This is a genomic window from Hydrogenophaga sp. (assembly GCF_051858985.1).
Lineage (GTDB): Bacteria > Pseudomonadota > Gammaproteobacteria > Burkholderiales > Burkholderiaceae_C > Hydrogenophaga.
Window position 1 is genome coordinate 611,720 of record NZ_JBHYGM010000003.1, and the last position, 109,984, is coordinate 721,703.

Here is a 109,984-nt window from a genome sequence, read left to right on the forward strand (position 1 = left end):
GGAAGAACGTGGCTTCAACGCCGACGAACTGGCCCGCATCACCTGTCCCATCGGGCTGCCCGGCATCACCGGCAAGGAGCCGTCGGTGATTGCGGCGTCTGTCGTGGCGCAGTTGTTGCTAGACATGGCGGCCCCACCCAACGGTGTTTGACCGCTTGAATGTTCTCAAAAACTGTATACACTTTGGCGTCCGGTCGCAGCGGAGCTGGGTGTGGATTCCTCCACATGCATGCGCGGCCCTCAGCCGACTCAGAGCGCCCGCGGTGGTGAGTCGCAAGCATTGACCTTGCCTTGAGGTGCCATGGAAACTTATCTGCTCGATTGGGCCAACCTGCTGTTGCGATGGCTGCATGTGATCGTCGCCATCGCCTGGATCGGCTCCTCTTTCTACTTTGTCTTTCTCGACAGCAGCCTCACGCCTCCTGAAGACGAACAACTGAAGAAGGACGGCGTGAGTGGCGAACTCTGGGCGGTGCACGGCGGCGGGTTCTACCACCCGGTGAAGTTCGCCGTGTCACCCCCGAAGCTTCCCGACCACCTGCACTGGTTCTACTGGGAGAGCTATTCCACCTGGCTTTCGGGTTTTGCGCTGTTCCTCATCTCCTACCTCTGGAGTCCCAGCGTCTACCTGATCGACCCGAAGGTGATGGACTGGAGTCCCGCCGCCGCCATCGCCGCGGCGCTGGCTTTCCTGGTGGTGTTCTGGTTGCTCTACGACGCCATCTGCCGCACGCTGGGGCAGAAGGAGAACGGCGACGCCAAGGTCGGCGCACTGGTGCTGGTGCTGGTGTGCGTGGCGGCGTGGCTGGCCACCCAGCTCTTTGCGGGCCGCGCGGCCTTCCTGCTGGTGGGCGCCATGATCGCCACCGCCATGAGCGCGAACGTGTTCTTCTGGATCATTCCAGGGCAACGCACCGTGGTGGCCGACCTCAAGGCCGGCCGGCCGGTGGACCCGATCCATGGCCAGCGCGGCAAGCAGCGCAGCGTGCACAACACCTACTTCACGCTGCCAGTGTTGTTCGCCATGCTGAGCAACCACTACAGCTTCACCTACACACACGAGTACAACTGGCTGATCCTGATCGGCATGATGTTCGCCGGTGCGGCGATCCGGCAGTTCTTCGTGATGCGCCACGGCTACAAACTGGGCCGCAATCCGCACCCCTGGAAATACGCGGCGGCTGGCGTGGTGGTGCTGGTGGGGCTCATCGTGTGGCTCAAGCCTGCGCCCACGGCCGCTGTGTCGGTGCCACAGACCGTGAGTTACGCCGAACTCAGACCGGTGCTGGAGCAGCGCTGCGTGATGTGCCATGGCGAGGCACTGCAATCGAAGAACGTGCGGCTGGACACCGCCGACTCGTTGAAGACACACGCACAGACGGTCTACCAGCAGGTGGTGGTCACGCGCCTCATGCCCATGAACAACGCCACCGGCATCACCGAGGAAGAACGTGCCATGGTGGCGCAGTGGTTCAAGGCCGGCGCCAGGGTGGACTGAACGTCAGCCGTTCGCCGCCGCATGGCCCGTGCAGGTGGCGAGGATGCGCGCCGCGAGGCTCGCATCCAGCCCGCGCCAGGCCACGATCTGATCGGGCCTGATCAGCACCAGCGGCGCTTCGTACAGAGTGCGCAGTGCCGGGTCTGCATGGCGCACCACTTTCAGATCCAGGCCAGCGCGTCGCGCTGCAAGTTCGAACGCCGAAGCATCCGGTGCATCAGGGCCCAGCGACAGCAGCGTCCATTCGGCGTCGAAACTGTCGAAGAGCGATCGTCCATTCGGCAGCCACGCGTGCGGCGGACGGCCGCCGGGACAGGCGGTGGGCACGTATTCGTTCGGCTGGTCCTGCGGGGGTACCGTGCCGTCGGCCACGACGATCGGTGACCCGTCGTAGCGACCTCCAAAGGTCACGCCCGGAATGTTGAACTCCAGCCGCACGTGCGCATCGAGGTGTGCGCCGGCAAGCTGGCGTGCGTGCTCGCCTTCGGGTGTATCGAGCTCCAGTTCCGGCGTCACCTGAAAGAGGCCCACCGAGTCGGCAAACCGCTTCGCGTAGCCCGTGTTGCGTTCGGCCAGCGGCTTGCGTTCGACCTCGTAGGTGGACAGCAAGGCTTCAGGTGCGCGCCCCTGCACCACATGCGCGAGCTTCCAGCCCAGGTTGACCGCGTCTTCCACCGCCGTGTTGTAGCCCAGGCCACCGGTGGGGGTGAACAGGTGGGCTGCATCGCCCGCGAGAAACACGCGGCCACTCTGGAACCGCTCGGCCACCAGGGCATGGCCGGCGGTCCAGGTGAGCATGGAGAGGATGTCGATGGGCACCTCGCGCCCCATCGCCTGCGCAAAGATCCTTCGGGCATCCGCCTCGGTCCAGCCTTCGGCGTCTTCGCCTTCGTGGATGGCGGCGTGGAACGCAAATTCGCTCTGCCCGTCGACCGACGCCATGAAGGCCCTGCGCTCGGCGTTCACCGACACGTACATCCACGCCTTGTCGTGCGGAAGTGTGTCGTGAAAGGTGGGCGCACGAAGGTAGATGGCGAACATCTTCCCGCCCATGAAGTCGCGCTTGAAACCCGTGGCACCACCGTACTCGATGCCCAGTTGCCGTCGAACGAAGCTGCGCGCGCCGTCGGCGCCGACCAGGTAGCGCGCCGACACGCTGGCTGTGGATGCACCATCGAGGGATTCGATCTGTGCCTGCACATCGTGGCCGCGATCGGTGAAGCCCCGCAGGCGCCAGCCATGCTGCATGACGATGCCGGGCCACGCCCGGGCGTGCTTGAGCAAAGTGGCCTCGACGAACTTCTGCGACACCCGGTGGGGCAGTTCTGCGGCGCTCCAGGAGCCTCCCAGGCGCTTGACCGCAGCGGCCGCCTGGCCGGCCGTGGGCAGGCGCAACCGGGCCAGCTCGTGCTGGCTGAAGCGCGTGAAATAGGCGATGTCGGTCGGGTGGTCTGGCGGCAATCCCTGTTGACGGATCTCATGGGCAAAACCCAGGCGGCGAAAGTGCTCCATGGTGCGCGCCTGGGTAGCATTGGCCTGCGGATTGAAAGCGGTTCCCGGCTTGGGTTCCACCAGCAGCGCGCGCACGCCGCGGCGCCCCAGCTCGTTGGCCAGCATGAGTCCACATGGACCACCTCCGGCAATCAGCACATCGGTCTGGAAACCGTTTTGGTGCGAAGCCGTGCGGCCGGATAATTCGTCAGACATGTCGGAATTTACTTAGGTGACCTAAATACTTTGAGTGTAGCGAAAAACCCCCCACCGTCCAGGCGCCGACGATCGACGGACGCCTGGCGCATGCACAACGCGGGGCGCATCCTGGGCAACGCCCTGATGCGCTTCGAGGCCCGTGTGATGGAGCTCATGGTCCAGGCTGGTCATGCCCAGACCCGCCTGCCCCACGTCAACCTGACCCGGCATCTTGATCGAGAAGGCACCCGCATCACCGTGCTGGCGCGTCGCGCCAACATGACCAACGCGGCCATGACGGAACTGATCGACCAGTGTGAAGAGCTCGGTCTCGTGATCCGTGTGGCCGATCCGCTGGACCGGCGCGCCCGCATCGTTCATTTCACCGAAGAAGGCGAAGCCTGGCTGGCAGCCTTCGCGCGGGCGCTGAAAAGGGCAGAGCGCGAACTGGTCGACGAACTGGGCGAAGCGCCGGCGGCCTTGCTGTTGGGCGCGCTCGCCGAATACGCCGGCGTGGTGGCATCCATCGGGCGTGAGGACGGCGCCACCTGATCTGCGGTAACCTCAACGGCGATTCCACCAACCCATCGAGCCACCCATGAAAACGCAAGCCGCCGTCGCCTGGAAAGCAGGCCAGCCACTCACCATCGAAACCGCGGACCTCGAGGGTCCGAAGTTCGGTGAGGTCCTGGTGGAGATCAAGGCCACGGGGATCTGCCACACCGATTACTACACGCTCTCCGGCGCCGATCCTGAGGGCATCTTTCCCGCCATCCTCGGGCACGAGGGCGCGGGCATTGTGGTGGATGTGGGGCCGGGCGTGACCACGCTCAAGAAGGGTGACCACGTCATTCCGCTCTACACGCCGGAGTGCCGCCAATGCAAGTTCTGCCTGAGCCGCAAGACCAACCTGTGCCAGCTGATTCGCGGCACGCAGGGCAAGGGCCTGATGCCCGACGCCACCAGCCGTTTCAGCATCGACGGCAAGCCCATTTTTCACTACATGGGCACCAGCACCTTCAGCAACTACACCGTGGCCCCGGAGATTTCGCTGGCGAAGATCCGCGATGACGCGCCGTTCGACAAGGTCTGCTACATCGGCTGCGGCGTCACCACCGGCATCGGTGCCGTGATCTTCACTGCCAAGGTGGAGGCCGGCGCCAACGTGGTGGTGTTCGGTCTCGGCGGCATCGGTCTCAACGTGATCCAGGGCGCAAAAATGGTGGGCGCCGACAAGATCATCGGTGTGGACATCAACCCTGCGCGCCAGGAGATGGCCCGCAAATTCGGCATGACGCACTTCATCAACCCGAAGGAAGTGGAGAACGTGGTGGATGCCATCGTGCAACTCACCGATGGTGGCGCCGACTACAGCTTCGAGTGCATCGGCAACACGCAAGTGATGCGCCAGGCGCTGGAATGCACCCACAAGGGTTGGGGCCGCAGCATCATCATCGGCGTGGCCGAGGCCGGGGCGGAGATCAGCACGCGGCCGTTCCAGCTCGTGACCGGCCGCAAGTGGGAAGGCTCGGCGTTCGGCGGCGCGCGCGGCCGAACCGACGTGCCGAAGATCGTCGACTGGTACATGGAGGGCAAGATCAACATCGACGACCTGATCACCCACACCATGCCGCTGGCCGACATCAACAAGGGCTTTGATCTGATGAAGCGGGGCGAATCGATCCGCGGCGTCGTGCTCTTCTGACGGCTGCCATGAGCGAAGCACCCACGCTGCAGCGCGTCCAGGCGGGAGTGCTCGATGTCGCCTATGTCGATGCCGGTCCCCCGAATGGCCCACCGGTGGTCCTGCTGCATGGCTTTCCCTACGACATTCATGCCTATGCCGATGTGTGGCCGCGTCTGGCCGAGCAGGGCTGTCGAGTGGTCGTCCCCTACCTTCGCGGTTATGGCCACACGCATTTCCGGAGTTCGACCACGCCGCGTTCGGGTGAGCAGGCGGCGCTCGGTGCCGACCTGCTGGCCCTGCTCGATGCGCTGGGGATTCCCCAGGCCGTGCTGGCTGGATACGACTGGGGTGGCCGCGCCGCCTGTGTGGTGGCGGCGCTCTGGCCGAACCGTTGCAGGGGCCTGGTGTCCCTGAACGGCTACAACATCCAGGACATTGCGCGCGCGATGGAGCCTGAGACCGCCCAACGCGAGCACATGCTGTGGTACCAGTATTTCTTTCACAGCGATCGCGGTCGAGCTGCGCTCGTGCGCGACCGGCGTGATCTCTGCCGCCTGTTGTGGAATCAGTGGTCGCCCACCTGGCGGTTTGACGATGCGACGTTCGAACGCAGTGCCCGGGCCTTCGACCATCCGGACTTTGTCGACGTGGTGATCCATTCCTACCGTCACCGCTTCGGGCTCGTTCCAGGCGATCCCGCGTACGCGGACATGGAAGCGCGGCTGGCTGCGCAGCCGCCGATCTCCGTGCCCGCGATCACGTTCGACGGTATCGATGACGGCGTGCGGCCACCCGCTGATCCATCTGTCCATGCACCCAGGTTCACTGGCCCGCGTTCTCACCGTCTGGTGCCCGGCGTTGGCCACAATCTGCCGCAAGAAGCGCCCAAGGTCTTCGCCGATGCGGTGCTCGAACTCGTTTCCCTTGACCTCATGACATGAACACCGACATCACGATCTTGTCCACTCACCGCTGCTTTGGCGGCGTTCAGGGCTTCTACCAGCACGCTTCCAGCGCCATCGGCCTGCCGATGAAGTTCGGGGTCTTCGTGCCGCCGCAGGCTGCCAGCGGTCCGGTGCCCGTGTTGTATTTTCTGGCGGGGCTCACTTGCAACGAAGAGACCTTTGCCATCAAGGCCGGCGCCCAGCGGGTGGCGGCTGAACTGGGGCTGATGCTGGTCACGCCAGACACCAGCCCGCGCGACACCGGCATCGACGGTGCGAGCGAGGCATGGGATTTCGGCCATGGTGCCGGCTTCTACCTGGACGCCACCGAGTCACCCTGGTCCAACTGCTTTCGCATGGAGACCTGGATCACTCAGGAGCTGCATGCGCTGGTGCCACGCCATTTTCCCGCGCACGCACAGCGAGCGGGCGTGTTCGGTCATTCCATGGGTGGTCACGGTGCGCTCACGCTGGCCCTGCGCCATCCTGGCCTCTACCGCAGCGTTTCGGCACTGGCGCCCATTGCGGCGCCGAGCCGCTGCCCCTGGGGCGAAAAGGCCTTCACGGGTTATCTCGGTCCTGACCGTCGCGCCTGGGAGGCACACGACGCCACTGCCTTGGTGGCCGCAGGCCAAAAGGTGCCACCCCTGCTGATCGACCAGGGCCTGGCCGACAAATTCCTGGCCGAGCAATTGCATCCGCACCTTTTCGAAGCCGCTTGCGCACAGGCGGGCCAACCGCTCACGCTGCGTCGGCACGATGGCTACGACCACGGCTACTGGTTCATAGCGAGCTTCATCGAAGACCACCTGCGCCACCACGCGCTCACCATCTGATCCCATGCGACCGCGTCAATTCGACCTCATTGCATTCGACTGGGACGGTACCCTCTTTGATTCCACGGCCGTCATCGCCCGCTGCATCCAGAGTGCGGTGACCGACCTCGGCTACACGCCGCCCACGCAGGAGGCCGCCAGCTACGTCATCGGCATGGGCCTGATGCAGGCGCTGGCGCATGCCGCGCCCGACGTGCCGCGGGAGCGCTATGCCCAGTTGGGTGAGCGGTTCCGCTTTCATTACATGTCGCACCAGAACGACCTCAGCCTTTTCCAGGGGGTGCTGCCGTTGCTCGCCGAGCTCAAGGGTCGCCAACATCTGCTGGCCGTGGCCACCGGCAAGAACCGTGCAGGGCTGGACGAGGTGTTGCACACGCAGGAACTTCATGGCGTGTTCGACGGATCGCGCACGGCCGATGAAACCGCTGGCAAGCCGCACCCCCGCATGCTGCTGGAGCTCATGGGCGAGTTCGGTGTGAAGCCTGAACGCACCCTGATGATCGGGGACACCACGCACGACCTGCAGATGGCGCTGAATGCGGGCTGCGCGAGCCTGGGCGTGAGCTACGGTGCGCATGAGCCGGCCGCCTTTGAAGTACTGAAGCCTCTGCATGTGGCGCACTCCGTGCGCGAGCTGCACGACTGGCTCGCCGCCCACGCCTGAAGACGCCATGGTCAACGCCCCAGACCCGATCCATCCGCTGTGCAACAGCCACGATCTGGTCGAGGGCGGGCGCGCTGTGCCGTTTGACGTGATCTACGCGGGCCAGACCTGCCGCGCGTTCGCGGTGCGCTTCGAAGGCCAGGCGCACGCCTACCTCAACCGTTGCTCGCACGTGGCGATGGAAATGGACTGGCAGCGCGACCAGTTCTTCGACGACACGGGCCGCTGGTTGCTCTGCGCCTCACACGGTGCCGTCTACCAGCCGGATACCGGCGCCTGCCAGGGCGGGCCCTGCCGCGGCGGCCTGTTCAAGATCGAACTGGTGGAGCAGGACGGCGTCGTCCACTGGCGGTCACAATACCATCTCAAACCCCTTGAATTCTGAGAGCCATCGACCATGAATGAAGATCCCTTGAACCAGGGCGTGAGCCGCCCGGCCGGAGGCGGCTGGGAGCGCGAGACGATCGAGAAACTCGTGCTGGCCACCATCCGCGAACAACAGGCCGCCAGGCGCTGGAAGATCTTCTTCCGCCTGCTCTGGCTGGTGCTGTTCGGTGCCGTGATCTGGATGATCTACAGCGCCAACGCCAGCAGCACGTCGGTGAGCACGCCGCACACGGCGGTGGTGGAGATCAAGGGTGAGATTGGCGCAGGCGCCGAGGCCAGCGCCGAAAACGTCATCCCGGCCCTGCGATCGGCCTTTGAGGACGCGGGTGCGCAGGCGGTGGTGTTGCTGATCAACTCACCCGGTGGCAGCCCGGTGCAGGCCGGCATCATCAACGACGAGCTGAACCGTCTCAAGGGCTTGCACAAGAAGAAGGTGTATGCGGTGGTCGAGGAGACCTGCGCGTCGGCCGCCTATTACATTGCCGCCGCCGCCGACGACATCTATGTCGACAAGGCCAGTCTGGTGGGGAGCATCGGCGTGCTCATGGATGGTTTCGGTTTCACCGGCCTCATGGACAAGCTTGGCATCGAGCGCCGTCTCATGACGGCAGGCGCCAACAAGGCCCTGCTGGACCCGTTCAGCCCGCAAGATGAAGAACAGCGCGCCTACATCCAGCGCATGCTCGACGAGATCCATGCGCAATTCATCGAAGTGGTGAAAAAGGGCCGCGGAACCCGTTTGAAGGAAAACGCGAACACCTTCAGCGGCCTGGTCTGGAGTGGCCAGCAGGCGGTGAACGAAGGCCTGGCCGACGGCCTGGGCAGCCTCGACTTCGTGGCCCGTGAGGTCGTCAAGGCCGAAGAGATCGTTGACTACACCCAGCGTGAGAACGTGGGCCTGCGCCTGGCCAAGCGCTTTGGAGCAAGCGTGGGCGAGGGCGTGTTCATGGCTGCGCGCGCAGCCGGTGTGCAACTGAAGTAAATCAGCTGCTGCGGTAGCCGTTGGGGTTGCCGCTCTGCCAGCGCCAGGTGTCGGCGCACATGTCGTCGAGCGAACGGGTGGCGCGCCAGCCCAGCAGGCGCTGGGCAAGTCCGGGATCTGCCCAGCATTGCGCCACGTCGCCCGCACGGCGAGGCGCGATGCGGTAGGGCACCTTGCGGCCACTGGCCCTCTCGAACGCGCTCACCAGTTCAAGCACGCTGTGTCCGCGCCCCGCGCCCAGGTTGACGGTGAAGCTGGTGCTTCCACCGAGCAGGCGCTTGATGGCGGCGACGTGCCCGTCGGCCAGGTCCTGCACATGGATGTAATCGCGCACACCCGTGCCGTCGGGCGTCGGGTAGTCGTTGCCGAACACGTTGAGGTGATCCCGCTGGCCCACCGCCACCTGCGCCACATAGGGCATGAGGTTGTTCGGAATGCCGGCTGGGTCCTCGCCCATGAGTCCGCTGACATGCGCTCCCACGGGGTTGAAGTACCGCAGCACCCCGACGCGCCAGGCCGGACGAGCGGCATGAAGCGCGTACAGCATGTCCTCGATCACCAACTTGGTGTGACCGTACGGATTGGTGTGGCTGCGCGGAAAGTCTTCGGTGATCGGCACGCTGGCAGGGTCTCCGTACACCGTGGCACTGCTGGAGAACACCAGCGTGGGCGAGGCGTCAGGGGTCTCAGCGGCCACCGTCTCCATGGCGCGCATCAGGCTCACGGCACCGCCGATGTTGTTGTGGAAATACTTCAACGGATTCGCCACGCTTTCACCCACCGCCTTGTCGCCCGCAAAGTGCACCACGCCCGCAGGCTGGTGACGACGCAGCACGTCCTCCAGCCACGGCGTGTCGAGCACGTTGCCCCGTTCCAGCGGGATCTGCTGGCCGACGATGTCCGCCAGGCGCTCGAGCACGAGCGGGTGGCTGTTGGCGAAGTTGTCCAGCACCACGGGTTCGAAGCCCGCTTCGACCAGCGCCACCGCGGTGTGGCTTCCGATGTAGCCGGCACCGCCGGTCAGCAGGATCTTCATGGCGTCACCGGCCTGTCCGGGTGGGGTCTGGCTGGCGGCCGTAGATGTCCTCCAGGCGAACGATGTCGTCCTCGCCCAGGTAGCTGCCGGACTGGACCTCAATCATCTCCAGCACCATCTTGCCGGGGTTGTGCAGGCGGTGCACCTCGCCGATGGGGATGTAGGTCGACTGGTTCTCCGACAGCAGGTAGACCTCCTGTCCGCGCGTGACCTCGGCCGTGCCCTTGACGATGATCCAGTGCTCCGCCCGGTGGTGGTGTTTCTGCAGGCTCAGAGACGCGCCCGGTTTCACCCCGATGCGCTTGACCTGGAAACGCTCGCCCACGTCCACGCTGTCGTACCAGCCCCAGGGGCGGGCGACGCGGCGGTGTGTCGCGGCCTGCGAGATGTTGCGCTGGCTCAGGTGCGCCACCACGTCCTTGACCTGCTCGGCGTGGTCGCGCTGTGCCACCAGCAGCGCGTCGGGCGTGTCGATGATGAGCAGGTCCTGGGTGCCCAGTGCCACCACCGTGCGACCCGGGGCGTGAATGAAGGTGTTCCGCGATTGCAGGGCATGGCCCTGACCGGTGACGCGGTTGCCGTCGCCATCGGCGGGACTGAGATCGGCCACCGCATTCCAGCTGCCCACATCGCTCCACTGGCCCTGGAATGGCACGACCGCCACGTTGTCGTGCGGCTCCATCACCGCATAGTCGATGCTCTGCGAACGGCAAGCCAGGAACGGCGCCGCCTCGGGCCGCACGAAGCTCACTTGGCCCACCGACTCACGGCGCGGCGCGGCCATGGCTTGCTCGCAGGACTGCAGGATGTCAGGCGCATGCCGTGCCAGTGCCTCGATGAGAACGCTGGCGCGGACCAGGAAGATGCCTGCGTTCCACAGCACATGGCCTTGAAGCAGCAGGCTCTGCGCAGCGGCGGGCGCTGGCTTTTCGATGAAGCGTGCCACGCTGCGGCTGCCATCGGCGCGCACGTCGCCCTGCTGGATGTAGCCGTAGGCGCTGCTGGGGAAACTGGGCACCACGCCAAAGGTGACGATGGCCCCGCCTTCGGCTGCCGCCACGCCTTGTTCGACCGTCTTGCCGAAAGCCACAGCGTCAGGAATGTGGTGATCGGAGGGGCAGAAGAGCAGCAGGGGGTCTGCCCCGCCTTGCGAACGTGCGAGCAGCGCGGCCAGCGCCATGGCGGCGGCGGTGTTGCGTGCAGCGGGCTCCAGGATGACCTGGCCCGAGGCATTCCGGGATTCCAGGGCGTCGGCCACGAGAAAACGGTGGTCTTCGCTGGCGACGCAAATGGCAGGCTCACCACACCACGCCAGACGTTCCAGCGTGAGTTGCAGCAGATTCCGGTCGCCCAGGAGCGGCACGAACTGCTTTGGAAAACTCTGTCGGCTCAGGGGCCACAGGCGGGTGCCTGAGCCTCCACAAAGAATGACGGGGGTGATGCTCATGGGCGCTTGGAGGTGCGGTTGGGGCGGACGCGGGCCTCAGATGGCAATGCCCGACCGTCGAACCGTGGCAGTGTAGTCCTTCGACTCTCGCCGGCGCGCACACCGTTACCATGGTGAGCCATTCTTCACGAACCAGCGAAAAAGGCTCGCCCTCATGACCATCCGTAAAGCCGTTTTCCCCGTGGGTGGCCTCGGTACCCGTTTCCTGCCCGCCACCAAAGCCATCCCCAAGGAAATGCTGCCCGTGGTGGACAAGCCCCTCATGCAATATGCGGTGGAGGAGGCCTACGCCGCGGGCATCCGCGAAATGATCTTTGTCACTGGCCGCCACAAGAGGGCCATCGAGGACCATTTCGACACCGCGTACGAGCTCGAGGTGGAGCTTGAGGCCGCCGGCAAGGGTGCCTTGCTGGCCCTGGTGCACTCCATCAAGCCCGACGACATGGACTGCGTGTACGTGCGCCAGCCACGCGCCCTCGGCCTGGGTCATGCCGTGCTGTGCGCAGAACGGTTGGTGGGGCAGGAGCCGTTCGCAGTCTTGCTCGCGGACGACCTGATGATGGGCCGCAACCAGGCGCAAGGTGGCCCGACGGTGCTCCAGCAGATGGTCGAGGCCTACGAGTCCAGTCCCGGCACCGTTCTGGCGGTGCAGGATGTGCCGCGGTCTGACACCAGACGCTACGGCGTGGTGGATGTGCATGGCGCCGAACAGCAGCTGGCGGAGGTGTTCGCCATGGTCGAGAAGCCCGCGCCTGACGTGGCGCCCTCCACGCTGGCGGTGGCAGGGCGTTACATCCTGACCCCGGCGGTCTTCGAGAGCATTCGCCGGCAGCCGCGCGGCGCCGGCGGCGAGATCCAGCTCACCGATGGCATCGCGGCCCTGATCGGCGTGGAGAAAGTGCAGTCCTTCCGGTACGACGGCCAGCGTTACGACTGCGGCAGCAAGGAAGGCTTCCTGGAAGCCACGATCGACCTCGCGTTGGCCAACCAGGAACTCAGCGGCGCAGTGCGCGCGCATCTTCAGCGCATCAAGGCCTGAGGCTCATCGCCCCAGCAGGAACACGCAGGGCGCCTCCAGCGGCAGGCCGTCCTGCAAAGTCTTTGTCTGGCGCCATTCGCTGACCAGGGCGCTGCGGCTCACCTGCTGGTCCAGCGACATTGCACCGCAGATCGCCAGCCGCGTGTGCGGGTGCAGGTTCTGCACCAGCGCACGCCACAGGGCGGCATTGCGGTAGGGCGTTTCAATGAGGATCTGCGTCTGCCCTGTCTTCAAGGCAAGTGCCTCCAGATCGCGAAGGCGCCCGGCGCGTTCGGCCGTTTCCTGAGGCACATAGCCCACGAAGGCGAACTGTTGCCCATTGAGCCCACTGGCCGCGAGCGCCAGCATCAGCGAAATGGGCCCCGTCAGCGGCACCACCCGCAAACGCAGGGCGTGGGCCGCGCGCACGATGGAACTGCCGGGGTCGGCAATGGCGGGCATGCCCGCTTCACTCACCAGGCCCACGTCGTGACCGGCGAGCGCAGGCGCGAGCAGATCTCGCGCCGCCGGCTCCCCGTCTGCCTGAGGTGAATGGTCACCCTTCTTGTGGGCTGCGCGAGGCAGTTCCGCAATGTGCTGCTCCTGCAGCGGCGCAGCCAACCCTTTGGCCGATTCCACGCGTTTCAGGAAGGCCCGCGTGCTCTTGGCGTTCTCGGTGATCCAGTGGGTCAGACGGCTGGCAACGGACAGCGTTTCGCCGGGCAGCCAGAGGCCGATGTCCGCGGGTGTGTCCAGGCCCATGCCGAAATCCAGCGGCGTGGGCACCAGATAAAGCGCCCCCTGCTTTCCGGAGTGTGTGCTCACAATACTTTGACTCCCGCCGTCCGCAGGAGATGGCAGGTGCGAATCAGCGGAAGGCCGACCAAGGCGGTGGGGTCGTCGTTGTCGATGCGTTCCAGCAGTGCGATGCCCAAACCTTCGCTTTTTGCGCTGCCTGCGCAGTCATAAGGCTGCTCGGCCAACAGGTATTCCTCGATTTCGTCCTCTCCCAGATGGCGGAACACCACCCGAACGGGCGCAATCTCGCATTGTTCAAAGCCGGTTTCCATGCACACCACAGCCAGGGCGGTCTGGAACACCACGGTCTTGCCGCTCATCCGCCTCAATTGCGCCACGGCGCGTTCGTGGGTACCAGGCTTGCCCAGGGGCTCACCGTGCAGGTCGGCCACCTGATCGCTGCCGATCACCACGGCCTGCGGAAATCGCTGCGCCACGTCCCGCGCCTTGGCGAGCGCCAGGCGAAGGGCCAGATCGGCGGGGTTCTCGCCCGGGTTCGGCGTCTCGTCGACCCGCGGTGCGACGGCCTCGAAAGGCAGCCTCAGGCGCGACAGCAGTTCGTGGCGATAGCGCGAGGTGGAGCCCAGGATCAAGGGGCGAGTGGCGATCGGGGAGGATGTCATGGGCGGTATTCTCCCTGCATTCTTTTACACTGCCCGCATGAAACCGCCTTCGAAATCCGCGTGGAATCCCGATCGGCTGGACGCCCGTGCCTTTGCCGAAGCGCGCGGTCATCTGCAGATCGACACACCGCTTACCCATTTGCCCCGGTTGCGCGCAGAGGCCGACGGTGAAGAGGCCCTGCCCGGAGACGTTCGATGGGAAGCGCGTGGTGAACTTCGACCGGGTGCCAGCGGCGGCAGCCCCTCGCCCTGGTTGCACCTCGAGGCCCGCACCTGCCTGCCCCTGACCTGCCAGCGATGCCTGGGACCGGTAGACACACCGCTCGAGGTGGACCGATGGTTCCGTTTCGTGGCCGACGAGGCCACCGCCGAAGCGCAGGACGACGACGCCGAGGAAGACCTGCTGGCCCTGGAGCCGCGACCCAGCCTCTTTGATGTGCTGGAGGACGAGTTGATCATGGCCTTGCCGCTGGTTCCCCTGCACGAAAGTTGCCCGGTGTCCGTGGTGTTCAAGGCGGGGGACCCGGGCGTAGAAGAGGACGAAGTGCCAACCCGGAAAAATCCGTTTGCAGCTCTGGAGCGCCTCAAGAAGACATGAAGTGGCGTGGAGTGCAGCTTCACGCTATAATGCTTGGCTTTGCGCTGGCATCCAGAGGCACCCGAGTCAAGCACAGGTGCAACGGTCAGGCGCCAACCCACCCGAATTCAGGAGCCCACCATGGCCGTCCAGCAAAACAAAAAGTCCCCTTCCAAGCGCGGCATGCACCGTTCGCACAACGCGTTGAATGTGCCGGGCATTGCCGTGGAGCCCACCACCGGCGAAACCCACCTGCGCCACCACATCAGCCCCAACGGCTTCTACCGTGGCCGCCAGGTGTTGAAAAACAAGTCCGAAGCCTGAATGACGGGCCGCCACTGGCCTCGCCGCGACATCGCGATCGGGGACCAGATGGCGATTGAGGCAAGAGCCCGCATGTCCCATGCGGGCTTTTTTTACGCTTCCAGGATGTCTTCATGATCACCATTGCCGTCGATTGCATGGGAGGGGACGTCGGCCCGGCGGTGACTTTGCCGGCCTGCCACGCCTTTCTGACCAGCCACCCGCAGGCCCAGCTGCTGCTGGTGGGCAAGCCCGAGGTGTTCCGGGCCTGGCCCCAGGTGCTCAATAACGTGCGGTGCCGTGTGGTGCCGGCCACGGAGGTGGTGAGCATGGACGATCCGGTGGAGGTGGCTCTGCGCCGCAAGAAGGACTCGTCCATGCGCGTGGCCATCAACCAGATCAAGGAAGGCGCGGCACAGGCAGCCGTGTCCGCGGGCAATACGGGTGCTCTCATGGCAATCGCCCGCTATGTGCTCAAGACCATGGAGGGCATCGATCGCCCGGCGATCGCCACCCAGATGCCCAATGCCAGGGGCGGTGCCACCACGGTGCTCGACCTCGGGGCGAATGTGGACTGCACGGCAGAGCACCTGTTGCAGTTTGCGGTGATGGGCTCCGCGCTCGTGGCGGCGGCCACTGGACACAAGGAGCCCACTGTCGGCCTCCTCAACGTGGGCGAGGAAGTCATCAAAGGCAGCGAAGTGATTAAAAAAGCAGGTGTTCTGCTCAGAAATGCTGCCAACACCGGCGATCTGAACTTTTTCGGCAACATTGAAGGTGACGACATCTTCAAGGGCACGACCGATATCGTGGTGTGCGATGGCTTCGTCGGCAATGTGGCGCTCAAGGCCAGCGAAGGCTTGGCGTCGATGATCAGTGGCTTCATCCGGGAAGAGTTTTCGCGCAATATCTTCCGGAAAATAGCCGCGATCGTCGCTTATCCGGTGCTTAGATCGTTCAAAAATCGGGTTGACCACCGCCGTTACAATGGCGCAGCCCTTTTGGGCCTGCAAGGACTGGTCTTCAAGAGTCACGGCTCGGCCGATGCCTTCGCCTTCGAGATGGCGCTCACGCGGGCTTATGATGCAGCTCACAACAGACTGTTGGACAACGTCCGGGAGCGGATCGCACACGCCCGGCCATTGATCTCGCCGGAATCCATGCCCAGCGAGCTCAAAAGCATCCCGACCCTTTGAATCTCTCGAATTTTTCCGCATGACACGTTACGCCCGTATCGCCGGCACCGGGAGTTGCCTGCCTCCCCAACGACTGAGCAACGTCGACATCGTGGCAATGCTGGCGGCGCGTGGCGTGGAGACCAGCGACGAGTGGATCGTCGAGCGCACCGGGATTCGGGCGCGCCATTTCGTGGCCGACGGTGTTTACGCCAGCGACATGGCGTTGCAGGCCTGCCGTCAGGCGCTGGAGGCCAGTGCCTTGTCAGCGTCCGATATCGACCTGATCATCGTGGCCACCTCCACGCCCGACATGGTGTTTCCCTCGACAGCGGCGATCCTGCAGCACAAGCTGGGCGTGGCGGGTTGCCCGGCCTTCGACGTGCAGGCGGTGTGCAGTGGCTTCATCTACGCGCTCACGGTGGCAGACGCCATGATTCGCACGGGTGGAGCGCGCAATGCGCTGGTGGTGGGCTCGGAGGTGTTCAGCCGGCTGCTGGATTTCAACGACCGCACGACGTGCGTGCTGTTCGGCGACGGCGCTGGCGCGGTCGTGTTGCAGGCTTCGGACACACCCGGCATCCTCGCCACCGACATTCACGCCGACGGCAAGCACACCGGCATTCTTTGTGTGCCGGGGCACGTCTCTGGTGGGCAAATCCTCGGCGACCCTCTGCTCAAGATGGATGGGCAGGCGGTGTTCAAGCTGGCGGTCGGCGTGCTCGAAGACACCGCCCGAACCGTGCTCGAAAAGGCGGGGCGCACCACTGCCGACGTGGACTGGCTGATTCCGCACCAGGCGAACATCCGCATCATGCAGAGCACCGCGCGCAAGCTCAAGCTTCCCATGGAAAGGGTGGTCGTCACGGTGGATGAGCACGGCAACACGTCGGCCGCGTCGATACCCCTGGCCCTGGACCACGCCGTGCGGCAGGGTCAGATCAAGAAGGGTGACACGCTGCTGCTGGAAGGGGTCGGCGGCGGGTTCACCTGGGGTTCGGTGGTGCTGGATTTCTGATCCGGCGCCCGATTCCATCCTCCTCTGTCAAAGAGATCCATGAAGAAGAATTTCGCATTCGTGTTTCCTGGCCAGGGTTCTCAGGCCGTTGGCATGCTCGACGCCTGGGCCGACCATCCTGCCGTGCGGGAGACCTTGAAAGAGGCTTCCGACGCCATGGGCGAGGACGTCGGCAAACTGATCCATGAAGGTCCGGCCGAGTTGCTGGCGTTGACCGTGAACACCCAGCCCGTGATGCTGGTGGCTGGTGTGGCCGCCTGGCGCGTCTGGTGCGCAGAAGGTGGCCAGGCGCCGGCAGCGGTTGCAGGACATTCCCTGGGCGAGTACTCCGCGCTGGTGGCGGCCGGCTCGCTGACCCTGGCGCAAGCGGCTCCGCTGGTGAGGTTTCGGGCTCAGGCCATGCAGGACGCGGTGCCCTCAGGCACGGGAGCCATGGCAGCGGTGCTGGGACTGGGCGCCGACAGTGTTCACGCGGGCTGCGCGCAAGCCCAGGCCAGCTTCGGCGTTGGCAGCCCGGAGGTGGTGGAAGCCGTCAATTACAACGACCCGGCTCAGACCGTGATCGCGGGCAGCAAGGCCGCGGTGGAGAAAGCCTGTGAAGTGCTCAAGGCGCTGGGAGCCAAGCGCACGCTGCCTTTGCCGGTGTCTGCGCCGTTTCATTCCAGCCTGATGAAACCCGCCGCTGAGAAACTGCGGGAAAAGCTGGCCGCCACCGAACTGCTGCCACCGCAGATTCCCGTCATCAACAACATCGACGTCGCGGTCGAGTCCGATCCCGATCGCATTCGCGATGCCTTGTACCGTCAGGCTTTTGGCCCCGTGCGTTGGGTCGAGTGCATTCAAGCCATCCAGGCACGCGGCGTGGACACCGTGGTCGAGTGTGGTCCGCGCAAGGTGCTGGCTGCCATGGTCAAGCGGGTCGACCCCCAACTGAACAGTGCGGCCTTGTTCGACCCTGCGACACTGGCAGAGGTCAAGGCCTTGCTCGCCTGACACCCGGAGACCCTCATGTCCGACATCAAATTTGCTGGCCAGGTGGCCCTGGTCACTGGCGCTTCTCGCGGCATTGGTGCGGCCATCGCACACGAGCTGGTGTTGCGGGGCCTGACCGTGATCGGCACTGCGACCAGCGATGAAGGGGCGTCTCGCGTTGGCGCGACGCTGTCTGCATTGCCTGGCGCAGCCAGCGGCTGCCGAGGCGCGAAGCTGGACGTCAACGATGCCGCATCGGTCGATGCGCTCATCGATGAAATCGTCAAGAGCCATGGCGGCCTGCAGGTGCTGGTGAACAACGCGGGCATCACGCGGGACATGCTGGCCATGCGTCTGAAGGACGACGACTGGGACGCGGTGCTGGACACCAACCTGAAGGCCGTGTTCCGCATGAGTCGCGCCGTGATCCGCCCCATGATGAAGCAGCGCTACGGGCGCATCATCAGCATCACCAGCGTGGTGGGCGCTTCGGGCAATGCCGGACAGGCCAATTACGCCGCCGCCAAGGCGGGCGTGGCGGGCATGACGCGCGCCCTGGCGCGCGAACTCGGCAGCCGCAACATCACCGTGAATTGCGTGGCGCCCGGATTCATCGAAACCGACATGACGGCAGCATTGCCGGAAGAGCAGCAGAAAGCGCTTCTGGGCCAGATTCCACTGGGGCACCTTGGCAAACCCGCCGACATCGCTCATGCGGTCGCTTACCTGGCCAGTCCACAGGCTGCTTACGTCACCGGTCAGGAACTGCACGTGAACGGCGGCATGTTCATGGCCTGAACACACAGGGCAACCCGCGTTCCTGCGCCGCTTGAGCCGCCCGGCGGGCCATCTGGGGAGACTTCCCCGGGATGGCTAAAATGACGGCCTTGTATTTCAACCACCCTCAGAGGGACTTATGAGCGATATCGAAGCACGTGTTAAGAAAATCATTGCCGAGCAACTCGGCGTGGAAGAGGGACAGGTCACCAACGAGAAGGCCTTTGTGGCCGACCTGGGTGCCGACTCGCTGGACACGGTTGAACTCGTGATGGCTCTGGAAGACGAATTCGGCATCGAGATCCCTGACGAAGACGCCGAGAAGATCACCACCGTTCAAAACGCCATCGATTACGCGGTCGCGCACCAGAAAGCCTGATTTGCCCATGAGCCGCCGTCGCGTTGTCGTGACCGGTCTGGGGTGCATCTCGCCCGTGGGAAACACGGTGCAGGATGCCTGGGCCAACCTTCTCGCTGGCCAGTCTGGCATTGATCTCATCACCCAGTTCGACGCGAATCCGTTTGCGTGCAAGTTTGCGGGCGAGGTCAAGGGTTTCAACATCTCGGACTACATCCCCGAGAAGGAAGCGCGCCACATGGACCGTTTCATCCATCTCGGACTCGCTGCTGCCATCGAGGCGGTGGCCGATTCGGGGCTGTTGACCGGTGGCGAACTGGGCGAGGAAGAGGCCACGCGCATCGGCGTGAACATCGGATCCGGTATCGGTGGTCTGCCCATGATCGAACAGACCCACGCCGAACTCACGGCCCGTGGGCCGCGGCGGATTTCGCCGTTTTTCGTGCCGGCATCGATCATCAACATGATTTCTGGTCACGTGTCGATCAAGTTTGGATTCAAGGGACCGAACATGGCGGTGGTCACGGCCTGTACCACCGGCCTGCATGCCATCGGTCTGGCCGCCCGCATGATCGAGTCGGGCGATGCCGATGTCATGGTCGCGGGCGGGGCGGAAGCGACCGTTTCTCCACTGGGACTGGGCGGCTTTGCATCTGCGCGGGCGCTCTCCACCCGCAACGACGACCCGAAGACAGCGTCGCGTCCCTGGGACAAGGACCGCGACGGCTTTGTGCTGGGCGAGGGCGCTGGCGTGCTGGTGATCGAGGAATACGAGCACGCCAAAGCGCGCGGCGCGCGCATCTATGCGGAAATCGCCGGATTCGGCATGAGCGGTGACGCTTACCACATGACGGCACCGAACGTCGACGGACCTCGCCGATCCATGGTTTCTGCCCTGCGCAACGCGGGTGTGAACCCTGATGAAGTCCAGTACCTCAACGCGCATGGCACATCCACCCCGTTGGGCGACATCAACGAGACCAATGCGATCAAGGCCGCCTTTGGCGATCATGCGCGCCAGGTCGTCGTCAATTCCACCAAGTCCATGACGGGCCACCTGCTGGGCGGCGCAGGGGGGATCGAGAGCGTGTTCACCGTGCTGGCGCTGCACCACCAGAAGAGCCCGCCCACCATCAACATCTTCAACCAGGATCCGGAATGCGATCTGGACTACTGCGCCAACACAGCGCGTGACATGAAGATCGATGTGGCCGTGAAGAACAATTTCGGCTTTGGTGGTACGAACGGCACGCTGGTCTTTCGTCGCGCCTGAACCCAACGATCGCTCCTATTTTTCGCTCCCCGCATGCACAGCGCCCCATCGGTGAACTACCCGGTGGGGCGTTGCCGCTTTTTTGCCGTCCTGCTGTGGTTCCAGGCGTGCACCGCGCTTGGGTTGATCTCCTGGTGGTGGGCGGTAGCGGCGAACGACCCGCCCTCGATCCAGCGCTTCTGGTCAGGGCTGGGATCGGCATTCTGGTTGGTCTGGGGCTTCTGGTCGGTGCGGTATTGGCGCCAATCGCCCGAAGGACGGCTGGAGTGGGACGCGCAGGCATCCTCTGCGACGCTGCTGCCCGACGATGCACGTGGTGCCTGGCGTTGGTGGGATGTGGCGAGCACGGACGCGACCCGCCTGAACTCTGTCGAAGTGGCACTGGATCTGCAGACACAGGTCCTGCTGCGGCTTCCGGGCACCTGGCGCCAGGGTCGCTGGATCTGGGTCGAAAGGTGGCGCGATCCTGCGCGCTGGGACGATCTTCGGCGCGCACTTCATTCGTCCGGCGCCTGAAGGCTTGCCCCGCAAGCCCGTTGGCGCAGGGCGCTTGGGTTATATTTTCGCGCCCATGACACTCGAAGACCACACCGCTCCACCGCCGCCGGACAGCGATGTCATGCTGGTGCAGCGCACGCTGGCCGGAGAGCAGAAGGCCTTCGAGATGCTGGTCGTCAAGTACCAGCGCCGTGTCGAACGCCTCATTGGTCGCATGGTGCGCGACAGCGATCTGGTCCAGGACATCGCGCAGGAAACCTTCATCCGCGCCTATCGCGCCCTGGCCCAGTTCAGGGGTGACGCACAGTTCTATACCTGGCTCTACCGCATTGCGGTCAATACGGCCAAGAAACAACTGATGGAACTCAAGCGCGACCCGCTGGTCTTCCAGTCTCAGATGAAATCGGCGGATGACGATGAAACTTCCGCGCCGGAACGCGAACTAAATTCAGGTGTGGCCGATACCGAGACGCCCGAGGCGGTGCTGGCCAGCAAGGAAATCGCCCAGGCGGTCAATGCCGCCATGGAGGCGCTGCCCGAAGAGCTGCGCATGGCGATCACCCTGCGAGAGATCGAGGGCCTGAGCTACGAAGAAATCGCCACAGCGCTGGAGTGTCCGATTGGAACCGTGCGTTCCCGGATCTTCAGGGCCCGCGAGGCGATTTCAGGGCGCATCAAGCCGATGCTGGAGCGCCAGACAGGTAAGCGCTGGTAGGGCAATGGCTTTTGCCCCGCGAAATTGGGATGTCCATCATGAATGCCGCAGAAATGAATTCGAACCCCTCGAACCCGCAGGAATCGCTGTCCGCGCTGGCGGATGGCGAGCTGGACGCGACCGCCCTGGATGGCGTGTTGGCGCAGCTGGCGTCGGACCCGCAGAACATGCGGGACTGGCATGCCTACCAGACGATTGGGGACGTGCTGCGTGGCGCTGGCACGGTGGTGGCGGCTCAGGCGCCGGGTGATTTTCTGGCCGGCGTGCGTGAGCGGTTGAAGGTCGAGAGCGCGTCGAGGCCTGTCCATCCCGTCGTGACCCGCCTCGAGGCGGGCCCAGCTGCGGCGGCCAACGATGCCGTCTTTCGCTGGAAGATGGTGGCTGGTTTCGCCTCTCTTGCTGCCGTCATGGCCGTGAGCTGGAATCTCATTGGCGGCGCGCCTCAGGATGCGGGTGGTTCTACCGGGCCGCAACTGGCGGTCGCCACCCCTGCGCCGGCCGGCTCTTCGGCCGTGGTACCTGTGGCCGGTGTGGCGCCGCGTGCCCCCACATCCACCGAAGTGGTGGTGAACACGGGGCAAGGTGTCGTGATCCGCGATGCACGACTCGAGGAGTTGCTGGCGGAGCACCGGCAGCATGGCGGGATGTCGGCGCTGCAGATGCCCACCGGCTTCATCCGGGGCGCCACTTACGAAGCCTCAGATCGTTGAACCACCATGACGTTTGCCTTGCCCTTGTCGCCCGTGCATACCTGTGAGACCGCTCACTCTCTTGCTTCGCAAGAGCCGGTGTGGCCAGGCCTACGCCGTTGGGGTGCAGTTGCATTGCTGGCGCTCACCTCCGGTCTGGCGGTGCCCGCATACGCGCAGGGGTCTACAACGAGCCAGGCCGCTACGCGCAGCGTCAATGAGTGGCTCACGCGCATGCACGAAGGTTCTCGTCAGCGCGCCTACATCGGCACGCTGGTGGTTTCGGCCGGTTCTTCCATGTCGGCTTCCAAGATCTGGCATGTGTGCGACGGCAACCAGCAGATGGAGCGGATCGACACGCTCACAGGCACGCCTCGCACCACCATCCGGCGCAACAACGATGTGATCACCTTTGTGCCGGAGGCCAAGACCGCGCTCGTGGAGAAACGGGATTCCCTGGGCATGTTTCCCGAGTTGCTGCGCACGCCCCAGAACCTGATTCCGCAGTTCTACCAGGCCCGGGAAGTCGGCGTGCAGCGTGTCGCCGGACATCTGGCCGACATGGTCGAGATCCTGCCGCGCGACGAATTGCGGTTTGGCTACCGCATCTGGTCTGAGCAACAGTCCGGACTGGTCGTCAAGCTCCAGACCCTCGGCCAGCAAGGCGGCGTGCTTGAGCAGATGGCGTTTTCGGAACTGCAGCTGGATGCGCCGGTCAGCATGGACAAGCTCAAGAAGCTGATGAAGGACACGCGCGGCTATGAGGTGCACAAGCCTGCGCTGAAGAAGACAACGCCCGAGGCCGAGGGCTGGCGCCTCAAGGAAGCGGTGCCGGGCTTCAGCGCGATGAGTTGCCATACCCGGGACACCGGAAGTACCCAGGCGCCGGGAACGGCGCCCATGCAATGGGTGTTTTCCGATGGCCTCGCTTCCGTCTCCCTGTTTGTCGAGCCGTTTGATCCCCAGCGTCACGTCCAGGAATCCTCGGCCGTCGTGGGTGCGACCCACTCCGTCAGCAGGCGGATGGGCGAGCACTGGCTCACCGTGCTGGGTGAGGTGCCCGAACAGACGCTGCGCCGATTTGCCCTGGCGCTCGAGCGAACCCGCTGACCGGCGTCGCTGCACTTGCAGGGCGCACCGGTGCCGCCATTTGAGCAAATCCCAGTGTTCCGGCTTCGTCCCATTCATTCAATGTTTGAGCATCAAAGGATCCACATGACGCGATTTGCCCCTCAACCCACGGTGCTTTCTCTGGTGGCCGCAGCGGTGCTGGCCGTCGGAGGTGCCACGCTGCTGGCCACACCCCTGCCGGCGGCGGCTCAGGCCGCGGTCGTGCCCACGGTTCCACCTGCTGGCAGCGTGCGGGGCCTCCCCGACTTCACCGACCTCGTCGACCAGGTTGGCCCGTCGGTGGTCAACATCCGCACACTGGAGCGGGCCAGCGCGAACAGCGGCTCTGGCACGGGGCCCGATGAGCAGATGCTCGAGTTCTTTCGGCGCTTCGGCATCCCGATTCCGCCCGGCATGACGCCGCGCACGCCTCGCCCCGATCGGGGCGGTCCTCCTGAAGAAGCGCAGCCGCGCGGCGTGGGCTCTGGCTTCATCCTGAGCGCCGACGGCCTGATCATGACCAACGCCCACGTGGTGGATGGCGCCGATGAGGTGATCGTCACCTTGCCCGACAAGCGCGAATTCAAGGCCAAGATCGTGGGCGCTGACAAGCGCACCGATGTGGCGGTGGTCAAGATCGAGACAACCGGTCTGACCGCCGTGAAGATCGGCGATCTGAACCGGCTGCGCGTGGGAGAGTGGGTGATGGCCATCGGCTCGCCGTTCGGCCTGGAGAACACCGTCACCGCGGGCATCGTCAGTGCAAAGCAGCGGGACACCGGTGATTTCCTGCCTTTCATCCAGACCGACGTTGCCATCAACCCCGGCAATTCGGGCGGGCCGCTGATCAACATGCGTGGCGAAGTGGTCGGCATCAACAGCCAGATCTACTCGCGCTCCGGCGGCTTCCAGGGCATTTCGTTCGCCATCCCGATCGACGAGGCGGTGCGCGTTTCCGACCAGCTCAGGGCCACCGGCCGCGTGACGCGTGGGCGCATTGGCGTGCAGATCGACCAGGTCAGCAAGGAAGTGGCGGAATCGATCGGTTTGGGTCAACCCAAGGGGGCGCTGGTGCGAGGTGTCGAGCCCAATTCACCCGCCGCCAAGGCAGGGGTCGAGCCTGGGGACATCATTCTGAAGTTCGATGGCAAGGAGATCGACAAATCGGTCGATCTGCCGCGTCTGGTGGGCAACACCAAACCCGGCAGCAAGAGCGCCATGACGGTCTTTCGCCGCGGCAGTCAGCGCGAGTTGTCCATCACCGTGGCCGAACTCGAGCCCGAGAAGCCGGAAGTGCGAGCCGCCGCGCCCGAGCCCAGCAAGCCGCAGTCGAGCAATGCACTCCAGGCACTGGGCCTCAGCCTGGCCGATCTCACCGCGGCCGAGAAGAAAGAACTCAATCTCAAGGGCGGCGTTCGGATTGCCTCGGCCGAAGGCGCTGCCGCACGCGCTGGACTTCGCGAGGGCGACGTGATCATCGCCATCGCGAACACGGAGACGGCGACGGTCAAGGATCTGGAAGCTGCCATGGGCAAGACCGACAAGACCAAGCCCATCAACGTGCTGTTCCGTCGCGGCGAGTGGGCGCAGTACGCGGTGATCCGTCCTCAGCGTTGAACGTCTCGTGCAGAGGCGCCAATAACCCCCGGACCCGATTGGGATTTGGGGGGTTTTTTTTGGCGTTGGTCGTTTTGCCACACGGGGTTTTCCTCAGCCTTTTGCGCGGGCTGAACCAAGCAAGTTTGTGATCACTAACAAACCTCAAGCCGCTCTTGACCGATTTCGCTAAAATGCCGCTTGTTCTGAACGTATTCCTGTGCCCATGTGCCGCGTCGATCCACGATGTGGGAGTGTCTCAGGAAGCCCCCAGGTCATCCACAGCCGCCCCACAAGGCTTCCACTTTTGATGTGGATGATCTGTGTATAACTTGGCTGTTGCTGCGCTGCAACAAGGCTTTCGTGCGGGGTCGGTGGTTTGCTTTCCGGGCTTTTTGCCTACAATGAAACCCCAACTATCGCAGTTGCCATTGATTGTTGGTTACGGGCGCGTCAGCAGCTGACGCGCCCGTTTTTTATGGCCGCTTGTTCCTGCCGGAGCCCGCGGTTTCTGTCGTGTCCGAGCCGTTTTTCCTGATGAATCACATCCGCAATTTCTCGATCATCGCCCACATCGATCATGGCAAGTCGACGCTGGCCGATCGGATCATCTCCCTGTGCGGCGGCCTCTCCGATCGAGAGATGAGCGAGCAGGTGCTCGACTCGATGGACATCGAAAAAGAGCGCGGCATCACCATCAAGGCACAGACCGCTGCGCTCAAATACAAGGCGCGTGACGGTCAGGTCTACAACCTCAATCTCATCGACACGCCCGGGCATGTCGACTTCTCCTACGAGGTCTCGCGCTCCCTCTCCGCTTGCGAAGGCGCGCTGCTCGTGGTGGACGCCAGCCAGGGCGTCGAAGCCCAGACCGTGGCGAACTGCTACACCGCGCTCGACCTCGGCGTGGAGGTGGTCCCCGTGCTGAACAAGATGGACCTGCCCAACGCCGACCCTGAGAACGCCAAGAGCGAGATCGAGGACGTCATCGGCATTGACGCCAGCGAGGCAATTCCTTGTTCGGCCAAGACCGGTATGGGGGTCGAGGAGATCCTGGAGGCCGTGGTGGCCCGCATCCCCGCGCCCAAAGGCAAACCCGACGCCCCGTTGCGCGCGATGATCGTGGACAGCTGGTACGACGCCTATGTGGGCGTGGTGATGCTGGTGCGCGTGGTCGACGGACGTCTGCTCAAGGGCGAGCGTTTCAAGATGATGGCCACCAACACCGTCTACAACGCCGACAGCCTGGGCGTGTTCACGCCCGCCAACGAACCCCGGGAAGCCCTGAACGCGGGTGAGGTGGGCTACATCATTGCCGGCATCAAGGAGCTCCAGGCTGCCAAGGTGGGTGACACCATCACGCTGGAGAAAAAGCTGCCCAACAATGCGGGGCCCGCCACCGAGGCCCTGCCAGGTTTCAAAGAGGTGCAGCCGCAAGTGTTCGCCGGCCTGTATCCGACCGAGGCAAACCAGTACGACGCACTGCGTGACGCGCTGGAAAAGCTCAAGCTCAACGACGCCTCATTGCACTACGAACCCGAGGTGTCTCAGGCACTGGGTTTTGGCTTTCGCTGCGGCTTCCTCGGTCTCCTGCACATGGAGATCGTGCAGGAACGCCTGGAGCGCGAGTTCGATCAGGACCTGATCACCACCGCGCCCAGCGTGGTCTACCAGGTGGTCAAGCCCGATGGCGAGGTGATCATGGTGGAGAACCCATCCAAGATGCCCGACCAGGGCCGCATCGAAGAGATCCGCGAGCCGATCGTCACCGTGCACCTGTACATGCCGCAGGAGTACGTGGGCGCGGTCATGACGTTGGCCAACCAGAAACGCGGCATGCAACTGAACATGGCCTACCACGGCAAGCAGGTCATGCTGACCTACGACATGCCGCTGGGAGAAATCGTGCTCGACTTCTTCGACAAGCTCAAGTCGGTCAGTCGCGGCTACGCCTCGATGGACTATGAGTTCAAGGAATACCGCGCCTCCGACGTCGTGAAGGTCGACATCCTGCTCAACGGGGAAAAAGTGGATGCGTTGTCCATCATCGTGCACCGCACCCAGTCGCAGTACCGGGGCCGGGCGGTGGCCGCGAAGATGCGTGAGATCATCAGCCGGCAGATGTTCGACGTGGCCATCCAGGCGGCCATCGGCGGCAACGTGATCGCGCGCGAAACCATCAAGGCGCTGCGCAAGAACGTGCTGGCAAAATGCTACGGCGGCGACATCACCCGAAAACGCAAACTCCTCGAAAAACAGAAAGCAGGCAAGAAGCGCATGAAACAGATCGGCTCGGTCGAGGTGCCCCAGGAGGCTTTCCTCGCCATATTGCAGGTGCAAGACTGATGCAGGCGCTCATGGGGACGATCACCGCGGTGATCCTGGCGGCCTTTGGCGCCTATGCGGTGGCCTGGTATTCCGGCGTGGTGGAGGGCAACTTTGCCGTGCTGCTGATGATGGCCACGGTGGTGACCGGCGTGTACTGGCTTGCCGAGCGGGCCATCTTTCTGCCGCAGCGCCGCCGCGCCGCCAAGCGGTTGCAGGACGAGCACAACACCCGGAAGGAAGCCTTGCTCAAGCAGGGTTTCAGCCAGATCGAGGGCGACGTGGACGGCGCGCGCCAGAAGCTGCTGATGCAGCCCTGGTGGCTGGACTGGACCGCCGGTCTTTTCCCGGTGATCCTGGCCGTCTTCGTGCTGCGATCCTTCCTGTTCGAACCCTTCAAGATTCCTTCGGGTTCCATGATCCCGACCCTGCGCGTGGGCGACCTGATCCTGGTGAACAAATTCCACTATGGCTTGCGTCTCCCGGTGTTCAACACGAAGTTGCTGGCCAACAACGAGCCTCAGCGCGGCGACGTGATGGTGTTCCGCTATCCCCCGCAACCGAGCCTGGACTACATCAAGCGGGTGATTGGAGTGCCTGGTGACGAGGTGGCCTACATCAACAAGCAGCTCAGCGTGAACGGCCAGCCCGTGCCGCGCGCAGCCCAGCCCGAGTTCTTCGACAGCGACAGCATGCGCTACTCGCGCCAGTTCCGCGAGACACTGGGACAACGGCAGTACAACACGCTCAACGACGAGGACCGCGCCGCGTTCATCAACCGGTCCACCGACTTTCCATTCCTGGACCAGTGCCGCTACTCCGTGGAAGGTGTTACCTGCAAGGTTCCGGCAGGCCACTATTTCATGATGGGCGACAATCGGGACAATTCACTCGACTCACGGTATTGGGGGTTTGTGCCCGAAGCGAATATCGTAGGCAAGGCCTTTTTCGTCTGGATGAACTTCGGGGATCTCGGCCGCATCGGGTCGTTCGAGTGACAGCAAGCCTCAGGAGAATGAAGTCATGGCATTGAAACGTCAACAACAGGGACTGACCTTCGTCGGCCTGCTCATCGTGGGTGTGCTGCTGGCCTACACCGGCGTCATCCTGGCTCAGGTGGCGCCTACCTATATTGAATACATGGCAGTTCAGAAGGCGGTAGACAAGGCCGCTGCCGGCACCACAGTGGCCGAAGTGCGCAGCACGTTCGACCGCGCTGCCCAGATCGACGACATCCGGACGATCACCGGCAAGGACCTCACGGTCGGCAAGGAAGGTGATCGGGTGGTGGTGTCCTTTGCCTACCTGCGCGAGATTCACCTCGCGGGTCCGGCACACCTCGTGATGAAGTACGAGGGTCGTTCCAAATGACGGTTGCTGCGGACTGGAAGCGTCCTGGCGGGCGCTCCGCTCCTTGAGCCCGGAGCTTGTGGCGCTGCAAAAGCGCCTGCAACACCAGTTCGCCAACCCGCGCCTGCTCGAGCGCGCACTCACCCACCGCAGCTTCACCGCCGATCACAACGAACGGCTGGAATTCCTGGGCGATTCCGTGCTCAGCCTGGCTGTCTCCGGGCTGCTGTTCGAGAAGCTCAATCAGCTGCCCGAGGGCGATCTCTCCCGCGTGCGGGCCAACCTGGTCAAGCAGGACACGCTGGCTCAGATCGCCACGGGGCTCGGGATTTCCGCAGGTTTGCGACTGGGCGACGGCGAAAAGCGCTCGGGTGGGCACAAGCGGCCATCCATCCTGGCGGATGCGCTGGAGGCAGTGATCGGCGCGGTCTACCTGGACGCCGGTTTCGAAGCCGCTGCTGCGGTGGTGCAACGGCTCTACGGCGGCATCGAACTCAATGCCCAGATGAGCGCGATGGGCAAGGACCCCAAGACCGAATTGCAGGAGTGGCTGCAGGCGCGCAGAATGAAGTTGCCTGTCTATCGCGTGGTCGCCACGCTGGGCGAGGCGCACCAGCAAACCTTTGATGTGGAGTGCACGGTGACCGAGACCGGTCATTGCGAGCGCGGCATCGGAGCTTCCAGGCGCGCCGGCGAGCAGGCGGCCGCGGCCGCCATGCTGCAACACCTCCTCGCTGCGGCGGCACCGGCCTCGGCCATTGCCTCCGAGGCCCCCGTGGTCACCCGCGCTGCCCAGTCTTCCTGATTCCATGACCGCTGCTCCTGCCCAACCGCCCTCCAACCCCGAGCTCGATGCCATGCTGGCACGGGCGCTGGGCAAGGAGTCTTCCCTGGTCCCCACAGACCCGCCCGTGGCCGAGGAGGCCCCGGAACCCGTGGATCCGGCCGAGCAGCGCTGCGGTTACGTGGCCATCGTCGGCAAGCCCAACGTCGGCAAATCGACGTTGCTGAACGCGCTCGTGGGGCAGAAGGTCAGCATCACGTCGCGCAAGGCCCAGACCACACGGCACCGCATCACGGGCATGCGCACGGTCGGGCCCACGCAATTTGTGTTCGTGGACACGCCGGGCTTCCAGACCCGCCATGGCAATGCGCTCAATCGCGCCTTGAACAAGACCGTGCTGGGTGCGGTGAGCGATGTGGACCTGATCCTGTTTGTCGTGGAGGCGGGGCACTTCAATCTGGCCGATGCCAAGGTGCTGTCGCTGCTGCCGGCCAATGTGCCGGTGGTGTTGCTGGCCAACAAGTTCGACCTGGTGCATCGCCGCGCGGATCTGGCACCCTGGCTGAGGTCCATGCAGGAACGCCATCCTTTCGCCGAGTTCGTGCCCATGTCGGCCAAGACGGTGAAGGACATCCAGCGCCTGTTCACCATCTGCGAAAAATACCTGCCGCAGCAGCCGTGGATGCACGACCCCGACGAGCTGACCGACCGCAGCGAGCGATTCATGGCCAGCGAGATGGTGCGCGAGAAGCTTTTCCGCCTAACGGGCGATGAACTGCCCTACACCTCCACTGTGGTGATCGACAAGTTCGAGGAGGAAGGCGCACTCAAGCGCATCGCTGCCACCATCGTGGTGGAGCGCGAGGGGCACAAGGGAATGGTCATTGGCGAAGGGGGCGAGAAGCTCAAGCGCATTGGCACCGAGGCCCGGCAGGAGCTCGAGAAACTCTGGGATTGCAAGGTGTTCCTGGAGTTGTGGGTGAAAGTGCGGTCCGGTTGGGCGGACGACGACGCGCGGGTGCGGTCGTTCGGATACGAATAACGCCGGTCCCTTGGACGCACGAGGTCAGGCCGCATGGCCCTGAAACGTTTCACCGACGAACCCGCTTTCGTGCTGCATCGCTACGACTGGAGCGAAACCAGCCTGGTGCTCGAGGTCTTCACCCGCCACCACGGGCGCATTGCGCTGGTGGCCAAGGGCGTGAAACGCCCCAGTTCGCAGTTCCGACCGGTGTTGCTGCCTTTGCAGCCACTGCATGTGTCCTGGACCGGGGACGCCGAGGTGCGTACCCTCAAGGCCGCGCAGTGGCAGGGCGGGCACGTCATGCCCACGGGCGAGGCATTGGTCTCGGGCAGCTATCTCAATGAATTGCTGATGCGCCTGCTCGCGCGCGACGATGCCCATGAGCGCCTGTTCGATCATTTCACCATCGCCGTGCAGTTGCTGGCCGAGAAAAGCGATGCCCAGCAGCTCATCCTGCGAGCGTTCGAATGCTTGCTGTTGCGAGATGTGGGGCTGCTGCCCGATCTCTCGCAGGAAGGCAGCACGCTGGTCGGAATCGATCCGCAACGCCGCTACGTGTTGCTGCCTGAGAGCGGGCTGAGCGCCGCACAGGACGATGACGAACAGGCGCTCACCGGCGTTCAGTGGCTGGAACTGCAATCGGCCATGGACGAGCCGGCGCCGTTCGTGCCCACGCTGCGCGCCTGTGCTTCCTGCCTGCAGGCGATCCGTCTGCCTCTGCGCAACCTGCTGCACTACCATTGCGGTGTGCGCGTTTTCAAGACCCGCCAGCTCCTGCTCGATGTGCAGGCCATGACCCGACGGCCGCAGCCAGACGACCTGGATGGCGATCTCTCTTCCGATCCGAACTCCAGCGTGACCGTCCCATGACCGTGGCTCCCAACTCCCTGCCTCGCCCCACCGCCTTGTCGGTGAACCTCAACAAGGTGGCGCTCGTGCGCAATACGCGGCACCTGGGCATTCCTTCGGTCACGCTTGCAGCCGCGCAGTGCCTCCGGGCGGGCGCCCGCGGCATCACCGTGCATCCGCGCCCCGATGAGCGCCACATTCGTGCGCACGATGTCCACGACCTGGCCGCCCTGCTCAAGGATTGGCCGGATCGCGAATTCAACATTGAAGGCAACCCCTTTCACAACCTCATGGGTTTTGTGAGCGCGGTGCGACCCCACCAGGTGACCTTCGTGCCCGACAGCGAGGGCCAGTTCACCAGCGACCATGGCTGGAACTTTCCAGCGGATGCAGAGCGCCTGCGCCCCCTGATCGACGAAGCCAGGTCTCTGGGTGCCCGAGTGAGCCTGTTCATGGACGCAGAACCCGGCCAGATGGCCGGTGCGAAGGCGGCGGGCGCCGACCGCGTGGAGCTCTACACGGAGCCGTATGCCGCGGCCTGGGGCACCCCGCAGCGTGTCACGCAACTGGAGCGCTTCCGCGCAGCCGCGCAGGCCGCGCTGGATGCAGGTCTGGGCGTCAACGCCGGACACGATCTCAACCGAGACAACCTCACGGCCTTTCTTCGCACAGTGCCAGGCGTGAGCGAGGTCTCCATTGGCCACGCGCTGATAGCGGATGCCCTGGAGATGGGCTATGCCGCGACCGTCGCTTCCTACAACCGCTGCATTGACGAAGCGTTCGCCAGATGAACTACGGGATCGGCACCGACATCTGCGACATCCGCCGACTCGAAGCGACCCTCGGGCGTCAGGGAGAACGTTTCGCCCAGAAGGTGTTGTCTGAAGCCGAGATGCTGGTGTGGCGCCGACGCAGCGAACGCAACGCGCAAAGGGGCCTGCGTTTCCTGGCCACCCGCTTTTCCGCCAAAGAAGCGTTTTCCAAAGCCATTGGCCTGGGCATGCGAATGCCCATGGCTTGGCGGCGGTGCGAAATCACCAACCTGCCTTCCGGCAAGCCCGTCATCGTGCTGCATGGCGACCTCAAGACCTGGTTTGAAGCACAGGGCTTGCGCGCTCACGTCACCGTGACCGACGAGACCGATTACGCCGCCAGCTTCGTGGTGGTGGAGCGAGATTGAGCATTCACCGACACCCTCCATGAACTTGCACGCTCCTCTCGTCATCGACGTCGCTGGCCACAGCCTGACCACCACCGACCGCCAGCGGTTGGCCCATCCGCTGGTGGGGGGCGTCATCCTGTTTGGCCGCAACTGGCAAGACCGCGCCCAGCTCACCGCCTTGTGCCGCCAAATCAAAGCCGTGCGGCCCGATCTTCTGATTGCGGTGGACCACGAAGGCGGTCGCGTCCAGCGGTTTCGCACCGATGGCTTCACCCACCTCCCACCCATGGCCGCGCTCGGTGAGCTGTGGATGCGTCCCGACCGGCGTGAGGGCGCATCGGCGCTGACGGCCATGAACGCGGCCACCGCCACGGGCTATGTGCTGGGTGCCGAACTGCGCGCGTGCGGGGTGGACCTGAGCTTCGCGCCCGTGCTCGACCTCGATTACAGCGAGAGCTCGGTGATCGGCGACCGTTCCTTCGGGCGCGATCCGCGCATGGTCTCCGTGCTCGCACAGAGCCTCATGCACGGGTTGCAGCAGAGCGGCCTGGGCCACTGCGGCAAGCATTTTCCGGGGCACGGTTTCGTGCAGGCCGACTCGCACCTGGCGATTCCGGTCGACCGCCGCAGCCTGGGCGCCATCCTGTCCGAAGATGCAGCACCCTACGGGTGGTTGTCCGCCAGTCTGCAAGCCGTGATGCCCGCACACGTCATCTACCCCCGTGTGGATGCGCGCCCGGCGGGTTTCTCGGCACGCTGGTTGCAGGAGGTGCTGCGGCGCCGGCTGGGATTCACCGGCGCCATCTTCAGCGATGACCTGAGCATGGCCGCAGCGCGCCAGATCGATGGCCACGCCGTGAGCTTCACCACGGCGGCGCTGGCGGCGCTGCAAGCGGGCTGCGATCTCGTGCTGCTGTGCAACCAGTCGGTGGTGGAGGCTGGCGCGCCGATCGACGAGGCCATCGATGCGCTCTCGCGGTCCGTCCTGGAAGGGCAGTGGCAGCCGGATCCCGCCAGCGAGGAACGTCGCCTCGCACTGCTCCCCCTGTCGCCGGCGCTCCCGTGGGATTCGCTGATGATCAGCGCGCGCTACATGCAGGCGCTCTCGCTGTTGCCAAGCTGAGGCGCACGGCCTGCGTCAGTGTTCCAGGCCCAGCCGATCCAGGAGGTCGGACACCAGCTCCAGGCGCAGCAGCGGGTTGTCGAGCGCCATCAGGCGCTGCTTGAGTTCGGCGGGGGTCGGCAGCAGCTCGGCCCAGCGGTTGGCGACCCAGCCGCTGTCATCCCAGTGGAAAGGCGGGCGCAGCGGCAGTTGCTCCAGGCTTTGCGGATCGCGCTCCTGCAGGTTCTGCAGCAGGCGTTGCAAGGCGTTGCGGGTGCTGAGCAGGTGTTCGGGCACGCGCACAGCGGCTTCGGGTTCGTCGAGCTGCACGTCGGCCACCCAGAGCCCATGTGCCAGCTGGCTGCGGCGCGTGATCTGAAACCGCTGCTGGCCCCGGCACTGGATCACCATCAGGCCCGGCTGCGGCCGCTCCAGGGACTCGATGCGGGCGAGTGTTCCCACCGCATGAAACACTTCCCTGGCAAAAGCGTCTCCAGTCGGCGGCGCTGCCGGATCGATGCGCCGGACCTCCGAGCCTTCACTCAGGCAGACCACGCCGAACGGCGCACCCGCCTTGTGGCAGCGCCCGATCATGTCCAGGTAGCGCACCTCGAAAATGCGCAAAGGCAACCATCCGCCCGGAAACAGGACGGTCTGCAGCGGGAACAGGGGAAGCTGCTGGAGCGTCAGGGGCCCGTTCGCGGGCTCGGCGCTCAATCGTTGACCACCGCGTCGGCGCTCTGGCGCTGCATCATCGCCAGCAGGTTGGCGATGTGGGCGCGCAGTTCGCGCCGGTCGCTGATGAAATCCACCGCGCCCTTGGTCTGCAGGAACTCGGCACGCTGGAAGCCTTCGGGCAGTTTCACCCGCACGGTGTTCTCGATCACGCGCGGGCCGGCAAAGCCGATCAGCGCCTTGGGCTCAGCAATCACCACATCACCCACAAAGGCAAAGCCCGCGCTCACGCCGCCCATGGTGGGATCGGTCAGCACGCTGATGTAGGGCAAGCCCTTCTTGGCCAGGCGCGTGAGCGAAGCGTTGGTCTTGGCCATCTGCATCAGTGAGAGCAGACCTTCCTGCATGCGCGCACCGCCGGTGGCGGTGAAACAAACGAAGGGCACTTTCTGTGCAATGGCTTCTTCCACGCCGCGCACGAAGCGTTCGCCGACCACCGAGCCCATCGAACCACCCATGAAATCGAACTCGAAGCACGCGGTGACGAGGCTGATGCCCAGCACCGAGCCGCCCATCACCACCAGTGCGTCGGTTTCGCCGGTGGTCTCCAGTGCGTCCTTGAGGCGCTCGGGGTACTTGCGGCTGTCCTTGAACTTCAGTGCATCCACGGGCAGCACTTCCTGCGCAATCTCGTAGCGGCCTTCCGCGTCCAGGAACGCGTTGAGCCGCGCCCGCGCGCCAATCCGGTGGTGGTGGCTGCAATGCGGACAGACGTTCTGGTTCTTTTCCAGATCGTTCTTGTAGAGCACGGCCTCGCAGCTCGGGCACTTGATCCACAGGCCTTCGGGCACGCTGCGGCGCTCGGTGGGGTCGGTGGGCGTGATCTTGGGGGGCAGAAGTTTTTCAAGCCAGGACATGTTCTCTCCTTGCGGAAGGCAGGCGAAGCGGAATTAAACCATGCATGGGGGCGGAAACGGGCCAGCCGCCGGGCCGCCCCAAGGCAGGCCCAGCCCCCCTTGGGGGCAGCGACCCGCGCAGCGGCGGAGCGTGGGGGCTTCATGTTATGCGTCGAGGGCTTTTCGGATGGTGCGAAGGAATTGAGAAGCCACACCGACCACCTTTTCATGCGGCTCGTTCTCGATCAACTGAATGATCTTGCTGCCAATCACGACCGCGTCAGCCGTCTGGCCGATGGCGCGTGCGGTTTCCGCATCGCGAATGCCGAAGCCCACGCCCACCGGGATGCTCACATGCTGGCGGATGCGCGGCAGCATGGCCTCCACCTGTGCCACATCCAGCGTGCCGGCGCCGGTCACGCCCTTGAGTGAAACGTAGTACACGTAGCCGCTGGCCACTCGCGCGACCTGGGCCATGCGCTCGTCGGTCGAGGTCGGCGCGAGCAGGAAGATGAGGTCCATGCCGTGGGCTCGCAGTGAGGTGGCGAACTCCTCGCACTCTTCGGGCGGATAGTCCACCACCAGCACCCCGTCCACGCCGGCCGCGCCCGCATCTCGCACGAAGCTGCCCTGGCCGTGTCGCTGGTCGTAGCGCTCGACAGGGTTGGCATAGCCCATCAGGACGACCGGCGTGGAGGTGTTGCGCTCACGGAAGCTGCGCACCATGGCCAGAACCTGGGTCATGCCGATGCCCAGTGCCAGCGCTCGGTCGCCCGCCTTCTGGATCACCGGGCCGTCCGCCGCGGGGTCGGAGAACGGCACGCCGAGCTCGATGACGTCGGCACCGGCATCGGCCATGCCGTGCATCAGGTCGGGGGTGATGTCGGCGAACGGAAAGCCGGCCGTGACGTAGGGAATCAAGGCCTTGCGGTTCCGGGCCTTGAGCTGGGCGAAAGTATTTTCGATGCGGCTCATGGGTGCTGGCTCCCTTTGACGGAGAGTCCACGCATGGACGGGCGATCGTAGAAATCCACGCCCGACAGATCGGCCACGGTGCCGATGTCCTTGTCTCCGCGTCCCGACAGGTTGACCAGGACCGATCGATCCGGCTTCATGGTCTTGGCCAGCTTCATGGCGTAAGCCACGGCGTGGCTGGACTCCAGTGCGGGAATGATGCCTTCGGTGCGGCAGAGGTAATGGAAGGCTTCGAGCGCTTCGGTGTCGGTGATGCCCACGTACTCGGCGCGACCGATGTCCTTGAGGAATGCGTGCTCGGGACCCACGCCGGGGTAGTCCAGGCCCGCGCTCACGCTGTGGGTCTCGGTCACCTGGCCGTTGTCGTCCTGCAGGACATAGGTGCGATTGCCGTGCAGCACGCCGGGGCTGCCCTTCTGCAGGGACGCCGAATGCTTCCCGCTCTCGAGCCCTTCGCCCGCCGCCTCCACGCCGATCAGGCGCGTGTTCTGGTGCCCGATGTAGGGATGAAAGATGCCCATGGCGTTGCTGCCGCCCCCCACGCAGGCCACCACCGCGTCGGGCTGGTCACCCTGGCAGCCGGCCGCAGCCAGCATCTCGGGCATCTGGACCAGGCATTCTTCGCCGATCACGCTCTGGAAGTCCCGCACCATCATGGGATAGGGGTGCGGACCTGCCACCGTGCCGATGATGTAGAAGGTGTTGTCCACGTTGGCCACCCAGTCGCGCATCGCTTCGTTGAGGGCATCCTTCAGCGTCTTGCTGCCCGATTCCACCGGCACCACGGTGGCCCCGAGCAGCTTCATGCGGTAGACGTTGGGACTCTGCCGCTTCACGTCTTCGCTGCCCATGTACACCACGCACTCCAGCCCGTAGCGCGCGCAGATGGTGGCGGTGGCCACGCCGTGCTGCCCGGCACCGGTCTCCGCGATGATGCGCGGCTTGCCCATGCGCCGGGCGAGCATGGCCTGCCCGATGGTGTTGTTGACCTTGTGGGCGCCCGTGTGGTTGAGGTCCTCGCGTTTGAGAAAGATCTGCGCGCCACCGGATTCCCGGCTCATGCGCGCGGCGTGGTAGACCGGGCTGGGCCGGCCCACGAAATGGGCCAGCTCGCTCTTGAATTCCGCGAGGAACTCTGGGTCGTGCTGGTACCTCGCGTACGCGGCCTTGAGTTCGTTGATGGCGTGAGTGAGCGTTTCACTCACGAAGCTGCCGCCGTAGATGCCGAAATGGCCTCGGGCGTCGGGTTGCTGGTAGGTCTGCATGGGGTGTTTCCGGTTCGGCCGCTGCCCCGGACCCCACGGGATCTTCAAGGCTGGCGGGAAATCTGCGCATCGGCCGCGCGAACGGCGGCCACGAAAGCGAGCATTTTTTCGGGATCCTTGATGCCCTTGGACACCTCGACCCCGGAGCTCACGTCAACGGCCCAGGGCCGTACGCGCAAGATGCCATCGGTCACGTTTGCAGGCGTGAGTCCACCAGACAAAACGAGGCGAGAGCTGGCGTTTAGAAGCGGATGTGACCAAGGGAATGCCGTCCAGTCGAAGGATTGACCACCGCCGCCATAGCCCTCGACCAGCGCGTCGAGCAGGATGGCCTGGGCGGCCCGGTGATCTTCGGCGTATTTTAGGAGATCGAAGTCCCGGCCGTGTGCGCCGGTGGGAATGCGCGCTGCACGCAGGTAGGGCCTCTGGGCCGCCGCGCACTCGGCAGGCGATTCATCCCCGTGGAATTGCAGCAGGGCCTGCGGCACCGCCTGACAACCGTTCGCCAGGAGTTCTGCACTCGCATTCACGAACAGCAGCACCGGCATGACGAAAGACGGCAGGCGACGCGCCAACTCGCCCGCGCGCTCGGGCGTGACGTGGCGTGGGCTCTTCTCGTACAGCACGAAGCCCACCGCGTCTGCGCCAGCCCTCACCGCCGCGTCCACGTCGGCCTCGCGCGTGAGGCCACAGATCTTGATGCGTGTGCGGTGTGGCGTGTTCATGGCAACCAGTCGAAGACGGGCGTGCGTTCAGGCAGTCCCAGAGCCTCATCGTAGACCGGTCCCAGAAAGTACAGGCCATCGGGGGAAAAGGTAGGGGCGGCTGCGTCGCGGCTTCGGGCCTGCAGCACCTCGGTCATCCATTCGGGCGGGCGGCTGCCGCTGCCAATGGCCATGAGGCAGCCCATGATGTTGCGGATCATGTGATGCAGGAAGGCGCTGGCTTCGAATTCAAAGCGCCAGTAGCTGCCACGCCGTGAGATGTCCACCCGCATCAGGTGCTTGACGGGCGAATGGGCCTGGCATTGCGCGGCCCGAAACGACGTGAAGTCGTGCTCACCCACCAGCGCCTGCGCCGCCTGCGCCATGGGTTCGAGCGCCAGCGGGCGGAAAACCCAGCCCACCTGACCGTTGTCGACACTGGGCCGAACCGGTGATTCCAGCAGCACGTAGGCATAGCGCCGGGCTTTCGCGCTGGCTCTGGCATGGAAGGTGTCGGGCACGTGACGCGCCCACTGCATGGCGATGTCGTCGGGCAGGAAGCTGTTGGTGCCTCGCACCCAGGCGTTCTCGGCGCGCTCCAGCGTGGTATCGAAGTGAACCACCTGCATCAGGCCGTGCACGCCGGCATCGGTGCGACCCGCGCAAAGGGTTTTGACGGGCGCTTGCGCAGTGAACCGCGCCAGCGCCTGTTCCAGATGGTCTTGAACCGTGCGGCCGCCCGGTTGGCTCTGCCACCCGTCGTAAGCGCGTCCGTTGTAGCTCAGCCCCAACGCCACGCGCTGGCGCCTTTCAACGGCTGCCACCGCGGGACTCTGCAAGGGGGGAATCAAGCCGGTGCGTCAGGCCAGATCGGCGAGGAACGTGCCAGCCTTGGTCTTGAGCGTGCCGGATGCTTCCGCCAGCACTTCCTCGGCCAGGGATCGGGCGCCTTCGAAATCACCAATGGCGCGGAACTCCTCGGCCAGCGAGAGCTTGGTCTCCAGCGGGTTCTCTTCGGTGAGGCGACCCGAACTGGTGTTGTCCTCTTGCGGCATTCTGGAAGGCGTGGCGTCCAGATCGAGGTTGATGTCGTTGAGGTTGAACGACATCATCTCCGGCATGGCGGCCGGTTGACTCGGCGCTGCCACCGGTGGCGCGACGTCGAGATCGAAGGCGATGTCGGAGGGCTGTTCGAGCGATCCGCGCAGTGACGTGGTCTCACTTGCCGCTGCCGCATCGCTGTTGGGCCCCAGCGGAGCGGGAGCGGAGGGGAAGTCGAGATCGAAGTCCATCGACATGGAAGGCGAGGCGTCCTTGTCTTCCACGCGCGGGCTCGTCAGGGCTTCGGTGGCATTCAGGTCGTCCATGCCGGACAGCGCTGCGTCCGCCGGGGCAGCCCGCCCCTTGCCCGGCATGTCCAGCGGCGCGGGAGCGGAAGGTTCGTCCAGCGAGAAGTCCAGATCAAGGTCGAGGTTGGCCATGTCCGAGGGCGTGCCGGCATTGGCGGTTTCGGCCAGCGTGCTGCTGGCAAAGGGCATGGTGTTCATGCCGGCGCCCGCAAGGCCTGCGACCGCACCCACCTTCACGGCAGGGACACCGCCAGGTTGGTACAAGGGGTTGGAGGGATCGAGTTGCTTGCCGATCTCGCAGGCGTGCTCCCACTCGGGGCCCTGACCCTGCGTCAGACCGTAGGCTTCGGTTGCGACCACTTCGAAGGCGCGCGCATCGCGGCGCTTGGCGTAGATTTCCAGCAGTTTGTTGTGAATGGCCACGCGCGTGGGCGTGCTGCGCATGGCTTCCTTGAGGATTTCCTCGGCCTGCAGGTCGCGGCCATAGGCCAGGTACACATCGGCCTCCGCCACCGGGTCGACATCGCCAGCCGCGTCGAGCTGGCTGGGCGAATACACCATGGACGAGCCGGACGCCACCGACTCGGCGGTGTCGATGCGCTGGCCGCCACTGGAGCCGAAGAACGAGTCCGGCTGGAGGCGGCTTTCCAGGAACGAGCTGTCCACGCTGGAGCCGTGCTTGCGCTGGCGCATGCGGTAGATGCCGAAAGCGGCCAGGAGCGCCAAGAGGCCGCCGGCCAGCGGCAGCACGAGCGGGTTGTCCCGCAGCTGGTCAATGAACGAGGGTTCATCGGGAAGCGGCACGGGCACCGGACGGGGTGCTGCCACAGGAGCGGGGGTGGTCGACGGCGCGGAGGCTGCGGAATCTGCTGGCGCCGCCACCGGCGGCGCGGCAGCAGGTTCCGACGCCGCGGTGACGGGGGGCGGCGTGGTGGGCAGGGTCACGGCTGGCGCGGGCGGTGCTTCGGCGGCCGGTGCGGCTGCCGGGGGGGTGGCAGCAGGCGTGGCAGGAGCAGGCGGAGCGGCCGGGGCCGTGGCAGCGGGCGCAGGTGCAGCGGGCGCAGGTGCAGCGGGCGCGGGCGAAGACCCGGCGCCGAGTTTGGACAGCTCCTCGATGTTGCGCGAGAGCTCTGCCACGCGGTTCGAGGCGTCCTTGGCCTGGCGCTCCTTGGCGATCTGCTCTTCGCGGCTGGCAGCTGCTGCAGCGGCTTCCTTGGACAGGGTGAGCTTGTCGGCCGATGGTGCAGCGGGCCTGGCTTCCCTGACTTCCGTCTGGATCTGGCCGGCGGCCTGGCGGTCGGCGGCGGCAACGCCCGCGTCGGGCACGTTGCCCGCCAGACGGCGCCGGAATTCGTTGAAATCGCGACTCTGGGCGGCAATCGTCTGACGCGCTTCGGTCGGATTGATGGCAGCGGCTTCCTGCTGCGCCGGGAGATCCAGGACCGCGCCCGCCTTAACGCGGTTCACGTTGCCGCCGATGAAGGCATTCGGGTTGGACTGCAGCATGGCGACCAGCATCTGGTCGAGCGAGACATTGGCTGGGCGGTTCGCGGCTGCAATGGCACCGGCCGTGTCGCCAGCTTGCACCCGGACCTGACCGCCGCCACTGCTCGCTGCGGCGGCTGCAGGGGCAGGTGCAGGCGCTGGAGCCGGGCTGGCCGCGGGCGGTGGCGCACTGGCGGCTGGAAGCGCGGGCTGAGGTGGGCGGACGGCGGGCGCGGGCGCTGCTGGCGGAATCGGGCGCGGGGCCTGCGCGGTGGACGGCGCGGGGGCGGAGACCCCGGGAGCCACGGGCACGGGCTGCGGTGCGGGACGCAGGTTGGGCGGATCGAAAAGCAGGGTGTAGTCGCGCACGACCCGTCCCGACGACCAGTTGGCCTCCAGGATCAGGTCGACGAAAGGCTCTGTGATGGGGCGGGTGCTGGTCAGGCGCAGGTACGCACGTCCATCGGCACGGCGCTGCAGGCTGACCTGCACGCTGGCCAACGCGCCGCCGTAGTCAACGCCGGCCGCACGAAAGGCATCAGGTGAGGCCAGACCCACGCGCAGGCTCGAGGCTTCTTCGGAATTGATCTCGGGGACGTCGATCTCTGCACGCAGCGGCTCGCCGAGTGCGGACTGAACAACGACTCGGCCCAGCGCAAGCGCGTGGGCATCGGAAGGGTGGAGCAACGAAGTGCAAAGCAGTGCCGCCGCAGCGACCGCATGCAACCTGGCAAGACCTCGAACTCCTACGCTTTGTTGCAAGGAGCGGGTCTCTGGAGATGGGGTTTGGCGGGGGGTGGATGGCACATGGACCTCGACGTAAAAAACCGAGAATTGACCTTAACATCAACAGATTACGGTGACAAGCTGAGAATCCGCTTGAGTTTCTCAGCCGGTCATCTCCTGCGATGAGCCGTCGCGTTTGCGTTGCAGAGGCGCAACGTGATCGCAAGCCGCCCGATACATAAGGCCTGTGCCTTCCACGCGCGCCTCACGCCTCCAGCAGGATGCGCAGCATGCGACGCAGCGGTTCGGCAGCGCCCCACAGCAACTGGTCACCGATGGTGAAGGCCCCCACGTACTCGGGACCCATGGCCAGCTTGCGCACGCGTCCCACGGGAATCGTCATGGTGCCGGTGACTGCCACCGGTGTCAGATCCCGCAGCGTGGCTTCCTTGGTGTTCGGCACCACCTTCACCCAGTCGTTGTCGGCAGCGATCATGGCTTCAATATCGGCCACCGGCACGTCCTTCTTGAGCTTGAAGGTCAACGCCTGGCTGTGGCAGCGCATGGCGCCCACGCGAACGCAAAAGCCATCCACCGGGATGGCCGCCGAATCGAAACCGTCGCCCATGCCCAGGATCTTGTTGGTCTCGGCCATGCCCTTCCATTCTTCCTTCGACATGCCGTTGCCCAGGTCCTTGTCGATCCAGGGGATCAGGGAGCCGCCCAGGGGAACGCCGAAGTTCGCGGTCTCGGCGTCGCTGAGCGCACGCTGCTTTGCGATGACCTTGCGATCGATTTCCAGGATGGCGCTCTTGGGGTCGTCGAGCAGAGCCTTCACCTCGGCATTGAGCGTGCCGTACTGGGTGAGCAGCTCGCGCATGTGCTGGGCACCACCACCGGACGCTGCCTGGTAGGTCTGCGTGCTCATCCACTCCACCAGACCTGCCTTGTACAGCGCTCCCACGCCCATGAGCATGCAGCTCACGGTGCAGTTGCCACCGATCCAGTCCTTGCCGCCGCTGGCCAGCGCCTTCTGGATCACGGGCAGGTTGACCGGGTCGAGGATGATGACCGCGTCCTTTTCCATCCGCAGTGCGGAAGCGGCGTCGATCCAGTGACCCCGCCAGCCGGCAGCGCGCAGCTTCGGGTACACCTCGTTGGTGTAGTCGCCGCCCTGGGCGGTGATGACGATGTCGCAGCGCCGCAGCGCAGCGATGTCGTGCGCGTCCTGGAGCTTGGTTTCGTTTTTCGCCACAACCGGGGCCTTGCCGCCGGCATTGGAGGTGGAGAAGAACAGCGGTTCGATCAGTTCGAAATCATTCTCTGCAACCATGCGGTCCATCAACACGGACCCGACCATGCCGCGCCAGCCTACGAGGCCTACCAACTTGCTCATTTGAACGCCCTTTCAGTTAAAAACAGTGCAGACCAGACTGTTTGCCCCGGCTCGTCTGGCCAGGGAGGGCGCACGACGATTCCGGAGCTGGATCAGCCCTTAATGGTCGTGGTTTTGATGGAGATTGCGCGCGCGGCCACACCCACCATGGCGGTGGATGCGAGGTTCAGGTTGAACAGGCGGGCGGCAAACATGGGTGCAGATTCTAGCTCACCAGCGCGCGAAGCACCGCGTCGCCCATTTCGATGGTGCCCACCTTGGTGGTGCCTTCGCTGTGGATGTCGGGCGTGCGCAGGCCCTGGGCCAGCACTTTCTGCACGGCCGCCTCGATGCGTTGCGCGGCGGCCTCCTGGTTCAGACTGAAGCGCAGCATCATGGCGGCGCTCATGATGGTCGCCAGTGGGTTGGCAATGCCTTTGCCCGCGATGTCCGGCGCGCTGCCGTGGCTCGGCTCATACAGGCCCTGGTTCTTCGTGTTGAGCGAAGCCGAGGGCAGCATGCCGATGGAGCCGGTGAGCATGGAAGCTTCGTCCGAGAGGATGTCGCCGAACATGTTGCCGGTGACGACCACGTCGAATTTCTTCGGCGCTCGCACCAGTTGCATGGCCGCGTTGTCCACGTACATGTGGTCCAGTTCCACGTCGGGATATTGCTGGTGCACTTCGGTGACCACGTCCTTCCAGAACTGGAAAGTCTCCAGCACGTTGGCCTTGTCCACACTCGTGACCTTCTTGTTGCGCTTGCGCGCCGCCTGGAACGCCACATGGGCGATGCGCTCGATCTCCGGCTTGCTGTAGCGCATGGTGTCAAACGCTTCCTCGGCACCGGGGAAATGGCCGTCGGTGGCGGTGCGTCGGCCGCGAGGCTGGCCGAAGTAGATGTCGCCGGTGAGCTCGCGGATGATGAGGATGTCAAGCCCTGCAATGATCTCGGGCTTGAGGCTGGATGCGCCCACCAGCTCGGGGTAGCAGATGGCCGGCCGGAAGTTGGCAAACAGGCCCATGTGCTTGCGCAGTCCCAGGATGGCCTGCTCGGGCCGCAGGGGCCGGTCGAGTTTGTCGTACTTCCAGTCGCCCACCGCGCCGAACAGCACCGCGTCGGCTTCCATGGCGAGCTTCAGGGTGGACTCGGGCAGCGGGTGGCCGTGCGCTTCGTAGGCCGCGCCTCCGACCAGCGCCGACTCCATCTCAAAGGGCAGGTCCAAGGCGTGGAGGACGCGGACCGCTTCGGCCACGATTTCGGTGCCGATACCGTCACCCGGAAGAACTGCGATTTTCATGAATGCGTTGGAGTTGGAAGTGAAGTTCAGGCCACCGGCATGGTGTGAGCGAGCCAGGGCTTTTTCGCAAGGCGCTCGGTTTCGAACGCAGCGATCTTGTCCTTGTAGCGCAGCGTCAGGCCGATGTCGTCGAGCCCGTTCATGAGGCAGTACTTGCGGAAGGCCTGGACCTCGAAAGGAAGCTCTTCTCCCCGGGGTTTGATCACCACCTGGCGCTCCAGGTCGATGGTGAGTTCGAAGCCGGGGAAGGCGGCCACCTCATCGAACAGTTGCGCCACCTGGCCCTCGGGCAGAACGATGGGCAGCAGGCCGTTCTTGAAGCAGTTGTTGAAGAAGATGTCGGCGTAGCTCGGGGCAATCAGTGCGCGAAAGCCGTATTGGTCAATAGCCCAGGGCGCGTGTTCGCGCGACGAGCCGCAGCCGAAGTTCTTCCTCGCCAGCAGCACCGACGCGCCGGCATAGCGCGCCTGGTTGAGCACGAAGTCGGGATTGGGCTTGCGGCTCGCCGGGTCCTGCCCGGGTTCACCCTTGTCGAGGTAGCGCCATTCGTCGAACAGGTTCTGGCCGAAGCCGGTCTTGCGGATCGATTTCAGGAACTGCTTGGGGATGATGGCATCGGTGTCGACGTTCTCGCGGTCCATCGGGGCCACGAGACCCTTGTGAAGGGTGAATTTCTGCATGGTGATGCGCGCGTTATTTCGCCACGTCCTGAATCTTCTCGCCCGCCTTCTCGACGCCCTTGCCGGCCGCCTGTCCAGCTTGCCGGGCGTCCTGCTTGACGCCGCTCCAGGTGTTGCAGCCGCCCAGGGACAGCGAGAGGATCAGGGCAGCGAAGGTGCATGCGATGGTTTTCATGGTGGTCTCCATTGGTGGGTTGCGGGGGTGGGTGATCAGGCAAAGGTGCGCACGTCCACGAAGTGGCCGTGCACGGCGGCCGCGGCGGCCATGGCGGGTGAAACGAGATGCGTGCGGCCACCAGCGCCCTGACGGCCTTCGAAGTTGCGGTTGCTGGTGGAGGCACAACGTTCGCCGGGCTCCAGGCGGTCGGCGTTCATGGCCAGGCACATCGAGCAGCCCGGCTCGCGCCATTCGAAGCCTGCGGCCTTGAAGATCTCGTGCAGGCCTTCGCGCTCGGCCTGCGCCTTCACGAGGCCCGAGCCCGGAACCACCATGGCCAGCTTGACGTTTCTCGCCACTTTCAAGCCGAGCTTCTTCACCACGGCGGCGGCCTCGCGCATGTCCTCGATGCGGCTGTTGGTGCACGACCCGATGAAGACCTTGTCGATGAAGATGTCGTTGAGGGCCTTGCCGGGTTGCAGGTTCATGTAGGTCAAGGCGCGTTCAATGGCGCCGCGCTTGCTGGCGTCCTTTTCGCGATCGGGGTCGGGCACGTGGCCATCGATGCCGAGAACCATTTCAGGCGATGTGCCCCAGGTGACCTGCGGCACGATATTCGCGGCGTCGAGCTCCACCAGCGTGTCGAATTTCGCATCTGCGTCGGAGTGCAGCGTCTTCCAGTAAGACACGGCCAGGTCCCATTCAACGCCGGTGGGCGAGAGCGGGCGACCCTTGACGTACTCGATGGTCTTCTCGTCCACCGCCACCAGGCCAGCGCGTGCGCCCGCCTCGATGGCCATGTTGCAGACGGTCATGCGGCCTTCGATGCTCAGCGCACGGATGGCGGCGCCGCCGAACTCGATGGTGTAGCCAGTGCCGCCGGCCGTGCCGATCTTGCCGATGATGGCCAGCACGATGTCTTTGGCGGTGCAGCCTCTGGCCAGTTGCCCTTCGACGCGCACCAGCATGTTCTTTGCCTTTTTTGCCAGCAGGGTCTGCGTGGCCAGCACATGCTCCACTTCACTGGTGCCGATACCGTGGGCCAGCGCGCCAAACGCGCCGTGCGTGGAGGTGTGGCTGTCGCCGCAGACCACCGTCATGCCGGGCAGGGTGGCGCCGTTTTCCGGACCGATCACGTGCACGATGCCCTGGCGTTTGGACATGAAAGGAAAGAAGGCCGCGGCGCCGAACTCGGCGATGTTGCTGTCCAGTGTGGTGATCTGTTCCTTGCTGATCGGATCGGTGATGCCGTCGTAGCCCAGCTCCCAGCCGGTGGTGGGCGTGTTGTGGTCGGCGGTGGCCACCACCGAACTCACGCGCCACACCTTGCGACCCGCCTGGCGCAGGCCTTCGTAGGCCTGCGGGCTGGTGACTTCGTGCACCAGATGACGATCGATGTAGAGGACGGAAGTGCCGTCTTCCTCGGTGTGGACGACGTGTTCGTCCCAGATCTTGTCGTAGAGCGTGCGTGGCATGTCGTGGGTGTGTCTCGTGGAGGAATGATTCTAGGCGGCCTGTCGCAGTTCGTCGGCCCGCAGGTGATCGACCAGCAGGCGCGCGGTGGCAGGCAGGCTGGAGAAGTCGCGGGCCACCAGCACCAGCTGGCGCTGGGCCCAGACGTCGGTGAGGGGTAAAGCCTGCAGGGCATCGCCGGTGTGCAGCAAACCGAAGGCACGCTCGGGCATCACGCCCACGCCCAGGCCATTGGCGATCATGCGACATATGGCGTCCAGGCCGGTGACCCGGATGCGCACGCGCACGGCGGCGCCGGCACGTGTGGCGGCCTGGTGCGTGGCCAGGTGGATGGAACTGTTCGCGTGCAGGCCCACATGGTCGAAGGGCAGCGAGGCTTCGAACGGGAGCGGCCCGGTGTTCGCGAGCGCGTGGTCTTTCGGTACCACCAGCACGAGCCGATCGCGCCGGTAGGGGAGGGTCTGCAAGCCACTGGCACCCACGGCGCCGTTGCAGAGTCCGAGATCGGCCGCACCCTCCTGCACGGCGCGCAAGACCTCGGGGCTGAGGTGTTCTTCCAGGTCGATCTTGACCTGCGGGTGCAGTCGGGCGAACGCCCCCAGGTCCTCCGGCAGGAACTGCACGATGGCCGAGATGCTGGCGTGCACGCGCACGTGGCCCCGCACACCATCGGCGTACTCGGTCAGTTCGGCCTGCATCTTCTCCAGCCCGAAAAGGACCGAGCGCGCGTGGTGCAGCAGGCTCTCGCCCGCCGGTGTGAGGCGCACGCCGCGCGCGTGGCGGTGCAACAGCGTGGCGCCCAGCGCGGCTTCCAGATCCGACAGGCGCTTGCTGATCGCCGACGCCGCGATGAATTCGCGCTCCGCCGCGCGCCCGATGCTGCCCAGCTCGCACACGGCAACGAACAGCTGCAGGGAGGTGAGGTCGATCTGGCGGGCGAAGTTGCGTTCGGAGAGCATGGGTGGTGGTGACCTCTCGTAATGCGAGGTCAGTTTTGGATTTTCTCTCAGAATGGCTTGGCATGACATCTCCAACGGTGATGCCTGACCTGCTCCCCTGCGCAGACCGCAGACGAAAGAAAGCCCGCACGAGGCGGGCTTACAGAGGGCGCGGGCCCGATCAGCGGCTGGCGATGGGCTTGATGTCGCGGCGCATCGAGCCAGTGAAGAGCTGGCGCGGCCGACCGATCTTGTATTCGGGGTCGCTGATCATCTCGTTGAGTTGGGCGATCCAGCCCACGGTGCGAGCCAGCGCGAAGATGCCGGTGAACAGGTTGACCGGGATGCCGATGGCGCGCTGCACGATGCCGGAGTAGAAGTCGACGTTCGGGTAGAGCTTGCGCGAGACGAAGTACTCGTCTTCGAGGGCGATCTTCTCGAGTTCCTTGGCCAGCTTGAACAGGGGGTCGTTTTCCAGACCCAGTTCCTGCAGCACTTCATTGCAGGTTTCCTGCATGAGCTTGGCACGGGGGTCGTAGTTCTTGTAGACGCGGTGCCCGAAGCCCATCAGCTTGACGCCGGAGTTCTTGTCCTTGACCTTCTCCATGAACTCGCCGACCTTGGAGACGCCGCCCTGGCGCTGGATGTCTTCCAGCATGTTCAGGCAGGCTTCGTTGGCGCCACCGTGGGCGGGGCCCCACAGGCAGGCCACGCCCGCAGCGATGGCTGCGAACGGATTGGTGCCGGACGAACCGCACAGGCGCACGGTGGACGTGGAGGCGTTCTGCTCGTGGTCGGCGTGCAGGATGAAGATGCGGTCCAGCGCGCGTTCGAGCACCGGGTTGACCTGGTATTCCTCGCAAGGGGTGCCGAACATCATGCGCAGGAAGTTGCCCGAGTAGCTCAGGTCGTTCTTCGGGTACATGTAGGGCTGGCCGATGCCGTACTTGTAGGCCATGGCCACCAGGGTGGGCATCTTGGCGATCAGGCGGATGGCGGCGATCTCGCGGTGCTTCGGATTGTTGATGTCCGTGCTGTCGTGGTAGAAGGCCGACAGCCCGCCGACCAGGCCGGTGAGCACCGCCATGGGGTGGGCGTCGCGGCGGAAGCCGCGCAGGAAGAACTGCATCTGCTCGTTGACCATGGTGTGGTTGATCACGAGCTTGTGGAAGTCGCCGCGCTGCTTTTCGTCCGGCAGTTCGCCGTTGAGCAGCAGGTAGCAGGTGTCGAGGTAGTCGCACTGCGTGGCGAGCTGCTCGATGGGGTAGCCGCGGTACAGCAACTCGCCCTTGTCACCGTCGATGTAGGTGATGGCCGACTGGCAGGCGGCCGTGGAGAGGAAGCCCGGGTCGTAGGTGAACATGCCGGTCTGCGCGTAGAGCTTGCGGATGTCGATCACGTCCGGCCCGATGCTGCCGGCGTACACCGGCAGATCCACGCTGGGGCTGCCGTTGGAGAACGACAGGGTGGCTTTGTTGTCTACGAGTTTCATGCGGTTTCCTTTTAAGGCTGACTTAAACGGGTTGCCGGGTGGCACGAAGCATGCCCAGCACTTGCGTGACATCGTCACGGACCAGATCACCCTCTGGCGGCTTGCGGCCCAGCAACAGATCCAGCAGATCGTTGTCGGCCAGATCCATCAAGACCTCCAGGGCATCGGCCTGACCCACGGTCAAGCCAGATTCGTGCCTGGCAAAAAAGCGCTCGATGAACAGATCGTTCTCGAGCAGCCCGCGGCGGCACCTCCAGCGCAGTTTGCTCAAGGCGCGTTCGCCAAGCAGGGCTTCGGTGGTGGTGGCGTCCATGGGTGTGGGAGGTGGGCGCTCAGACCGAGCGCATCACCATCATTTCCTTGATCTTGCCGATCGCCTTCGTGGGGTTCAGGCCCTTGGGGCACACATCCACGCAGTTCATGATCGTGTGGCAGCGGAACAGGCGGTAGGGATCTTCGAGGTTGTCCAGACGTTCGCTGGTGGCCTGGTCGCGGCTGTCGGCGATGAAGCGGTAGGCCTGCAGCAAGCCGGCTGGGCCAACGAACTTGTCGGGGTTCCACCAGAAGCTCGGGCAGCTGGTGGAGCAGCTCGCGCACAGGATGCACTCGTACAGGCCATTGAGCTCGTCGCGCTCTTCGGGGCTCTGCAGGCGCTCCTTTTCAGGCGCCACGGTCTCGTTGATCAGGTAGGGCTTGATGCTGTTGTACTGCTTGAAGAACAGCGTCATGTCCACGATCAGGTCGCGAACCACGGGCAGGCCGGGCAGGGGCTTCAGGGTGATCACACCCGGCAGCGTGTTCATGTTGGTCAGGCACGCCAATCCGTTCTTGCCGTTGATGTTCATGGCGTCCGAGCCGCACACGCCTTCGCGGCAGGAGCGGCGGAAGGAAATGGACGGGTCCACCGCCTTGAGTTTCATCAGCGCGTCCAGCAGCATGCGCTCGTGGCCGTCGAGTTCCACCTCGATGGTCTGCATGTAGGGCTTGGCGTCCTTCTCCGGGTCGTAGCGGTAGATCTTGAATGTGCGTTTGGCCATGGTGTTTTTTCTCCGAGCGTCGTGGGAACGGTGGTGTCAGAAGGTGCGCACTTTCGGCGGCACCGACTCCACGGTCAGGGGCTTCAGGTTGACGGGTTTGTACGACAGGCTGTTGCTCGCGCTGTCCCACAGCGTGTGCTTCATCCATTCGGCATCGTTGCGGCCCAGCGGGAACTGCGCGTCGTCGGCGGGCCGCTCGTAGTCGCTCACGGTGTGTGCGCCCCGGCATTCGCGTCGCGCGGCGGCCGAGGTCATGGTGGCCTGTGCGCACTCGATCAGGTTCTCCACTTCCAGCGCTTCGATGCGTGCGGTGTTGAACACCTTGGACTTGTCCTTGAGCTCGATCGCGTTGACGCGCGCGCGCATGGCGTTGATCTTGGCCACGCCTTCGTCCATGCTGGCCTGTGTGCGGAACACGCCGGCGTGCTGCTGCATCGCGGCGCGCAGGTCGTTGGCCACGTCCTGCGCGTACTCACCGCTGGTGGTGGCGTCCAGCCGCGCCAGCCGCGCCAGCGTCCTGTCGGCAGCGTCCGCCGGCAGCGGCTTGTGGGTCTTGTTCTTGTCGTTGAACTGAACGATGTGGTTGCCCGCCGCGCGGCCGAACACCAGCAGGTCCAGCAGCGAGTTGGTGCCCAGGCGGTTGGCACCGTGCACGCTCACGCAGGAGCATTCGCCCACCGCGTAAAGCCCGTTCACCACCTTCTGGGCGCCCTGGCCGTCGGGCGTGACGACCTGACCGTGGATGTTGGTCGGGATGCCGCCCATCTGGTAGTGGATGGTCGGCACCACGGGAATCGGCTCGCGCGTGATGTCGACGTTGGCGAAGTTCACACCGATTTCGTAAACCGAGGGCAGGCGCTTGTGGATGGTCTCTGCGCCCAGGTGATCGAGCTTGAGCAGCACGTAGTCCTTGTTGGGACCACAGCCACGGCCTTCCTTGATTTCCTGGTCCATGCAGCGGCTGACGAAGTCGCGCGGCGCCAGGTCCTTGAGCGTGGGGGCATAACGCTCCATGAAGCGCTCGCCTTCGCTGTTGAGCAGGATCGCACCTTCGCCACGGCAGCCTTCGGTGAGCAGCACGCCGGCGCCGGCCACGCCGGTGGGGTGGAACTGCCAGAACTCCATGTCCTGCAGCGGGATGCCGGCGCGAGCCGCCATGCCCAGGCCGTCACCCGTGTTGATGAAGGCATTGGTGGACGCCGCGAAGATGCGGCCGGCGCCACCGGTGGCCAGCAGCGTGGTCTTGGCTTCCAGGATGTAGGTCTCGCCCGTTTCCATTTCCAGCGCGGTCACGCCCACCACGTCGCCGCTGGCGTCGCGGATCAGGTCCAGCGCCATCCATTCCACGAAGAAGGTGGTGCGGGCCTGCACGTTCTGCTGGTAGAGCGTGTGCAGCATGGCATGGCCGGTGCGGTCGGCCGCCGCGCAGGCGCGCTGCACGGGCTTCTCGCCGTAGTTGGCGGTGTGGCCGCCGAACGGGCGCTGGTAGATGGTGCCGTCGGGGTTGCGGTCGAACGGCATGCCGAAGTGTTCCAGCTCGTACACCACCTTGGGTGCTTCACGGCACATGAACTCGATGGCGTCCTGGTCGCCCAGCCAGTCGGAGCCCTTGATGGTGTCGTAGAAGTGGTAGTGCCAGTTGTCCTCGTTCATGTTGCCGAGCGAGGCCCCAATGCCGCCCTGTGCGGCCACCGTGTGCGAGCGGGTGGGGAACACCTTGGAGAGCACGGCCACCTTGAGGCCGGCGCGCGCCAGTTGCAGCGAGGCGCGCATGCCGGAGCCACCGGCTCCGACGATGACGACGTCGAACTGACGCTTGGGAAGGGATGCGGATGCGGACATGGCTTCAGAGCCTCCAGAGAACTTGAACAGCCCAGCCCAGGCAGGACAGGAGCCAGACGATGGTGAAGACGTGCAGCACGAGGCGGATGCCGGCGGGCTTGACGTAGTCCATCCAGATGTCGCGCATGCCCACCCACACGTGGTAGGCCAGGGCCAGGAAGACGGCGAATGTCAGTGCCTTCATCCACTGGGTGGAGAAGATGGCAGCCCAGCTTTCGTAGCCGATCGGGCCACGCGTGAACACCACCTGGGCGAGCACGATCAGCGTGAAGATCGCCATGAGGGCGGCGGTGATGCGCTGCGCCAGCCAGTCGCGAAGGCCGTAGTGGGCGCCAGTGACGACGCGTTTGGAACCGTAGTTGACAGACATGATGGGTGCTTCCTCGTGGCTCAGTAGAGGCCGAACAGCTTGGCGCCCAGCACCAGGGTGAGGCCGATGCTCGACACCAGGGTTACCAGGGCGGAGGTCCTGCCGAATTCCTTGCTGACGGCATGGAAGGCGTCCATGTAGAGGTGGCGCACGCCGGCGATGAGGTGGTGGAGGTAGGCCCAGATCAGCGCCAGCACCACGAGCTTGAAGAACCAGCCCGGCAGGAAGCCGATGCCGCCAGCAAACGCCGCGCTGAATGCCTCAAAGGAGATCTCGGAGGACACCGAGGTGTCGAACAGCCAGACGATCAGCGGCAGCAGCAGGAACATCAGGGCGCCGCTCACGCGGTGCAGGATCGACACCCAGCCGGCGGGAGGCAGACGGTAGGTGGTGAGGTCCGTGAATGCGTTGATGTTGCGGTACTCGGGCCGCTTCTTGGTCAACTCGGTCATGGTGGGGCTTTCATCCGGGGAAAGGGAACGGGAAGATCGGTGGGGAAAAGGGGGCTGTAACGCGTTGGTAACTTCCGTCAACGGTTTTACCAGAGCCCGCAAATTCTATTGCAACGCACCATACCGCTGGCTGACGAGGGTCTGTTGCGGCGCTCGCAGGCGGCGGCCGGTACCGCCATCAGCTCAATTCGTTGCGGTAGTGGCGCGCATCGGTGCGGTAGAGACCGCGACGCAGCTCCATGGGCTCGTCGTTGTAGGTGAAAGCCAGCCGCTCGACGCTCAGCAACGGGGTGCCGGCCGCCACGCCCAGCAGGGCCGCAGCGTCCGCTTCGGCGCCGACGGCCTTGATTTTCTCCACTGCCCGCACCATGCGCACACCGAACTGGGCCTCGAACAGCGCGTACATGGGACCCTTGTCTTCTGAGAGTGTTTCCACGGTGAGACCCTTGAAGGGCGTGCCGGGCAACCAGAGTTCCTCCAGGATGGCCGGCACGCCATCGAAAGCAAGCACCCGCTTGACCTGCAGCACCGCGTCGCCTGTGCGCAGGGCGAGTTGGCGCGCCACTTCGGCCGGTGCGCGAAGGCGCCTGCATTCGATGATGCGGCGCTCGGCCGGGCCCTGGTCCTGCAGCGTGCCGGTGTCGGGCAGCAGGCGCAGGAAACGGTACTGCGTGTGCTGCTCGGCGTGGGTGGCCACGAACGTGCCCTTGCCCTGGCGGCGCACCAGCAGATTCTCGGTGGCCAGCTCGTCGATGGCCTTGCGCACCGTGCCCTGACTCACACGAAAGCGCGCGGCCAGATCGAATTCGCTCGGGATCATGTCGCCCGGCTTCCACTCCCCGGCCTGCAGGCTGCGCAGGATCAGTGTCTTGATCTGCTGGTACAGCGGGCTGAAGGCCGGCGCAGTGCTGTCCGGCGCATCGGGCGGCGAAACGTCAGCGGATGTCGTGGAAATGTGGGACGGAGTGGCCATGCTTTTCAGGTGCCACAGAGGCACTGGTGACACGCAATCATATCTTATATAAGACATAAGACAAATTGACGTATCAGGGTTTGCGAGAGTACACTCGCGGGCTGCATTCGTTCCATTTCCACCGTCCTTTTCCGGAGTTTTTCACCATGAACAAGAAGCCCGTTCGCGTTGCCGTCACTGGCGCCGCTGGCCAGATCGGTTACGCCCTGCTGTTTCGCATTGCCTCCGGCGAAATGCTCGGCAAGGACCAGCCGGTCATCCTGCAACTGCTGGAAATTCCCGACGAAAAGGCCCAGAAGGCGCTCAAGGGCGTGATGATGGAACTCGACGATTGCGCCTTCCCGCTGCTGGTCGGAATGGAAGCCCACAGCGACCCCATGACCGCCTTCAAGGACACCGACTACGCCCTGCTGGTGGGCTCGCGTCCCCGCGGCCCCGGCATGGAACGTGCCGAGTTGCTGGCCATCAACGGCGCCATCTTCATCGCCCAGGGCAAGGCCCTGAACGCCGTGGCCTCGCGCGACGTCAAGGTGCTGGTGGTGGGCAACCCGGCCAACACCAATGCGTACATCGCCATGAAGAGCGCGCCCGATCTGAAGCCGGGCAACTTCACCGCCATGCTGCGCCTTGACCACAACCGCGCCGCCTCGCAGATCGCCACCAAGACCGGCAAGCCGGTCGCCAGCATCAAGAAGCTGGCCGTGTGGGGCAATCACTCGCCGACCATGTACGCCGACTACCGTTTCGCCACCATCGATGGCGCCTCGGTCAAGGACATGATCAACGACCAAGCCTGGAACAAGGACGTGTTCCTGCCTACCGTGGGCAAGCGCGGCGCCGCCATCATCGAAGCGCGTGGCCTGTCGTCCGCCGCTTCGGCCGCCAACGCCGCCATCGACCACATGCGCGACTGGGCGCTGGGCACCCAGGGCGAGTGGGTGACCATGGGCATTCCCTCGCAGGGCTGGTACGGCATTCCGAAGGACGTCATGTTCGGCTTCCCCGTCACCTGCGAAAACGGCCAGTACAAGGTCGTCGAGGGCCTGGAGATCGACGCCTTCTCGCAAGAGTGCATCGACAAGACCCTGGCCGAGTTGCAAGGCGAGCAGGACGGCGTCAAGCACCTGCTGTAACCGGTTGGTAACCTGGCAGTGACCCATCCGCGATCCATCCTTCTGGGGGCCCAGGCCGGAGCGTGCTCGCTGCCGGTCTGTGATCACTACAGCGGGGTGGAGGCGCGGATGCGCAAGAGCCTGGCGCTGCAGGCCGAGATGGCGGCGGAGTTCGGCACCTGCGTGTTCGACGTGACGCTGGACTGCGAAGACGGTGCGCCCGTGGGTGGCGAGGCCGAGCACGCCCGACTGGTGGTGGAGCTCGCGCTGGCCGCAGCGCCCCAGGCGCGGGTGGCCGCACGAGTTCACCCGGTGGACCACCCGGCGTTCGACGCCGATGTGGCCACCATCGCGAGCCGCGCGGGGCACCGCTTGTGCCATCTCATGGTGCCCAAGGTGGAGTCGGTGGCCGACGTGCAGCGCGCCGTGGCCGCGCTCGATGCCGCCGGCGCCACCGCGTTGCCGCTGCATGTGCTGATCGAGTCGCCCGCCGCCATCCACCGCGCCTTCGACATCGCCGCCCATCCGCGCGTGCAGAGCCTGAGCTTTGGCCTCATGGATTTTGTGTCCGCGCACGGCGGCGCCATTCCTGCCGATGCCATGAGCGTGGCCGGCCAGTTCTCCCACCCGCTGGTGCTGCGCGCCAAGCTGGCCATGGCATCGGCCTGCCACGCGCACGGCAAGGTGCCTTCGCATTGCGTGGTGACCGAGTTCAAGGACGTCTCGGCGCTCGGTGCCGCTGCGCGCAAGGCCGCTGGCGAACTGGGCTACACCCGCATGTGGAGCATCCATCCCGATCAGATCCGCCCCATCCTGGCGGCGTTCGCGCCCTCGCCCGGCGAGGTCGAGGCCGCCGCCGCCCTGATCGAACGTGCGATGAGCGCTGACTGGGCGCCCGTGCAGTTCGAAGGCCGGCTTCACGACCGCGCCAGCTACCGCTACTTCTGGCAGGTCCTGGAACGCGCGCACCAGACCGGTCTGCCCTTGCCCGATGCGGTGCAGCCTCACTTTGCCGAACCGGCCCTGCTCGGGCATTGAGCTTGCTTTCGACCCCACCCATTTTTCCTACCCCACGCTTTCCTTCCCATCTGGAGTACGACATGTCCACCACCTTCCTCGCCGACTACCGCGCCCACACCGCCGAGCGCGCCGCGCTCGGCATTCCGCCCCTGCCGCTGGACGCGAAGCAGGTGGCCGCGCTGATCGAACTGATCAAGTCGCCGCCGGCCGGTGAAGACGCGTTCCTGCTGGACCTGCTGACGCACCGCGTGCCCCCCGGCGTGGACGACGCTGCGCAGGTCAAGGCCAGTTTCCTGGCGGCGGTGGCGCATGGCGATGTGGCCGTGAGCCTGATCTCCAAGGCCAAGGCCACCGAGCTGCTGGGCACCATGGTGGGTGGCTACAACGTGCACCCGCTGATCGAGCTTCTGGACGACGAGGAGGTGTCGAGCGTGGCCGCCGAAGGCCTGAAGAAGACGCTGCTGATGTTCGACTTCTTCAACGACGTGGCCGAGAAAGCCAAGGCCGGCAACCTCAAGGCGCGCCAGGTCATCCAGAGCTGGGCCGACGCCGAGTGGTTCACCAGCCGCCCGGAAGTGGACAAGACCATCACCGTGACCGTGTTCAAGGTGCCCGGTGAAACCAACACCGACGACCTGTCCCCCGCACCCGACGCCTGGAGCCGCCCGGACATTCCGCTGCACTACCTGGCGATGCTGAAGAACACCCGCGACGGCGCGGCCTTCAAGCCCGAGGAAGACGGCAAGCGTGGCCCGATGCAGTTCATCGACGACCTGAAGAAGAAGGGCCATCTGGTCGCCTACGTGGGCGACGTGGTGGGCACCGGCTCCAGCCGAAAGAGCGCCACCAACAGCGTGATCTGGGCCACCGGCCAGGACATTCCCTTTGTGCCCAACAAGCGCTTTGGCGGCGTGACGCTGGGCGGCAAGATCGCCCCCATCTTCTTCAACACGCAGGAAGACTCGGGCGCGCTGCCGATCGAGGTGGACGTGAGCAAGCTCGAGATGGGCGACGTGATCGACATCCACCCCTACGACGGCAAGATCACCAAGGACGGCAAGACGCTGGTGGAATTCCAGTTGCGCAGCGACGTGCTGTTCGACGAAGTGCGCGCTGGCGGCCGCATCAACCTCATCATCGGTCGCTCGCTCACCGCCAAGGCTCGCGAGTTCCTCGGCCTCGCCGCCAGCACCGCCTTCCGACTGCCGCAGCCGCCTGCCGCCACCAACGCCGGCTTCACGCTGGCGCAGAAGATGGTGGGCCGCGCGGTGGGCTTGCCAGAAGGCTTCGGCGTGCGGCCCGGCACCTACTGCGAACCGCGCATGACCACCGTGGGTTCGCAGGACACCACCGGCCCCATGACCCGCGACGAACTGAAAGACCTGGCCTGCCTGGGCTTCTCGGCCGATCTGGTGATGCAGAGCTTCTGCCACACCGCGGCCTATCCCAAGCCCGTGGACGTGAAGACCCACCGCGAGCTGCCGGCTTTCATCAGCAACCGCGGCGGTGTGTCCCTGCGCCCTGGCGACGGCGTGATCCATTCGTGGCTCAACCGCCTGCTGCTGCCGGACACGGTGGGCACCGGTGGCGACTCGCACACCCGGTTCCCCATCGGCATCAGTTTCCCCGCCGGCTCCGGCCTGGTGGCGTTTGGCGCGGCCACCGGCGTGATGCCGCTGGACATGCCCGAATCCGTTCTGGTGCGCTTCAAGGGGCAGATGCAGCCTGGCGTGACACTGCGCGATCTGGTGCACGCGATCCCGCTGTACGCCATCAAGGCGGGCCTGCTCACGGTGGCCAAGGCCGGCAAGATCAACATCTTCTCGGGCCGCATCCTGGAAATCGAGGGCCTGCCCGACCTGAAGGTGGAACAGGCGTTCGAGCTCAGCGACGCTTCGGCCGAGCGTTCGGCCGCAGGCTGCACCATCAAGCTCAATCCCGAGCCGGTGAAGGAATACCTCACCAGCAACGTGGTGCTGATGAAGAACATGATCGCCGACGGTTACCAGGACAAGCGCACGCTGGAGCGCCGCATCCAGAAGGTGGAAGCCTGGCTGGCCAACCCCAGCCTGCTCGAAGCCGATGCCAATGCCGAGTACGCCGCCGTGATCGAGATCGATCTGGCCGACATCAAGGAACCCATCCTGTGCTGCCCGAACGATCCGGACGACGCCAAGACCCTCTCCGAAGTCGCTGGCACCAAGATCGATGAAGCCTTCATCGGTTCGTGCATGACGAACATCGGCCACTTCCGCGCTGCGGCCAAGCTGCTGGGCGGCCAGCGCGACATCCCGGTCAAGCTGTGGGTGGCGCCCCCCACCAAGATGGACGAGAGCGAGCTCATCAAGGAAGGCCATTACTCGGCCTTCGGGACGGCCGGCGCGCGCACCGAAATGCCCGGCTGCTCGCTGTGCATGGGGAACCAGGCGCAGGTGCGCGAAGGTGCGACAGTGGTGTCCACCTCGACCCGCAATTTCCCGAACCGCCTGGGCAAGAACACCAACGTGTACCTCGCCTCGGCCGAACTCGCGGCCATCGCCTCCAAGCTCGGCCACATCCCTACCGTGGCCGAATACCACGAGGCCATGGGCGTGGTGAACAAGGATGGCGCCGCGATCTACAAGTACCTGAACTTCGACCAGATCGAAGAGTATGCGGACGCGGCCAAGGGCGTGACGGCCTGACAGATCCCCGCCGCGCCGCCTGCCCTCGGCGCCCGGGTCTAGAAAAAGCCGCTGCTGTGCAGCGGCTTTTTCATGTCTGGGTGGCTAGCGCGCGCAGCATGTCGGCGCTGGCCTCATCCGCCGGAAAGAACGTCTCCAGCGCCAGTTCCTGCAACGTGATGTCCACCGGCGAGCCGAACACCGTGGTGGTGCTCACGAGGTTCAGCACGCCGTGGCCGGTGTCGAACTGGAACGGCATGAGCACACCGTGGTGCTCGCCGGGCAGCGACACGGCTTCGCCGCCGAACGACTCCGGATATCCCTTGAGCTCGGCCAGCAGCGCCGCCAACGTCTCGTCGCCGGTGGTGTGGATCTGCTGGCGCAGGCGCTCGAACAGGTGTTCGCGCCACTGGCGCAGGTTGGCGATGCGTGGCGCCAGGCCTTCGGGGTGCAGGCTCAGGCGCAGCACGTTGATGGGTCCTTGCAGCAGCGCTGGCGAAGCACCCGCCATGAGCGGCGCCACCATGCGGTTGGCCATCACCAGGTTCCAGTGGCGGTCCATGGCCAGCGCGGGCCAGGGTTCGTGGCATTCCAGGATGCGCTGCACCGCCGCGCGTGCCGGCGCCATGTCGGGCGCTTCCAGGGGCCGTTCGCGGTACATGGGCGCGTAGCCGGCTGCTTCCAGCAGGGCGTTGCGCTCGCGCAGCGGCACTTCGAGCCGGTCGACCAGGCGCAGCACCATGTCGCGGCTGGGGCTGGCGCGCCCGGTCTCCACGTAGCTCAGATGCCGCGTGGAGACATCGGCCACGTGGGCCAGGTCGAGCTGGCTCAGCCGGCGGCGCTGGCGCCAGTGGCGCAGGCGTTCACCGAACGGCGAGGGAATGGCAGCGGTGCGGGCTGGGGAGGTGAGGGCGTTCATGGCCGGCATGGTAGGGCACCGCAACGGCAACAGGCCATGACCTCCCAGGTCATGGACGTGCGGCGCAACTGGCCGGACGATGGGCACCGTTCTCACTCGTCAACCCCTCCAGGAGTCCACCATGTCCCTCATCGCCTCTCTCACGTCCCCTGCCGGCCTGCGGCGCGTGCTCGCCTTTGACGCCATCTCCGGTGCTGGCACCGGCGCCCTGCAGCTGGGGCTCACCGGTCTGCTGTCGCAGTGGCTCGGTTTGTCCGCACCGCTGCTGCAGGGTTCAGGAATGGCGATCTTCGCCTTCGTTGCGCTGGCGGGCTGGCTCGCACTGCAGTCCGAGCCCCGACGCGCCGCACTGGCCACCATCGTGGTCTGCAACTTCGCCTGGGTGATCGGTTGCATCGCGCTGGCCTTCGGGGGTGCGCCCGGTGTCACGGCGCTGGGCGTGGCCTATCTGCTGTTCCAGGCGGTGGTGGTGCTGGTCCTGGCCGAACTGCAATGGATGGGTTTGCGGCGCCAGCGCGTGGCCATGATGGCCTGAACCCTGCCCTGCCAAAATGAAAAGGCGGCCCGTGGGCCGCTTTTTCATGGCGATCCTTCAGCCGATCAGCGGGTGCCGTTCACTTCCACATCGACGCGGCGATCCGGCTGCAGGCAGGCCACCAGCGCAGCGGTGCGCTGCGTGCCCCTGCAGTCGCCCGGCTTGGTCACGGGCATGGTCTCGCCCTTGCCCACGGCAGAGATCCTCGACGCATCCAGACGGCCCGCTGTGACCAGGTAGTTCTTCACCGCGGCGGCGCGCTCTTCAGACAGCTTCTGGTTGTATTCGGCCGAGCCCAGGCGGTCCGTGTGGCCCTCCACGGTGATGGTCTGGTAGTTGGTGTTGGCGATGTCGCGCGAGAAACCGTCCAGAGCGGCGCGGCCTTCGGGGCGCACGGCAGAAGCGTCGAAGCCGAACAGCGATTCGGCCGACATGCTCACGCGCTGCGGAGCCGGGGCGGGCGCCGGCATCGGCATGGGTGCGGGCGGCGGTGCCTGTACCAAGGGTGCCGGCGCGGGGGCGGGTGCCACATAGACCGGGGCCTGGGCCACGTAGGGAACCGGCTCGGGTGCTCGGCCGAACGGGAACACCAGACCGACGGTGTACAGGCTCACATTGGTGCGGCCGTTCACGCCGTTGTTCACGCGGTAGCGCTCGACCTCGCCGCGAATCCACATGGCCCGTGTCAATTCGTACTGCACCCCCAGGCCCACCTTGGCATTGGCCTTGTTGTCGTTGCGATCGGCCACGCCCGCAGCACCCGCGCCTGTGAACGAGGCGCGCGTGCGGCCCATCGCCACGCCCACGCGGCCCAGCAGCGAGAACCTCTCGCTCAGCGGCAGCGTGCCCACCAGGTCCAGGTTCAGGCCGCGCATGCGCGTGTCGTTGTTGAACGTGCCGCCCGGCGCGGTGCCCGAGAACGTGGACTTGCCCAGGTCGAAATAGCCCGCCTCCATGCCGAAGTTGCGGTTGAACTGGTAGCCACCGAACAGCTTGTAGCCCGTGTCGGTCTCGTCGCTCGTGATGCCGGTGAGGGCCGCGCCGCCCAGCACGCCCGCAGCGACGGCGGCTTCGTCCACGCTGGAGCGGGCGGTGCCCGCCGAGACGCCACCGTAGAAGAAGCCGGGTTCCTGCGCCAGCGCAGGCGCAGCCGCGAGCGAACCAAGGCCGGCGAGTGTCAGCACGCGCAGCAGGTGGGGGGATTTCATGGGGGTCTTTCGAGAGCGGAATGAACTTCGCGGAGGCGAAGAGGAGGTGTCACCGATCGATTCTTGAGGGGGCCCTGCAGCCGGTCTGTACGTTGCCGGACATAGCCGCGCGGGGTTGTTTTGCGGGCACAGGTGCGCCCCGCCAGATGGCGTGTGCGACAGCGAACAGATCGATTGCCTGACAACACCTAATCTGCTTTTCCGCGGGGGCAGCAAGCCTGCAGCCCCCGTTCACAAACCAAAAAGGAAAAAGCCATGACCCTGGGAACCATTCTGTTGATCGTTCTGGTGCTGTTGCTGGTCGGCGTCATTCCCAGCTGGCCGCACAGCAGATCTTGGGGCTACGGACCCAGTGGATTGCTGGGCGTGGTGCTGGTGATCGTGCTGATCCTGCTGCTGATGGGAAGAATCTGACCCTGCGCCGATGCATGGGGCATTTCGGTGCCCCATGCACGCCTGGGCTCGCTGCTGACAGAATGGACCGGTGTTTCACCGATCCCGTCAGGAGTTGACCATGGCCCAGCCATCCCCCATCGAAGTCCCCACGAAGTTCGCTCACCCCTTCGCATCCACCGTCAAGACGTTCAGGACCGCCTCCGGCAAGTCCGGACGTTTTTACTCGCTTCCCGCCCTGGCCCGGGAGTTTCCCGGTGTCTCGCGCCTTCCGGTGTCCCTGCGCATCGTTCTGGAGAGCGTGCTGCGCCATTGCGACGGCGAGCGCGTGCTGCCCGAGCACGTGGCCGAACTGGCCAACTGGCAACCACAGGCCGAGCGCACCCAGGAAATCCCTTTCACGGTGGCGCGCGTGGTGCTGCAGGACTTCACCGGTGTTCCCTTGCTGGCCGACCTGGCCGCCATGCGCAGCGTGGCCGAGCGCCTGGGCCAGGACCCGAAGAAGATCGAACCACTGGTGCCGGTGGACCTGGTGGTCGACCATTCGGTGATGGTGGACTACTACGGCACCAAGAACGCGCTCGACCTGAACATGAAGCTGGAATTCCAGCGCAACAACGAGCGCTACCAGTTCATGAAATGGGGCATGCAGGCGTTCGACACCTTTGGCGTGGTGCCGCCTGGCTTCGGCATCGTGCACCAGGTGAACCTGGAGTACCTGGCGCGCGGCGTGCACCTCAAGGGCGGCCTTTACTACCCCGACACGCTGGTGGGCACCGACAGCCACACCACCATGATCAACGGCATCGGCGTGGTGGCCTGGGGTGTGGGCGGCATCGAAGCCGAAGCGGCCATGCTGGGCCAGCCGGTGTACTTCCTCACGCCTGATGTGGTGGGCTTTGAGCTCACGGGCCGGCTGCGCGAAGGTTGCACCGCCACCGACCTGGTGCTCACCGTCACCGAGATCCTGCGACAGCACAAGGTGGTGGGCAAGTTCGTGGAGTTCTTTGGCGAGGGCACAGCCTCGCTCTCGCTGCCCGACCGCGCCACCATCGCCAACATGGCGCCCGAGTACGGCGCCACCATGGGATTCTTCCCGGTGGACGGCAAGACGCTGGACTACTTCAAGGGCACCGGCCGCAGCCAGGCCGAGATCGAGGCCTTCGAGGCCTATTTCCGCGCCCAGGGGCTGTTCGGCGTGCCGGGTGCACCGGGTGCGTCGCAGAAGGCCGGCGACATCGAATATTCGCAGGTGGTCCGTCTCGACCTGGGCCAGGTCACGCCCAGCCTGGCTGGTCCCAAGCGTCCGCAGGACCGGATCGAGCTGGGCCAGGTGGCGCGCCAGTTTGCCGAGCTCTTCAGCAAACCGGCATCGCAGAACGGCTTCAACCAGCCCGCCGCCCTGCTGCACACCCGGCACCAGGCCGAGATGGGACAGAGCGCCGAGCCGCTTCCGTCAGAGAAGGTTCGGCCCACGCCCGAGGGCGCGCCTCGTTTCCTGGTGGAGATGGAGGCCAACAAGCCGGCGCCCGATACGGCCAAGGTGGATGCCGAGCTGTCGCACGAAACGCAGAAGAAGCTCACCATCGGCAATGGCGACGTGCTGATCGCCGCCATCACCAGCTGCACCAACACGAGCAATCCCGGCGTGCTGCTGGCCGCCGGCCTGCTGGCGAAAAAGGCGGTGGAAGCGGGCCTCAAGGTCAAGCCGCACATCAAGACCTCGCTCGCTCCTGGCTCGCGCATCGTCACCGAATACCTCACCCAGACCGGCCTGCTGCCCTACCTGGAGAAGCTCGGCTTCTCGCTCGCGGGCTACGGCTGCACCACCTGCATCGGCAACGCCGGTGACCTCACGCCCGAACTCAACGCCGTGATCACGCAGAACGACCTGATCTGCGCGGCGGTGCTCTCGGGCAACCGCAACTTCGAGGCCCGCATCCACCCCAACCTCAAGGCCAACTTCCTGGCCAGCCCGCCGCTGGTGGTGGCCTATGCCATTGCCGGCAACGTCATGAAGGACCTCATGACCGAGCCGCTGGGCAAGGGCAAGGGCGGCAAGCCGGTGTACCTGGGCGATGTGTGGCCCACCAGCGAGGAAATCCACAAGCTCATGAAGTTCGCCATGAACGGCAAGGCCTACCGCGAGAACTACGCGCGCGTGGCCAGCGAGCCCGGCAAGCTCTGGGAACGCATCAAGGGCGTGACCGGCAACGCCTACACCTGGCCCAAGAGCTCCTACATCGCTGAACCGCCGTTCTTCGAGTCGTTCCAGCTGGCCATGCCGCAGGCCACCCAGGCACCCGGTGTTCAGGGCGCACGGATCATGGCGCTGTTCGGCGACTCCATCACCACCGACCACATCTCTCCGGCCGGCAACATTGCCGAGAAGTCACCGGCCGGCCAGTGGCTGCTGGCGCAGGGCGTGCTCAAGGCCGACTTCAACAGCTATGGCGCGCGCCGGGGCCACCACGAGGTGATGATGCGCGGCACCTTCGCCAACGTGCGCATCAAGAACCTGATGCTGCCGGCCAGGGCCGACGGTTCCCGCGAGGAGGGTGGCTGGACGCTCTACCAGCAGGAAGGCCCGCAGAAGGGCCAGAAGCTCAGCATTTACGACGCTGCCATGCGCTACCAGAGCGCTGGCGTGGGCACGGTGGTGTTCGCCGGCGAGGAATACGGCACCGGTTCCAGCCGGGACTGGGCTGCCAAGGGCACACAGCTGCTGGGCATCAAGGCCGTGGTGGCACGCAGCTTCGAGCGCATCCACCGCTCCAACCTGGTCGGCATGGGCGTGCTGCCCCTGCAGTTCAAGCCCGGCGATTCCTGGGAAAGCCTGGGCCTGACCGGGGAGGAGACCATCGACGTGATGCCGCATTCGGAACTGCTGCCGCAGAGCGAAGCGCAGCTGGTGATCACCCGTCCAGACGGCGAGCGCCGCCAGTTGTCGGTGATTCTGCGAATCGATACGCCGGTGGAGGTGAACTATTACCGGGAGGGCGGAATCCTCCCCTACGTGCTCCGACAATTGTTGAGCGCTTGAGCCGGATGCCGCAACGCGGCATGATGTGTCGTCCACCCTGTCACCAGGAGCCGCCATGCGAAAACCTGCCTTGTACAGCCCCTCCCGCCGCGGCCCGGGTGCGCAGGGGGATGCACCTCAGGCTGTGACGCCTGCTCCGGCGGCCGCGGTTGCTCCGCCCGGGCGCCTGCGGCGCTGGCGCCAGGGCGCCACGCGCGCGGCCGGGAGCCCACGCACCCTTTGGGCCGGCATGGCGCTGCTGGCCGCGTTGCTGGCGGCCAGTGTCTGGCAGCAGACGGGCCCCAAGGCACTCACCCAGAAAGACATCGACGCGGCCGTGCTGCGCACCCTTACCACCCAGAACCTGCCCTCCCAGGCCGCCCGAGCGGCCGAGAAAATCCGCCCCGCTGTGGTGCGTGTCATGTCCTACGGCAAGGACAAGAAGGGCGAAGAGCAGGAACAGGGCGTGGGCACCGGAGTCGTCATCGTCGACAAGGGCATCATCCTGACCAACCTGCATGTGGTTCAGGGTGCGCAGACCATCAAGCTGGTGTTCTCCGACGGTTCGGAGTCCGGCGCCACGGTGACCGGGGTGCAGGCCCAGAACGACCTGGCCGTGCTGCAGGCCCACACCATCCCCGACGACCTGATTGCCGCCACCATGCGCTCCACCGGCGACCTCGTGCCCGGCGACCACGTGGTCGCGGTCGGTTTCCCCTTCGGCATCGGCCCCTCGGTGTCGCATGGCGTCATTTCCGGATTCGGCCGCGCCTTCAAGTCGCCCGAGGGTGAGCAGGAAATCAGCAACCTGATCCAGTTCGACGCCGCGGCCAACCCGGGCAATTCCGGCGGGCCGCTGGTCACCATGGATGGCGAGGTGGTCGGTGTCGTCACCGGCATCCTCAACCCCACGAGCCACCGCACCTTCGTTGGCATCGGTTTTGCTGTACCGATCGAGAGCGCCGCCAGCGCCGCCGGTCTGCCCCCGTTCTAGTCACGTCACCACCACAGGAGCGCTCCATGGACCAAAGCAACGCCCCCGACACCGCCCAGCTCATGGAGCAGATCCTGTATGAGGTGAAAAGGGTGGTGGTGGGCCAGGACCGGTTCCTCGAACGCGTCATGGTCGCCATGCTGGCGCAGGGCCACCTGCTGGTCGAAGGCGTGCCCGGCCTGGCGAAGACGCTCACGGTCAAGACCCTGGCCAACGTCGTGCAGGGCCGCTTCAAGCGCATCCAGTTCACGCCCGACCTGGTCCCCGCCGACCTCGTGGGCACGCGCATCTACAACCAGAAGACCGGCGACTTCAGCACCGCGCTGGGCCCGGTGTTCGCCAACCTCCTGCTGGCCGACGAAATCAACCGCGCGCCCGCCAAGGTGCAGAGCGCGCTGCTGGAAGTGATGCAGGAACGCCAGGTGACCATTGCCGGCGAGACGCACAAGGTGCCCAACCCCTTCCTGGTCATGGCCACGCAGAACCCGATCGAGACCGAAGGCACCTACCCCCTGCCCGAGGCCCAGGTGGACCGTTTCATGATGAAGGTGCTGGTCGACTACCCCACCGACGAGGAAGAGTTCGTCATCGTCGAACGCGTCACCGGCCCCCAGGTGGACGTCAACGCCGTGGCCACCACCGACCAGCTCGCCGCGCTGCAGGCGCAGTGCCGCCAGGTCTACGTCGATCCCTCGCTGGTGCAGTACGCCGTCAAGCTCGTGTCCGCCACCCGCACGCCCGAGAAGCACGGCATCAAGGACATGGCGAACCTCATCACCTTCGGCGCCAGCCCGCGCGCCACCATCGGCCTGGTGGAAGGCGCGCGCGCCCTGGCCATGCTGCGCGGCCGCACCTACGCACTGCCCGAGGACATGAGCGATCTCGTGCCCGATGTGCTGCGCCACCGCGTGGTGCTGTCCTATGAAGGCCTGTCGGAAGGCCTCACCAGCGAAGCGCTGGTCGCGCGCATCATGAAACACATCCCGCCTCCCGCGCGTCCGCTGGAGCACGAGAAGAAAGCAGCTTGAACATGCTCGGTCGGCTCTTCGGCAGAAAGAACGACGCGCAAGCGGCGGCGATGGCCACGGCCACGCCGGTGGCGCGCCGTGCCGATGCGCTGCTGCGCCGCCTGGAGTGGACCGTGCTCAAGCGCCTCGATGGCTTGCTGCAGGGCGACCACCGCACGCTCATGCGCGGCTCGGGCCTGGACCTGGCCGACCTGCGCGAATACCAGCACCACGACGATGTGCGCCACATCGACTGGAACGTGACCGCGCGCCTGCAGACGCCGCACGTGCGCGTGTTCACCGAAGACCGCGAGATGGCCGCCTGGTTCCTGCTCGACCTCAGTCCGTCGGTGGACTTTGGCTCCGGGCAGCAGCGCAAGAGCCAGGTGCTGCTCGATTTCACGGCCGTGCTGGCGCGCCTGATCGGCCGCCATGGCAACCGCGTGGGCGCCGTGCTCTACGGCTCGCGCGGCCAGCCGGTGGTGGATGCCGTGCTGCCCGCGCGCGGTGGCCGCACGCAGGTCCTCAGGCTCATGCAGATGGTGTTGCAGCCGCCCGCGAAGCCGGCCGGCACACCGCAGAAGAACGGCGTGACCCAGCTGGCCGACCTGTTGCGCGCGGCGGTGCACACCGTGCGCCAGCGTGGCACCGTGTTCGTGGTGTCCGACTTCATCAGTGAACCCGGCTGGGAAAAGCCGCTGGGTGAACTGGCTCGCCGGCACGACGTGGTGGCCGTGCGCCTGGTTGACCCGCTGGAGCTCGACCTGCCCGACCTCGGGCTCATTCCGATCCGCGATGTCGAGACCGGCCAGCAACTGCTGGTGGACACGCACGACCCGGGTTTTCGCCAGCGCTTTGCCCGTATCGCGGCTCAGCGCGAAGCGCAACTTCTCGAGAGCCTGGGGCGCGCCGGCGTGGACACGCTGGAGCTCTCCACCGACGACGACCTGGCCGAAGCCGTGATGCGCTTCATCGAACTGCGCAAGCGCCGCCAGCGCCTGGGCCGAGAGGGCCTGGCCGGCCGGCCGGTACCCACCCAATTGCCGACCCGCACCCGCCAGGGCCTGGGTCCCCGATCTCAAGGAGCTAGCCCATGAACAACTGGCCCGTGACCTTCCTGTGGCCGCAGTTGCTCTGGCTGCTGCTGGCCTTGCCCCTGCTGGTGCTGCTCTACCTCTGGCTGATGCGCCGCCGCAAGCAGGTGACGCTGCAGTACGCCAGCCTGTCCATCGTGCGCGAAGCCATGGGCAAGGGCATCGGCTGGCGGCGCCATGTGCCACCCATCCTGTTGCTGCTGTCGATTGCCATCATGTTGCTGGCCTCGAGTCGGCCGGTGGCGAAGATCTCGCTGCCCTCCACCCAACAGACCATCATCCTGGCCATGGACGTCTCCGGCAGCATGCGGGCCGAAGACGTGCAGCCCAACCGGCTGGTCGCTTCGCAGAACGCGGCCAAGGCCTTCCTGGCCGAGTTGCCGCGCCACGTGAAGGTTGGCATCGTGGCCTTTGCCGGCTCGGCCCAGGTGGTGCAGCCCGTCACTCTCAGCCGCGAGGATCTGGTCGCCGCCATCGACAAGTTCCAGCTGCAGCGCGCCACCGCCATCGGCAGCGCCATCGTGGTGTCGCTCTCGGAGTTATTTCCCGAGCAGCGCATCAACCTGGGCGACATGACCTACAGCCGCAACACCGACCCGTTCGCGCCCAAGGGCCGCGCGCTCGACCAGCCCCGGCCCGACGACAAGCCCTTCACGCCTGTGGCACCGGGTTCCTACTCCTCGGCGGCCATCATCCTGCTCACCGATGGCCAGCGCACCACCGGCGTGGACACCGCCGAAGCCGCCAAGATGGCGGCCGAGCGCGGCGTGCGCGTGTACACCGTCGGCGTGGGCACGGTCGACGGCGAGATCATCGGCTTCGAAGGCTGGTCCATGCGTGTGCGGCTGGACGAAGAGAGCCTGAAGGACGTGGCGCGAGCCACCCAGGCCGAGTACTACTACGCGGGCACCGCAGAGAACCTCAAGAAGGTCTACGAGACGCTGAGTTCACGCCTGACGGTGGAGAAGAAGGAGACCGAGATCTCGGGGCTTCTGGCGCTCGCGGCGTCCTTGCTCGCGCTGTTGTCGGCGGGACTGTCGGTCTTGTGGTTCAACCGGATTCTGTAGACCCCGCCTACAGGATGGTGGCGCCCACCGATGCGACTGCGAAACTGAGGGTCAGGGCGGTCACGGCCGCTCTTTGGGGCGATCTCGAGCAGCTCTTCGAAGCCCGTGGAAGCCCGAAGCATTGCTGGTGCATGGCCTGGCGGGCCAGCAGCAAGGACCCGGGCAGCGCTCATGGGCCGGGTCGCAAGGCCATGCTGAAACGCGGCATCGACATGGGGGTACCGGTCGGCCTGCTGGGCTACCTCGGCAAGGAGCCGGTGGCCTGGTGTTCGCTGGCACCGTTCGACACCTTTCGCGGTCTGCGCAAGACGGGCGACGAGTCCACTGACAAGATCTGGTCCGTCACCTGCTTCTTTGTGCGTCGGCAGCACCGTGGCCACGGCCTCACGCGCCAGTTGCTCGATGCTGCCGTGGCGCACGCCCGCCGGCACGGCGCCAGACTGGTGGAGGGCTATCCCGTGGATCCTTCCTCACCCAGCTATCGGCACATGGGCTTCGTTTCGCTGTTCAAGGAAGCGGGCTTCACCCAGACCGGTCGCGAGGGCACGCGTCGGCACGTGGTGCAGCTGCACGTTCAGCGGTCGTCGTAGTCGAGCTTGGGGTACCAGTCGGTCCCGCGTCCACCGGGTGTGAGGTCCAGGATGTTCCACAGCGGCGTGGGGTCGGGCGCACCGCGGGGGTCCTGGCCCGGGTCGGCGGTGCCGCCGAGTTCCGATCCCCAGAAGTGCAGCACCCGCCCATCGCGCTTGACCCACACATCGAGCGCGGGCCATTCGTCGCCGTTGGGCGCCAGGCCCCGGTAGTCACGCGCAAAGCGGTCGCCCACCGTGGCGAAGAACTTCAGGTGCTTCCAGCCGCGCTCGCGCGCCACGGCCAGCTGCCGCTCCACGGGTGAACGGCCGATCACGGCCACGGCGACGCGCTGCTGGATGTCGCGCGAGGGCACGTCCAGCGATCCGAGGAAGGCGGTGCACATCGGGCAGGGCCGTTCGCGCTGCGGGCCGTACATCCAGAAGTAGGTGACCAGCGTGTCGTGCGCGCCGAACAGCGCGTCCCACCCCACCGTCTTGCCGTTTTCGTCGCGGAACTCGTAGTCGGCGGCCACGCCACCGGGCGGCAAGGCGCGGCGCAGTTCGGCCACCCGTTCGATGTGGCGCCGCAGTTCGATCTCTTCGGCCAGCAGGGCAGTGCGCGCGCGGCGGTAGTCGTCGCTGTCGTTGGGGTAAGGCTTGCTGGCTTCGGCAGCGAGTGCAGTGGCGGGTTTCAGTGCGGACATCAAACACTCCTTGGTTGACGAAACGGCAGCTTAGAAGCTGCATGCGGACGCGACGGTGCGTTGCCTCACACACACCCGGCACAATCGCGCCATGACCCCCACTACCCTCATTGCCGGCGGCGGCATCGGCGGCATGGCGTGCGCGCTGGCGCTGGCGCGCGCCGGTGTGCACACCGAGGTGCTGGAGCAGGCACCGGTGTTCGGCGAGGTGGGCGCGGGGCTGCAGCTCGGGCCCAATGCCGTGCGCGTGCTGGCCGACTGGGGCCTGATGGACGCGCTGAACGAATGTGCGGCGTTTCCTGAAGCGCTTCAGGTGCGCGATGCCCATGGCGGCCAGCAGCTGGGCCACCTTCGCCTGGGCGCCATGGCGCTGGCGCGTCACGGGCAGGTGTACGCCACGCTGCACCGCGCCGACCTGCATGCCCTGTTGCTGCAGGCGGTGCAGCGCCACGCCGACGAGGTCAGCGTGCGTGCAGGCTCTCGGCTGGCGTCGTTCGAATCGCTCGCCCATGGCGTCAACGCCACGCTGGAGAACGGCGAGACGCTGCAGGGCCAGGCCCTGGTGGGCTGCGACGGACTCTGGAGCGCGGTGCGCGCGCAACTGCTGGGCGATGCGCCGCCGAGCGCCACCGGGCATCTGGCCTACCGCGGCATGGTGCGCGCGGCCGATCTGCCTCGCGCGTCGCAAGCCCATGTGGTCACCGCCTGGCTCGGCCCGCGGCTGCATGTGGTGCATTACCCGGTGAAACAGGGAGAGTGGTTCAACGTGGTGGCGGTGGTGCAGGGATCGCTCCAGCCCACCGACGACGCACAGGGCTGGACGCACGAAGCGCACATGGCGGATCTGAAACGCGCCCTCGGCCCCGCGTGCGGTGAGTTGATGACCCTGCTGGAGACCGTGCCCGACTGGAAGCTCTGGGCGCTGAACGACCGCTCGCCTCTGCAGGGGCCGCAAGAGCAGGCACACGGCCGCGTGGCGCTGCTGGGCGATGCCGCGCATCCCATGCGCCCCTATCTGGCGCAGGGTGCGGCGATGGCGCTGGAGGATGCGTGGACGCTCGGCCGCCTGGTGAGTGCCCAGCGCGGCACGCCCGACTGGCCCGAGGTGTTTGCGCAGTACGCCGAACTGCGCTGGGCGCGCAACGCGCAGGTGCAGGCGCGCTCGCGGCGCAATGGCACCATCTTCCATGCCAGCGGGCCGTTGCGCTGGGCGCGCAACAGGGCCATGGCGCTGCTGGGCGAACGCTTGCTGGACAATACGTGGCTCTATGGCGGGCCGCCCGAGCCACCGGCCCCCGTTCCTGACACGCCCTCCATTCGAAAAAGGAAGACAACATGACGCAAGCACGCCACCCCATCACCCGCCGCCACGCGCTGGCCACCGCCGCTGCGCTGGCGGCCGCTTCGGTGCTGCCCGCTGCGCACGCGCAGGCCGCCTGGCCCAGCCGGCCGCTGAAGATGGTGGTGGGCTTCCCCGGCGGCTCGTCGCCCGACCTCACGGCGCGCCTGCTGGCCGAGCCTCTGGCGCAGGCGCTGGGGCAACCGGTGGTGGTGGAGAACCGGCCTGGTGCCGGCGGCAACATCGCCGCCGCGCAGGTGGCCCGCGCGGACGACGACCACACCATCGGGCTGATGATCAACGGCAACATGACGATCGCGAAGATCCTCAACCCCGATACCACCTACGACCCCATCAAGGACCTCACGCCCGTCTCCCTGATTGCCACCGCGCCGCTGGTGCTCAGCGTGCCCGCCACCGTGACTGAGAGCGGCGCGGCCTACCTCGCCGCTGCCAAGGCCGCGGGGGACAAGTGGAACTACGGCACGCCCGGCGTGGGCACCGTGGGTCACCTGGGCATGGAGTTGCTCAAGAGCCGCGCCGGCATTGCGCCGGTGCACGTGCCGTATCCGGGCAACCCGCAGGTGATCGCCGCCATCATCGGCGGGCAGATCCAGATGTCGCTGCTACCACCGGGCCTGGCCATGGCGCAGGTGCGGGGCGGCAAGCTCAAGGCCATCGGCGTCACCTCGCTCGGCCGCAGCAGCCTGGTCCCTGACGTGCCGAGCCTGGCCGACGCCGGCGTGCGTGATTTCCAGCTCGAGATCTGGAACGCCGTGGCCGCGCCCAACAGCCTGCCCAAGGCCCACGTGAACAAGCTCGCCACGCTGCTCACGGAGATCGTGCGCCGCGAGGACATTCGCCAGAAGATCTTTGCCCAGGGCTGGCAGGTGGCCGGCACCGGCCCTGAAGGCCTGGCACGCCGCATCAAGAGCGACACGGCGGCCATGACCGAGGTCATCCAGCGCAACAACATCCGTCCGGGCTGACCGGAGGAGGACCGGCATGGCCAACGTCTTCGCGGTCCATTCCGTCTGCCGCTCGATCGCTGCGTTCTTGCAGGGCAGCTACCCGGCCTCGGTGGCCGAGCTCCCCATGCCGCCCTGCAACTTCGAGGTGCTTTCCTCCAGCCAGATGGCCGGCCCGCTCGACGATGCAAGCCGCGTCGGCCTGTACCTCCACCGCACCAGCGTCAGCGAGCACAGCCGCGCGCAGCGGCCGGGCCGCATCACCGACGCGCGGCCCGCACCCCTGCACCTGGACCTCCATTTCCTGGTGGCTTCCTGGAGCCGCAGCGCGCACGACGAACAGGTGACCCTGGCGTGGACGCAGCGGCAACTGCACCTGCACCCCATGCTCGACTTCGCCCTGCTCACCGCCGAAGCCGCCTGGGCGGCCGATGAAGTGATCCAGATCGTGCCCGCCGACCTGCCGGCCGAAGACATCCTGCGCATCTGGGCCACGCTGGGCGCACCCTACCGGCTCTCGGCCGCGTACACGGCGCGCGTGGTGAGGCTGGACGCCGACCAGCCGCCGCCCGATGAGCCACCCGTGCTGGTGATCAACAACTAGGGCGACATCGGGAGCACGCACATGCCGAAGTACCTCGCTCCCGGTGCGTACGTGGAAGAGGCGAGCTTGCGCTCGAAGCACATCGAGCCGGTGGCCACGCGCATCACGGCGTTTGTCGGCGCCATCGGTTCGCACGCTGTCTCACCGCTGCTGACCAGTTCCAGCGAGTTCGATCGATTCCAGCAGGGCGAGGCCGATCCGGGCATGGCGCAGGCCGTGCGGGCGTTCTTCAATGAAGGCGGCCAGCGGCTGTACGTGGCAGCGACCCTGGAGGCCGTCGAAGCGCTGGCGGAGGTGTCCATCGTGGCCGCACCGGGCCACACCAGCGCCGAGATGGCCCAGGCCCTGATCGCTCATGCCGAGCGCCCCGGCGCACACCGCATCGCCGTGCTCGATGCACCAGCGGGCAGCACGATGGCGAATGTGCAGGCGTACCGACGCGCTTTGGATTCCAGCCACGCAGCCTTGTACCACCCGTGGGTGGTGAGCCTGGTGGAAGGCCGTGAAGTGGTGATGCCCGCATCGCCCTTTGTCTGCGGCATCTACGCCCGCCATGACTTCGAGCAGGGTGCGCACAAGGCGCCTGCCAACGTGGCGGTGCTGGGGGCCTTGCGCTTCGAGCGCGAGATCAACCAGGCCGAGCAGGACGTGCTCAACCCGCAAGGCATCAACTGCCTGCGCTTCTTCGAGGGAAGGGGAATGCGCGTGTGGGGTGCGCGCACGCTCTCGGGCGATCCCGAATGGAAGTACGTCAACCAGCGGCGCTACTTCAACTACCTGCAGGCCTCGCTGGAGCGTGGCACGCAGTGGGTGGCGTTCGAACCGAATGGCCCGGCGCTCTGGGACCGGCTGCGCGAGTCGATCGGCAGCTTCCTCTACAACGAATGGCGCAAGCGCGCGTTGCAGGGCGCCCAGCCCGAAGAGGCCTTTTTCGTGAAGTGCGACCGCAGCACCATGACGCAGGACGACATCGACAACGGCCGCCTCGTCTGCCAGGTGGGGGTGGCGTTCCTCAAGCCCGCCGAGTTCGTGGTCGTCCGCCTCGCGCAGCCGACAGCGCGCTGAACGCTCAGCGCGCCGGGGCCACGCTGGGCAGGGCGTACGCGATCACCGAATCCCCAGCCTTCGTGCCGAGGGAACCGTGGCCACCCGCGGCGACGACGATGTACTGCCGGCCGTCCCGCCCGGTGTAGCTCATCGGCGTGGCCTGGCCGCCGGCCGGCAGGCGGCCCTGCCAGAGCTGGTCGCCGGTGGTGAGGTCGTAGGCGCGAATGTAGTTGTCCAGCGTGCCGGAGAGAAAGGCCACGCCGCCCGCCGTGATGAGCGGACCACCGAGGTTGGGCACGCCCATGCGGAAGGGCAGGGGAATCGGGGCCACGTCGCGCACCGTGCCGTTGCGGTGTTGCCAGACCACTTCCCCGCTCACCAGGTCCACACCGGCCACGAAGCCCCAGGGCGGCGCCTGGCACGGCAGGCCGAGCGCCGAGGTGAAGGGCGCCATCTTCACGGCGAAGGGCGCACCCAGGTTCTCGTTGAGGGCGGGCAAGGCGCCCTCCGGCGGGCCGCCGTCCTGCACGATCAGCGACGTGTCGTCCGGGCGAGGCACCAGTTGCGATGTGAAGGCCAGGTACGTCGGGGTGGTGAACGCCACCTGGCGAACCGGGTCGACCGCAATGCCGCCCCAGTTGAAGACGCCGAAGTTGCCGGGATGCACCAGCGTGCCCTGCGTCGACGGCGGCGTGTAGCGGCCTTCGTAGCGCAGCTTGTCGAAGGCGATGCGGCAGGCGAGTTGGTCGAACAGCGTGGCGCCCCACATGGACGCTCCCGTCAAGGGCGGTGGCCCGAACGAGATGGCCGAGACCGGCTGCGTGGGCGCCGTGCGGTCGCCTTCGGCCGCGCCCTGGGGCACCGGCACTTCCTGCACGGCGTGCACCGGTCGGCCGGTGCGCCGGTCCAGCACGAAGAGTTCGCCCTGTTTGGTGGGCTGCACCAAGGCAGGCACCGTGGCGCCGTTCAACGTGAGGTCCACCAGCGTGGGCTGTGAGGGCACGTCGTAGTCCCACAGGTCGTGGTGCACGGTCTGGAACACCCAGCGCAGGCGGCCGGTGGCGAGATCGAGCGCCACCACCGAAGAGCCCACGCGTTCGATGGCCTCGCTGCGGTTGCCGCCCCACTGGTCGGGCGGCGGGTTGCCCATGGGCAGGTACACCAGGCCCAGCGCTTCGTCCACGCTCATGATCGACCACACGTTGGGCGAGCTCTCCGAATAAGTCTGCCCGGCCTGCAGCGGCGTGTTGTCATCCGGGCGAGCGGGGTCCCAGTGCCACAGCAGTTCGCCAGTCTGCACATCGAAGCCGCGGATCACGCCCGAAGGCTCGCTGGTGGAGACGTTGTCGAGCACGGTGCCGCCCACCACCAGCACCTTCTGCGATGCGATCACCGGCGAGGTGGAGTAGTAGCCGCCCAGCCGCACGTTGGGCATGCCGTGCCAGAGGTTGATCTGACCGCTGCCCGCGCCGAAGTTGCGGCACACGGCACCCGTCTCTGGATCCAGCGCGATGATGCGGCCGTCCGCCGTGGGCATGTAGAGCATGCGCAGGCAGTTGTCGGTCGCGGGGCTTTCATCGGCCGCCACCGGCAGTGGCGGGGCCGGCAGGGCGGCCTGGGTGGCCGTTGGGCGCTCGGCGGCCGGCCCGCTGGCGGGCGGCGGCGTGCCGTCGCTCGACCAGTACGAGAGCCCGCGGCATGTCAGGTGTTGCAGGGCCAGGCCCGAGCGGATCTTCGGATCGAAGCGCCACCGTTCCTCACCCGTGGTGGCGTCCAGCGCGATCACGAACTGGTGCGGCGTGCAGAGGTAGAGCATGTCGCCCACCTTCAGGGGCGTGACCTGGAAAGTGGTTTCCTCGGGGTCGCCGGGCTGGCCGCGTTGGTCGCCGGTGTGGAAGTGCCAGGCCTCTTCGAGCCGATCCACGTTGTCGACATTGATCTCGGCCAGCGGCGCGTAGCGCTGGCCATGACCGGTGCGGCCGTACGCGTGCCATTCACCAGGCGGGATGCGCTCCGGGTCTGGCGCGGTGGCGGTGCCGCGATTTTCGGGCAGCGAGCCCTGGGTCGAATGCGGGTCCACCACCGCGGTCACCACACCCACACCGAGGTACAGCACGGTCACGGCCGCCAGCGCGCCGCGCCCGCCCCGCCAGCCAAAGCGGCGCCGGGACCCCAGATCTCCGTCGCGCACGGGGGCGAGCGGCCGCGCCTCCACCAGCCGGCGCGCCACCCACGGCGTGAGCAGCACCACGGCAACGACAAAGAACACGTCACCGCGAGCCGCCAGTCCCCACCAGTCCAGGCCCACTTCCCACAGCGACCACACCAGGGTGGTCAGCAGCAGCGCCGCATACACCCACCAGGCCAGGGTGCTCGCGCGGTACAGCAGCACCGCCACCGCCGCCAGCACCGCGCCGGCCACGGCGTAGAAAGGCGAACCGCCCAGCGTCACCAGCCACGCACCTCCACCCAGAAGTCCCAGGGCCATCAAACCCAGGATGATGGCGATGCTGGTGGTGAGGCGGTTCTTTCCCATGCGAAGCGTGCTTTCTTGGTTGGAAGGTCGAAACGCCCCAAAGGGCAAATGGCGTTCCCGGAAAGAGCCAGGGTTCAGCTTGTTCTGGGCCCCATGTCACCCACGTTGCGGCAAGGATTGCCGACACCGCCATCAGCGCGTGGGCCCCATGTCCAGCAGATGCCCGTGCATGCAGGCGTGGCGCGAGAGGGCGTCGCGCACCAGCCAGCCGCCGGTGAACGTGGAAAAAGCCGGCAGCACGAAGTGGCGATCGATCTGCGTGAATGCCGGAAATCGGCCCCGAAATCCCGGCACGCGAACCACCGGATGCAGGTGCCCACACACCACCACGCGCTCGTCGCCTGGCGTGGGCTGTGGCGCGTGCGCGAACACCAGCTCGCTCCCGGTTTCTTCCACCGAGTGACGTCGGTGTTCGATGCCAAGGCCGGCGCGAGCGGCGGCGCGGTCGTGGTTGCCTTCCACCAGCAGCATCTCCAGCCCGGCGTGGCGCGCGCGAAAGCGCGTCCAGTCCTCCCGCCAGTGGGTGTCCAGCAGAGGCCCGTGCAGCAGATCGCCCAGGAACCACACCGCCTGCGCGCCGCTCTGTTCAATGAGCGCGCTCAACCGGTCCAGGTCGTGCCGCGTACCGCCCGTGGGCAGCGCGATGCCGGCGGCACGGAAGGTGTCGTCCTTGCCCAGGTGCAGGTCGGCCACCAGCAGCCGGCGTCTGGCAGGCCAGTACAGCGCGCGGTCGGCGTACAGGCGCAGTGCCGTGCCGGCCAGCACCACGTCCATCGAATCGCCGCCGTCAGCCATGGCGTTCCTGCAACTGCTCGGCTGCGCGCTGCACGCGGGTGCGCCAGTCTTCGGTGCTGAGTTCGCCACGCACGGTCTCGGCCCACAACGGAAAAGAGAGTGGCGTGAGCGTGCGCGGCTGCCGCAGCTCGATGCGGCGTGTGGCGCAACGCGCGAGCGCGGCAGCGAGCGCCTGCACATCCATCTGTGCCTCGAACACCTCGCGCTCGGCCTGCGCCAGCAGCAGGTGGTCGGGGTCGTAGCGCTTCAATACATCGAACAGCAGGCCGCTGGACGCCTGCAGCTGCCGCTGGCTGCGCCGCGTGGCGCCGGGCATCGACGGCGTGAGCATGCCGGCCACGCGCGCGATGTCGCGGAACTGCCGGCGCGCCATCTCGGTCAGGTTCATGCCCTCGCGAAGATCGTCCATCAGGCCCTCCGGCGAGAGGATGCCGGCCAGCTGGGATGCATCAATGGCGATGGTCTGCTGCGAACTCAGCACGAAGCCGTAGTCGTTCACGGCGAACACCACGGTGTGGGGCGCCAGGCGGCCCAGACGCAGGGCGAACAGCGCGGCCATGCCCTCGTGCACCGACCGGCCTGCAAACGGGTACACAAAGAGCGAACTGCCCCGGCGCATCTTCACCACCTCCACCAGCAAAGTCTGCGGCGTGGGCAGGGCCGACACCCGCGCCTGCAGATCCAGCAGCGGCGCGAGCGCGCGCAGCTCGGGCGTCTCGCGCGGGCCGTTCAGCGTGGCTTCCACCGCCGCCCCCAGCTCGGTGGACAGCGGCAGGCGCCCGCCCTGCCAGCGCGGCACGGTGGCCGATGCGCCGCGCGCCATGCGCACGTAGGCCGTCATCTGGTCCATGGTCACCAGCTCCAGCGTGCGCCCCGCAAACTGGAAACGGTCGCGCGGCTTCAGGCGGCTGATGAAACTCTCCTCCACCGATCCGAGCGACGCACCGCGCAGATAGCGCACCTCCACCGCACCGTCGGCCGTGATGGTGCCGATGGAGAGCCGGTGGTTCAGCGCCACGCGCCGGTCGCTCACGCGGTAGACGCCGTCTTCGTCCTGCTGCACGCGCTGGAAATCGGGGTAGTTCTCCAGCGCCTGGCCACCGCGTTCGATGAAACGCAGCACGCCTTGCCACTGCACGTCGCTCAAGGCGGCAAACGCGTGCGTGCCGCGCACTTCCGCGAGCAAGGCATCGGGCTGGAAGCCGCCACCCAGCGCGAGCGTGACGCAGTGCTGCGACAGCACGTCCAGCGACAGGCGCGGTGGTCGGCGCGATTCGATCTGTCCTGCTTCGATGGCCTGGCGCGCGGCGGCGAACTCGGCCAGTTCCAGGGCGTGCGTGGGCACGCAATGGATCACGCTGGACGCGCCGGGCCGGTGGCTGGCACGCCCGGCGCGCTGCAGCAGCCGCGCAATGCCTTTCGGGCTGCCCACCTGGAGCACGAGGTCGACGGTGGGAAAGTCCACGCCCAGGTCCAGGCTGGAGGTGGCCACCACGCAGCGCACGCTGCCGTCGCGCAGGCCCTGTTCGGCGGCCATGCGCAGGCCCACATCGAGCGAGCCGTGGTGAAGGGCCAGGGCTTCGGGCGGCTCCAGCCAGATGGAGGAGAGCGCGCGGTGCCACAGCTCGGCCTGTGCGCGCGTGTTGGTGAACAGGATCGCGCTGCGCGTGCCGGCGATCAGTTTCATCACGCCTTCGAGTTGCGAGAGCCCGAGGTGCCCCGCCCACGCAAAGCGCTCCGGCCTGGCGGGCAACAAGGTCTTGAGCGTGGTGTCGCGCTTGCGCGCGTGGCGCACCACGGGCGCGTTCGGGCGGTGCGGCAGCAGCACGTCGCGCGCTTCGTCCAGATTGCCCAGCGTGGCCGAGAGCCCCCAGGTGACGGCCGCGGGCGCGATGGCGCGGATGCGCGCCAGGCCCAGCTGCAACAGCACGCCGCGCTTGTTGCCCAGCAGCTCGTGCCACTCGTCCACGATCACACCGCGCAGTCCCTTGAGCAACCCGGCGGTCTCGGGGTAGGAGAGCAGCAGCGCGAGCGACTCCGGCGTGATCACCAGCACCTCGGCCTGGCCCTGGCGCGCCAGGCGGCGGTCGCGCGAACTCGCGTCCCCGGTTCGCTTGGCCACGGTCCAGCCCAGTCCCAGCGCATCGATGGGCTGCTGCAGCGCGTGCGTGGTGTCGGTGGCCAGCGCGCGCAACGGCGTGACCCACAGCAGGCGCAGGCGCGAGGGCTTGACGCGGGGATGGGCCGGGTCGATCGGTTCAGGTGCCAGGCCACGCAAGCCTTCCAGCAAGGCGCCCCCGAACGCCGCCAGGGTCTTCCCGCTGCCGGTGGGCGTGACGAGCAGGCCCGATTCACCCTGCAGCCAGTGCCGCCACACGGCGCGCTGGAACGGCGCTGGCGACCAGCCGCGCTGCGTGAACCAGGCCTTCAGCGCGGCGTCTGCCTGGGTATTGCTGGGGCGGACTGTTGCAGAATGTGGTCTGACCATTTCAATGTTTACTGACTGCTGCCATGACGACACCCACTGCGATCGATCGCCTGCTCGCCATCGAGGACCTCCGCCAGTTGAAGGCCCGCTATTGCCGCCTGCTCGACACCAAGCGCTGGCAGGACTTCCGCGCGCTGTTCGCCGAGGACTGTGTGTTCGAAGGCATGGGCAACCTGCCGGTGAGCGCCAGCGTGGACACCTTCGTGAACCATGTGTCCAGGCGCCACGCCCACACCATCACGGCGCACCATTGCCACACCCCGGAGTTCCGTTTCCTCTCGAGCGGCGAAGCCCGCGGCATCTGGGCCATGGAAGATTTCGTGGAATGGCAGGGAGTGGAACATGTGTCGCCCGACTGGGCCGGTTTCAAGGGCTTTCGCGCCTGCGGCCACTACGAAGAGGCCTACCGCCTGGGCGACGATGGGCAGTGGCGCTTTGCCTTCATGCGGCTCACGCGGCTGCGCATGGACGGCGTGCCGGCGGACTCACCCGCGCCGCGGGCGGGTGCACGCCAGGCCTCGGCGGACTGGTTGTAGGCCCTGGGCGGGCGACGGGTCAGCGGATCGTGACCTGCACCCGCCGGTTTCGGGGTTCCGACACCCCGTCCTTGGTGGGAACCAGCGGATTCTTCTCGCCATGGGATTCCAGCGTCAAGGCCGAGAATTTCATTCCCGATGCCTGCAGCCTGTCGGCCACCGCCCGGGCGCGCTGGGTCGAAAGAACCAGGTTGTTGTCGGCTCCACCCACGGTATCGGTGTGCCCGATCACCACCACTTCGACCACGGTCTGGGCGCCCCGGGTTCTCCATCGATTCAACAGTTCGGAAAACTGGATTTCCGATTCCTCGGTCAATCGCGTTCCACCGCTGATGAAATACAGCATGAAATGCTCGGGTGCGGCGGGTTGGGCCGCCTTGGCCGCGGAGAAATCGGCGTCCAATTGCGCGTTGGCCAGATCGGCCTTCACTTCCTTCCCATCGATACCGGCCACCTGGCCGGCGCGCGTGAGCACCTGGTTGCCCTGCGGTCCGCTCACGATCACCTGGCCCACCGCCCCATCGGGATCGGGGACCAGCACCACGTAGGAACGCGGAATGGTGGGCGCACAGGCGGCCAGCAACCACAGCGAAGCCAGCAGGACCGGCCACAGGCACCGGCGATGGAGGTTCTGCAATTCAGACATGGCGGACGATCCCTCTCTCTTCCAGATGAACTAGTATCGCCGCTGGCATATACCCCGGGGGGAAATCGGGGCTGGTCGAATTCGAGACGCCGCATGTCTTTGTGTGTGGCTTCCATCCAATGAGAGCGGCATGACATTAGACGACACCGAATTCCAGCGTCGGCGCGACGCATTGGCCATCTATCTCGGCGAGAACTTTCCCGGCATTGACCCGGACACGCTGCAATCCATTCAGGACAGCGTTCAATGGATTGAATTGAACGCGGGCGAAGTGTTGATGGCGCAAGGGGATGCGGGCGACGCGGCCTACCTCACCATCAGCGGCCGCCTGCGCGTGTACGTCGACACCGACGACGGCGTGCCCCGCATGGTGCGCGAACTGGGGCGCGGCGAGATCACCGGGGAAATCAGCCTCTACACCCACGCCCGACGCTCTGCCACGCTGGTGGCCATTCGCCGGACCGTGGTGGTGCGGCTGGACAAGGCGAGCTTCACCGCTCTGGTGGCGCGCAACCCGCAGGTGTCGATGGCGCTCACCCGCAAGATCATCGAGCGGCTCCAGACCCAGCACGATCGGCGGCCTCTGCCGCCACCGGTCACGGTGACGCTGCTGCCCATCACCACCGGTGTGGAGGCCACCGCCTTTGCGCAGCACCTCGCCGGGGCACTGAGCCCGTTTGGCCGCGTCTGCTGGGTGGAGGCCAGCCAGCCGCTGGCCAGGCTGGAAGAACTCGAGGCCGAACACGACTTCGTGCTGATGGTGGCCGACGCCGAGCCGAGCGACTGGACCAGGCTGTGCATCAGCCAGAGCGACGAGGTGCTGCTGCTGGCCGACGCGACCCAGCCGGCCGCGGTGCAACCGGTGGAAGAAATCTGCATGGTCAACCCCCCGCAGCGCAGCGAGGTGGCAGAAACGCTGGTGCTGCTGCACCCGGCCAACGTCCAATCGCCACGGGGCATGCGCCAGTGGCTGGAGCGCCGGCCTGTCGCCGGTCACGTCAACCTGCGTCCCGCGCTGGTGGGCGACATGGCCCGCTTGGCCCGCCTGATCAGCCGCAACGCGGTCGGCCTGGTGCTGGCCGGGGGCGGTGCGCGGGGCTTTGCCCACCTGGGCGTGTGGAAGGCGCTGGACGAACTGGGCATCGAGATCGACTGCGTGGGCGGCACCAGCATGGGCGCCGTGATGGCCGCCGCGATCGCGGCAGACCGGGGCATCCCCACCACCATGGAGGTGATCCAGCAGGCGTTCAAGATCAACCCCACCGGCGACTACAACATGCTGCCCCTGATCTCGCTCATCAAGGGCCGGCGCGTGCGCGCCATCATCGAGCGATCCATCGCTTCGCTGATGGGCGGTCCGGTGGACATCGTCGACCTGTGGAAAGGCTACTTCTGCATCGGCAGCAACTACTCCAGGGGCTGCGAGATGCAATGGCACAAGGGCGACCTGGGGCGCGCGCTGCGCGCCAGCATCGCCATACCCGGCGCACTGCCACCCGTGGTGATGGATGGTGAACTCTTCTGCGATGGCGGCACCTTCAACAACTTCCCCGCCGATGTCATGCGCAACATGCGCGGTGTGGGCAAGGTCATCGGCGTGGACCTGAGCGCGCGGCGTGCCCGCCGCCTCGAATTCGACGAGATGCCCAGCGGCTGGCAGGTCTTCTTCGACCGGCTCAAGCCGCGCGCGCGGCAGCGTTATCGCGTTCCTTCGCTGGTGTCGTACCTGCTCAACGTGTCGGTGCTCTACAGCGTGTCGCGGCAGTCGGAGTCGCGCAGGCAGACGGACCTGTACTTCAACCCCGAGCTCTACAAGTTCGGGTTTCTGCAATGGTCGCGCTTCTCGTCCATCGTCACCCAGGGCGACGCGCATGCGCGCGAGGTGATCGGCGCGCTCAGCCACCCCGAGAAGCAGGCGTGGGGCGTCCGCGAAAAGGCGTGAGCCCTCGGCGCGGTGGTCGCGCACGCGGGACTGGCGCATGAGAAGCATGCTGTCCCTGCGTTCGGTGGCCGCGTTGCTCAGCGTGGCCACCGCCGCGCTCGGCTTGCTCCTGGTGCTGACCGATCCGCTGGCCCTGCAGGCGCTGCGGCACCAGGGGTTTGACGAGTACCAGCGCTGGCAGCCCCGCGCGTTCGAGACCGTGCCGGTGAGGATCGTCGACATCGACGAAGCCAGCCTGGAGAAGATCGGCCAATGGCCCTGGCCGCGGACACGGCTGGCGCAACTGGTCGAGCAGCTCGGTGCCAGGGGCGCGGCCGTTGTCGGCTTCGACGTGGTGTTCGCCGAGCCGGACCGCACCTCACCCCGCCGCGCTGCGACCGAATGGGCTCTGTCAGCCGCCCAGGCCCGCGCGCTGGAAGGGCTGCCCGACCACGACGCCACCTTTGCCGAAGCCATCGCACGGCACGACGTGGTGCTGGGCTTCGCGCTGCGCAGCGAGCCCGCGCCAGCGTCTGCGCAGCAGCCTGCCCTGAAAGCGCCCTACCGCTATGTGTGGCTCGGCGAACCGAGCCCGCAAGCGCTCTACGCGTTTCCCAACGCGGTGACGCCCATGCCGGTGCTGGACGCAGCGGCCAGCGGCGCAGGTGTGCTCACCTTCGTGCCCGATGGCGACGGCGTGGTGCGACGCGTGCCCCTGGTGCTGGCGCTGGGCAACACACCCGTGCCCAGCCTGAGCGCCGAACTGCTGCGCGTGGCGCAAGGCGCGGACAACTACATCCTGCGGCGCGCGCAGGGCGAAGCGCCGGCACTCGCCGAGGTGCGCATCGGCCGGGCGAGCGTGCCTACCAACGCCCAGGGCGAGATGTGGCTGCACTACACCACCGAACAACCGCAGCGTTATGTGCCGGCGTGGAAGGTGCTGGCGGGCGAGGTGGACCCCGCCTTGCTCGAAGGGCACATCGTGCTGGTGGGCAGTTCGGCGCAAGGCCTGATGGACCTGCGCTTCAACCCCCTGGGCCGTGTGATGCCGGGGGTGGAAGCGCATGCGCAGGCGCTGGAGCAGGTGCTCTCCGGTCGGTACCTGAACCGCCCGAACTGGGCCGTGGCGGCCGAGGCACTGGCGGTGGTGGCCGGGTGCGTGGCGGTGGTCTGGATCGGCGCCTTCGTGCCTTCGCTGTGGGCGGCGGCCCTCGCGCTGGCGCTGGTGGGCAGCGTGCTGTGGGGTGGCTGGTCGGCGTTTGCGAACCACCGCCTGCTGCTGGACAGCTTCACGCCCGCGCTGGCCTGGGCGACGGCCTTCGTGCTGGCCAGCCTGTGCCGGCATTTCTGGAGCGAGCGCCGCCAGCGCTGGGTGAAGGAAGCGTTCTCGCGCTACGTGTCGCCCAACCGGGTGGACCACCTCATGAAGAACCCGGGACAACTGGAGTTGGGTGGCAAGCGCCAGCAGTGCAGTTTCGTCTTCACCGACCTCGCCGGGTTCACCGGCCTCATGGAATCGATCGATCCGGCCGAGGCCGTCACGCTGCTCAACCGCTACCTCGAAGACATGATCTCCATCGCCTTCCGACACCTCGGCACGCTGGACCGCATCGTCGGCGACGCGCTGGCGATCATGTTCTCTGCGCCCGTCGTGCAGCCCGACCACGCGCAGCGCGCGCTGGACTGCGCCATGGAGATGCACGCCTTCGCCACCGCCTACGCGCAGGACCTGCAGGACAAGGGCATCGCGTTCGGGCACACCCGCTTTGGCGTGCACACGGGCGAGGTGATCGTCGGCAACTTCGGCGGCAAGGCCATCTTCGACTACCGCGCGCTCGGCGACCCGGTGAACACCGCCGCGCGGCTGGAGAGTGTGAACAAGCACCTGGGCACGCGCATCTGTGTGTCGCAGGCCACGCTGTCGGCCTGCGCCAACGTGTCCGCGCGTCCCGTGGGGCAACTGGTGCTCAAGGGCAAGCGAGAGGCGTTGAAGGTGTTCGAGCCCTTGCCCGGAGAACTGCCATCGGGCTATGCGCCCACCGACCTCTACCAGGCGGCCTATGAAGCGGTTCGCGATGGCGATGCAAACGCACAGGCCCAATTCGAAAGCCTGTGCGAGCGCTACCCCATGGACCCGCTGGTGAACCTGTATTGCGCGAGGCTCGCGCAGAACGAACCGGGCGACCGGATCGTGCTCAGCTCCAAGTGAGCGCCGTCACTCTTCGACGACCTTCAGCATGAACTGCGTGCCGCGCACGCCGATCATTCCCGTGGGCGTCTTCACGGTCACGGCCTCGGGTTGCAGCTTGGCGATGACGCCCGAGACGTAGTTCAGCGTGCCCTTGCCCATGCGCGCACCCAGCTTGAGCTTGCCTTCGCCCGGCTCGTACAGGTACTCGTCCACGGTGAGCTCGGTGCTCGGCCCGAACGACATGAGCGTGTTGTCCTTGAAGATCACGCCCATGCTCGATTCGGCCGCGGTCTTGAGCGCGCTGCCCTGGTGCAGTGGCGTACCAGCCTGCGCCTGCACCACCTGGCCATCGGTGGTCACCGTGGCCGTGCCCTTCACGTTCTTCACGTAGCCCACGGGCGCCTTGTCCTGGGCGGTGGCCAGGCCCGACCCCAACGCCAGCGCCATGCCCAGGGCCATCGCCGCCAGCGAAACGGAACGGACTCGCGGGATCAGAGTGGGCGTCATGCTGGGGGCTCGGGGCAGGTGGAGGGAGGGGCGGCATCGCCCGAAATCTCCAAGCACAGGGCTCACCCGATGCGGAAATGCGACCGACGAACGGGATGATAAACGGTCTGACCGGATACTCCCACCACCTTTTTGGGAGGTTCGCAGGGGCGCGTTCAGATCGCCCGCGCAGAAGATGGGCCGACATCAGAACACCGAAAGCCCGGTGCGCGCCGCGAACAGTTCCAGCGCGTGCATGCCCAGCAAGGAGTTGCCGGTGGCATCCAGCGCCGGAGACCACACGCACAGACTCAGACGATCGGGCACCACCGCCACGATGCCGCCGCCCACGCCACTCTTGCAAGGCAGGCCGATCCGGAAGGCGAACTCACCGGCCGCGTCGTAAGTGCCGCACGTCAACATCAACGAGTTGATTCGCCGGGTCTGGCGTTCGGTCAGCAAAGCCTCTCCGTTGAACGGGTGCCGACCATCTCGGCAGAGATACCCCGTGGCGCGGGCCAGTTGGAGGCAGCTCATGCGCACGGCGCAGTGGTGGAAATACGCATCCAGCACCGCGTCGACGCTGTTGTCGATCTTGCCGAAGCTCTTCATGAAGTTGCCCAGCGCGAAGTTGCGAAATCCTGTTGCGGCTTCCGATGCCGCCACTTCCTCGTCGAAATGCACCGGCTCGCCGCACAGGCTGGACACCAGATCCAGCATGGCCCCTTTGGCATCGCCCTGGCTGACCAACCGGTCGGTGACGGCGATCGCGCCCGCGTTGATGAAAGGATTGCGCGGTGTGCCTTGCTCGGACTCGAGCTGGACCAGCGAGTTGAACGGGTTGCCGGAGGGCTCGCGCCCAATGCGTTCCCAAAGTTGCTCACCCATCGCCCGCATGCCCATCGTCAGGGCAAAAAGCTTGGAGATGCTCTGAATGGAAAAGGCTTTGGTGCTATCGCCCGCGTGCGCTTCTTCGCCCTCACACGTGCGAAGCGCGATGCCGAACTGTGCCGCCGGTACACGCGCCAGCGCGGGGATGTAGTCGGCCACCTGGCCTTGCTCACCCAGATGGGGACGCAGGGTGGCCACGATGTCGTCGAGGATGGGTTGGAACTGCATGGCGCGATTGTCCGTCAGCGTGTGCCTGCGCCCAGGTTTCTGCGGACGTTGCCGCGCAATCGGCTTCAACGTACCATCGACGGGCGATATGGTTGGACCTGCCGGCCCAAGCCGTTGAGCGGCGCTTGCTCGGCGTCAATGTCTGCGGGACCCGCCTTCCTTCCTTTAAAGGACAAACCGTGAACCACCGCGCTGCGCTTGCCTTGCTGATGACTCTTGCGCTGTCCACCGCTGCGCTCGCGCAGGAAATGGCGGCGCCCACCTACGCCCTCGGCGACCGTTGGACCTACCGCGAAACCGACCTGCTGACCAAGAAAGAGACCGGTCGCCTGACCGAGTTCGTCACTGCGGCCGATGCTGCGGAATATTGGATGGACTCGCAGCGGGGATCGCACACGATCTGGCGCGGCGACAGTGCCAGGCTCGTGCACCGCGAGCAGTTCCTGTTCGACGAGGCCGCACCGAACAAGCGGGGCAAGACGATCGCCACCAACGACGCCGGCTGCGTCTACCCCTGGCCCCTCAAGGTCGGCAGCAGGTGGGCATGTACCGAGGGGGTGACATTTCCCAATGGCTGGAAGCTGCGCTACGAGCTGAAGTTCAGTGTGGTGGCGGCAGTGAACGTCGAAACGCCCGCCGGGCGTTTCGACACGCTGCGCCTGGAAGCCGAAGGCTTTGCCACCAACGACACCAACAACACCGTCAGCGGGCACGAGCGGGTCATCTGGCTTGCGCCAGCGGTCAGGCGCGAGGTCAAGCATGAGATCCGCACGCGGCTGCGCAATGGGCAGTTGTTTCGTGTGGAAGGGCGTGAACTGACCGAGTTCAAGGCCGGCCCGGGAGGGTAGCCCCTTCAAGCCGCTCAATCGCCTGCAGCCTTCGATGCAGGGTGGTTTCGGCGTCGTGCTGCCAGTCACCGACGATCCTACTTGGCCGATCGCGCCAGTCTGGCCGTGTCACAGATGCCCACAAGCGGTCGACGCTCTTGACCACGGATTGATGGACAGCAAGGCGTGGTTCATCAAATTCACATCCGCCTAAGTGGGCTGGCCAACAGACGCGCCTCCTCGTCCCCCGAATACTCGTCTGCTGTGGAAGTCCGCGCCGACTGACGTCGCGCCTGCTTTGCGCACGCTGTCGACTGCCGGGGAGGGGCAAGTGGCCGTAGTCCCAACCATCCCTCCTCAGCGAGAGAATTTCCATGAAAGCTACGCTCATCAGCCCCCGTCCCTGGAAGTGGCTAGTCCCCCTGTTGCTGAGCTCGCTGGTCGCCGCCTGCGGAGGTGGCGATCCTGTGCTGGGTTTTGACGGGTCCGGGGGCACAACGCCAGGCGGTACGGTTGTTCCCGTTGTTCCCGTTGCGCCGCCCGGGGGGGCGTTTGTTCCTCTGGGTGTGGCCAGCACGTTCGGCGTGTTCGGCGGCGCAGCCGGCATGACCAACCAGGGCAACCTGACCCTCATTTCGGGCGACATCGGCACCACCGCAGTCTCGACGACCGTCACGGGCTTTCGCAACAACAAGCCAGGCTGTACCTATACGGTGGTGCCTGGTGTGGACGAAGGCGTGGTCTCGGGCAACATCAACACCGCTCCGCCTCCGCCCACGGGTCCGTGCGTGTCCGAAGGCACCGAAGACACGCGGGCCATCGCCATCGCGGCGCGCGCAGATGCATTGACGGCCTACAACACGCTCGCCGCACTGCCCGGTGGAACCGATCCCAGCGCAGGCAACCTGGCCAACCTGGTGCTTGCACCGGGGATCTACAAGGCGGCAGGGGGCACCTTCATGATCCAGGGCGGCAATCTGACGCTGGACGCCCAAGGCAATCCGGATGCGGTCTGGGTGTTCCAGATGGCCCAGACCCTCACGGTGGGTGGACCGGGCGCGGCCTTTCCGCAAAGCGTGCTGTTGACCAACGGCGCACAGGCCAAGAACGTGTACTGGCAGGTCGGGAGCGCAGCCATCATCAACGCCGGCGGCGGCGGCACCGTGGTGGGCACCATCATTTCCCAGGCCGGCGTGGTGTTCTCCACCGCAGGCAGCGTCATCCTCACCACGCTGGAGGGCCGAGCCCTCTCGCTGACCGCCTCCGTGACCATGGTGAACACGGTGATCAACGTGCCGGCTCCTTGAGACAGCGCGCGAACCCACAGCCCACTGGAGATCACATGAACACCTCACTCAACAAAGCCGCAGGTGCCTTGAGCCTGCTGACCCTGGCCCTGATGGTCCACACGCCAGCGATGGCGCAGTCCTCGGGCTGGTATGCCGGCGCCAACGCCGGTCGCACGGGTGCGGAAATCGACGATCCGCGCATCACCAGCGGCCTGGCCGCGCAGGGCTTCGCCACCACCTCGATCCAGGATCGGGATCGCAGCACCGGCTTCAAGCTCTATGGCGGCTACCAGTTCAATCCTTACATGGCGCTGGAAGGCGGCTACTTCGATCTGGGCAAGTTCGGCTACATCGCCAACACGGTTCCCTCGGGTACCTTGAATGGCGACATGCGCGTCAAAGGCCTGAACCTGGACCTTGTGGGCACATTGCCCATCACCGGCAAGCTCTCGGCGCTGGGTCGCGTCGGTGTGAACCACGCCCGGGTCAATGACCGCTTTTCTGGAACCGGTGCGGTCGGCGTGAGCAACCCGACGGCCCGTCAGAGCGATACCAACGTGAAGTACGGCATTGGCTTGAACTATGCGTTCAGCGAGACGCTGGCCATGCGGCTGGAGGTGGAACGCTACCGCGTGAACGACGCCGTTGGCAACAAGGGCGATGTCGACATGGTGTCGGTGGGGCTGGTGTACCGCTTCGGTGGCTCTGCGCCCCCGCCGGGAACTCGTGCCGCCGCGCCCGAGCCCATGGTGGTGGCAGCGCCTGCGCCCGCACCGCCTGTGGTCGTGCAGGCGCCACCGCCCACCCCGGCGCCGGTGGCGCCACCCACGCGTGTCACCCTCTCCGCCGAGTCGCTGTTCGGCTTCGACGCCGATGCCGTCAAGCCCGAAGGGCGCCAGGCGCTCGACCGTTTCGCCCGCGATCTGGCCGGTACCACCTACGGGTCGATCAGTGTGGAAGGCCACACCGACCGACTTGGCTCGGACAGCTACAACCAGCGCCTTTCGGAACAACGTGCCGCGGCGGTGAAGAATCACCTGGTCACTTCGGGCTCACTCGATGGCTCCAGGATCACCGCGGTAGGCCGGGGCGAAAGCCAGCCGGTGACCGCGCCCGGAGACTGCAAAGGCAATCAGCGCACCGCAGCGCTGGTGGCTTGTCTCCAGCCAGATCGGCGCGTCGAGGTGGAAGTGACCGGCACGAGATAGACGGGTCCTTCCCTTCGCATTGCGGATGGTTCTGCGGCACAGGCAGGCCTCCGCGGGCTGGCAGGGGCCCAATGCTTCCCTGCGCCACGCGTGTCGATTCTGGTGAGGCCGATCGTCCTGGCGGGTTTACACCTGCAGCCAGGTTCGGCGTCGTGAGTGCCTTGCCGGTTGCGTCGGTCGCATGGGCATCAGGGAAGCCGTTTCCTACTGCACGAAGTTTCCACCGCTTGTTCCATTCGTTGACTAAAGTTCTAAGCCATCGAGCGTTCACTCAGGCACGCCATTTGCCGCCACATGCGGCCTCTGGCGGCACCGAGTCGCCGGGGCTTCAAAGGCAACACGCAACGGCAGGCAGTCCAAAGTGAACCTCACTCAACTATTCGACATGGAGTTAAAGCGGGCCCGCACCGATGAGCGCCCGAGCATCGACCTTTTGTACGCCGATCGTCAGGGCAAGCAGCTTGGTATGGGAGGGAACATGAGCAGCACGGAAAGAGGCCGCACCAAGGTCCTCATCGTGGACGACAACGAAGACGCAGCCAACATGCTGGCGGGAGCCATGCAGTTCTACGGCTATCAGACAGTGGTGGCGTTCAGTGGCGCGGGTGCACTGAAGGCCATTGGCGGCAAGCTGCCTCAGGTGGCCATCCTGGATCTGGGCATGCCGGACATGTCGGGCCTGGAACTGGCCCAGCGCTTGCGGGCCATGCCTGCGAGTGACGACCTGCTGTTGATCGCGCTGACGGGTTGGGGACAGCAGGAGGCTGGAGAAGCGGCCCGCATCGCAGGGTTCGACAGCCACTTCGTCAAGCCGGCAGACCCCGGCAGCTTGAGTGCCTTGATCGATGAAGAAGCCTTTCGGCGTCGCGTCGCGGGGCGTGTTTGACGACGATCGCCGGGTCTTCGGGGACGGTCTGGACCTCAATGCCCGAACACGGCCCGCGCAGTCGCCATCATTCGCAGGCGATTCGTTGAGTTGATGGAGGGCGTGTGAAGCACACGCATGTCCATCAGGAACACATCTCCCGCCCGCCCGCACATTTCCACCAGAGAGATGCCGCGATCGAGGAGCTGTGGTTCCAGTGGGTCGGGCGTGTTTCTGAGCAGCGCGCGAAGTGAAGGGGCATGCACGGCCGATGTCCCGGGTGGGTGATCTTGTGGGCGATGCGAGCCAGCCAGCGCCAGCGTGGCGCCACCGCGCGGCGCCACGTCGTCCAGCAGGAAAAAGGCCTGAATGCCCGGCAGCCGGTGTGGTGGATCGGCCGAAATGTCCACATGCCAGTTCAGTCCCTTCAGCGTCCATTCGCCCTGGCGAGGGGGCGAGAGCAGGAGTTGCGTGGGTTGAAGCTGAGGTGGTGAAGGCAAGGCGCCCAGTCGCGTGATCGTCTCGATGAGCGCAGGCGTCACCAGGGCTTCGTGCAGATCGGGCACTTTCACCATGGCGGACAGCTTGCCGATCTGCTGGAAGGCGGGCAGGCCGTGCACAGACTTCGGCACGCCCTTTCCGCCGGCTGCCCGCTTGAGTTCATCCAACAGCGTCTGCCTGATGGTTGCCATCCGCTTCTTCGGGTGGAAACTCTCCAGTTGCAGGTAGCCGTGAATGGAAAAGGATTCGACTTGAGTGGTTCTCAAAGCTCCGTCCGCAACCGCCAGATCTCCGGAAACAGCACCACGTCCAGCATCTTGCGCAGGTAGCTCACGCCACCCGTGCCGCCCGTGCCGCGCTTGAAGCCGATGACGCGTTCCACGGTGGTGACGTGGCGGAAGCGCCAGAGGCGGAAGGCGTCTTCCAGGTCGGTGAGTTCTTCGCCCAACTGGTACAGGTCCCAGTGATCCTTGGGGTGCCGGTACACCTGCAGCCAGGCTTGTTCCACATCGTCGCTGGCTTCATACGGTTGGGTCCAGTCGCGCTGGGTGTGGCTCTGCGGCACAGGCAGGCCACGGCGGGCAAGCAGGCGCAGGGCTTCGTCGTAAAGGGATGGCGCTTCATACGCGGCCTTCACCACGGCCAGCCGTTCGGCGTTGTGCTGGTGGGGCTTGAGCATGGCGGCGTTCTTGTTGCCCATGGCAAATTCAATGCAGCGGTACTGGTGGCTCTGGAAGCCGCTGCTTTGCGCCAGGTAGGGGCGGATGGCGCTGTATTCGGGAGGCGTCATGGTGGCAAGCACGTCCCAGGCGTGCACCAGCTGTTCCATGATCTTGGAGACGCGCGCGAGCATCTTGAAGGCGGGTTGCAGTTCGTCGCCTGCGATGTGCGCGATGGCCGCCTTGAGCTCGTGCAGCATGAGCTTCATCCAGAGTTCGCTGGTCTGGTGCTGCACGATGAACAGCAGCTCATCGTGCGCGGGCGAGAGCGGCTTCTGCGCGTTGAGGATGGCGTCGAGGTTCAGGTAGTCGCCGTAACTCATGTCGCGGCTGAAATCGAGCTGCGCGCCCTCCTGGTGGACGATGTCTTCGGATTTGTTGTGGGGGCACATGGTTGATTCTGTTGACGTTGGCTGGATGTGGTCTCCGTTCGCCGTGAGCTTGTCGAAGGGGTTGAGTGGGTGAGGGCTTCGACAGGCTCAGCCCGAACGGTATTTGGGCTCAGTCCGAGCGGTATTTGGGCTCAGTCCGAGCGGCATCAGGTGACTGCGTGTTTGGTGTTGAATTCGGGGCGTTGCCATTCGCCGCTTTCCAGCACCTGGCGCAGGTGCTCCACGGCGGTCCACACGTCTTCGAAGCCGATGTAGAGCGGGGTGAAGCCGAAGCGCAGGATGTCTTTCGAGCCCGTTCGTCCTGAGCCTGACGAAGGATCGCCTGCGCGGTAGTCGCCCACCACGCCGCGAGCGATGAGCGCCTGCACGATGGCGTAGGCGCCTTCGTCGCGCGTGAGGCAGACCTGGGAGCCGCGTTGCGCGTGCCCCAACGGCGTGGCCAGACCCAGGCCGTGGCCCTGGCAGCGTTCGTCCACCAGGCCGATGAACAGGTCGGTGAGCGCGAGCGATTTCTTTCGCAGTGCGGCCATGCCGCCGAGTTCTTCAGACGCCAGCAGCGTGTCCACACCGCATTCGAGCGCGGCGAGGCTGATCATGGGTTGGGTGCCGCACTGGTAGCGCGCGATGCCGGGGGCGGGCCGGTAGTCGGGTGTGAAGTCGAACGGCGTGGCGTGACCCCACCAGCCGGCCAGGGGTTGCCAGAAACGTTCGGCGTGGCGCGGGTTCACCCACACGAAGGCGGGCGCGCCAGGGCCGCCGTTCAGGTATTTGTAGCCGCAGCCCACGGCGTAGTCGGCGCCCGCGCCGGTCAGGTCCACTGGCACCGCGCCGGCGCTGTGCGCCAGGTCCCAGAGCATCAGCGCGCCCGCTGCGTGCGCGGCGGCGGTCACGGCGGGCATGTCGTGCATGGCGCCGGTGCGGTAGTTCACGTGCGTGAGCATGAGCACGGCCACGTCGGCGGTCAGTGCCTCAACGATGCCGTGGGGCTCCACCAGCACCAGTTCAAAACCGCGTTCCTTGCAGAGCGCTTCGGCGATGTAGAGGTCGGTGGGGAAGTTGCTGCGCTCGCTCAAGATGCGTTTGGCATTCGGTCGGTCGGCGGCGGCCAGGGTCATCGCGGCCGAGAGCACCTTGAAGAGGTTCACCGACGTGCTGTCGGTGGCGACCACGGTGCCGGGATCGGCGCCGATCAACCGCGCGATCTTGTCGCCCACCTTGCGCGGTTGCATGAACCAGCCGTTCTTGTTCCAGCTCTGGATGAGGTCGGCGCCCCATTCGCGCGTCACCACGTCGGCCACGCGGGCAGGCGCGCTGCGCGGCATGGCACCGAGCGAATTGCCGTCGAGGTACAGGGTGCCTTCGGGAATCAGGAACAGGTCCCGCAAGGGGCGCAGCGGGTCTTGTTCGTCGAGGGCCTGGCAGTCTTGTTGGGTGGTGGTCATCTTCAGAGTTCTCGCAGCACGGCGCGCACGGGGCTGGCGTCGGCGGTGGTGAGTTTCAGGGGGAGGGCGATCAGCTCGTAGTCGCCTTCGGGCACGTCGTCGAGCAGCAGGTTCTCCAGCACGCGCAGGCCGCGACGGCGGATGGTCTGGTGGCTGGGCAGGGCTTTGCTGTCGGCGGGGTCGATGCTGGCGCTGTCGATACCGATGAGCAGCACGCCCATGTCCGCGAGTTGCTCCACGGTGTCGGCGGCGAAGGCGGGCAGGGCATCGTCGAAGCGGTCTTGCGGTTGTTGTTGGTACACACGGAGCAAAACGCGCGGTGGCAGGTCTTTCAACGCATGCGCGATGTGCTCAGGCCTCACCAGCGGGCCGCAGCCGATGGCGTGGATCACGCGGCAGGGGCCGATGAACGCGTCCAGCGACACGTCGCCGATGGCGGCGCCTTCGGGGTCGTAGTGCAGCGGCGCGTCGGCGTGCGCGCCCACGTGGGGCGAAAGCGTGATGGCACTCACGTTGACCGGGCAACCGGGCCCGATGGTGGCGGCCCAGGCTTGTGAATAGGCCGTGTCGCCCGGAAAGACCGGTGCGCCGGCGTGCACGGCAGGAGAGATGTCCCAGAGTTTTTTCATGGAGCGGTGAAGGTAGCACCGCGAAAAAAAGCGTGGTGTCGGTTAATCCCAACAGGCGGGAAAAACTTCAGAACGCGCTGACCACCGGCGGCAGGCCGTGGCGCTGGCGCGCGCGGGCGCAGGCGTCGCTGCCTTCCTCGAATTCGCGGCAGGGCGAGGGGCGCCATTCGTAGATGCCGCAGGTGGCCTGGTGCCCGACTTTTCCAGTGAGCGCGGCGCAGCGGGGTGGCGAATGGTCGGTGCCGCGCATCCGTGTCAGGGTGTCGTTGACTTCCACCGCCAGGCCTTCGGGCACGCTGCCGCCCATGGCCTGTGTTTCGTGCACGGAGAAGTCGACGCGGAAGCACGCGCAGCAGGCGCCGCAGGTGGTGCAGGCGCTCATGCGTCGGCCTTGCTCAAGGGCGGTGCGCGGTACACCAGCACCTTCAACGCGCGTGCGGGGGACGCGTCGGCAAACGACACAGGGTTGGGCAGTCGCTGCTCGAAGATCAGTTCCGGCGCGCACTCGCGCATCTGCTCCATCAGGAAGGCGGTGCTCAGCTCGGGCGCGTTCAGGCACAGCAGCACCTGGCCGTCGGGCCGCAGCAACTCGGGCAGGCGACGCATGAGGCGGGCGTAGTCCTTGGTGGCGACGAAGCTGCCCTTCTGAAAGCTCGGCGGGTCGACGATGACCAGGCCATAAGGCCCGCCGCGCGTGATGCGGCCCCAGGTCTTGAAGATGTCGTGGTTCAGAAAACTGGCGCCGGCCGTGAGGCCGTTGAGCGGATGGTTCTGCTGGCCCAGGGCCATGGCGCCGCTGCTCATGTCCACGTTCACCACCTGCTTGGCACCGCCCAGCAGCGCCACCACCGAGAACGCGCAGGTGTAGGCAAACAGGTTCAGCACCTTGTGGCCTTGCGCGTGTTCGCGCACCCACTGCCGGCCTTCGGCCATGTCGAGAAACAGGCCATGGTTCTGGCCTTTCTGCAGGTGCACCAGGTAGCGCGCGCCGCGCTCGGTCACCACGTGCGGCTCGGGCACGCTGCCGGCCATCAGGCGCGTCGTGGGCTGGCTGTCGTGCCGGCACTGGAACACCCAGTTCAGCGGCTCACCGGGCGCGATCTGCGCGCAGCGCGCCGTCAATGCGTCGTGGATGGTGGCGAGTGCTGCATCAGCCACCGGCTGGAAACTGGTGAACAGAAACGCCGGCGGGAACGCATCGAGCGCCCAGGCTTCGCAGCCCGGGTGCAGCCCGCCCCGGCCGTGGAAGATGCGCCGCGCATCGCTCGACGGCTCGATGCGCGCGATGGCGTCGAGCAGGGCCTGCATCAGGCCAGGCGGCCGAGCAGCAGGTATTCCATCAGCGCCTTCTGCGCGTGCATGCGGTTCTCGGCTTCGTCCCACACGACCGACTGCGGCCCGTCGATCACCTCGGCGCTCACTTCTTCGCCCCGGTGGGCGGGCAGGCAGTGCATGAAGAGGGCATCGGGCCTGGCCGCGCGCATCATGGCTTCGTCCACACACCACTGCGCAAAGGCCTTGCGACGCGCTTCGTTCTCGGCCTCGAAGCCCATGCTGGTCCACACGTCGGTGGTCACCAGGTCGGCGCCGGCGCATGCTTCACGCGGGTCCTTGAAGACCTTGTAGCAGCCGCGGTCCTGAATGCCCGCGAGCACCGGGTCCACCTCGTAGCCGCCCGGCGTGCTCACGTGCACGGTGAAGCCCAGCATCTCGGCGGCCTGCAGCCAGGTGTTGGCCATGTTGTTGCCGTCGCCCACCCAGGCCACCACCTTGCCCTTGATCGAACCTCTGTGCTCGATGAAGGTGAAGATGTCGGCCAGGATCTGGCAGGGGTGGAATTCGTTGGTGAGGCCGTTGATGACCGGCACGCGCGAGTGCGCGGCAAAGGCTTCGATCTTGCTCTGCTCGTAGGTGCGGATCATCACCAGGTCGACCATGCGGCTGATCACGCGGGCGCTGTCCTCAATGGGTTCGGCGCGGCCCAGCTGGCTGTCGCCAGTGGTCAGGTGCACCACCGAGCCGCCCATCTGGTACATGCCGGCTTCAAAGCTCACGCGGGTGCGCGTGCTCGCCTTCTCGAAGATCATCGCCAGGGTTCGGTCGGGATCGGCGAAGGGCTGGTATTTCTCCACTGCCTTGAATTTGCGCTTGATGAACGCGGCGCGCTCGAACACGTAGGCGCATTCGCTGGCGTCGAGGTCCTTGAACTGCAGGTAGTGCTTGATCGAAGTCATGGCGAGGGCGTCATTCGGCGAGGAAGGCGTGGATCAGCGGCAGCAGGATCGCCGCCACCTCGTCGGCCTCGGCCGTGGTCATGATGAGCGGCGGCACCAGCCGGATCACGCTGTCGGCCGTGACGGAGAGCAGCAGGCCAGCGTCGGCCGCGCGCTGCGTGAGCACGCCGCAAGGCTTGGTGAGTTCGACGCCGATCATCAGGCCCTGGCCGCGAATTTCCTTCAGGCCGGGCTTGCCGGCCAGGCCTTTTTCCAGCGCGGCGCGCAGGTGTTCGCCCACACGCGCGGCGTTCTCCATCAGGCCGTCTTCTTCCATGATGCGGATGGTCTCCACCCCCGCGCGCATGGCCAGCGGGTTGCCGCCGAAGGTGGTGCCGTGGTTCCCGGGCTGGAAGATGTGGGCGGCCTTGGGACCGGCCACCACCGCGCCGATCGGCACGCCCGAGCCCAGGCCCTTGGCCAGGGGCATCACATCGGGCACGATGCCGGCCCACTGGTGCGCGAACCACTTGCCGGTGCGGCCCATGCCGCACTGCACCTCGTCGATCATGAGCAGCCAGTCGTTGGCGTCGCACAGGGCGCGAACGTCCTTCAGGTACTGGGCGCGCATGGGGTTGATGCCGCCTTCGCCCTGGATGGTCTCGAAGAACACCGCCACCACGTTGGGGTTGCCGGCGGTGGCCTTCCTGAGCGCTTCCACGTCGTTCTGCGGCACGCGGATGAAGCCTTCCACCAGCGGGCCGAAACCGGCCTGCACCTTGGGGTTGCCCGTGGCCGACAGGGTGGCGATGGAGCGGCCGTGGAAGGCCTTTTCGTAGACCACGATTTCCGGACGCTCGATGCCCTTGTCGTGCCCGTACTTGCGCGCCAGCTTCAGAGCGGCTTCATTGGCTTCCAGGCCGGTGCTGCAGAAAAACACATTGGTCATGCCCGAGCGCTCCACCAGCATCTGGGCCAGCACTTCCTGGTTGGGCACGTGGTAATAGTTGCTGGAATGGATCAGTTTGGCAATCTGGTCCTGCAGGGCGGGCACCAGTTTGGGGTGGGCGTGTCCCAGGGTGTTGACCGCAATGCCGCCCAGTGCGTCCAGGTATTCCTTGCCATTCGTGTCCCACAGACGGCAGCCACGGCCATGCGACATCGCGATCGGCAGGCGGCCGTAGGTGTTCATCACGTGGGGCGAGGCAACGGGATTCAGGGCGGCGTTCATGCGGAGGCTCCGGTGGGAAAACGGCGAATTCGCCAGAAAAAGAAGCGGCTCAACGCAGGTTGAGCCGTCGAAGGGCGATTTTAGGGGCAGTGCCGGGCATCATCATTGCTTGTTGGGCATCGCTGCCATGCCCGGTGGCCCGTGGTCCAGGGCGCGGGTAATCCCTGAGCTTGAGTCTTATATAAGATAGAATACCTGCCGGCCACCGACGTGCGAGCGATCCTCGTGCGCCGGGGTCCTTCTCCCAGCAGGCCCTCCATCCGAAGGCTTCTCCCCCGATGGTTTCACCCACAGCCAAACAAGTCTTCATTCAAGGCATCACCCAGGATGGACGCACGTTTCGCCCGAGCGACTGGGCCGAGCGCCTGGCTGGTGTGATGAGCCCTTTTCGCCCCGGCGGCGCCAGCCCGGGCAGCCACCTGAGCTATTCCCCCTGGTGCGTGCCCAACACCATCAACGGCGTCAAGTGCGTGGTGGTGCATGTGGACCTGAAGGAAGCCGAACCCATGGCCTGGGATTTCGTCATGCACTTCGCCCGCGACAACCGCCTGCAGGTGGCCGAGGCCTGCCTGATTCCAGAAAAATAGCCCATCCCGCTCAAGGACACCGCGAAACTGGCTTTGCCAGGCCGCTGGTGTCGCCCCCAGCGGGTGACGCGCGCAGCGCGGCGCGGGGGGAACTCAGAAAACAGAAAAGCCGTCTTGCGACGGCTTTTTTGCTTTTGCTGGCAGCGCACCGTTTCAAACGGCGGACCGTGAGGTCCGGGCTGGTGGCCTGAACAAGTCAGGCCGGGGGGTGTCAGGTGGCAGCGGGTGCTGCAATGCCCTTGACCTTGGCCGACAGGCGGCTCTTGTCGCGTGCGGCCTTGTTCTTGTGGAAGATGCCCTTGTCGGCAACGATGTCCACGACCTGCTGCATCTTGGCGAACAGTTCGGTGGCCTTGGCCTTGTCACCGGTCAGAACGGCTTTTTCAACGTTCTTGACGGCGGTGCGGTATTTGGAGCGCAGCGAGGTGTTGGCTGCATTGAGCTTGACGTCCTGGCGGGCGCGTTTGCGGCCGGAGGCCAGGCGGGGGTTCTTTTTCTTCGGCTTGGTTGCCATGGTGAAGTTCCTTCAGGTGTTTGGGATGATGCCAGCAAAGCCCGCGATTTTAGCACGGGCAGGCATTCAGGCAACCCAGGCCGCCCGGGCGTGGAGGCCGGGTCGTTACACTCGCGCCGTGACCCTGTTCAAGTCCGCCTCCCTGGTTTCCCTGCTGACCCTGGCCTCGCGCATCACGGGGCTGGTGCGCGAACTGCTCATGGCGGCCACATTCGGCGCCAGCGCGCTCACCGACGCTTTCAACGTCGCCTTCCGCATCCCCAACCTGCTGCGCCGCCTGTTCGCCGAAGGGGCGTTCAGCCAGGCTTTTGTGCCGGTGCTGGCCGGCGCGCGCGAAAAAGACGGCGACGACGCCACGCGCCATATGGTCAACCAGATCTCCACGGTGCTGGCCTGGGCGCTCACGATCACCACGGTGCTGGGTGTGCTGGGCGCTCCTTGGCTGGTGTGGGCCATGGCCAGCGGCCTCAACGACCAAGGTTTCGACTCGGCCGTGGTCATGACGCGCTGGATGTTTCCGTACATCGCCTTCATGTCGTTCGTGGCGCTGTCGGCCGGCATCCTGAACACCTGGAAGCGTTTTGCCGTTCCCGCCGTCACCCCGGTGCTTCTCAACGTGGCCATGATCGCTGCGGCAGCCTGGGGTGCGCCCTGGTTCGGCTCGATGGGCATCGAACCCATCTACGCCATGGCCGGCGGGGTGCTGCTCGGCGGCGCCCTGCAGCTGGGTGCGCAGATTCCCGCGCTGCGCCGCCTGGGCCTGCTGCCGCGCATCAGCCTCCGGTGGTCGGGCGTGAAGGCGGCCTGGAACCACCCTGGCACGCGCCGAGTCACCACGCTCATGCTGCCCGCGCTGCTGGGCGTGAGCGTGGCGCAGATATCGCTGCTGATCAACACGCAGATTGCATCGCACCTGGCGGTGGGCAGCGTGAGCTGGCTGACCTACGCCGACCGCCTCATGGAATTCCCGACCGCGCTGCTGGGCGTGGCGCTGGGCGTGGTGCTGCTGCCGCAGCTGGCGGCGGCCAAGGCGGCGGACGACTCCGCACGCTACAGCGGCCTGCTGGATTGGGGGCTACGCCTGGTGGTGCTGCTGGCCGTGCCCTGCGCGGTGGCGCTGCTCACCTTCGCCCAGCCGCTGGTGGCCGTGCTCTACCACTACGGCGCCTTCACCGAGGCCGACGTGCAGCGCACCGCCACGGCACTCATGGGCTACGGCGCCGGCCTCATCGGGCTGATCGCCATCAAGGTTCTGGCGCCTGGCTTCTATGCGCGCCAGGACATTCGCACGCCGGTGATGATCGCCATCGGTGTGCTGGTGCTCACCCAGTGCCTGAATTTGGTGCTGGTGCCCCGGCTGGGGCACGCCGGGCTGGCCCTGGCCATCGGCATCGGCGCACTGGTCAATGCCCTGCTGCTGCTTGTGGGCTTGCTGCGCCGTGGCGCTTACAAGCCGTCACCCGGCTGGCCGCGCTTTGCCCTGCAGGTGGTGGCCGCCAGTGCCCTGCTGGCCGTGTTCCTGATGTGGGTGGCCACCAGCGTGAACTGGCTGGCCTTCGACGGCCAGGCGCTGCGCCGCGTGAGCCTGCTGACGCTGTGCGTCTTCGGGGGTGTGTTGGTGTATTTCGTCACCCTCCTGCTGGCGGGATTGAACTTGCGCCAGTTCCTCAGAAAATGACGTAATCTGCGGCTTTCGCGCGAACGCCCACCATGTCCTACCCCTACGACATCCCCGAGGCCAGTCCGCTCGGCTATTTCGCCGCCCTGGTGGGGGACGATGAGGCCTTGCCGCTGTTCGAGGCGGCCACGCCCATTGCGCAGGACGAGTACCCGGACCTGGACGTGCAGCAAGTGCTGGGCGACGTGGACCAGATGCTCGCGCGCATTCGTCGCCGCTGCGCTGCCGACGCGGGCCCACTGCAGCGGCTGCGCACACTCAACCAGTTCTTCTTCCGGGACATGGGTTTTGGCGGCAACGTCAACAACTACTACGACCCCGACAACAGCTACCTCAACGCGGTGCTGCGCACGCGCCGGGGCATTCCCATCTCGCTGGCGGTGCTGTGGCTCGAGCTGGCGCACGGTCTGGGCCTGAAGGCGCGCGGCGTCAACTTCCCCGGACACTTCATGGTGAAAATCAACCTGCCCAACGGGCAGGTGGTGATCGACCCGTTCACCGGTCAGTCGCTCAGCCGCGAAGACCTGTCTGAACGGCTCGAGCCCTACAAGCGCCGCAACGGCCTTGTGGACGACTTCGACGTGCCCGTGGGCCTCTACCTTCAGGCCGCCACGCCGCGCGAGATCCTGGCGCGGCTGCTGCGCAATCTCAAGGAAATCCACCGGACGCAGGAAGACTGGTTGCGGCTGATCGCGGTGCTCGATCGCCTGGTCATCCTCCTGCCAGAGGCCTGGTCGGAGTACCGCGACCGGGGCCTCGCCTGGGCCGAGATGGGCGACCTGCGCCTCGCGGTGACGGACCTCGAAACCTATGTGGCGCACGCCGACGACACGCTGGACCGTGAGGCCACCGCCCAGCGCCTGCAGGAACTGCGAAGGGCCATGAACTGACGTGTCCACGCTGAGCGGGACTCCAACATGAAGCGGCTGATGCTGGTGGGAGCCACCGGGCTGGTGGGCAGCCATGTGCTGCGGCTTGCGCTGGCCGATCTGTCGGTGGAGCAGGTCGTGGCGCCAACGCGCAAGTCGCTCGTCCCGCACCCGAAGCTGCTCAATCCGGTGGTCGACTTCGGCCAGTTGCCACAGGACGCGGAATGGTGGCGGGTGGACGCGGTGGTGTGCACGCTGGGCACCACCATCCGTGCGGCCGGCTCGCAGGCCGCTTTCTACAAGGTGGACCACGACCACCCGCTGGAGGTCGCCTACCTGGCGCACCGCCATGGCGCGCGCGCCTTCGCCCTGAACTCCGCACTCGGAGCCGACACCGGCTCCCGGGTGTTCTATTCGCGCACCAAAGGCGAGATCGAGCGCGACCTGCAGGCCGTGGGCTACGCCTCGCTGACGCTGGTGCGCCCGGGCCTGATCGGCGGAGCTCGCCAGGAAAGCCGGCCTGCCGAACAGGTCGCGGTGCGCCTTTCCGGGTGGCTGCAGCCCCTGCTGCCACGGCGCTACCGGGTGGTGCCCGCAGAACGCATCGCGCACCACTTGCTGCAGGCGGCGCTGGCGGGCGCACCGGGCGTGCACGTCCTGCCTTCGGAAGCGCTGCTCTGATCGCCTGGGGCTTTGGACTACCCTGGGGGGTGGCGCCGATAGAATCCAGGGCTGGCACCGCCGATGTGCATTCGCCGTGCCGATGCACCACCCAGCCCATGTCACGCATCTTTTCAACGATCTTTCCCTTGCCACGGGCAGCGTCTGCCCTGGTCTGCCCATGAGCACCGGGCCCGCACCCATGAAGCAGATGGCGCTGGACATCGGCCTGGCGTCGGTGCCTTCCCTGGCGAACTTCGTGCCCGTGGGCAACGAGGCAGCCCTGGAACATCTCCAGCTCTGGACCAGCAACCTCACCCGTTCGCCCGTACCCACGTTTCTCTGGGGTGCGAGCGGGTGCGGCAAGACGCATCTGTTGCGCGCCACGCGCGAAGCCCTTCGCGAGCAGGGCGGACGCGTGGGCTGGATGGACGCCGGCACGCTCGACCCGGGTGAGTTCGATGACCAGTGGGATGCGATCCTGCTCGACGATTGCCATCTCTACACCGCCACCCAGCAGGCCGCCGCGTTCAACTGGTTCGTGAATGCCCAGAACCCGGCCCACGGGCCCTCACGCTGGGTGCTGGCGGCGGCCACCTGCCCACCCGCCGACCTTCGGCTGCGTGAAGACCTCCGCACCCGCCTGGGCTGGGGACACGTGTTCCAGGTGCAGCCGCTGGGCGAGGCGGAGCGCCGGGCCGTGTTGCGCAGGTCGGCCGACGAGCGCGGCGTGTTCCTGGGCGACGAGGTGATGGATTTCATGCTCAGCCGTTTCTCGCGCGATCTATCCAGCCTCATGCAGTTGCTCGAGCGGCTCGACGCCTACGCCCTGCGCACCCAGCGCACCATCACCATTCCCTTGATCAAGTCGATGCTGGAAAACGAGTCCCCATGAGACTGGCCCTTTTCGATCTGGACCACACGCTGATTCCACTCGATTCCGACCACGCCTGGGGCCAGTTCACCGTGGAGCTCGGCTGGCGCGACGCCGAAGCCTTCTCCAGGGCCAATGACGGTTTCTACGCCGACTACAAGGCCGGCACGCTCGATGTCCACCGCTATGTCCGGTTTGCCATTGATGCGGTGCGCGAGCAGGGCCGGGCCGAGGCGGCGCTGGCGCACCAGCGCTTCATGCGCGACGTGATCCGCCCCGCCATGACCGAGGCAGCCATCGACCTCGTGCGCGCGCACCAGACGGCGGGGGATCAGGTGGTGATCGTGACCGCGACCAACGAATTCGTCACCCGGCCGATTGCCCAGGCTTTCGGTGTGGACGAGCTCATCGCCATCGAACTGCAGACCGACGAACGCGGTGAGCCCACGGGCGACATCCGGGGCGTGCCCTCGTTTCGCGAGGGCAAGGTCGCGCGTGTGGAACAATGGCTGGCTGCGCGCGGGCTGGACTGGTCGAACGTGCAGCACAGCACCTTCTACAGCGATTCCATGAACGACCTACCGCTGCTGGAACGCGTGCACGAGCCCGTGGCCACCAATCCGGATGCCCGGCTGCGCGCCTTGGCCCTTGAACGGGGCTGGCGCATATTGAACCTATTCGAATGATCAAGAAATTCATCAACAGGCTGCTGGGCAAGGGCGATGCCAGCAGCACCAGCCGCGCGAACCCCTTCGGCAAGCGCGAAGACGTGCCGGCCAGCGTGCACGGCATCGACCGCTCCCTGGTTGACCAGCGCGCGCTGGACGTGGTGCACACGCTCAAGCAGGCCGGTTTCGACGCCTACCTCGTCGGCGGCGCGGTGCGAGACCTGCTGCTGGGCCTGCGGCCCAAGGACTTCGACGTGGCCACCAGCGCCACGCCCGAGCAGGTGAAGGGTCTGTTTCGCCGTGCCTTCATCATCGGTCGGCGTTTTCGAATCGTGCACGTGGTCTACGGGCGTGGACGTGAACATGAAGTGATCGAGGTCTCCACCTTCCGCGCCTACATGGACAACGCCGCCGCCGAACAGGTGGCCGGCAACGAGCGCACCAGCAAGGGCGAACTGGCTGGCATGAAGCACGCCGTGGACGCCAGCGGGCGGGTGCTGCGAGACAACGTCTGGGGTCCGATCGAGCAGGACGCGGCCCGGCGCGACTTCAGCATCAACGCCATGTACTACGACCCGGAAACGCAGACCGTGGTGGATTTCCACCACGGCATCCGCGATGCCAAGAAGCGCACCCTGCGCATGATCGGCGACGCTGCCACGCGCTACCGCGAGGACCCGGTGCGCATCATCCGCGCCGTGCGCTTCGGCGCCAAGCTCAGTCCGCTGGGCTTCACATTCGACCCCAAGACACTGGGGCCGCTGGCGTCTTCGCACACGTTGCTGGCCGATGTGCCACAGAGCCGCCTGTTCGACGAAATGCTCAAGCTGCTGCAGACCGGGCACGCGCTGGCGAGCATCGAACAGCTCAAGGCCGTGGGCCTGGGCAAGGGCATCTACCCCCTGCTCGATGTGGTGGTGGAACGTGCCGACGACGAGTTCGTGAAACTTGCGCTGCAGGACACCGACCGACGCGTGGGCGAGAACAAGCCGGTGGCGCCCAGTTTCCTGCTGGCCTGCGTGCTCTGGGCCGACGTGCGCAAGGGCTGGATGCAGCGCCTGCAGCCGCGCCCGGGCCAGCGCGCACCCGCGCCCATTGCGGCCCTGCAGGAGGCGGTGGACGACGCGTTCGACGCCCGCGTGGGCGACGTGTCGGGCCGCGGCAAGCTCGGCGCCGACATGCGCGAGATCTGGATGATGCAGCCGCGCTTCGACAAACGCGTGGGCACCTCGCCGTTCAGCCTGGTCGACCAGCCGCGTTTTCGCGCGGGTTTCGACTTCCTGCGCCTGCGCGCGCAGGTGGGCGAGGTGGAGGAAGAGCTCTCCCACTGGTGGGAAACCTTCAGCACCGCCAGCGATGCCATGCGCGAGGACATGGTCGATGCGCAGCGACGCGAGAACCTGGCCAAACCCGGTGCCGGCAAGGCCCGGCGCGTCAAGCGCACCGAAGCCGACCATCCCTCCAGCGAGCCCGCGGCCGATCCACGCTTTCGGGCCACGGACGAAGAGGGCGACGACGACGGGCCGTCGGAAGACAGCGCAGAAGTCGTGCCCGCGGACGGCTCGGCACCGGCGAAGAAACGCCGCCGTCGCCGCCGCAAGCCGTCTGGCGCTGGACGTGCCGAAGGCGGTGCCGGCGAGCCTGGCCCCATCGACTGAAGCCCCGTGCCGCGCGCCGAAGTCACGGCCTTTGTCGCGCTCGGCGCCAACCTGGGTGAGCCTGCGCAGGCGTTGCGCGACGCCCTGGCATCGCTCGGCACCACGCCCGGCGTACGGGTGGTGAAGGCCTCCCGTCTTTATCGCACGGCACCCCTGGACTCCAGCGGCCCCGACTACATCAATGCGGTCGCCGAAATCGCCACCGCACTCTGCGCGCCCGCGCTGCTGGATGCCATGCAGGCCATCGAGCAGGGCGCGGGCCGCGAGCGGCCCTACCGCCATGCGCCGCGCACGCTGGATCTTGACTTGCTGTTGTATGGCGCAGGCCGTATCGCTTCACCCCGCCTGACCGTACCGCATCCCCGCATGTGGGAACGAGCCTTCGTGTTGGTACCGCTGGCGGAGATCGCGCCGGCGCTGGTGAGTGCGGTGCAACGGCAGGCCGTGGCGGACCAGGTGGTGGTCACCGCAGATCCCTAGGCGGCGCACCCACCCGGGCGCAATGCCGGTGGTAGTCGCGAAGGCGGTCTGCCGAACTGATGCGTTGCAGCACGCTGTGGTGCGCGCCGAGGTATTCGACTTCACCCTTGACGACGACGTGCACGATCAGCTCTTCGGTGCCGGTGGCTTCCCACCAGTCCACGTTGCCAGCGGGTTCGTGGATGTATTCCCCGGCGCGCACCACGCGTCCGTCGTTGAGTCGACGCTCTCCGGCCAGGTTCAGGGCATGCACTTCGCCGGTGTGACGGTGCAGCCCCAGCCGCACGCCGGGCAGCAACCGCATCAACTCGACCCAGCCCGCACCTTCAGGGAGGAAATGCACGGGCAGCGACCACTTGCCTTCTCCCTCGGGGATCCAGGTGTCCAGGCCGGCCCTGTGCATTGCCGCGGCCACGGTGAGATCAGCGTGTCTCATGGTGACGCCTTTCATTGGTCTGGATGCTGGTGGCGGCACTCCTGCGTCCTGCCGCCGAAGCCGTAGGCGGTGGCCCGCACGTCCTGCACGTAGACGTAGCTCTCGTGGTGCAGGTCACCCAACAGGTGGGCGAATGCCTGGAACGCCGCTGACACGTAGGCTGCCTTCTCGGCCTTGGTGTTGGTCTCGTCCACCACCTTGACGTCGAAGTAGAAGCTGGACATCTTCAGTTCGTCCAGCGACTGCCCACCGACGAACCAGTCCCGGGGATCGACATAGTCGATCGTCACCGCCGTAAGGTCGCGGCGTTTGCCCAGCACGCGGCTGGTGAGTTCGAGCAGTGTGTCGGTGATGCGCGCCGACAGTTCCGGTGTGCGCTTGGCCGACACCTTGACGTTGAGGATGGGCATGGCTGATTTCCTTTCGTGGTGGAGTGCCGCCACTTTAGGAAAAGCGGCGCGATGCGGAAATGCCGCCGCGCCATAATTGGTTTTGCTCCAGACGCAAAGGCAATGCCATGAAGAATTTCTTGCCCGACCCTGCCGATCTGCGCTGGCTGGTCCGTTCAATGGACCTGGGATCGTTCTCTGCGGCCGCTCGAGAGCTGGACGTCGCGGTTTCGGTCGTGACGCGGGGCGTGGATCGCCTGGAGGCGGGCTATGGCGTCACGTTGCTGCGCCGGTCCACGCATGGCTTGTCGGCCACGCCCGAGGGCGCTGAACTGGCGCAGGAAGCGCGCGACCTGCTGGAACGCTTCGATGACATCGCATCGGCGCTGTCCCGACAGCACAACCGTGTTGCGGGGGCTGTACGGCTCGCTTCGAGCCAGGAAATCTGCGAACAGTTGATCGTTCCTCAGATGGGACGACTGCGCGCCCTGCACCCCGCGTTGCGCATCGAACTGGTGGCAGAGGACCGCGTCGCCGATCTGGTGACAGATGGCATCGATGTGGCGCTTCGCACCACCGTGGGCAACAGCGAAGCGGTGGTGGCACGGGCGCTCGGGTCGTTCGAGCGCCGCCTGTACGCCGCGCCCGCGTACCTGCAGCATCACGGCGTCCCCGAGGTGCCCCATGACCTGCACCAGCACCATGTAGTGGCACATACCGCGCAGGGCCCTGCCGTCACCTGGGCGTTTCGCAAAGGCGGGCGAAAGGTGGACGTCACCTTGAGGCCGGACCTGGCAGCAAGCACGTCGGCCCTGGTGCACCACGCCCTGGTGGCGGGCGCCGGCGTGGGCATGCTGTCGTGTCCGCTGGCAGCGGCTGACGTGGCTCAGGGGCGGCTGGTGGAGGTTCTGGCGCCCTATGCTTCAGCCGTTTCGCACACGATGTACGCCGTTTCGCTGCCCGGCCGGCGCGGCGCTGCGCGGGTACGGGCCGTCGTGGACTTTCTGCGAGACACCGCTCGCAAGCAGTGGCATCTTTCCTAGGGCGCGAGCCGTTCGCGCAACCAGCCGCCATCGGCCTGCGCGGTGTAGCGCAGACGGTCGTGCAACCGGCTCTTGCGACCCTGCCAGAACTGCCATTGCTCCGGCTTGAGCCGGTAGCCGCCCCAGTGTGGCGGTCGCGGCGGGCGCAACAGGAACTGGGCGCCGTACTTCGCGGCGTTGGCCACCAGCACGGAGCGGCCCTCGATCACCTCGCTCTGCGGGCTGGCCCACGCGCCGATGCGGCTGTCCAGCGGCCGGCTGTGGAAGTAGGCGTCGCTTTCCTCGTCGCTGACCTTTTCCACCACGCCTTCGATGCGCACCACGCGCTCGAGCTCGACCCAGTGGAACTGCAAGGCGGCAAACGGGTTGCCGGCCAGATCCTGTCCCTTGCGGCTCTGGTAGTTGGTGTACCAGACGATGCCGCGCTCATCGAGACCCTTGATCAGCACCACGCGCGTGCTCGGGCGCAGGTCGTGGCCCACGGTGGCCAGCGTCATGGCATTGGGTTCGGGCACTTCGCTGCGGATGGCTTCCTGCAGCCATTGGTCGAACTGCTTCAGCGGGTCGGGGTGCGAAGCCGACTCGCTGAGTTCGGCTTTCTCGTAGCTCTTGCGCAGGTCGGCGATGTTCGTGGACGGGGTCATTGGCTCAGTATAGGAGGCGCCTCGGGTTCGGCCAGCTTGAGCAGCTTCTCCAGGGCGTGGTCGTGGATGCCGTGGCGCAGCAGGCCTTCGAAGGTCTGGCGGGCGTAGTCCAGCGTGGTGCCGTAGCGCCCGCAGGACGTGGAAAAGATCTCGCGGTAGCGCTCGTCGCTGAGCGTGCCGGTGTGGCTCGGGCTGTGGCGCGAAAGCGTGAACGCCAACGCACTGACCGGCCCCTGGGGTGTGTGGCATTTCAGCCAGCGCGGGTCGTACACCGGGTTGGGCATCTCGCGCGCCCACAACACGGGCATGAGTGCTTCCACCTGTTCGTGAGGGACGCGCAGCGCCAGCCCGGCACAGCTGCCGCCCGCCATGAGGGCGAACACGAGTCCCGGACATTCGTAGGTACCGCGGTTCACGCGGCTCCACATCTCCAGACAGCGGTGGTAGCCCTGCACGCGCGCGGGGCGCTGTTCGGCAGCTTCGAATTCCGGTCGCCACACGAGCGACGCATAGGCAAACACCCAGAGGTCCGGACGCGGCCCCTGCGCCCGCCATTGCGCCAGGGTGTCGGCCAACATGCGCGCACCGTCTCGCAGCGCGGGATCGCGTGGCGGTGTCTTCAATCTGTCGCGAGGGGGCATTTACAATCGTGCGCTGTTTTTGACCATTATTCTTCACGGAGTTGCCCCATGTCTTCTCAGGACGACGAACCCGAGTTCCGCGTACTGGCCTTCGTTTTGATGATTGCCGTCGTGATCGCCATCGGGCTGGCCGTGGCCTTCGGCATCCAGAAGGCGCGCGGCACCGGTTCCCCCGGCATGGCGGCCGCCGCCCCGGCCGCTGCCGCCGTGGCCGCACCCATGGGTGACGACGCCAGCGTGGTGGTGGAAAACGGCGTGGTCAAGTTCTACTTCGCCTCCGGCAAGGCCGATCTGGCCCCAGGCGCTCTCGATGCGCTGGCCGACGCGATCCGCGCGGCCAAGTCGGGCATGCGCCTGACACTGTCCGGTTTCCACGACGCCACCGGCGACCCGGCATTCAACGCCGAACTGGCCAAGCAGCGCGCCATCGTCGTGCGCGACGCGCTGGTGGGTGCGGGTGTGGCGGAAAACGCCATGGAGCTGCGCAAGCCCGAGCAGACCACGGGCACGGGGGCCAATGCCGAAGCGCGCCGCGTCGAGGTGATGATCGCCCCTTGAGCCCAGGGGCTCAGGGCGTCCGGGCCTTCTGCGCCTGCTGGGCGTCAGGCGGCGCGGCGACGTCGTGAATCAACGAAGGCGGGATCACGTCGAGGCCGCTGTCGCGCGAAGTCCGCCGCCGGAACAGCTCGGTGCGCGCCAGCAGGATGGTGGTCACGGGCACCGTCAGCGACAGGAAGATGATGATCAGCCAGGCGTTCAGCGCCAGCTTCTCTCCCTGCACGGAGAAATAGATGATGGTGGCCAGCGTGACGCACCAGGCCGAGATGCTGAAGGCCAGTGCCGGCGGGTGCATGCGCTGAAAGAAGCTCTTGAAGCGCGCCACGCCAATGGCCGCCGAGAGCGTGAACACACCGCTCAGCGCCAGCAGCAGCGCCACCGACCATTCCACCCAGACCGGAAGTTGGGCGCTCATTCGATCACCTCGCCACGCAGCAGGAACTTGGCCATGGCCGCCGAGCTCACGAAGCCAAAGATGGCAATCAGCAGCGCGGCCTCGAAGTACACCGCGCTGCGGTAGCGGATGGCCAGCACCATCAGCATCAACATGACG

113 protein-coding genes (2 of these 113 cut by a window edge) are annotated in these 109,984 nt (G+C 66.1%); 64 read left to right on the top strand and 49 right to left on the bottom strand.

What is annotated here, in order from left to right; genetic code table 11:
• Together xdhC and ACTIEY_RS15325 are read left to right on the top strand one after the other, a co-directional pair.
• Positions 1 to 151, top strand: the 3' portion of a protein-coding gene (gene xdhC / locus ACTIEY_RS15320; protein WP_439519989.1) for a xanthine dehydrogenase accessory protein XdhC. The gene continues 689 nt to the left of window position 1, outside the view; the window shows 151 of its 840 coding nt (coding positions 690–840); its start codon lies off the left edge, out of view; its stop codon occupies positions 149 to 151.
• Between the two features lie 150 nt (positions 152 to 301).
• A complete protein-coding gene (locus tag ACTIEY_RS15325) occupies positions 302 to 1,498 on the top strand; it encodes a urate hydroxylase PuuD (RefSeq protein WP_439519990.1) in 1,197 nt (398 codons plus the stop codon).
• 3 nt (positions 1,499 to 1,501) lie between these two features.
• Here the strand turns inward: ACTIEY_RS15325 and ACTIEY_RS15330 are convergent, their stop codons facing one another.
• On the bottom strand, positions 1,502 to 3,205 hold the full coding sequence (locus ACTIEY_RS15330) for an FAD-dependent oxidoreductase (protein WP_439519991.1): 1,704 nt from the start codon (positions 3,203 to 3,205) through the stop codon (positions 1,502 to 1,504).
• Between the two features lie 90 nt (positions 3,206 to 3,295).
• Between ACTIEY_RS15330 and ACTIEY_RS15335 the strand changes: the two genes are divergently transcribed.
• Genes ACTIEY_RS15335 through ACTIEY_RS15365 form a run of 7 tightly spaced genes read left to right on the top strand, consistent with a single transcriptional unit; the run spans position 3,296 to position 8,687 of the window.
• Positions 3,296 to 3,739: a MarR family winged helix-turn-helix transcriptional regulator gene (locus ACTIEY_RS15335; RefSeq protein ID WP_439519992.1), complete on the top strand. Its 444-nt coding sequence runs from the start codon at positions 3,296 to 3,298 to the stop codon at positions 3,737 to 3,739.
• Between the two features lie 46 nt (positions 3,740 to 3,785).
• Positions 3,786 to 4,892 (top strand): S-(hydroxymethyl)glutathione dehydrogenase/class III alcohol dehydrogenase, encoded by a 1,107-nt coding sequence (locus ACTIEY_RS15340; protein ID WP_439519993.1) that lies wholly within the window; start codon positions 3,786 to 3,788, stop codon positions 4,890 to 4,892.
• A gap of 8 nt (positions 4,893 to 4,900) precedes the next feature.
• On the top strand, positions 4,901 to 5,815 hold the full coding sequence (locus ACTIEY_RS15345; RefSeq protein WP_439519994.1) for an alpha/beta fold hydrolase: 915 nt from the start codon (positions 4,901 to 4,903) through the stop codon (positions 5,813 to 5,815).
• Positions 5,812 to 6,654, top strand: coding sequence for an S-formylglutathione hydrolase (gene fghA, locus ACTIEY_RS15350; RefSeq protein WP_439519995.1), 843 nt, complete (start codon positions 5,812 to 5,814; stop codon positions 6,652 to 6,654). The genes ACTIEY_RS15345 and fghA overlap by 4 nt, the downstream gene beginning before the upstream one ends.
• 4 nt (positions 6,655 to 6,658) lie before the next feature.
• Complete coding sequence (locus tag ACTIEY_RS15355; RefSeq protein ID WP_439519996.1) at positions 6,659 to 7,318, top strand: HAD family hydrolase; 660 nt, start codon at positions 6,659 to 6,661, stop codon at positions 7,316 to 7,318.
• Between the two features lie 7 nt (positions 7,319 to 7,325).
• Positions 7,326 to 7,703, top strand: a complete 378-nt coding sequence (locus ACTIEY_RS15360) for a Rieske (2Fe-2S) protein (RefSeq protein WP_439519997.1) — start codon at positions 7,326 to 7,328, stop codon at positions 7,701 to 7,703.
• 12 nt (positions 7,704 to 7,715) lie between these two features.
• Positions 7,716 to 8,687, top strand: coding sequence for a S49 family peptidase (locus ACTIEY_RS15365; RefSeq protein WP_439519998.1), 972 nt, complete (start codon positions 7,716 to 7,718; stop codon positions 8,685 to 8,687).
• Between the two features lies 1 nt (position 8,688).
• On the opposite strand, the gene galE is transcribed toward ACTIEY_RS15365, so the two are convergent.
• The gene (gene galE, locus ACTIEY_RS15370; protein ID WP_439519999.1) at positions 8,689 to 9,723 is read right to left on the bottom strand and encodes a UDP-glucose 4-epimerase GalE; all 1,035 of its coding nucleotides are present in this window, start codon (positions 9,721 to 9,723) and stop codon (positions 8,689 to 8,691) included.
• Between the two features lie 4 nt (positions 9,724 to 9,727).
• On the bottom strand, positions 9,728 to 11,170 hold the full coding sequence (locus ACTIEY_RS15375; protein ID WP_439520000.1) for a mannose-1-phosphate guanylyltransferase/mannose-6-phosphate isomerase: 1,443 nt from the start codon (positions 11,168 to 11,170) through the stop codon (positions 9,728 to 9,730).
• A gap of 154 nt (positions 11,171 to 11,324) precedes the next feature.
• On the opposite strand from ACTIEY_RS15375, the gene galU reads away from it, so the two are divergent.
• Positions 11,325 to 12,209, top strand: coding sequence for a UTP--glucose-1-phosphate uridylyltransferase GalU (gene galU, locus ACTIEY_RS15380; protein ID WP_439520001.1), 885 nt, complete (start codon positions 11,325 to 11,327; stop codon positions 12,207 to 12,209).
• Positions 12,210 to 12,212: 3 nt separating this feature from the next.
• On the opposite strand, the gene ACTIEY_RS15385 is transcribed toward galU, so the two are convergent.
• Both ACTIEY_RS15385 and ACTIEY_RS15390 read right to left on the bottom strand, forming a co-directional pair.
• Entirely contained in the window at positions 12,213 to 13,016 is an 804-nt protein-coding gene (locus ACTIEY_RS15385) for an SAM-dependent methyltransferase (protein WP_439520304.1), read from the bottom strand.
• The gene (locus tag ACTIEY_RS15390) at positions 13,010 to 13,609 is read right to left on the bottom strand and encodes a Maf family nucleotide pyrophosphatase (protein WP_439520002.1); all 600 of its coding nucleotides are present in this window, start codon (positions 13,607 to 13,609) and stop codon (positions 13,010 to 13,012) included. The genes ACTIEY_RS15385 and ACTIEY_RS15390 overlap by 7 nt, the downstream gene beginning before the upstream one ends.
• Before the next feature lie 37 nt (positions 13,610 to 13,646).
• Between ACTIEY_RS15390 and ACTIEY_RS15395 the strand changes: the two genes are divergently transcribed.
• From ACTIEY_RS15395 to nagZ, 22 genes are all read left to right on the top strand, one after another.
• Positions 13,647 to 14,207 carry a YceD family protein gene (locus tag ACTIEY_RS15395; RefSeq protein ID WP_439520003.1) on the top strand — a complete coding sequence of 187 codons (561 nt, stop codon included), beginning with the start codon at positions 13,647 to 13,649 and terminating at the stop codon, positions 14,205 to 14,207.
• Positions 14,208 to 14,327: 120 nt separating this feature from the next.
• Positions 14,328 to 14,510 carry a 50S ribosomal protein L32 gene (gene rpmF / locus ACTIEY_RS15400; protein ID WP_005794249.1) on the top strand — a complete coding sequence of 61 codons (183 nt, stop codon included), beginning with the start codon at positions 14,328 to 14,330 and terminating at the stop codon, positions 14,508 to 14,510.
• 113 nt (positions 14,511 to 14,623) lie between these two features.
• Complete coding sequence (gene plsX / locus ACTIEY_RS15405) at positions 14,624 to 15,685, top strand: phosphate acyltransferase PlsX (protein WP_439520004.1); 1,062 nt, start codon at positions 14,624 to 14,626, stop codon at positions 15,683 to 15,685.
• Positions 15,686 to 15,704: 19 nt separating this feature from the next.
• On the top strand, positions 15,705 to 16,682 hold the full coding sequence (locus ACTIEY_RS15410; RefSeq protein ID WP_439520005.1) for a beta-ketoacyl-ACP synthase III: 978 nt from the start codon (positions 15,705 to 15,707) through the stop codon (positions 16,680 to 16,682).
• A gap of 39 nt (positions 16,683 to 16,721) precedes the next feature.
• The gene (fabD, locus tag ACTIEY_RS15415) at positions 16,722 to 17,675 is read left to right on the top strand and encodes an ACP S-malonyltransferase (protein ID WP_439520006.1); all 954 of its coding nucleotides are present in this window, start codon (positions 16,722 to 16,724) and stop codon (positions 17,673 to 17,675) included.
• Between the two features lie 15 nt (positions 17,676 to 17,690).
• Positions 17,691 to 18,452 (top strand): 3-oxoacyl-ACP reductase FabG, encoded by a 762-nt coding sequence (fabG, locus tag ACTIEY_RS15420; protein ID WP_439520007.1) that lies wholly within the window; start codon positions 17,691 to 17,693, stop codon positions 18,450 to 18,452.
• 118 nt (positions 18,453 to 18,570) lie between these two features.
• A complete protein-coding gene (gene acpP, locus ACTIEY_RS15425; protein WP_101047920.1) occupies positions 18,571 to 18,810 on the top strand; it encodes an acyl carrier protein in 240 nt (79 codons plus the stop codon).
• Positions 18,811 to 18,817: 7 nt separating this feature from the next.
• Positions 18,818 to 20,062 carry a beta-ketoacyl-ACP synthase II gene (gene fabF / locus ACTIEY_RS15430; protein ID WP_439520008.1) on the top strand — a complete coding sequence of 415 codons (1,245 nt, stop codon included), beginning with the start codon at positions 18,818 to 18,820 and terminating at the stop codon, positions 20,060 to 20,062.
• A 51-nt stretch (positions 20,063 to 20,113) separates the two neighbouring features.
• Entirely contained in the window at positions 20,114 to 20,578 is a 465-nt protein-coding gene (locus ACTIEY_RS15435; RefSeq protein WP_439520009.1) for a hypothetical protein, read from the top strand.
• A gap of 55 nt (positions 20,579 to 20,633) precedes the next feature.
• Positions 20,634 to 21,275 (top strand): RNA polymerase sigma factor RpoE, encoded by a 642-nt coding sequence (gene rpoE, locus ACTIEY_RS15440; RefSeq protein WP_439520010.1) that lies wholly within the window; start codon positions 20,634 to 20,636, stop codon positions 21,273 to 21,275.
• Between the two features lie 53 nt (positions 21,276 to 21,328).
• Positions 21,329 to 21,985: a sigma-E factor negative regulatory protein gene (locus ACTIEY_RS15445; RefSeq protein ID WP_439520011.1), complete on the top strand. Its 657-nt coding sequence runs from the start codon at positions 21,329 to 21,331 to the stop codon at positions 21,983 to 21,985.
• 6 nt (positions 21,986 to 21,991) lie between these two features.
• Entirely contained in the window at positions 21,992 to 23,074 is a 1,083-nt protein-coding gene (locus ACTIEY_RS15450; protein ID WP_439520012.1) for a MucB/RseB C-terminal domain-containing protein, read from the top strand.
• Positions 23,075 to 23,179: 105 nt separating this feature from the next.
• Entirely contained in the window at positions 23,180 to 24,691 is a 1,512-nt protein-coding gene (locus ACTIEY_RS15455) for a Do family serine endopeptidase (protein ID WP_439520013.1), read from the top strand.
• 516 nt (positions 24,692 to 25,207) lie between these two features.
• Positions 25,208 to 27,016, top strand: coding sequence for a translation elongation factor 4 (gene lepA, locus ACTIEY_RS15460; protein ID WP_439520014.1), 1,809 nt, complete (start codon positions 25,208 to 25,210; stop codon positions 27,014 to 27,016).
• A gap of 11 nt (positions 27,017 to 27,027) precedes the next feature.
• The gene (gene lepB, locus ACTIEY_RS15465; protein ID WP_439520015.1) at positions 27,028 to 27,993 is read left to right on the top strand and encodes a signal peptidase I; all 966 of its coding nucleotides are present in this window, start codon (positions 27,028 to 27,030) and stop codon (positions 27,991 to 27,993) included.
• 25 nt (positions 27,994 to 28,018) lie between these two features.
• Positions 28,019 to 28,366 (top strand): DUF4845 domain-containing protein, encoded by a 348-nt coding sequence (locus ACTIEY_RS15470; RefSeq protein ID WP_439520016.1) that lies wholly within the window; start codon positions 28,019 to 28,021, stop codon positions 28,364 to 28,366.
• Positions 28,367 to 28,409: 43 nt separating this feature from the next.
• Positions 28,410 to 29,150, top strand: a complete 741-nt coding sequence (gene rnc, locus ACTIEY_RS15475; RefSeq protein WP_439520017.1) for a ribonuclease III — start codon at positions 28,410 to 28,412, stop codon at positions 29,148 to 29,150.
• A 4-nt stretch (positions 29,151 to 29,154) separates the two neighbouring features.
• Positions 29,155 to 30,171 carry a GTPase Era gene (era, locus tag ACTIEY_RS15480; RefSeq protein WP_439520018.1) on the top strand — a complete coding sequence of 339 codons (1,017 nt, stop codon included), beginning with the start codon at positions 29,155 to 29,157 and terminating at the stop codon, positions 30,169 to 30,171.
• Positions 30,172 to 30,204: 33 nt separating this feature from the next.
• On the top strand, positions 30,205 to 31,023 hold the full coding sequence (gene recO / locus ACTIEY_RS15485; protein ID WP_439520019.1) for a DNA repair protein RecO: 819 nt from the start codon (positions 30,205 to 30,207) through the stop codon (positions 31,021 to 31,023).
• Positions 31,020 to 31,793 (top strand): pyridoxine 5'-phosphate synthase, encoded by a 774-nt coding sequence (locus tag ACTIEY_RS15490; RefSeq protein ID WP_439520020.1) that lies wholly within the window; start codon positions 31,020 to 31,022, stop codon positions 31,791 to 31,793. The genes recO and ACTIEY_RS15490 overlap by 4 nt, the downstream gene beginning before the upstream one ends.
• The gene (gene acpS, locus ACTIEY_RS15495; protein ID WP_439520021.1) at positions 31,790 to 32,182 is read left to right on the top strand and encodes a holo-ACP synthase; all 393 of its coding nucleotides are present in this window, start codon (positions 31,790 to 31,792) and stop codon (positions 32,180 to 32,182) included. Before ACTIEY_RS15490 ends, acpS begins: the two co-directional genes overlap by 4 nt.
• A gap of 19 nt (positions 32,183 to 32,201) precedes the next feature.
• Complete coding sequence (gene nagZ / locus ACTIEY_RS15500; RefSeq protein ID WP_439520022.1) at positions 32,202 to 33,287, top strand: beta-N-acetylhexosaminidase; 1,086 nt, start codon at positions 32,202 to 32,204, stop codon at positions 33,285 to 33,287.
• 15 nt (positions 33,288 to 33,302) lie between these two features.
• Here nagZ and ACTIEY_RS15505 read toward each other — a convergent pair whose 3' ends face one another.
• The 20 genes from ACTIEY_RS15505 to ACTIEY_RS15600 form a co-directional block, all read right to left on the bottom strand.
• Positions 33,303 to 33,983, bottom strand: a complete 681-nt coding sequence (locus ACTIEY_RS15505; RefSeq protein ID WP_439520023.1) for an LON peptidase substrate-binding domain-containing protein — start codon at positions 33,981 to 33,983, stop codon at positions 33,303 to 33,305.
• Positions 33,980 to 34,858, bottom strand: a complete 879-nt coding sequence (gene accD / locus ACTIEY_RS15510; protein ID WP_439520024.1) for an acetyl-CoA carboxylase, carboxyltransferase subunit beta — start codon at positions 34,856 to 34,858, stop codon at positions 33,980 to 33,982. The genes ACTIEY_RS15505 and accD overlap by 4 nt, the downstream gene beginning before the upstream one ends.
• Before the next feature lie 144 nt (positions 34,859 to 35,002).
• Entirely contained in the window at positions 35,003 to 35,812 is an 810-nt protein-coding gene (gene trpA, locus ACTIEY_RS15515; protein ID WP_439520025.1) for a tryptophan synthase subunit alpha, read from the bottom strand.
• Entirely contained in the window at positions 35,809 to 37,077 is a 1,269-nt protein-coding gene (gene trpB, locus ACTIEY_RS15520) for a tryptophan synthase subunit beta (RefSeq protein WP_439520026.1), read from the bottom strand. The genes trpA and trpB overlap by 4 nt, the downstream gene beginning before the upstream one ends.
• Before the next feature lie 44 nt (positions 37,078 to 37,121).
• Entirely contained in the window at positions 37,122 to 37,802 is a 681-nt protein-coding gene (locus ACTIEY_RS15525; RefSeq protein ID WP_439520027.1) for a phosphoribosylanthranilate isomerase, read from the bottom strand.
• Complete coding sequence (gene truA, locus ACTIEY_RS15530) at positions 37,799 to 38,605, bottom strand: tRNA pseudouridine(38-40) synthase TruA (RefSeq protein ID WP_439520028.1); 807 nt, start codon at positions 38,603 to 38,605, stop codon at positions 37,799 to 37,801. The genes ACTIEY_RS15525 and truA overlap by 4 nt, the downstream gene beginning before the upstream one ends.
• A gap of 36 nt (positions 38,606 to 38,641) precedes the next feature.
• A complete protein-coding gene (locus ACTIEY_RS15535; protein WP_439520029.1) occupies positions 38,642 to 41,302 on the bottom strand; it encodes a FimV/HubP family polar landmark protein in 2,661 nt (886 codons plus the stop codon).
• A 304-nt stretch (positions 41,303 to 41,606) separates the two neighbouring features.
• A complete protein-coding gene (gene asd, locus ACTIEY_RS15540) occupies positions 41,607 to 42,737 on the bottom strand; it encodes an aspartate-semialdehyde dehydrogenase (protein ID WP_439520030.1) in 1,131 nt (376 codons plus the stop codon).
• Between the two features lie 205 nt (positions 42,738 to 42,942).
• Complete coding sequence (leuB, locus tag ACTIEY_RS15545; protein ID WP_439520031.1) at positions 42,943 to 44,016, bottom strand: 3-isopropylmalate dehydrogenase; 1,074 nt, start codon at positions 44,014 to 44,016, stop codon at positions 42,943 to 42,945.
• Between the two features lie 26 nt (positions 44,017 to 44,042).
• Entirely contained in the window at positions 44,043 to 44,696 is a 654-nt protein-coding gene (gene leuD / locus ACTIEY_RS15550; RefSeq protein WP_439520032.1) for a 3-isopropylmalate dehydratase small subunit, read from the bottom strand.
• Positions 44,697 to 44,709: 13 nt separating this feature from the next.
• Positions 44,710 to 44,871, bottom strand: a complete 162-nt coding sequence (locus ACTIEY_RS15555) for an entericidin EcnAB (protein WP_439520033.1) — start codon at positions 44,869 to 44,871, stop codon at positions 44,710 to 44,712.
• A gap of 35 nt (positions 44,872 to 44,906) precedes the next feature.
• Positions 44,907 to 46,328: a 3-isopropylmalate dehydratase large subunit gene (gene leuC, locus ACTIEY_RS15560; protein WP_439520034.1), complete on the bottom strand. Its 1,422-nt coding sequence runs from the start codon at positions 46,326 to 46,328 to the stop codon at positions 44,907 to 44,909.
• Between the two features lie 30 nt (positions 46,329 to 46,358).
• On the bottom strand, positions 46,359 to 47,285 hold the full coding sequence (locus ACTIEY_RS15565) for a LysR family transcriptional regulator (RefSeq protein ID WP_439520035.1): 927 nt from the start codon (positions 47,283 to 47,285) through the stop codon (positions 46,359 to 46,361).
• Between the two features lie 160 nt (positions 47,286 to 47,445).
• Positions 47,446 to 48,756, bottom strand: coding sequence for a citrate synthase (locus ACTIEY_RS15570; protein WP_439520036.1), 1,311 nt, complete (start codon positions 48,754 to 48,756; stop codon positions 47,446 to 47,448).
• 22 nt (positions 48,757 to 48,778) lie between these two features.
• The gene (locus tag ACTIEY_RS15575) at positions 48,779 to 49,069 is read right to left on the bottom strand and encodes a succinate dehydrogenase assembly factor 2 (protein WP_439520037.1); all 291 of its coding nucleotides are present in this window, start codon (positions 49,067 to 49,069) and stop codon (positions 48,779 to 48,781) included.
• A 19-nt stretch (positions 49,070 to 49,088) separates the two neighbouring features.
• On the bottom strand, positions 49,089 to 49,793 hold the full coding sequence (locus tag ACTIEY_RS15580; protein WP_439520038.1) for a succinate dehydrogenase iron-sulfur subunit: 705 nt from the start codon (positions 49,791 to 49,793) through the stop codon (positions 49,089 to 49,091).
• A 36-nt stretch (positions 49,794 to 49,829) separates the two neighbouring features.
• Positions 49,830 to 51,635: a succinate dehydrogenase flavoprotein subunit gene (sdhA, locus tag ACTIEY_RS15585; protein WP_439520039.1), complete on the bottom strand. Its 1,806-nt coding sequence runs from the start codon at positions 51,633 to 51,635 to the stop codon at positions 49,830 to 49,832.
• Positions 51,636 to 51,639: 4 nt separating this feature from the next.
• Positions 51,640 to 52,005 carry a succinate dehydrogenase, hydrophobic membrane anchor protein gene (gene sdhD / locus ACTIEY_RS15590; RefSeq protein WP_439520040.1) on the bottom strand — a complete coding sequence of 122 codons (366 nt, stop codon included), beginning with the start codon at positions 52,003 to 52,005 and terminating at the stop codon, positions 51,640 to 51,642.
• A 20-nt stretch (positions 52,006 to 52,025) separates the two neighbouring features.
• On the bottom strand, positions 52,026 to 52,457 hold the full coding sequence (sdhC, locus tag ACTIEY_RS15595) for a succinate dehydrogenase, cytochrome b556 subunit (protein ID WP_439520041.1): 432 nt from the start codon (positions 52,455 to 52,457) through the stop codon (positions 52,026 to 52,028).
• Positions 52,458 to 52,635: 178 nt separating this feature from the next.
• Entirely contained in the window at positions 52,636 to 53,430 is a 795-nt protein-coding gene (locus ACTIEY_RS15600) for a GntR family transcriptional regulator (RefSeq protein WP_439520042.1), read from the bottom strand.
• 146 nt (positions 53,431 to 53,576) lie between these two features.
• Between ACTIEY_RS15600 and ACTIEY_RS15605 the strand changes: the two genes are divergently transcribed.
• The 3 genes from ACTIEY_RS15605 to acnB all read left to right on the top strand — a co-directional run bounded on the left by ACTIEY_RS15605 (position 53,577) and on the right by acnB (position 58,246).
• Positions 53,577 to 54,563: a malate dehydrogenase gene (locus tag ACTIEY_RS15605; RefSeq protein WP_439520043.1), complete on the top strand. Its 987-nt coding sequence runs from the start codon at positions 53,577 to 53,579 to the stop codon at positions 54,561 to 54,563.
• 12 nt (positions 54,564 to 54,575) lie between these two features.
• Complete coding sequence (locus tag ACTIEY_RS15610) at positions 54,576 to 55,580, top strand: HpcH/HpaI aldolase/citrate lyase family protein (RefSeq protein ID WP_439520305.1); 1,005 nt, start codon at positions 54,576 to 54,578, stop codon at positions 55,578 to 55,580.
• 62 nt (positions 55,581 to 55,642) lie between these two features.
• A complete protein-coding gene (gene acnB, locus ACTIEY_RS15615) occupies positions 55,643 to 58,246 on the top strand; it encodes a bifunctional aconitate hydratase 2/2-methylisocitrate dehydratase (RefSeq protein WP_439520044.1) in 2,604 nt (867 codons plus the stop codon).
• 70 nt (positions 58,247 to 58,316) lie between these two features.
• On the opposite strand, the gene ACTIEY_RS15620 is transcribed toward acnB, so the two are convergent.
• Positions 58,317 to 59,144 (bottom strand): MmyB family transcriptional regulator, encoded by an 828-nt coding sequence (locus ACTIEY_RS15620; protein WP_439520045.1) that lies wholly within the window; start codon positions 59,142 to 59,144, stop codon positions 58,317 to 58,319.
• 121 nt (positions 59,145 to 59,265) lie between these two features.
• On the opposite strand from ACTIEY_RS15620, the gene ACTIEY_RS15625 reads away from it, so the two are divergent.
• The gene (locus tag ACTIEY_RS15625) at positions 59,266 to 59,679 is read left to right on the top strand and encodes a hypothetical protein (protein WP_439520046.1); all 414 of its coding nucleotides are present in this window, start codon (positions 59,266 to 59,268) and stop codon (positions 59,677 to 59,679) included.
• A gap of 65 nt (positions 59,680 to 59,744) precedes the next feature.
• Here ACTIEY_RS15625 and ACTIEY_RS15630 read toward each other — a convergent pair whose 3' ends face one another.
• On the bottom strand, positions 59,745 to 60,887 hold the full coding sequence (locus tag ACTIEY_RS15630; RefSeq protein ID WP_439520047.1) for an OmpA family protein: 1,143 nt from the start codon (positions 60,885 to 60,887) through the stop codon (positions 59,745 to 59,747).
• Between the two features lie 255 nt (positions 60,888 to 61,142).
• Here ACTIEY_RS15630 and ACTIEY_RS15635 point away from each other — a divergent pair, with 255 nt between their 5' ends.
• The 7 genes from ACTIEY_RS15635 (at position 61,143) to ACTIEY_RS15665 (ending at position 69,054) form a co-directional block, all read left to right on the top strand.
• Positions 61,143 to 61,301, top strand: a complete 159-nt coding sequence (locus tag ACTIEY_RS15635; RefSeq protein WP_439520048.1) for a DUF3309 family protein — start codon at positions 61,143 to 61,145, stop codon at positions 61,299 to 61,301.
• 100 nt (positions 61,302 to 61,401) lie between these two features.
• Complete coding sequence (locus ACTIEY_RS15640; protein ID WP_439520049.1) at positions 61,402 to 64,323, top strand: aconitate hydratase; 2,922 nt, start codon at positions 61,402 to 61,404, stop codon at positions 64,321 to 64,323.
• A gap of 55 nt (positions 64,324 to 64,378) precedes the next feature.
• A complete protein-coding gene (locus tag ACTIEY_RS15645; protein WP_439520050.1) occupies positions 64,379 to 65,296 on the top strand; it encodes a S1C family serine protease in 918 nt (305 codons plus the stop codon).
• A 26-nt stretch (positions 65,297 to 65,322) separates the two neighbouring features.
• Positions 65,323 to 66,324, top strand: coding sequence for an AAA family ATPase (locus tag ACTIEY_RS15650; RefSeq protein ID WP_439520051.1), 1,002 nt, complete (start codon positions 65,323 to 65,325; stop codon positions 66,322 to 66,324).
• A gap of 50 nt (positions 66,325 to 66,374) precedes the next feature.
• Entirely contained in the window at positions 66,375 to 67,400 is a 1,026-nt protein-coding gene (locus tag ACTIEY_RS15655) for a DUF58 domain-containing protein (RefSeq protein ID WP_439520306.1), read from the top strand.
• Between the two features lie 11 nt (positions 67,401 to 67,411).
• The gene (locus ACTIEY_RS15660) at positions 67,412 to 68,464 is read left to right on the top strand and encodes a VWA domain-containing protein (protein ID WP_439520307.1); all 1,053 of its coding nucleotides are present in this window, start codon (positions 67,412 to 67,414) and stop codon (positions 68,462 to 68,464) included.
• A 131-nt stretch (positions 68,465 to 68,595) separates the two neighbouring features.
• The gene (locus ACTIEY_RS15665; RefSeq protein WP_439520052.1) at positions 68,596 to 69,054 is read left to right on the top strand and encodes a GNAT family N-acetyltransferase; all 459 of its coding nucleotides are present in this window, start codon (positions 68,596 to 68,598) and stop codon (positions 69,052 to 69,054) included.
• Here the strand turns inward: ACTIEY_RS15665 and ACTIEY_RS15670 are convergent.
• On the bottom strand, positions 69,039 to 69,740 hold the full coding sequence (locus ACTIEY_RS15670) for a DUF899 family protein (protein WP_439520053.1): 702 nt from the start codon (positions 69,738 to 69,740) through the stop codon (positions 69,039 to 69,041). The genes ACTIEY_RS15665 and ACTIEY_RS15670 overlap by 16 nt on opposite strands.
• 91 nt (positions 69,741 to 69,831) lie before the next feature.
• Here ACTIEY_RS15670 and ACTIEY_RS15675 point away from each other — a divergent pair, with 91 nt between their 5' ends.
• The 4 genes from ACTIEY_RS15675 to ACTIEY_RS15690 are packed head-to-tail and all read left to right on the top strand — an operon-like array spanning position 69,832 to position 73,716.
• Positions 69,832 to 71,079 (top strand): FAD-dependent monooxygenase, encoded by a 1,248-nt coding sequence (locus tag ACTIEY_RS15675; RefSeq protein ID WP_439520054.1) that lies wholly within the window; start codon positions 69,832 to 69,834, stop codon positions 71,077 to 71,079.
• Positions 71,076 to 72,068 (top strand): Bug family tripartite tricarboxylate transporter substrate binding protein, encoded by a 993-nt coding sequence (locus tag ACTIEY_RS15680; RefSeq protein ID WP_439520055.1) that lies wholly within the window; start codon positions 71,076 to 71,078, stop codon positions 72,066 to 72,068. The genes ACTIEY_RS15675 and ACTIEY_RS15680 overlap by 4 nt, the downstream gene beginning before the upstream one ends.
• Positions 72,069 to 72,084: 16 nt before the next feature.
• Positions 72,085 to 72,651, top strand: coding sequence for a DUF4255 domain-containing protein (locus ACTIEY_RS15685; RefSeq protein WP_439520056.1), 567 nt, complete (start codon positions 72,085 to 72,087; stop codon positions 72,649 to 72,651).
• Positions 72,652 to 72,672: 21 nt separating this feature from the next.
• Positions 72,673 to 73,716: a phage tail sheath family protein gene (locus ACTIEY_RS15690; RefSeq protein WP_439520057.1), complete on the top strand. Its 1,044-nt coding sequence runs from the start codon at positions 72,673 to 72,675 to the stop codon at positions 73,714 to 73,716.
• A 4-nt stretch (positions 73,717 to 73,720) separates the two neighbouring features.
• Here the strand turns inward: ACTIEY_RS15690 and ACTIEY_RS15695 are convergent, their stop codons facing one another.
• The 3 genes from ACTIEY_RS15695 to ACTIEY_RS15705 all read right to left on the bottom strand — a co-directional run bounded on the left by ACTIEY_RS15695 (position 73,721) and on the right by ACTIEY_RS15705 (position 79,517).
• Positions 73,721 to 76,234, bottom strand: coding sequence for a membrane-bound PQQ-dependent dehydrogenase, glucose/quinate/shikimate family (locus tag ACTIEY_RS15695; RefSeq protein ID WP_439520058.1), 2,514 nt, complete (start codon positions 76,232 to 76,234; stop codon positions 73,721 to 73,723).
• Between the two features lie 132 nt (positions 76,235 to 76,366).
• Positions 76,367 to 77,029, bottom strand: a complete 663-nt coding sequence (pdeM, locus tag ACTIEY_RS15700; RefSeq protein ID WP_439520059.1) for a ligase-associated DNA damage response endonuclease PdeM — start codon at positions 77,027 to 77,029, stop codon at positions 76,367 to 76,369.
• Positions 77,022 to 79,517 (bottom strand): ligase-associated DNA damage response DEXH box helicase, encoded by a 2,496-nt coding sequence (locus ACTIEY_RS15705; RefSeq protein ID WP_439520060.1) that lies wholly within the window; start codon positions 79,515 to 79,517, stop codon positions 77,022 to 77,024. The genes pdeM and ACTIEY_RS15705 overlap by 8 nt, the downstream gene beginning before the upstream one ends.
• A gap of 23 nt (positions 79,518 to 79,540) precedes the next feature.
• Between ACTIEY_RS15705 and ACTIEY_RS15710 the strand changes: the two genes are divergently transcribed.
• A complete protein-coding gene (locus ACTIEY_RS15710; RefSeq protein WP_439520061.1) occupies positions 79,541 to 80,053 on the top strand; it encodes a nuclear transport factor 2 family protein in 513 nt (170 codons plus the stop codon).
• Between the two features lie 19 nt (positions 80,054 to 80,072).
• On the opposite strand, the gene ACTIEY_RS15715 is transcribed toward ACTIEY_RS15710, so the two are convergent.
• Entirely contained in the window at positions 80,073 to 80,699 is a 627-nt protein-coding gene (locus ACTIEY_RS15715; protein ID WP_439520062.1) for an OmpA family protein, read from the bottom strand.
• 130 nt (positions 80,700 to 80,829) lie between these two features.
• On the opposite strand from ACTIEY_RS15715, the gene ACTIEY_RS15720 reads away from it, so the two are divergent.
• Entirely contained in the window at positions 80,830 to 82,641 is a 1,812-nt protein-coding gene (locus ACTIEY_RS15720; protein WP_439520063.1) for a patatin-like phospholipase family protein, read from the top strand.
• A gap of 37 nt (positions 82,642 to 82,678) precedes the next feature.
• Positions 82,679 to 84,829 carry a CHASE2 domain-containing protein gene (locus ACTIEY_RS15725; RefSeq protein ID WP_439520064.1) on the top strand — a complete coding sequence of 717 codons (2,151 nt, stop codon included), beginning with the start codon at positions 82,679 to 82,681 and terminating at the stop codon, positions 84,827 to 84,829.
• Positions 84,830 to 84,835: 6 nt separating this feature from the next.
• Here the strand turns inward: ACTIEY_RS15725 and ACTIEY_RS15730 are convergent, their stop codons facing one another.
• Positions 84,836 to 85,318: a FecR family protein gene (locus tag ACTIEY_RS15730; protein ID WP_439520065.1), complete on the bottom strand. Its 483-nt coding sequence runs from the start codon at positions 85,316 to 85,318 to the stop codon at positions 84,836 to 84,838.
• Positions 85,319 to 85,504: 186 nt separating this feature from the next.
• Positions 85,505 to 86,416, bottom strand: coding sequence for a glutaminase (locus ACTIEY_RS15735; protein ID WP_439520066.1), 912 nt, complete (start codon positions 86,414 to 86,416; stop codon positions 85,505 to 85,507).
• A 92-nt stretch (positions 86,417 to 86,508) separates the two neighbouring features.
• On the opposite strand from ACTIEY_RS15735, the gene ACTIEY_RS15740 reads away from it, so the two are divergent.
• From ACTIEY_RS15740 to ACTIEY_RS15755, 4 genes are all read left to right on the top strand, one after another.
• A complete protein-coding gene (locus ACTIEY_RS15740) occupies positions 86,509 to 87,264 on the top strand; it encodes a hypothetical protein (protein WP_439520067.1) in 756 nt (251 codons plus the stop codon).
• A 545-nt stretch (positions 87,265 to 87,809) separates the two neighbouring features.
• On the top strand, positions 87,810 to 88,550 hold the full coding sequence (locus tag ACTIEY_RS15745; RefSeq protein ID WP_439520068.1) for an ice-binding family protein: 741 nt from the start codon (positions 87,810 to 87,812) through the stop codon (positions 88,548 to 88,550).
• 35 nt (positions 88,551 to 88,585) lie between these two features.
• Complete coding sequence (locus ACTIEY_RS15750) at positions 88,586 to 89,740, top strand: outer membrane beta-barrel protein (RefSeq protein ID WP_439520069.1); 1,155 nt, start codon at positions 88,586 to 88,588, stop codon at positions 89,738 to 89,740.
• A gap of 478 nt (positions 89,741 to 90,218) precedes the next feature.
• A complete protein-coding gene (locus tag ACTIEY_RS15755; RefSeq protein ID WP_439520070.1) occupies positions 90,219 to 90,626 on the top strand; it encodes a response regulator in 408 nt (135 codons plus the stop codon).
• 35 nt (positions 90,627 to 90,661) lie between these two features.
• Here ACTIEY_RS15755 and ACTIEY_RS15760 read toward each other — a convergent pair whose 3' ends face one another.
• The 8 genes from ACTIEY_RS15760 to ACTIEY_RS15795 form a co-directional block, all read right to left on the bottom strand.
• Entirely contained in the window at positions 90,662 to 91,297 is a 636-nt protein-coding gene (locus ACTIEY_RS15760; RefSeq protein WP_439520071.1) for a phytanoyl-CoA dioxygenase family protein, read from the bottom strand.
• Positions 91,298 to 91,368: 71 nt separating this feature from the next.
• Entirely contained in the window at positions 91,369 to 92,217 is an 849-nt protein-coding gene (gene kynA / locus ACTIEY_RS15765) for a tryptophan 2,3-dioxygenase (protein ID WP_439520072.1), read from the bottom strand.
• A gap of 146 nt (positions 92,218 to 92,363) precedes the next feature.
• Complete coding sequence (kynU, locus tag ACTIEY_RS15770) at positions 92,364 to 93,659, bottom strand: kynureninase (protein ID WP_439520073.1); 1,296 nt, start codon at positions 93,657 to 93,659, stop codon at positions 92,364 to 92,366.
• Between the two features lie 2 nt (positions 93,660 to 93,661).
• On the bottom strand, positions 93,662 to 94,288 hold the full coding sequence (kynB, locus tag ACTIEY_RS15775) for an arylformamidase (protein ID WP_439520074.1): 627 nt from the start codon (positions 94,286 to 94,288) through the stop codon (positions 93,662 to 93,664).
• Between the two features lie 67 nt (positions 94,289 to 94,355).
• The gene (locus ACTIEY_RS15780; RefSeq protein WP_439520075.1) at positions 94,356 to 94,670 is read right to left on the bottom strand and encodes a YkgJ family cysteine cluster protein; all 315 of its coding nucleotides are present in this window, start codon (positions 94,668 to 94,670) and stop codon (positions 94,356 to 94,358) included.
• Positions 94,667 to 95,596 (bottom strand): class I SAM-dependent methyltransferase, encoded by a 930-nt coding sequence (locus ACTIEY_RS15785; protein WP_439520076.1) that lies wholly within the window; start codon positions 95,594 to 95,596, stop codon positions 94,667 to 94,669. Before ACTIEY_RS15785 ends, ACTIEY_RS15780 begins: the two co-directional genes overlap by 4 nt.
• Positions 95,596 to 96,522 carry an ornithine carbamoyltransferase gene (gene argF / locus ACTIEY_RS15790; protein WP_439520077.1) on the bottom strand — a complete coding sequence of 309 codons (927 nt, stop codon included), beginning with the start codon at positions 96,520 to 96,522 and terminating at the stop codon, positions 95,596 to 95,598. Before argF ends, ACTIEY_RS15785 begins: the two co-directional genes overlap by 1 nt.
• Before the next feature lie 10 nt (positions 96,523 to 96,532).
• Complete coding sequence (locus tag ACTIEY_RS15795) at positions 96,533 to 97,732, bottom strand: aspartate aminotransferase family protein (protein ID WP_439520078.1); 1,200 nt, start codon at positions 97,730 to 97,732, stop codon at positions 96,533 to 96,535.
• A gap of 278 nt (positions 97,733 to 98,010) precedes the next feature.
• Here ACTIEY_RS15795 and ACTIEY_RS15800 point away from each other — a divergent pair, with 278 nt between their 5' ends.
• A complete protein-coding gene (locus tag ACTIEY_RS15800) occupies positions 98,011 to 98,319 on the top strand; it encodes a DUF3579 domain-containing protein (protein WP_439520079.1) in 309 nt (102 codons plus the stop codon).
• A gap of 211 nt (positions 98,320 to 98,530) precedes the next feature.
• Here the strand turns inward: ACTIEY_RS15800 and rpsT are convergent, their stop codons facing one another.
• Positions 98,531 to 98,833, bottom strand: a complete 303-nt coding sequence (gene rpsT / locus ACTIEY_RS15805) for a 30S ribosomal protein S20 (RefSeq protein WP_439520080.1) — start codon at positions 98,831 to 98,833, stop codon at positions 98,531 to 98,533.
• Positions 98,834 to 98,951: 118 nt separating this feature from the next.
• Between rpsT and murJ the strand changes: the two genes are divergently transcribed.
• The 7 genes from murJ (at position 98,952) to folK (ending at position 105,720) form a co-directional block, all read left to right on the top strand.
• Positions 98,952 to 100,511, top strand: a complete 1,560-nt coding sequence (gene murJ, locus ACTIEY_RS15810) for a murein biosynthesis integral membrane protein MurJ (protein WP_439520081.1) — start codon at positions 98,952 to 98,954, stop codon at positions 100,509 to 100,511.
• A 32-nt stretch (positions 100,512 to 100,543) separates the two neighbouring features.
• Positions 100,544 to 101,401: a SirB1 family protein gene (locus ACTIEY_RS15815; RefSeq protein WP_439520082.1), complete on the top strand. Its 858-nt coding sequence runs from the start codon at positions 100,544 to 100,546 to the stop codon at positions 101,399 to 101,401.
• A 27-nt stretch (positions 101,402 to 101,428) separates the two neighbouring features.
• On the top strand, positions 101,429 to 102,061 hold the full coding sequence (locus ACTIEY_RS15820; protein WP_439520083.1) for an NAD-dependent dehydratase: 633 nt from the start codon (positions 101,429 to 101,431) through the stop codon (positions 102,059 to 102,061).
• A 181-nt stretch (positions 102,062 to 102,242) separates the two neighbouring features.
• Positions 102,243 to 102,935 carry a DnaA regulatory inactivator Hda gene (hda, locus tag ACTIEY_RS15825; protein ID WP_439520308.1) on the top strand — a complete coding sequence of 231 codons (693 nt, stop codon included), beginning with the start codon at positions 102,243 to 102,245 and terminating at the stop codon, positions 102,933 to 102,935.
• Positions 102,932 to 103,600, top strand: a complete 669-nt coding sequence (locus ACTIEY_RS15830) for an HAD family hydrolase (RefSeq protein ID WP_439520084.1) — start codon at positions 102,932 to 102,934, stop codon at positions 103,598 to 103,600. Before hda ends, ACTIEY_RS15830 begins: the two co-directional genes overlap by 4 nt.
• Positions 103,597 to 105,240 (top strand): polynucleotide adenylyltransferase PcnB, encoded by a 1,644-nt coding sequence (gene pcnB, locus ACTIEY_RS15835; protein ID WP_439520085.1) that lies wholly within the window; start codon positions 103,597 to 103,599, stop codon positions 105,238 to 105,240. Before ACTIEY_RS15830 ends, pcnB begins: the two co-directional genes overlap by 4 nt.
• Positions 105,241 to 105,246: 6 nt before the next feature.
• On the top strand, positions 105,247 to 105,720 hold the full coding sequence (gene folK, locus ACTIEY_RS15840; protein WP_439520086.1) for a 2-amino-4-hydroxy-6-hydroxymethyldihydropteridine diphosphokinase: 474 nt from the start codon (positions 105,247 to 105,249) through the stop codon (positions 105,718 to 105,720).
• On the opposite strand, the gene ACTIEY_RS15845 is transcribed toward folK, so the two are convergent.
• The gene (locus ACTIEY_RS15845) at positions 105,704 to 106,156 is read right to left on the bottom strand and encodes a cupin domain-containing protein (RefSeq protein ID WP_439520087.1); all 453 of its coding nucleotides are present in this window, start codon (positions 106,154 to 106,156) and stop codon (positions 105,704 to 105,706) included. The genes folK and ACTIEY_RS15845 overlap by 17 nt on opposite strands.
• An 11-nt stretch (positions 106,157 to 106,167) precedes the next feature.
• Positions 106,168 to 106,566 (bottom strand): tautomerase family protein, encoded by a 399-nt coding sequence (locus tag ACTIEY_RS15850; RefSeq protein WP_439520088.1) that lies wholly within the window; start codon positions 106,564 to 106,566, stop codon positions 106,168 to 106,170.
• Between the two features lie 107 nt (positions 106,567 to 106,673).
• Here ACTIEY_RS15850 and ACTIEY_RS15855 point away from each other — a divergent pair, with 107 nt between their 5' ends.
• Positions 106,674 to 107,588 carry a LysR family transcriptional regulator gene (locus tag ACTIEY_RS15855; RefSeq protein ID WP_439520089.1) on the top strand — a complete coding sequence of 305 codons (915 nt, stop codon included), beginning with the start codon at positions 106,674 to 106,676 and terminating at the stop codon, positions 107,586 to 107,588.
• Here the strand turns inward: ACTIEY_RS15855 and pdxH are convergent.
• Positions 107,585 to 108,232 (bottom strand): pyridoxamine 5'-phosphate oxidase, encoded by a 648-nt coding sequence (gene pdxH, locus ACTIEY_RS15860; RefSeq protein ID WP_439520090.1) that lies wholly within the window; start codon positions 108,230 to 108,232, stop codon positions 107,585 to 107,587. The genes ACTIEY_RS15855 and pdxH overlap by 4 nt on opposite strands.
• The gene (locus ACTIEY_RS15865; protein ID WP_439520091.1) at positions 108,229 to 108,873 is read right to left on the bottom strand and encodes a gamma-glutamylcyclotransferase; all 645 of its coding nucleotides are present in this window, start codon (positions 108,871 to 108,873) and stop codon (positions 108,229 to 108,231) included. Before ACTIEY_RS15865 ends, pdxH begins: the two co-directional genes overlap by 4 nt.
• A gap of 48 nt (positions 108,874 to 108,921) precedes the next feature.
• Between ACTIEY_RS15865 and ACTIEY_RS15870 the strand changes: the two genes are divergently transcribed.
• The gene (locus ACTIEY_RS15870; protein WP_439520092.1) at positions 108,922 to 109,431 is read left to right on the top strand and encodes an OmpA family protein; all 510 of its coding nucleotides are present in this window, start codon (positions 108,922 to 108,924) and stop codon (positions 109,429 to 109,431) included.
• 10 nt (positions 109,432 to 109,441) lie between these two features.
• On the opposite strand, the gene ACTIEY_RS15875 is transcribed toward ACTIEY_RS15870, so the two are convergent.
• Together ACTIEY_RS15875 and ACTIEY_RS15880 are read right to left on the bottom strand one after the other, a co-directional pair.
• Complete coding sequence (locus tag ACTIEY_RS15875) at positions 109,442 to 109,846, bottom strand: Na+/H+ antiporter subunit G (RefSeq protein WP_439520093.1); 405 nt, start codon at positions 109,844 to 109,846, stop codon at positions 109,442 to 109,444.
• Positions 109,843 to 109,984, bottom strand: partial view of a K+/H+ antiporter subunit F gene (locus ACTIEY_RS15880; RefSeq protein ID WP_439520094.1) — the 3' portion only. It continues 137 nt past the right edge of the window; the window shows 142 of its 279 coding nt (coding positions 138–279); its start codon lies beyond the right edge, outside the window; it ends in the stop codon at positions 109,843 to 109,845. Before ACTIEY_RS15880 ends, ACTIEY_RS15875 begins: the two co-directional genes overlap by 4 nt.

Bases quoted from the DNA above. Each gene is read 5' to 3' on its own strand.
- ACTIEY_RS15685 (WP_439520056.1), top strand. From the start codon at position 72,085: ATGGCCAACGTCTTCGCGGTCCATTCCGTCTGCCGCTCGATCGCTGCG.
- pcnB (WP_439520085.1), top strand. From the start codon at position 103,597: ATGATCAAGAAATTCATCAACAGGCTGCTGGGCAAGGGCGATGCCAGC.
- era (WP_439520018.1), top strand. From the start codon at position 29,155: ATGACCGCTGCTCCTGCCCAACCGCCCTCCAACCCCGAGCTCGATGCC.
- rpmF (WP_005794249.1), top strand. From the start codon at position 14,328: ATGGCCGTCCAGCAAAACAAAAAGTCCCCTTCCAAGCGCGGCATGCAC.
- ACTIEY_RS15580 (WP_439520038.1), bottom strand. From the start codon at position 49,793: ATGGCCAAACGCACATTCAAGATCTACCGCTACGACCCGGAGAAGGAC.
- sdhD (WP_439520040.1), bottom strand. From the start codon at position 52,005: ATGTCTGTCAACTACGGTTCCAAACGCGTCGTCACTGGCGCCCACTAC.
- nagZ (WP_439520022.1), top strand. From the start codon at position 32,202: ATGAACTTGCACGCTCCTCTCGTCATCGACGTCGCTGGCCACAGCCTG.
- ACTIEY_RS15690 (WP_439520057.1), top strand. From the start codon at position 72,673: ATGCCGAAGTACCTCGCTCCCGGTGCGTACGTGGAAGAGGCGAGCTTG.
- acpP (WP_101047920.1), top strand. From the start codon at position 18,571: ATGAGCGATATCGAAGCACGTGTTAAGAAAATCATTGCCGAGCAACTC.
- ACTIEY_RS15655 (WP_439520306.1), top strand. From the start codon at position 66,375: ATGGCCACGGCCACGCCGGTGGCGCGCCGTGCCGATGCGCTGCTGCGC.
- hda (WP_439520308.1), top strand. From the start codon at position 102,243: ATGAAGCAGATGGCGCTGGACATCGGCCTGGCGTCGGTGCCTTCCCTG.
- ACTIEY_RS15450 (WP_439520012.1), top strand. From the start codon at position 21,992: ATGACGTTTGCCTTGCCCTTGTCGCCCGTGCATACCTGTGAGACCGCT.
- ACTIEY_RS15325 (WP_439519990.1), top strand. From the start codon at position 302: ATGGAAACTTATCTGCTCGATTGGGCCAACCTGCTGTTGCGATGGCTG.
- ACTIEY_RS15650 (WP_439520051.1), top strand. From the start codon at position 65,323: ATGGACCAAAGCAACGCCCCCGACACCGCCCAGCTCATGGAGCAGATC.
- ACTIEY_RS15865 (WP_439520091.1), bottom strand. From the start codon at position 108,873: ATGCCCCCTCGCGACAGATTGAAGACACCGCCACGCGATCCCGCGCTG.
- ACTIEY_RS15715 (WP_439520062.1), bottom strand. From the start codon at position 80,699: ATGTCTGAATTGCAGAACCTCCATCGCCGGTGCCTGTGGCCGGTCCTG.
- ACTIEY_RS15345 (WP_439519994.1), top strand. From the start codon at position 4,901: ATGAGCGAAGCACCCACGCTGCAGCGCGTCCAGGCGGGAGTGCTCGAT.
- rpoE (WP_439520010.1), top strand. From the start codon at position 20,634: ATGACACTCGAAGACCACACCGCTCCACCGCCGCCGGACAGCGATGTC.
- accD (WP_439520024.1), bottom strand. From the start codon at position 34,858: ATGTCCTGGCTTGAAAAACTTCTGCCCCCCAAGATCACGCCCACCGAC.
- fabG (WP_439520007.1), top strand. From the start codon at position 17,691: ATGTCCGACATCAAATTTGCTGGCCAGGTGGCCCTGGTCACTGGCGCT.
- ACTIEY_RS15850 (WP_439520088.1), bottom strand. From the start codon at position 106,566: ATGCCCATCCTCAACGTCAAGGTGTCGGCCAAGCGCACACCGGAACTG.
- ACTIEY_RS15605 (WP_439520043.1), top strand. From the start codon at position 53,577: ATGAACAAGAAGCCCGTTCGCGTTGCCGTCACTGGCGCCGCTGGCCAG.
- ACTIEY_RS15875 (WP_439520093.1), bottom strand. From the start codon at position 109,846: ATGAGCGCCCAACTTCCGGTCTGGGTGGAATGGTCGGTGGCGCTGCTG.
- ACTIEY_RS15410 (WP_439520005.1), top strand. From the start codon at position 15,705: ATGACACGTTACGCCCGTATCGCCGGCACCGGGAGTTGCCTGCCTCCC.
- ACTIEY_RS15570 (WP_439520036.1), bottom strand. From the start codon at position 48,756: ATGAAACTCGTAGACAACAAAGCCACCCTGTCGTTCTCCAACGGCAGC.
- lepB (WP_439520015.1), top strand. From the start codon at position 27,028: ATGGGGACGATCACCGCGGTGATCCTGGCGGCCTTTGGCGCCTATGCG.
- acnB (WP_439520044.1), top strand. From the start codon at position 55,643: ATGTCCACCACCTTCCTCGCCGACTACCGCGCCCACACCGCCGAGCGC.
- leuB (WP_439520031.1), bottom strand. From the start codon at position 44,016: ATGAAAATCGCAGTTCTTCCGGGTGACGGTATCGGCACCGAAATCGTG.
- ACTIEY_RS15330 (WP_439519991.1), bottom strand. From the start codon at position 3,205: ATGTCTGACGAATTATCCGGCCGCACGGCTTCGCACCAAAACGGTTTC.
- ACTIEY_RS15755 (WP_439520070.1), top strand. From the start codon at position 90,219: ATGAGCAGCACGGAAAGAGGCCGCACCAAGGTCCTCATCGTGGACGAC.
- ACTIEY_RS15635 (WP_439520048.1), top strand. From the start codon at position 61,143: ATGACCCTGGGAACCATTCTGTTGATCGTTCTGGTGCTGTTGCTGGTC.
- ACTIEY_RS15390 (WP_439520002.1), bottom strand. From the start codon at position 13,609: ATGACATCCTCCCCGATCGCCACTCGCCCCTTGATCCTGGGCTCCACC.
- ACTIEY_RS15630 (WP_439520047.1), bottom strand. From the start codon at position 60,887: ATGAAATCCCCCCACCTGCTGCGCGTGCTGACACTCGCCGGCCTTGGT.
- ACTIEY_RS15665 (WP_439520052.1), top strand. From the start codon at position 68,596: ATGGCCTGGCGGGCCAGCAGCAAGGACCCGGGCAGCGCTCATGGGCCG.
- ACTIEY_RS15625 (WP_439520046.1), top strand. From the start codon at position 59,266: ATGTCCCTCATCGCCTCTCTCACGTCCCCTGCCGGCCTGCGGCGCGTG.
- kynU (WP_439520073.1), bottom strand. From the start codon at position 93,659: ATGACCACCACCCAACAAGACTGCCAGGCCCTCGACGAACAAGACCCG.
- ACTIEY_RS15705 (WP_439520060.1), bottom strand. From the start codon at position 79,517: ATGGTCAGACCACATTCTGCAACAGTCCGCCCCAGCAATACCCAGGCA.
- lepA (WP_439520014.1), top strand. From the start codon at position 25,208: ATGAATCACATCCGCAATTTCTCGATCATCGCCCACATCGATCATGGC.
- ACTIEY_RS15675 (WP_439520054.1), top strand. From the start codon at position 69,832: ATGACCCCCACTACCCTCATTGCCGGCGGCGGCATCGGCGGCATGGCG.
- rpsT (WP_439520080.1), bottom strand. From the start codon at position 98,833: ATGGCAACCAAGCCGAAGAAAAAGAACCCCCGCCTGGCCTCCGGCCGC.
- leuC (WP_439520034.1), bottom strand. From the start codon at position 46,328: ATGCCACGCACGCTCTACGACAAGATCTGGGACGAACACGTCGTCCAC.
- galU (WP_439520001.1), top strand. From the start codon at position 11,325: ATGACCATCCGTAAAGCCGTTTTCCCCGTGGGTGGCCTCGGTACCCGT.
- trpB (WP_439520026.1), bottom strand. From the start codon at position 37,077: ATGCAGACCTACCAGCAACCCGACGCCCGAGGCCATTTCGGCATCTAC.
- ACTIEY_RS15845 (WP_439520087.1), bottom strand. From the start codon at position 106,156: ATGAGACACGCTGATCTCACCGTGGCCGCGGCAATGCACAGGGCCGGC.
- ACTIEY_RS15525 (WP_439520027.1), bottom strand. From the start codon at position 37,802: ATGAACACGCCACACCGCACACGCATCAAGATCTGTGGCCTCACGCGC.
- ACTIEY_RS15795 (WP_439520078.1), bottom strand. From the start codon at position 97,732: ATGAACGCCGCCCTGAATCCCGTTGCCTCGCCCCACGTGATGAACACC.
- argF (WP_439520077.1), bottom strand. From the start codon at position 96,522: ATGACTTCGATCAAGCACTACCTGCAGTTCAAGGACCTCGACGCCAGC.
- ACTIEY_RS15600 (WP_439520042.1), bottom strand. From the start codon at position 53,430: ATGGCCACTCCGTCCCACATTTCCACGACATCCGCTGACGTTTCGCCG.
- kynA (WP_439520072.1), bottom strand. From the start codon at position 92,217: ATGTGCCCCCACAACAAATCCGAAGACATCGTCCACCAGGAGGGCGCG.
- ACTIEY_RS15360 (WP_439519997.1), top strand. From the start codon at position 7,326: ATGGTCAACGCCCCAGACCCGATCCATCCGCTGTGCAACAGCCACGAT.
- ACTIEY_RS15455 (WP_439520013.1), top strand. From the start codon at position 23,180: ATGACGCGATTTGCCCCTCAACCCACGGTGCTTTCTCTGGTGGCCGCA.
- ACTIEY_RS15750 (WP_439520069.1), top strand. From the start codon at position 88,586: ATGAACACCTCACTCAACAAAGCCGCAGGTGCCTTGAGCCTGCTGACC.
- fabD (WP_439520006.1), top strand. From the start codon at position 16,722: ATGAAGAAGAATTTCGCATTCGTGTTTCCTGGCCAGGGTTCTCAGGCC.
- leuD (WP_439520032.1), bottom strand. From the start codon at position 44,696: ATGCAGAAATTCACCCTTCACAAGGGTCTCGTGGCCCCGATGGACCGC.
- ACTIEY_RS15490 (WP_439520020.1), top strand. From the start codon at position 31,020: ATGACCGTGGCTCCCAACTCCCTGCCTCGCCCCACCGCCTTGTCGGTG.
- ACTIEY_RS15575 (WP_439520037.1), bottom strand. From the start codon at position 49,069: ATGGACGCCACCACCACCGAAGCCCTGCTTGGCGAACGCGCCTTGAGC.
- sdhC (WP_439520041.1), bottom strand. From the start codon at position 52,457: ATGACCGAGTTGACCAAGAAGCGGCCCGAGTACCGCAACATCAACGCA.
- pdxH (WP_439520090.1), bottom strand. From the start codon at position 108,232: ATGACCCCGTCCACGAACATCGCCGACCTGCGCAAGAGCTACGAGAAA.
- ACTIEY_RS15820 (WP_439520083.1), top strand. From the start codon at position 101,429: ATGAAGCGGCTGATGCTGGTGGGAGCCACCGGGCTGGTGGGCAGCCAT.
- ACTIEY_RS15335 (WP_439519992.1), top strand. From the start codon at position 3,296: ATGCACAACGCGGGGCGCATCCTGGGCAACGCCCTGATGCGCTTCGAG.
- fghA (WP_439519995.1), top strand. From the start codon at position 5,812: ATGAACACCGACATCACGATCTTGTCCACTCACCGCTGCTTTGGCGGC.
- recO (WP_439520019.1), top strand. From the start codon at position 30,205: ATGGCCCTGAAACGTTTCACCGACGAACCCGCTTTCGTGCTGCATCGC.
- fabF (WP_439520008.1), top strand. From the start codon at position 18,818: ATGAGCCGCCGTCGCGTTGTCGTGACCGGTCTGGGGTGCATCTCGCCC.
- ACTIEY_RS15375 (WP_439520000.1), bottom strand. From the start codon at position 11,170: ATGAGCATCACCCCCGTCATTCTTTGTGGAGGCTCAGGCACCCGCCTG.
- ACTIEY_RS15470 (WP_439520016.1), top strand. From the start codon at position 28,019: ATGGCATTGAAACGTCAACAACAGGGACTGACCTTCGTCGGCCTGCTC.
- ACTIEY_RS15645 (WP_439520050.1), top strand. From the start codon at position 64,379: ATGCGAAAACCTGCCTTGTACAGCCCCTCCCGCCGCGGCCCGGGTGCG.
- ACTIEY_RS15735 (WP_439520066.1), bottom strand. From the start codon at position 86,416: ATGCAGTTCCAACCCATCCTCGACGACATCGTGGCCACCCTGCGTCCC.
- ACTIEY_RS15785 (WP_439520076.1), bottom strand. From the start codon at position 95,596: ATGCAGGCCCTGCTCGACGCCATCGCGCGCATCGAGCCGTCGAGCGAT.
- ACTIEY_RS15695 (WP_439520058.1), bottom strand. From the start codon at position 76,234: ATGGGAAAGAACCGCCTCACCACCAGCATCGCCATCATCCTGGGTTTG.
- ACTIEY_RS15365 (WP_439519998.1), top strand. From the start codon at position 7,716: ATGAATGAAGATCCCTTGAACCAGGGCGTGAGCCGCCCGGCCGGAGGC.
- ACTIEY_RS15640 (WP_439520049.1), top strand. From the start codon at position 61,402: ATGGCCCAGCCATCCCCCATCGAAGTCCCCACGAAGTTCGCTCACCCC.
- ACTIEY_RS15870 (WP_439520092.1), top strand. From the start codon at position 108,922: ATGTCTTCTCAGGACGACGAACCCGAGTTCCGCGTACTGGCCTTCGTT.
- ACTIEY_RS15725 (WP_439520064.1), top strand. From the start codon at position 82,679: ATGAGAAGCATGCTGTCCCTGCGTTCGGTGGCCGCGTTGCTCAGCGTG.
- ACTIEY_RS15800 (WP_439520079.1), top strand. From the start codon at position 98,011: ATGGTTTCACCCACAGCCAAACAAGTCTTCATTCAAGGCATCACCCAG.
- ACTIEY_RS15445 (WP_439520011.1), top strand. From the start codon at position 21,329: ATGAATTCGAACCCCTCGAACCCGCAGGAATCGCTGTCCGCGCTGGCG.
- ACTIEY_RS15855 (WP_439520089.1), top strand. From the start codon at position 106,674: ATGAAGAATTTCTTGCCCGACCCTGCCGATCTGCGCTGGCTGGTCCGT.
- acpS (WP_439520021.1), top strand. From the start codon at position 31,790: ATGAACTACGGGATCGGCACCGACATCTGCGACATCCGCCGACTCGAA.
- ACTIEY_RS15710 (WP_439520061.1), top strand. From the start codon at position 79,541: ATGACGACACCCACTGCGATCGATCGCCTGCTCGCCATCGAGGACCTC.
- plsX (WP_439520004.1), top strand. From the start codon at position 14,624: ATGATCACCATTGCCGTCGATTGCATGGGAGGGGACGTCGGCCCGGCG.
- ACTIEY_RS15355 (WP_439519996.1), top strand. From the start codon at position 6,659: ATGCGACCGCGTCAATTCGACCTCATTGCATTCGACTGGGACGGTACC.
- trpA (WP_439520025.1), bottom strand. From the start codon at position 35,812: ATGAGCCGCATCGAAAATACTTTCGCCCAGCTCAAGGCCCGGAACCGC.
- ACTIEY_RS15670 (WP_439520053.1), bottom strand. From the start codon at position 69,740: ATGTCCGCACTGAAACCCGCCACTGCACTCGCTGCCGAAGCCAGCAAG.
- ACTIEY_RS15720 (WP_439520063.1), top strand. From the start codon at position 80,830: ATGACATTAGACGACACCGAATTCCAGCGTCGGCGCGACGCATTGGCC.
- ACTIEY_RS15565 (WP_439520035.1), bottom strand. From the start codon at position 47,285: ATGCTCTCCGAACGCAACTTCGCCCGCCAGATCGACCTCACCTCCCTG.
- ACTIEY_RS15555 (WP_439520033.1), bottom strand. From the start codon at position 44,871: ATGAAAACCATCGCATGCACCTTCGCTGCCCTGATCCTCTCGCTGTCC.
- ACTIEY_RS15815 (WP_439520082.1), top strand. From the start codon at position 100,544: ATGTCCTACCCCTACGACATCCCCGAGGCCAGTCCGCTCGGCTATTTC.
- ACTIEY_RS15830 (WP_439520084.1), top strand. From the start codon at position 102,932: ATGAGACTGGCCCTTTTCGATCTGGACCACACGCTGATTCCACTCGAT.
- ACTIEY_RS15340 (WP_439519993.1), top strand. From the start codon at position 3,786: ATGAAAACGCAAGCCGCCGTCGCCTGGAAAGCAGGCCAGCCACTCACC.
- pdeM (WP_439520059.1), bottom strand. From the start codon at position 77,029: ATGGCTGACGGCGGCGATTCGATGGACGTGGTGCTGGCCGGCACGGCA.
- ACTIEY_RS15620 (WP_439520045.1), bottom strand. From the start codon at position 59,144: ATGAACGCCCTCACCTCCCCAGCCCGCACCGCTGCCATTCCCTCGCCG.
- ACTIEY_RS15780 (WP_439520075.1), bottom strand. From the start codon at position 94,670: ATGAGCGCCTGCACCACCTGCGGCGCCTGCTGCGCGTGCTTCCGCGTC.
- ACTIEY_RS15395 (WP_439520003.1), top strand. From the start codon at position 13,647: ATGAAACCGCCTTCGAAATCCGCGTGGAATCCCGATCGGCTGGACGCC.
- sdhA (WP_439520039.1), bottom strand. From the start codon at position 51,635: ATGTCCGCATCCGCATCCCTTCCCAAGCGTCAGTTCGACGTCGTCATC.
- asd (WP_439520030.1), bottom strand. From the start codon at position 42,737: ATGAGCAAGTTGGTAGGCCTCGTAGGCTGGCGCGGCATGGTCGGGTCC.
- ACTIEY_RS15680 (WP_439520055.1), top strand. From the start codon at position 71,076: ATGACGCAAGCACGCCACCCCATCACCCGCCGCCACGCGCTGGCCACC.
- ACTIEY_RS15730 (WP_439520065.1), bottom strand. From the start codon at position 85,318: ATGACGCCCACTCTGATCCCGCGAGTCCGTTCCGTTTCGCTGGCGGCG.
- kynB (WP_439520074.1), bottom strand. From the start codon at position 94,288: ATGAAAAAACTCTGGGACATCTCTCCTGCCGTGCACGCCGGCGCACCG.
- galE (WP_439519999.1), bottom strand. From the start codon at position 9,723: ATGAAGATCCTGCTGACCGGCGGTGCCGGCTACATCGGAAGCCACACC.
- ACTIEY_RS15760 (WP_439520071.1), bottom strand. From the start codon at position 91,297: ATGGCAACCATCAGGCAGACGCTGTTGGATGAACTCAAGCGGGCAGCC.